This window comes from Methanogenium cariaci JCM 10550, assembly GCF_001315945.1.
GTDB classification, from domain to species: domain Archaea; phylum Halobacteriota; class Methanomicrobia; order Methanomicrobiales; family Methanomicrobiaceae; genus Methanogenium; species Methanogenium cariaci.
Genome location: NZ_BBBG01000003.1, coordinates 109,087 through 198,356 on the forward strand (window position 1 = coordinate 109,087; position 89,270 = coordinate 198,356).

98 protein-coding genes and 19 pseudogenes (1 of these 117 running past the window's edge) are annotated in these 89,270 nt (G+C 46.2%); 77 read left to right on the plus strand and 40 right to left on the minus strand.

What is annotated here, in order from left to right:
- On the plus strand, positions 1-229 hold the 3' portion of the coding sequence (locus JCM10550_RS04155; protein WP_157199913.1) for an AVAST type 2 anti-phage system protein Avs2. Its footprint begins 2,678 nt before the window's first position; the window shows 229 of its 2,907 coding nt (coding positions 2,679-2,907); its start codon lies off the left edge, out of view; the stop codon is at positions 227-229.
- 57 nt (positions 230-286) lie between these two features.
- Positions 287-535, plus strand: a complete 249-nt coding sequence (locus JCM10550_RS04160; protein WP_157199914.1) for a hypothetical protein — start codon at positions 287-289, stop codon at positions 533-535.
- Between the two features lie 96 nt (positions 536-631).
- Here JCM10550_RS04160 and JCM10550_RS04165 read toward each other — a convergent pair whose 3' ends face one another.
- Both JCM10550_RS04165 and JCM10550_RS04170 read right to left on the minus strand, forming a co-directional pair.
- Positions 632-1,036: a hypothetical protein gene (locus JCM10550_RS04165; RefSeq protein ID WP_062397192.1), complete on the minus strand. Its 405-nt coding sequence runs from the start codon at positions 1,034-1,036 to the stop codon at positions 632-634.
- Between the two features lie 160 nt (positions 1,037-1,196).
- Positions 1,197-1,388 carry a hypothetical protein gene (locus tag JCM10550_RS04170; protein ID WP_062397194.1) on the minus strand — a complete coding sequence of 64 codons (192 nt, stop codon included), beginning with the start codon at positions 1,386-1,388 and terminating at the stop codon, positions 1,197-1,199.
- Between the two features lie 102 nt (positions 1,389-1,490).
- On the opposite strand from JCM10550_RS04170, the gene JCM10550_RS04175 reads away from it, so the two are divergent.
- Positions 1,491-2,240 (plus strand): DUF6293 family protein, encoded by a 750-nt coding sequence (locus JCM10550_RS04175; RefSeq protein ID WP_245618717.1) that lies wholly within the window; start codon positions 1,491-1,493, stop codon positions 2,238-2,240.
- 251 nt (positions 2,241-2,491) lie between these two features.
- Here the strand turns inward: JCM10550_RS04175 and JCM10550_RS04180 are convergent, their stop codons facing one another.
- Entirely contained in the window at positions 2,492-2,881 is a 390-nt protein-coding gene (locus tag JCM10550_RS04180; RefSeq protein ID WP_062397195.1) for a hypothetical protein, read from the minus strand.
- A 101-nt stretch (positions 2,882-2,982) separates the two neighbouring features.
- Positions 2,983-3,471, minus strand: a complete 489-nt coding sequence (locus tag JCM10550_RS04185) for a hypothetical protein (protein ID WP_062397197.1) — start codon at positions 3,469-3,471, stop codon at positions 2,983-2,985.
- Between the two features lie 794 nt (positions 3,472-4,265).
- On the opposite strand from JCM10550_RS04185, the gene JCM10550_RS04190 reads away from it, so the two are divergent.
- The 10 genes and pseudogenes from JCM10550_RS04190 to JCM10550_RS24345 all read left to right on the plus strand — a co-directional run bounded on the left by JCM10550_RS04190 (position 4,266) and on the right by JCM10550_RS24345 (position 10,839).
- Positions 4,266-5,702: a DUF3375 domain-containing protein gene (locus JCM10550_RS04190; RefSeq protein WP_062397199.1), complete on the plus strand. Its 1,437-nt coding sequence runs from the start codon at positions 4,266-4,268 to the stop codon at positions 5,700-5,702.
- Positions 5,703-5,709: 7 nt separating this feature from the next.
- Complete coding sequence (locus JCM10550_RS24330) at positions 5,710-6,003, plus strand: DUF4194 domain-containing protein (RefSeq protein WP_062397201.1); 294 nt, start codon at positions 5,710-5,712, stop codon at positions 6,001-6,003.
- On the plus strand, positions 5,985-6,290 hold the full coding sequence (locus tag JCM10550_RS24335; RefSeq protein WP_281175257.1) for a DUF4194 domain-containing protein: 306 nt from the start codon (positions 5,985-5,987) through the stop codon (positions 6,288-6,290). The genes JCM10550_RS24330 and JCM10550_RS24335 overlap by 19 nt, the downstream gene beginning before the upstream one ends.
- Complete coding sequence (locus JCM10550_RS04205) at positions 6,271-7,182, plus strand: ATP-binding protein (protein ID WP_062397206.1); 912 nt, start codon at positions 6,271-6,273, stop codon at positions 7,180-7,182. The genes JCM10550_RS24335 and JCM10550_RS04205 overlap by 20 nt, the downstream gene beginning before the upstream one ends.
- Positions 7,151-7,750, plus strand: coding sequence for a hypothetical protein (locus tag JCM10550_RS04210; RefSeq protein WP_062397208.1), 600 nt, complete (start codon positions 7,151-7,153; stop codon positions 7,748-7,750). The genes JCM10550_RS04205 and JCM10550_RS04210 overlap by 32 nt, the downstream gene beginning before the upstream one ends.
- Positions 7,713-8,099 (plus strand): hypothetical protein, encoded by a 387-nt coding sequence (locus JCM10550_RS18110; protein WP_157199915.1) that lies wholly within the window; start codon positions 7,713-7,715, stop codon positions 8,097-8,099. The genes JCM10550_RS04210 and JCM10550_RS18110 overlap by 38 nt, the downstream gene beginning before the upstream one ends.
- The gene (locus JCM10550_RS04215; RefSeq protein WP_062397210.1) at positions 8,065-8,757 is read left to right on the plus strand and encodes a hypothetical protein; all 693 of its coding nucleotides are present in this window, start codon (positions 8,065-8,067) and stop codon (positions 8,755-8,757) included. Before JCM10550_RS18110 ends, JCM10550_RS04215 begins: the two co-directional genes overlap by 35 nt.
- Positions 8,729-9,643 (plus strand): SbcC/MukB-like Walker B domain-containing protein, encoded by a 915-nt coding sequence (locus tag JCM10550_RS04220; protein WP_083475293.1) that lies wholly within the window; start codon positions 8,729-8,731, stop codon positions 9,641-9,643. Before JCM10550_RS04215 ends, JCM10550_RS04220 begins: the two co-directional genes overlap by 29 nt.
- 95 nt (positions 9,644-9,738) lie before the next feature.
- Positions 9,739-10,194, plus strand: a pseudogene (locus JCM10550_RS24340) (DUF3322 domain-containing protein); the annotation flags it as partial.
- A complete protein-coding gene (locus tag JCM10550_RS24345; RefSeq protein ID WP_281175258.1) occupies positions 10,195-10,839 on the plus strand; it encodes a DUF2220 domain-containing protein in 645 nt (214 codons plus the stop codon). It begins immediately after the preceding pseudogene.
- A gap of 76 nt (positions 10,840-10,915) precedes the next feature.
- Here JCM10550_RS24345 and JCM10550_RS04230 read toward each other — a convergent pair whose 3' ends face one another.
- The gene (locus tag JCM10550_RS04230; RefSeq protein ID WP_062397217.1) at positions 10,916-11,803 is read right to left on the minus strand and encodes an AAA family ATPase; all 888 of its coding nucleotides are present in this window, start codon (positions 11,801-11,803) and stop codon (positions 10,916-10,918) included.
- A 40-nt stretch (positions 11,804-11,843) separates the two neighbouring features.
- Entirely contained in the window at positions 11,844-13,208 is a 1,365-nt protein-coding gene (locus JCM10550_RS04235) for an AAA family ATPase (protein ID WP_062397218.1), read from the minus strand.
- Positions 13,209-13,724: 516 nt separating this feature from the next.
- Between JCM10550_RS04235 and JCM10550_RS04240 the strand changes: the two genes are divergently transcribed.
- From JCM10550_RS04240 to JCM10550_RS04255, 4 genes are all read left to right on the plus strand, one after another.
- Positions 13,725-13,934, plus strand: a complete 210-nt coding sequence (locus JCM10550_RS04240) for a hypothetical protein (protein ID WP_245618718.1) — start codon at positions 13,725-13,727, stop codon at positions 13,932-13,934.
- A 1-nt stretch (position 13,935) separates the two neighbouring features.
- Complete coding sequence (locus JCM10550_RS04245; RefSeq protein ID WP_062397225.1) at positions 13,936-14,319, plus strand: DUF2283 domain-containing protein; 384 nt, start codon at positions 13,936-13,938, stop codon at positions 14,317-14,319.
- A 409-nt stretch (positions 14,320-14,728) separates the two neighbouring features.
- The gene (locus tag JCM10550_RS04250; RefSeq protein ID WP_157199916.1) at positions 14,729-15,142 is read left to right on the plus strand and encodes a DUF3800 domain-containing protein; all 414 of its coding nucleotides are present in this window, start codon (positions 14,729-14,731) and stop codon (positions 15,140-15,142) included.
- 526 nt (positions 15,143-15,668) lie between these two features.
- Positions 15,669-15,866: a hypothetical protein gene (locus tag JCM10550_RS04255; RefSeq protein ID WP_062397231.1), complete on the plus strand. Its 198-nt coding sequence runs from the start codon at positions 15,669-15,671 to the stop codon at positions 15,864-15,866.
- 215 nt (positions 15,867-16,081) lie between these two features.
- Here JCM10550_RS04255 and JCM10550_RS18115 read toward each other — a convergent pair whose 3' ends face one another.
- Positions 16,082-16,252, minus strand: a complete 171-nt coding sequence (locus JCM10550_RS18115) for a hypothetical protein (RefSeq protein WP_157199917.1) — start codon at positions 16,250-16,252, stop codon at positions 16,082-16,084.
- Positions 16,253-16,336: 84 nt separating this feature from the next.
- Here JCM10550_RS18115 and JCM10550_RS04260 point away from each other — a divergent pair, with 84 nt between their 5' ends.
- From JCM10550_RS04260 to JCM10550_RS18125, 4 genes are all read left to right on the plus strand, one after another.
- Positions 16,337-17,116 (plus strand): serine hydrolase, encoded by a 780-nt coding sequence (locus JCM10550_RS04260; protein WP_218185117.1) that lies wholly within the window; start codon positions 16,337-16,339, stop codon positions 17,114-17,116.
- Positions 17,089-17,382: a hypothetical protein gene (locus JCM10550_RS20380; RefSeq protein WP_218185118.1), complete on the plus strand. Its 294-nt coding sequence runs from the start codon at positions 17,089-17,091 to the stop codon at positions 17,380-17,382. The genes JCM10550_RS04260 and JCM10550_RS20380 overlap by 28 nt, the downstream gene beginning before the upstream one ends.
- A 42-nt stretch (positions 17,383-17,424) precedes the next feature.
- On the plus strand, positions 17,425-17,787 hold the full coding sequence (locus JCM10550_RS18120) for a hypothetical protein (RefSeq protein WP_157199918.1): 363 nt from the start codon (positions 17,425-17,427) through the stop codon (positions 17,785-17,787).
- Positions 17,788-17,921: 134 nt separating this feature from the next.
- Positions 17,922-18,251, plus strand: a complete 330-nt coding sequence (locus tag JCM10550_RS18125) for a hypothetical protein (protein ID WP_157199919.1) — start codon at positions 17,922-17,924, stop codon at positions 18,249-18,251.
- A 4-nt stretch (positions 18,252-18,255) separates the two neighbouring features.
- Here the strand turns inward: JCM10550_RS18125 and JCM10550_RS19510 are convergent, their stop codons facing one another.
- The gene (locus JCM10550_RS19510) at positions 18,256-18,393 is read right to left on the minus strand and encodes a hypothetical protein (protein WP_172673759.1); all 138 of its coding nucleotides are present in this window, start codon (positions 18,391-18,393) and stop codon (positions 18,256-18,258) included.
- A gap of 367 nt (positions 18,394-18,760) precedes the next feature.
- Positions 18,761-18,952, minus strand: coding sequence for a hypothetical protein (locus tag JCM10550_RS04275; RefSeq protein ID WP_157199920.1), 192 nt, complete (start codon positions 18,950-18,952; stop codon positions 18,761-18,763).
- 150 nt (positions 18,953-19,102) lie between these two features.
- Between JCM10550_RS04275 and JCM10550_RS04280 the strand changes: the two genes are divergently transcribed.
- A complete protein-coding gene (locus JCM10550_RS04280) occupies positions 19,103-19,777 on the plus strand; it encodes a DUF4386 domain-containing protein (RefSeq protein WP_218185119.1) in 675 nt (224 codons plus the stop codon).
- A gap of 314 nt (positions 19,778-20,091) precedes the next feature.
- On the opposite strand, the gene JCM10550_RS21910 is transcribed toward JCM10550_RS04280, so the two are convergent.
- Both JCM10550_RS21910 and JCM10550_RS04285 read right to left on the minus strand, forming a co-directional pair.
- Positions 20,092-20,199, minus strand: a complete 108-nt coding sequence (locus tag JCM10550_RS21910) for a DUF5661 family protein (RefSeq protein WP_245618719.1) — start codon at positions 20,197-20,199, stop codon at positions 20,092-20,094.
- Positions 20,165-20,374: a DUF5661 family protein gene (locus JCM10550_RS04285; RefSeq protein ID WP_245618720.1), complete on the minus strand. Its 210-nt coding sequence runs from the start codon at positions 20,372-20,374 to the stop codon at positions 20,165-20,167. The genes JCM10550_RS21910 and JCM10550_RS04285 overlap by 35 nt, the downstream gene beginning before the upstream one ends.
- A gap of 568 nt (positions 20,375-20,942) precedes the next feature.
- Here JCM10550_RS04285 and JCM10550_RS04295 point away from each other — a divergent pair.
- The 4 genes from JCM10550_RS04295 (at position 20,943) to JCM10550_RS16845 (ending at position 22,770) form a co-directional block, all read left to right on the plus strand.
- Positions 20,943-21,158, plus strand: coding sequence for a hypothetical protein (locus JCM10550_RS04295; protein ID WP_062397242.1), 216 nt, complete (start codon positions 20,943-20,945; stop codon positions 21,156-21,158).
- Positions 21,159-21,298: 140 nt separating this feature from the next.
- Positions 21,299-22,198: a M28 family peptidase gene (locus tag JCM10550_RS04300; protein ID WP_062397243.1), complete on the plus strand. Its 900-nt coding sequence runs from the start codon at positions 21,299-21,301 to the stop codon at positions 22,196-22,198.
- Between the two features lie 222 nt (positions 22,199-22,420).
- The gene (locus JCM10550_RS04305; protein WP_245618721.1) at positions 22,421-22,573 is read left to right on the plus strand and encodes a type II toxin-antitoxin system HicB family antitoxin; all 153 of its coding nucleotides are present in this window, start codon (positions 22,421-22,423) and stop codon (positions 22,571-22,573) included.
- 5 nt (positions 22,574-22,578) lie between these two features.
- Complete coding sequence (locus tag JCM10550_RS16845) at positions 22,579-22,770, plus strand: type II toxin-antitoxin system HicA family toxin (RefSeq protein ID WP_245618739.1); 192 nt, start codon at positions 22,579-22,581, stop codon at positions 22,768-22,770.
- A gap of 79 nt (positions 22,771-22,849) precedes the next feature.
- Here JCM10550_RS16845 and JCM10550_RS04310 read toward each other — a convergent pair whose 3' ends face one another.
- Positions 22,850-24,106, minus strand: a complete 1,257-nt coding sequence (locus JCM10550_RS04310) for an NAD(P)/FAD-dependent oxidoreductase (protein ID WP_062397245.1) — start codon at positions 24,104-24,106, stop codon at positions 22,850-22,852.
- A 215-nt stretch (positions 24,107-24,321) separates the two neighbouring features.
- Between JCM10550_RS04310 and JCM10550_RS04315 the strand changes: the two genes are divergently transcribed.
- The 6 genes from JCM10550_RS04315 to JCM10550_RS04340 all read left to right on the plus strand — a co-directional run bounded on the left by JCM10550_RS04315 (position 24,322) and on the right by JCM10550_RS04340 (position 28,078).
- Positions 24,322-24,732, plus strand: coding sequence for a pentapeptide repeat-containing protein (locus JCM10550_RS04315; RefSeq protein WP_172673760.1), 411 nt, complete (start codon positions 24,322-24,324; stop codon positions 24,730-24,732).
- A gap of 590 nt (positions 24,733-25,322) precedes the next feature.
- Positions 25,323-25,643, plus strand: coding sequence for a hypothetical protein (locus JCM10550_RS04320; protein ID WP_062397250.1), 321 nt, complete (start codon positions 25,323-25,325; stop codon positions 25,641-25,643).
- Between the two features lie 51 nt (positions 25,644-25,694).
- The gene (locus JCM10550_RS04325) at positions 25,695-26,096 is read left to right on the plus strand and encodes a hypothetical protein (protein WP_062397251.1); all 402 of its coding nucleotides are present in this window, start codon (positions 25,695-25,697) and stop codon (positions 26,094-26,096) included.
- Between the two features lie 33 nt (positions 26,097-26,129).
- The gene (locus JCM10550_RS04330) at positions 26,130-26,609 is read left to right on the plus strand and encodes a YkgJ family cysteine cluster protein (RefSeq protein ID WP_157199922.1); all 480 of its coding nucleotides are present in this window, start codon (positions 26,130-26,132) and stop codon (positions 26,607-26,609) included.
- Between the two features lie 72 nt (positions 26,610-26,681).
- Positions 26,682-27,113 carry a CPBP family intramembrane glutamic endopeptidase gene (locus JCM10550_RS04335; protein WP_245618740.1) on the plus strand — a complete coding sequence of 144 codons (432 nt, stop codon included), beginning with the start codon at positions 26,682-26,684 and terminating at the stop codon, positions 27,111-27,113.
- 335 nt (positions 27,114-27,448) lie between these two features.
- The gene (locus JCM10550_RS04340) at positions 27,449-28,078 is read left to right on the plus strand and encodes a hypothetical protein (protein ID WP_062397255.1); all 630 of its coding nucleotides are present in this window, start codon (positions 27,449-27,451) and stop codon (positions 28,076-28,078) included.
- A gap of 18 nt (positions 28,079-28,096) precedes the next feature.
- Here JCM10550_RS04340 and JCM10550_RS04345 read toward each other — a convergent pair whose 3' ends face one another.
- The gene (locus JCM10550_RS04345) at positions 28,097-28,282 is read right to left on the minus strand and encodes a hypothetical protein (RefSeq protein WP_062397256.1); all 186 of its coding nucleotides are present in this window, start codon (positions 28,280-28,282) and stop codon (positions 28,097-28,099) included.
- A 267-nt stretch (positions 28,283-28,549) separates the two neighbouring features.
- Here JCM10550_RS04345 and JCM10550_RS04350 point away from each other — a divergent pair, with 267 nt between their 5' ends.
- The 7 genes and pseudogenes from JCM10550_RS04350 (at position 28,550) to JCM10550_RS04380 (ending at position 34,421) form a co-directional block, all read left to right on the plus strand.
- Positions 28,550-28,831 (plus strand): hypothetical protein, encoded by a 282-nt coding sequence (locus tag JCM10550_RS04350; protein ID WP_062397257.1) that lies wholly within the window; start codon positions 28,550-28,552, stop codon positions 28,829-28,831.
- Entirely contained in the window at positions 28,825-29,061 is a 237-nt protein-coding gene (locus JCM10550_RS19515; protein WP_062397258.1) for a hypothetical protein, read from the plus strand. The genes JCM10550_RS04350 and JCM10550_RS19515 overlap by 7 nt, the downstream gene beginning before the upstream one ends.
- Before the next feature lie 659 nt (positions 29,062-29,720).
- Positions 29,721-30,618, plus strand: a pseudogene (locus JCM10550_RS04360) (Mrp/NBP35 family ATP-binding protein).
- Between the two features lie 229 nt (positions 30,619-30,847).
- Complete coding sequence (locus tag JCM10550_RS04365; protein ID WP_172673761.1) at positions 30,848-31,624, plus strand: winged helix-turn-helix domain-containing protein; 777 nt, start codon at positions 30,848-30,850, stop codon at positions 31,622-31,624.
- Between the two features lie 478 nt (positions 31,625-32,102).
- Positions 32,103-32,246 carry a hypothetical protein gene (locus JCM10550_RS18135; RefSeq protein WP_157199923.1) on the plus strand — a complete coding sequence of 48 codons (144 nt, stop codon included), beginning with the start codon at positions 32,103-32,105 and terminating at the stop codon, positions 32,244-32,246.
- Between the two features lie 311 nt (positions 32,247-32,557).
- Positions 32,558-33,439: a UbiA family prenyltransferase gene (locus JCM10550_RS04375; protein ID WP_083475297.1), complete on the plus strand. Its 882-nt coding sequence runs from the start codon at positions 32,558-32,560 to the stop codon at positions 33,437-33,439.
- A gap of 358 nt (positions 33,440-33,797) precedes the next feature.
- Positions 33,798-34,421, plus strand: coding sequence for a hypothetical protein (locus tag JCM10550_RS04380; protein ID WP_062397264.1), 624 nt, complete (start codon positions 33,798-33,800; stop codon positions 34,419-34,421).
- A 358-nt stretch (positions 34,422-34,779) separates the two neighbouring features.
- Here JCM10550_RS04380 and JCM10550_RS21915 read toward each other — a convergent pair whose 3' ends face one another.
- Entirely contained in the window at positions 34,780-35,736 is a 957-nt protein-coding gene (locus JCM10550_RS21915) for a DNA-deoxyinosine glycosylase (RefSeq protein ID WP_245618722.1), read from the minus strand.
- 193 nt (positions 35,737-35,929) lie between these two features.
- Here JCM10550_RS21915 and uvrA point away from each other — a divergent pair.
- From uvrA to uvrB, 3 pseudogenes are all read left to right on the plus strand, one after another.
- Positions 35,930-38,825 (plus strand): annotated as a pseudogene (uvrA, locus tag JCM10550_RS04395) (excinuclease ABC subunit UvrA).
- Positions 38,767-40,340 (plus strand): annotated as a pseudogene (gene uvrC, locus JCM10550_RS04400) (excinuclease ABC subunit UvrC). Before uvrA ends, uvrC begins: the two co-directional pseudogenes overlap by 59 nt.
- Positions 40,327-42,270, plus strand: a pseudogene (gene uvrB / locus JCM10550_RS04405) (excinuclease ABC subunit UvrB). Before uvrC ends, uvrB begins: the two co-directional pseudogenes overlap by 14 nt.
- A 6-nt stretch (positions 42,271-42,276) precedes the next feature.
- Here the strand turns inward: uvrB and JCM10550_RS04410 are convergent.
- Positions 42,277-42,924 (minus strand): DUF5591 domain-containing protein, encoded by a 648-nt coding sequence (locus JCM10550_RS04410; RefSeq protein WP_062397331.1) that lies wholly within the window; start codon positions 42,922-42,924, stop codon positions 42,277-42,279.
- A 63-nt stretch (positions 42,925-42,987) separates the two neighbouring features.
- On the opposite strand from JCM10550_RS04410, the gene JCM10550_RS04415 reads away from it, so the two are divergent.
- Together JCM10550_RS04415 and feoB are read left to right on the plus strand one after the other, a co-directional pair.
- A complete protein-coding gene (locus JCM10550_RS04415; protein WP_062397272.1) occupies positions 42,988-43,581 on the plus strand; it encodes a metal-dependent transcriptional regulator in 594 nt (197 codons plus the stop codon).
- A gap of 50 nt (positions 43,582-43,631) precedes the next feature.
- Positions 43,632-45,499 (plus strand): annotated as a pseudogene (gene feoB, locus JCM10550_RS04420) (ferrous iron transport protein B).
- 117 nt (positions 45,500-45,616) lie between these two features.
- Here the strand turns inward: feoB and JCM10550_RS04425 are convergent.
- The 4 genes from JCM10550_RS04425 to JCM10550_RS04435 form a co-directional block, all read right to left on the minus strand.
- The gene (locus tag JCM10550_RS04425) at positions 45,617-46,675 is read right to left on the minus strand and encodes a DUF3089 domain-containing protein (RefSeq protein WP_062397274.1); all 1,059 of its coding nucleotides are present in this window, start codon (positions 46,673-46,675) and stop codon (positions 45,617-45,619) included.
- Between the two features lie 252 nt (positions 46,676-46,927).
- Positions 46,928-47,305: a hypothetical protein gene (locus JCM10550_RS21920; protein WP_245618723.1), complete on the minus strand. Its 378-nt coding sequence runs from the start codon at positions 47,303-47,305 to the stop codon at positions 46,928-46,930.
- A 67-nt stretch (positions 47,306-47,372) separates the two neighbouring features.
- Positions 47,373-47,537, minus strand: a complete 165-nt coding sequence (locus JCM10550_RS21925; protein WP_245618724.1) for a hypothetical protein — start codon at positions 47,535-47,537, stop codon at positions 47,373-47,375.
- Between the two features lie 5 nt (positions 47,538-47,542).
- Positions 47,543-48,187 carry a DUF308 domain-containing protein gene (locus tag JCM10550_RS04435; RefSeq protein WP_245618725.1) on the minus strand — a complete coding sequence of 215 codons (645 nt, stop codon included), beginning with the start codon at positions 48,185-48,187 and terminating at the stop codon, positions 47,543-47,545.
- A 280-nt stretch (positions 48,188-48,467) separates the two neighbouring features.
- On the opposite strand from JCM10550_RS04435, the gene JCM10550_RS04440 reads away from it, so the two are divergent.
- The 3 genes from JCM10550_RS04440 to JCM10550_RS24355 are packed head-to-tail and all read left to right on the plus strand — an operon-like array spanning position 48,468 to position 49,900.
- Positions 48,468-49,277 carry an acetoacetate decarboxylase family protein gene (locus JCM10550_RS04440; protein ID WP_245618726.1) on the plus strand — a complete coding sequence of 270 codons (810 nt, stop codon included), beginning with the start codon at positions 48,468-48,470 and terminating at the stop codon, positions 49,275-49,277.
- On the plus strand, positions 49,267-49,581 hold the full coding sequence (locus JCM10550_RS24350; RefSeq protein WP_281175252.1) for an SDR family oxidoreductase: 315 nt from the start codon (positions 49,267-49,269) through the stop codon (positions 49,579-49,581). The genes JCM10550_RS04440 and JCM10550_RS24350 overlap by 11 nt, the downstream gene beginning before the upstream one ends.
- Positions 49,550-49,900 (plus strand): SDR family oxidoreductase, encoded by a 351-nt coding sequence (locus JCM10550_RS24355; protein ID WP_281175253.1) that lies wholly within the window; start codon positions 49,550-49,552, stop codon positions 49,898-49,900. Before JCM10550_RS24350 ends, JCM10550_RS24355 begins: the two co-directional genes overlap by 32 nt.
- Before the next feature lie 347 nt (positions 49,901-50,247).
- Here JCM10550_RS24355 and JCM10550_RS04450 read toward each other — a convergent pair whose 3' ends face one another.
- The 7 genes and pseudogenes from JCM10550_RS04450 to JCM10550_RS04475 all read right to left on the minus strand — a co-directional run bounded on the left by JCM10550_RS04450 (position 50,248) and on the right by JCM10550_RS04475 (position 53,937).
- Positions 50,248-50,709 (minus strand): peptidylprolyl isomerase, encoded by a 462-nt coding sequence (locus JCM10550_RS04450; protein WP_172673762.1) that lies wholly within the window; start codon positions 50,707-50,709, stop codon positions 50,248-50,250.
- Positions 50,710-50,716: 7 nt separating this feature from the next.
- The gene (locus JCM10550_RS21930) at positions 50,717-50,923 is read right to left on the minus strand and encodes a peptidylprolyl isomerase (RefSeq protein WP_157199924.1); all 207 of its coding nucleotides are present in this window, start codon (positions 50,921-50,923) and stop codon (positions 50,717-50,719) included.
- Between the two features lie 47 nt (positions 50,924-50,970).
- Positions 50,971-51,081 carry an FKBP-type peptidyl-prolyl cis-trans isomerase gene (locus tag JCM10550_RS21935; protein WP_245618727.1) on the minus strand — a complete coding sequence of 37 codons (111 nt, stop codon included), beginning with the start codon at positions 51,079-51,081 and terminating at the stop codon, positions 50,971-50,973.
- Positions 51,056-51,253, minus strand: coding sequence for an FKBP-type peptidyl-prolyl cis-trans isomerase (locus JCM10550_RS21940; protein WP_245618728.1), 198 nt, complete (start codon positions 51,251-51,253; stop codon positions 51,056-51,058). Before JCM10550_RS21940 ends, JCM10550_RS21935 begins: the two co-directional genes overlap by 26 nt.
- A gap of 63 nt (positions 51,254-51,316) precedes the next feature.
- A pseudogene (locus JCM10550_RS04465) lies at positions 51,317-52,442 on the minus strand (sugar-specific transcriptional regulator TrmB).
- A pseudogene (locus JCM10550_RS24360) lies at positions 52,426-53,425 on the minus strand (homoserine dehydrogenase). The pseudogenes JCM10550_RS04465 and JCM10550_RS24360 overlap by 17 nt, the downstream one beginning before the upstream one ends.
- Complete coding sequence (locus JCM10550_RS04475) at positions 53,425-53,937, minus strand: amino acid-binding protein (RefSeq protein ID WP_245618730.1); 513 nt, start codon at positions 53,935-53,937, stop codon at positions 53,425-53,427. The pseudogene JCM10550_RS24360 and the gene JCM10550_RS04475 overlap by 1 nt, the downstream one beginning before the upstream one ends.
- 108 nt (positions 53,938-54,045) lie before the next feature.
- Here JCM10550_RS04475 and JCM10550_RS04480 point away from each other — a divergent pair, with 108 nt between their 5' ends.
- Genes JCM10550_RS04480 through JCM10550_RS18155 form a run of 3 tightly spaced genes read left to right on the plus strand, consistent with a single transcriptional unit; the run spans position 54,046 to position 54,501 of the window.
- Entirely contained in the window at positions 54,046-54,198 is a 153-nt protein-coding gene (locus JCM10550_RS04480; RefSeq protein WP_157199925.1) for a hypothetical protein, read from the plus strand.
- Complete coding sequence (locus JCM10550_RS18150) at positions 54,198-54,338, plus strand: hypothetical protein (protein ID WP_157199926.1); 141 nt, start codon at positions 54,198-54,200, stop codon at positions 54,336-54,338. The genes JCM10550_RS04480 and JCM10550_RS18150 overlap by 1 nt, the downstream gene beginning before the upstream one ends.
- On the plus strand, positions 54,331-54,501 hold the full coding sequence (locus JCM10550_RS18155) for a hypothetical protein (protein WP_157199927.1): 171 nt from the start codon (positions 54,331-54,333) through the stop codon (positions 54,499-54,501). Before JCM10550_RS18150 ends, JCM10550_RS18155 begins: the two co-directional genes overlap by 8 nt.
- Position 54,502: 1 nt before the next feature.
- On the opposite strand, the gene JCM10550_RS04485 is transcribed toward JCM10550_RS18155, so the two are convergent.
- The 3 genes and pseudogenes from JCM10550_RS04485 to JCM10550_RS04495 all read right to left on the minus strand — a co-directional run bounded on the left by JCM10550_RS04485 (position 54,503) and on the right by JCM10550_RS04495 (position 56,949).
- The gene (locus JCM10550_RS04485; protein ID WP_062397282.1) at positions 54,503-55,234 is read right to left on the minus strand and encodes a DUF169 domain-containing protein; all 732 of its coding nucleotides are present in this window, start codon (positions 55,232-55,234) and stop codon (positions 54,503-54,505) included.
- 85 nt (positions 55,235-55,319) lie between these two features.
- Positions 55,320-56,143: pseudogene (locus JCM10550_RS04490) on the minus strand (NAD(+)/NADH kinase).
- A complete protein-coding gene (locus JCM10550_RS04495; RefSeq protein ID WP_062397283.1) occupies positions 56,140-56,949 on the minus strand; it encodes a bifunctional fructose-bisphosphatase/inositol-phosphate phosphatase in 810 nt (269 codons plus the stop codon). The pseudogene JCM10550_RS04490 and the gene JCM10550_RS04495 overlap by 4 nt, the downstream one beginning before the upstream one ends.
- A gap of 53 nt (positions 56,950-57,002) precedes the next feature.
- Here JCM10550_RS04495 and JCM10550_RS04500 point away from each other — a divergent pair, with 53 nt between their 5' ends.
- From JCM10550_RS04500 to JCM10550_RS24365, 3 genes are all read left to right on the plus strand, one after another.
- Positions 57,003-57,386, plus strand: coding sequence for a translation initiation factor IF-5A (locus JCM10550_RS04500; protein WP_062397338.1), 384 nt, complete (start codon positions 57,003-57,005; stop codon positions 57,384-57,386).
- A 94-nt stretch (positions 57,387-57,480) separates the two neighbouring features.
- On the plus strand, positions 57,481-58,131 hold the full coding sequence (locus JCM10550_RS04505) for an arginase family protein (protein ID WP_281175254.1): 651 nt from the start codon (positions 57,481-57,483) through the stop codon (positions 58,129-58,131).
- Positions 58,059-58,268, plus strand: a complete 210-nt coding sequence (locus tag JCM10550_RS24365; protein ID WP_281175255.1) for an arginase family protein — start codon at positions 58,059-58,061, stop codon at positions 58,266-58,268. Before JCM10550_RS04505 ends, JCM10550_RS24365 begins: the two co-directional genes overlap by 73 nt.
- Positions 58,269-58,343: 75 nt before the next feature.
- On the opposite strand, the gene JCM10550_RS04510 is transcribed toward JCM10550_RS24365, so the two are convergent.
- A complete protein-coding gene (locus JCM10550_RS04510) occupies positions 58,344-58,967 on the minus strand; it encodes a hypothetical protein (protein ID WP_062397284.1) in 624 nt (207 codons plus the stop codon).
- 535 nt (positions 58,968-59,502) lie between these two features.
- Between JCM10550_RS04510 and JCM10550_RS04520 the strand changes: the two genes are divergently transcribed.
- The 18 genes and pseudogenes from JCM10550_RS04520 to JCM10550_RS04605 all read left to right on the plus strand — a co-directional run bounded on the left by JCM10550_RS04520 (position 59,503) and on the right by JCM10550_RS04605 (position 76,452).
- Positions 59,503-60,069: an archaellin/type IV pilin N-terminal domain-containing protein gene (locus JCM10550_RS04520; RefSeq protein WP_245618732.1), complete on the plus strand. Its 567-nt coding sequence runs from the start codon at positions 59,503-59,505 to the stop codon at positions 60,067-60,069.
- Positions 60,070-60,564: 495 nt separating this feature from the next.
- Positions 60,565-61,149, plus strand: coding sequence for an archaellin/type IV pilin N-terminal domain-containing protein (locus JCM10550_RS04525; RefSeq protein ID WP_062397340.1), 585 nt, complete (start codon positions 60,565-60,567; stop codon positions 61,147-61,149).
- Between the two features lie 188 nt (positions 61,150-61,337).
- The gene (locus tag JCM10550_RS04530; RefSeq protein ID WP_062397287.1) at positions 61,338-61,916 is read left to right on the plus strand and encodes an archaellin/type IV pilin N-terminal domain-containing protein; all 579 of its coding nucleotides are present in this window, start codon (positions 61,338-61,340) and stop codon (positions 61,914-61,916) included.
- Positions 61,917-62,100: 184 nt separating this feature from the next.
- The gene (locus tag JCM10550_RS04535) at positions 62,101-62,967 is read left to right on the plus strand and encodes a FlaD/FlaE family flagellar protein (RefSeq protein WP_083475298.1); all 867 of its coding nucleotides are present in this window, start codon (positions 62,101-62,103) and stop codon (positions 62,965-62,967) included.
- Between the two features lie 3 nt (positions 62,968-62,970).
- Positions 62,971-63,477, plus strand: a complete 507-nt coding sequence (locus tag JCM10550_RS04540; RefSeq protein WP_062397291.1) for a flagellin — start codon at positions 62,971-62,973, stop codon at positions 63,475-63,477.
- A gap of 9 nt (positions 63,478-63,486) precedes the next feature.
- Complete coding sequence (locus tag JCM10550_RS04545; protein WP_062397292.1) at positions 63,487-63,975, plus strand: hypothetical protein; 489 nt, start codon at positions 63,487-63,489, stop codon at positions 63,973-63,975.
- Between the two features lie 26 nt (positions 63,976-64,001).
- Positions 64,002-64,755, plus strand: a pseudogene (locus JCM10550_RS04550) (ATPase domain-containing protein).
- Between the two features lie 4 nt (positions 64,756-64,759).
- Positions 64,760-66,643, plus strand: a pseudogene (locus JCM10550_RS04555) (type II/IV secretion system ATPase subunit).
- A gap of 3 nt (positions 66,644-66,646) precedes the next feature.
- A pseudogene (flaJ, locus tag JCM10550_RS04560) lies at positions 66,647-68,259 on the plus strand (archaellar assembly protein FlaJ).
- Positions 68,259-69,548, plus strand: a complete 1,290-nt coding sequence (locus JCM10550_RS04565) for a hypothetical protein (protein WP_157199928.1) — start codon at positions 68,259-68,261, stop codon at positions 69,546-69,548. Before flaJ ends, JCM10550_RS04565 begins: the two are co-directional and overlap by 1 nt.
- Before the next feature lie 23 nt (positions 69,549-69,571).
- A pseudogene (locus JCM10550_RS04570) lies at positions 69,572-70,382 on the plus strand (CheF family chemotaxis protein).
- A 114-nt stretch (positions 70,383-70,496) separates the two neighbouring features.
- Positions 70,497-70,858: pseudogene (locus JCM10550_RS04575) on the plus strand (response regulator).
- 10 nt (positions 70,859-70,868) lie between these two features.
- Positions 70,869-71,899, plus strand: a pseudogene (gene cheB / locus JCM10550_RS04580) (chemotaxis-specific protein-glutamate methyltransferase CheB).
- 3 nt (positions 71,900-71,902) lie between these two features.
- The gene (locus JCM10550_RS04585) at positions 71,903-74,221 is read left to right on the plus strand and encodes a chemotaxis protein CheA (RefSeq protein ID WP_062397296.1); all 2,319 of its coding nucleotides are present in this window, start codon (positions 71,903-71,905) and stop codon (positions 74,219-74,221) included.
- Between the two features lie 25 nt (positions 74,222-74,246).
- The gene (locus tag JCM10550_RS04590) at positions 74,247-74,861 is read left to right on the plus strand and encodes a chemotaxis protein CheC (RefSeq protein ID WP_062397342.1); all 615 of its coding nucleotides are present in this window, start codon (positions 74,247-74,249) and stop codon (positions 74,859-74,861) included.
- Between the two features lie 50 nt (positions 74,862-74,911).
- A pseudogene (locus JCM10550_RS04595) lies at positions 74,912-75,372 on the plus strand (chemotaxis protein CheD).
- A gap of 50 nt (positions 75,373-75,422) precedes the next feature.
- Positions 75,423-76,193, plus strand: a complete 771-nt coding sequence (locus JCM10550_RS04600; protein ID WP_062397297.1) for a hypothetical protein — start codon at positions 75,423-75,425, stop codon at positions 76,191-76,193.
- Positions 76,159-76,452, plus strand: a complete 294-nt coding sequence (locus JCM10550_RS04605; protein WP_062397298.1) for a hypothetical protein — start codon at positions 76,159-76,161, stop codon at positions 76,450-76,452. Before JCM10550_RS04600 ends, JCM10550_RS04605 begins: the two co-directional genes overlap by 35 nt.
- Here the strand turns inward: JCM10550_RS04605 and JCM10550_RS04610 are convergent.
- The 3 genes and pseudogenes from JCM10550_RS04610 to JCM10550_RS04625 all read right to left on the minus strand — a co-directional run bounded on the left by JCM10550_RS04610 (position 76,447) and on the right by JCM10550_RS04625 (position 79,868).
- Positions 76,447-77,424 (minus strand): hypothetical protein, encoded by a 978-nt coding sequence (locus JCM10550_RS04610; protein WP_062397299.1) that lies wholly within the window; start codon positions 77,422-77,424, stop codon positions 76,447-76,449. The genes JCM10550_RS04605 and JCM10550_RS04610 overlap by 6 nt on opposite strands.
- A 310-nt stretch (positions 77,425-77,734) precedes the next feature.
- Positions 77,735-79,515 (minus strand): annotated as a pseudogene (locus tag JCM10550_RS04620) (ribosome biogenesis/translation initiation ATPase RLI).
- Between the two features lie 14 nt (positions 79,516-79,529).
- Positions 79,530-79,868 (minus strand): hypothetical protein, encoded by a 339-nt coding sequence (locus JCM10550_RS04625; RefSeq protein ID WP_172673763.1) that lies wholly within the window; start codon positions 79,866-79,868, stop codon positions 79,530-79,532.
- 163 nt (positions 79,869-80,031) lie between these two features.
- Here JCM10550_RS04625 and JCM10550_RS21955 point away from each other — a divergent pair, with 163 nt between their 5' ends.
- The 3 genes and pseudogenes from JCM10550_RS21955 (at position 80,032) to JCM10550_RS04635 (ending at position 82,849) form a co-directional block, all read left to right on the plus strand.
- Complete coding sequence (locus JCM10550_RS21955; RefSeq protein WP_245618733.1) at positions 80,032-81,186, plus strand: NFACT family protein; 1,155 nt, start codon at positions 80,032-80,034, stop codon at positions 81,184-81,186.
- A 151-nt stretch (positions 81,187-81,337) separates the two neighbouring features.
- Positions 81,338-81,751, plus strand: coding sequence for an NFACT RNA binding domain-containing protein (locus JCM10550_RS21960; protein WP_245618734.1), 414 nt, complete (start codon positions 81,338-81,340; stop codon positions 81,749-81,751).
- 69 nt (positions 81,752-81,820) lie between these two features.
- Positions 81,821-82,849, plus strand: a pseudogene (locus JCM10550_RS04635) (mRNA surveillance protein pelota).
- A gap of 5 nt (positions 82,850-82,854) precedes the next feature.
- On the opposite strand, the gene JCM10550_RS04640 reads toward JCM10550_RS04635, so the two are convergent.
- Positions 82,855-83,598, minus strand: coding sequence for a peptidylprolyl isomerase (locus JCM10550_RS04640; protein WP_062397304.1), 744 nt, complete (start codon positions 83,596-83,598; stop codon positions 82,855-82,857).
- Between the two features lie 44 nt (positions 83,599-83,642).
- Here JCM10550_RS04640 and cyaB point away from each other — a divergent pair, with 44 nt between their 5' ends.
- Positions 83,643-84,182: a class IV adenylate cyclase gene (cyaB, locus tag JCM10550_RS04645; RefSeq protein WP_062397307.1), complete on the plus strand. Its 540-nt coding sequence runs from the start codon at positions 83,643-83,645 to the stop codon at positions 84,180-84,182.
- On the opposite strand, the gene JCM10550_RS04650 is transcribed toward cyaB, so the two are convergent.
- The 6 genes from JCM10550_RS04650 to JCM10550_RS04675 all read right to left on the minus strand — a co-directional run bounded on the left by JCM10550_RS04650 (position 84,172) and on the right by JCM10550_RS04675 (position 87,539).
- Entirely contained in the window at positions 84,172-84,828 is a 657-nt protein-coding gene (locus JCM10550_RS04650; RefSeq protein ID WP_062397309.1) for a metallophosphoesterase, read from the minus strand. The genes cyaB and JCM10550_RS04650 overlap by 11 nt on opposite strands.
- Positions 84,825-85,964: a TIGR04013 family B12-binding domain/radical SAM domain-containing protein gene (locus JCM10550_RS04655; protein ID WP_062397311.1), complete on the minus strand. Its 1,140-nt coding sequence runs from the start codon at positions 85,962-85,964 to the stop codon at positions 84,825-84,827. The genes JCM10550_RS04650 and JCM10550_RS04655 overlap by 4 nt, the downstream gene beginning before the upstream one ends.
- An 11-nt stretch (positions 85,965-85,975) precedes the next feature.
- A complete protein-coding gene (locus tag JCM10550_RS04660; protein ID WP_172673764.1) occupies positions 85,976-86,152 on the minus strand; it encodes a hypothetical protein in 177 nt (58 codons plus the stop codon).
- Positions 86,153-86,288: 136 nt separating this feature from the next.
- Positions 86,289-86,450: a hypothetical protein gene (locus tag JCM10550_RS04665; protein WP_218185122.1), complete on the minus strand. Its 162-nt coding sequence runs from the start codon at positions 86,448-86,450 to the stop codon at positions 86,289-86,291.
- A gap of 20 nt (positions 86,451-86,470) precedes the next feature.
- Positions 86,471-86,950, minus strand: a complete 480-nt coding sequence (locus JCM10550_RS04670) for a hypothetical protein (protein ID WP_062397316.1) — start codon at positions 86,948-86,950, stop codon at positions 86,471-86,473.
- Positions 86,951-87,128: 178 nt separating this feature from the next.
- Positions 87,129-87,539 (minus strand): DUF126 domain-containing protein, encoded by a 411-nt coding sequence (locus tag JCM10550_RS04675; RefSeq protein ID WP_062397319.1) that lies wholly within the window; start codon positions 87,537-87,539, stop codon positions 87,129-87,131.
- Between the two features lie 37 nt (positions 87,540-87,576).
- Between JCM10550_RS04675 and JCM10550_RS04680 the strand changes: the two are divergent.
- Both JCM10550_RS04680 and JCM10550_RS04685 read left to right on the plus strand, forming a co-directional pair.
- Positions 87,577-88,787 (plus strand): annotated as a pseudogene (locus JCM10550_RS04680) (proteasome-activating nucleotidase).
- 132 nt (positions 88,788-88,919) lie between these two features.
- Complete coding sequence (locus JCM10550_RS04685) at positions 88,920-89,240, plus strand: hypothetical protein (RefSeq protein WP_062397322.1); 321 nt, start codon at positions 88,920-88,922, stop codon at positions 89,238-89,240.
- Positions 89,241-89,270: the final 30 nt, after the last annotated feature.

Consider the following 89,270-nt stretch of genomic DNA (forward strand, 5'->3'; position numbering starts at 1 on the left):
AGCATTCAGATGGGCACAAAAGGTAAATTTTAAAGGACGATGGATGCCCGATCCCTTCGACTTCCATACAATTTATCTTGGGGAATTTGTGTGGTCTCCAGCGTACATCGGTACAACTGCAAATGGATATTCTGAATGGAAATTAGGACTACATTATGCAAATAATAATATTCCATGTCCAATTCACAATCCTTGTGTAAAATATAATTGGAGTTCTGGGGGGTTATGACTGTTCTATAGAAGAAGGAATTTCAATCTCTATCCCATCCGCATGTTGATAGAAAAAATGGGTCTATCATGGAATGGAGAGGAAGGCAAATGGTTTAATAATAAGGGAGAACTTGTTGCATTCGATCCCTCAGTAAATGAGAGAGGGCCCCAATGTTTACTGATTAATAAAAAATATTTCACTTCCTTCTTAAATGAAAATGGTTATGATATTTTTTGGGCACTGCTCGGTGAAAAAAATATAATTTCAGGAATGCCCCCCTTCAAGCTGTTTGTATATAACTGGCGCTTACCAGTTAAAAGATAATGAAGTGATCGGTAAGAAAAAATCAACATATACTGTTTTTGATGATGGTATAGAAAAAACCTAATCTAAATATATCAACATTATTTTAATGAATATTTATTTTTCTCGAATTACATATATATTTGATACCTTTATTATTGGATCTTGCACACTCCAAGTATCATAAAAATGGATTTCACTTTCAAATATTTCATTCGGTTTAAAATCGTTTATTTCAAATTCTTTGCATTGAAGTTCTTTTGTTCCTTTAGAATTCAGCATTGTAACCTTGAAATGAACATCCTCAATAACATGACCATTATTTATTGCAACAATTTGAATCGGATAATCAAAACGCTGTATACCTGCACGTCCAAGGTCAGATAAAGAATTCATATTATGCTCTAAAAGTGTAGTTTCAATTGAAATATTCTCTGTTGGAGTCAATTCGTATGTGACACATCCAGGAATAAATATTACAAGAAATGATGAAAGAAGAACTAAGATCTTAAAGAATTTCATATATGACAATAGATTTATGCATATTATAAGATACCCTACAATAGCTAATATGTTTTGAAGATATTATGGGATCATTTTCCGGCAAATGTTTAGGAAAGGAGTTTTAGTTTATAATAATTGAGAACTCCTTTAAATTTAATTTAATCGTAAATCTTAACGGTTAGAAATATCTACTGACAATCCCGATAACACCAAGTCCTCCAAAGATAAGCCCAATACCAACTCCACCCCAAATTGCGAGTTGTCCTGCTGTGGCGTTAACGTCGGTGGCACTTAATATAATTCCAGCAATGATCAGGACAGGTACTATTCCTACTCCTTTCATACCGAGGCCAAATATTTTTTGAGTCATGTTCACCTCCCGTTCAATTTTTTTACGTGTTTTTTTGTAGAACCTGAAATATCAATAAAAGTTTCATTATAGCATCATTAACATCTTTAGCATTGTGAGTATATGGCTGGAATTGAAAAGACAATTCATATCATCCCACTGGGTCACGAAATTGATCGTGCGGTAATCCCATTTGATGATACGACAGTTGATCATGTTTACATCCTTACCGGGCTCAAAGAAACAAATTCCCGAATGGATTTGAGTAAAAAACAACAATATTATGCTAAAAAAGTAAGAGACAAATTACAGGAAAAAGGCATATTTGTAACATGTATTCATATAAATCTCTTCGATTTACGTGAAGTAATGAAAACAATTTCAAAAATAATCGTAGAAGAAAAAGCAAAAAATAACCGTATTTTTGTAAATATGTCCGCTGCAGGGAGACTAACATCAGTGGCAGCAACACTTGTTGGAATGGCTCATGATGTTCAAGTGTATTATGTCCATGCTGATGAATATCCTGATGATGAAGAAATCAGAAAAATTCATGGTTTGAGCATCTGTTCTTCTCAGGAAATTACGCAATTATCAAATTTTAAAATTGTAATGCCTGATCCTGAAGATTTAGAAATACTTCTTTTCCTTACTAAAAGAGATACGGCCAGAATGAGCGATATTTTGGAAATGATGCATGAAAAAAATATTGAAGGTTTCGAGGAGGATTTTAAGAAAATTGAACAATCTCAGAAAAAAAGAAGAGTTCAGAGCAGGCAATTAATGAAGCTGGATAAAACGATTATCGCTCGGTTAAAAAAAATGGATTTGTTTCTCGAACCAAAAAGGGCAAATATACTTATGTTTCAATAACCGAATCAGGAAATTATGCAGCACATATCAGTGGTATGATGGAATAATTACTATTATTGATATACACAATTCTATTTTCAGAAGAATGCATCGCTATGCGTTTTTTCTAACAGAACAGTGAAAGTGATTTTAAAATAGTGGCGTTTTTCACAACTAACTATAACCCCCCCGCATTTGTTTTTTGGGTAATAGTTATCTTGTAATTTTGCAACTTTTAATAGTTCTTGATTCATTGAAATGCATTTTTCATATTATAGATGCTGAAAAATCAATATGGTGTTATGCAAAATAATATTGGTGAAATATAACACCATCCCCACAAGACCAACTTGTATAGCTACTATCACTAAATTTTGTAAATTATCTATCATCACCATTTTATTTATTAATATTTTTGCTCCCTCTACCAATCCAAAAACCAATGAAAATGCAATTAATTTGACAAGAATGTGTAGGTAAACATTTGGAGCTATCATCACCATATATGGATTGCTTTCATGTAATCCATTACCAATATTAAGTGCAATTGTCGTTGTAATTATATCCAAAATAAATACTAATACCAAACCAATCCAAATTATATTATTATCAAGGGTTTCTCTAAATTTATGTAAAAACTTATAAAAAATTGTTATTTTCATCGATGTTTATCTCGTTAAAATGTAGGAGTTTCATATTATTATAATAATGTGGCCTAAATTAATGAACCATAATATTACTTGATTCGACATAACTTGTTTATTCACCTCTCCCAACTTTTATAAAATCCTTGGTTAGCCGGTGAAAGAACACCTATTTCAACATCACTAGGATGTGGATTTATTTTGTTGGAATACACATATCCAAAAATTTCTGTTTTGACATAGATAGGATCTATAGTTCTCTCACTAACTGAGATCTGGTCATTGTCTGCAAGTGACTTCACATGCCATTTTGGATTACCCATTCTCCCTATTACATCAATATCAACCAAATATGGGAAAACATTATTATTGGTTACATTTAGGAGAAACAACCCACCTAACGCATGAAATGTTGATTTTAATGTTGCTTTTTCTTTGTTTTGAAATCTGTCATGTTTAACATCAGTATGATCCTTCCACCATTCTGGGGGGGATTTACCCAAATTCCAGTCTTTAAATGGATAAATCTTTTCATTATTTTTCAAGTTGTACACATACTTGGAAGATAGAACGTAAAATTTATCATAGACCTCCCGATAGTCGTTCATATTTAACTTTTTATCCTGTTTTTTCTGACGATATTTCGAAATATTAGGAATCGAGTTAAATTCAGAAGAAGTGATTGAACTTTTTAGAAAAGAGTCAACGATACTTCCTATGTCCAATAACATACTTCCTAATTGATAAGACCAAACGTCATAATGAGTAGGTGTTAAAGGTACATATCTTAGATAATTCAAAAATTCATTTTCTAATAATTGATATTGATTCCAAGATATGGCAGAATTTGAACCCATATTAATAACTAAAAGCAATTACATAAATAATGCTATTGAAAATAATATCAAAATTAGTATGCCAAAAGATTTCACTTTTATCTGCGGGGGGGTTCTAATATAACATTTCAATAACTTTTCTGTTGATTTTCTTATCCTTCTTCATCCTCAAAAGCGCCCCCCCGATTAATCCATCTTCTCTCTCTCCTTGTAAGGCATATTCAAAATCTCTTCCCGATATTCCAGCTCATTCACAAACACCTGTGACCTCTTCACATCAAGAACCTGTTCATTAACACTGTTTGGTCTCCTTCCCGATGTGAATCCCGCCATAAGCGACAATATGCTTTCTCTCAAGCAGGCCAATATCCCTTACCAAACATTCACACAGCGATCTATTTTCTTCTAATAATTAACAATTTAAGTGAAATGCGATATTGTTCTTCTAAACAAATCACTCTTGTGTTCGATCCTTTATTTTCTTGAAATATCCAATAAATAATCTTCAAAAGATAGTATTCGATAAGGACATATAATGAAAGAAATAACATTAAGCTTGTATTGAAATGGACTATCATAGAATTAAAAATCTCAAAGAAAGTGATCCAACAATACGGTTGTTCAATGCCGATAATAGTCCACTAATCATTAGTTTTATTTTCCAAGCATTTAAGCAGAATAACAAAATCACGATATCTAATGATGAGCTCGTTTCCAATCTTACCGACACAATTTATTTAATCCGAAATACTTGCGGAGAGGAATTATATCCTGATTCTGCTCAAAATTACCTTGACAATTGGGCAAATGAGGCATACTTAAGAAAATATTATCCCGCCGATAATGATGAACCCTGTTTTGAACTTACTCCATCAACTGAGAAAGCATTAGAATGGATAAAGGAGCTAGAGAATCGGGAATTTGTAGGTACTGAATCTCGGCTAATTAAAATTATTGAGATGCTGAAGGAAATTGCTTATAGAAATTCAGACAACCCAACAATACGATTAGAAGAATTAGAAAGGAAAAAAAGTGAGATTGAAGAAGAAATCAATAAAATTAATTCAGGGATACTTGAAAAATTTAGTGATACACAAATTAAAGAACGATATTTCGATATTTACGATACCTCGAATAAATTACTCTCAGATTTTAAGCAGATTGAATACAATTTTCGCCAACTTGATCAAGACGTCAGAAAAAAGCAGATTACCAGTGAAGTACAAAAAGGAGAGCTTTTAAATGATATTTTTTCGAGTCATGACATTCTTTCGGAGTCTGATCAAGGGAAAAGTTTTCGAGCTTTTTGGGATTTACTGCTGTCCCAAAACAAACAGGATGAATTGGACGAATTGATCGAATTAATCGTTCATTTGCCCGAAATTCAGGATATTAAAAGGGATGACACTCTTGACGGATTGAAAGATCATCTTATTGAAGCAGGATATAGGATCAATAACACGAATCACATACTAGTTGAGCAATTGCGAAAATACCTTGATGATAGGATTTATTTGGATAATAAACGGATTATTGAGATAATTAGGGACATTAAATCAATTGCAGTTGAAATAAAAAACAATCCCCCAAGCAATAAAGAGATTATTACAATTCCTGATCGCCCACAAATTGAGATGATTATGGAACGTCCATTGTGGGATGTATCTATCAGTCAGGATTTGAGACAAATCGACCTTGAAGAAGGTAACTCGACATTGGTTGATACCCAACAATTGTATTCTCAATTTGATATCAATCAGGAAGAACTTAGGTCGAGAATTGATGAATTACTTTCGATCACCTCTCAATTTACGTTGAAAACACTCATTGAAAAATATCCTGTTGAACGAGGACTCGCAGAGATTCTTATCTATGTTGATATCGCATTAAAAAATGAGAAAGCATTTGTTAACGAAAATATTTCTGAAACGATGATCGTATGGAACAAAATATCGAATAGATATTTCGAAATTCAACTTCCTCAAATTATTATTAGTAGGTGAGAATGGTATGGATAACGAGACTTTACCCTATGCTCTAGCTGTAATAAAATTATTAAAAGGCGTTGTATACAGTGACGATAAGACCGTTTGGAATTGTCTCATTCAATACCAGCGGGATATTAAACAACATTTTTCGGGAATAGGAATTGAAGTATTTGTCCAGGAAAGCGAAGGATTTGCTTACTTAAAACAAAAAGACAGTGATCCAAGTCAGGAAGAAAACCTTCCCCCCATATTATTGAGAGAAGACAACTCAGTTATCCTGTTACTCTACTCTCTGTCCTGCTATTCGAAAAATTAATTGAATTCGATATGAAAGGTGGAGATTCTACAAGATTAATCATTGATCGTGAGGAGATCAAAGACTCTGTAAGAATATTTCTCCCGGAAGGTTCAAACGAGGCTAAATTGACTGACAAAGTTGATAAACATATCAAAAAACTTGTAGACTTTGGTTTTTTAAGAGTACTGAGTACTGATTCGAATAAGTTTGAAGTCAGAAGAATTCTGAAAGCAAAAATATCTGCTGATGGACTTCAGGAGATTAAAGCAAAGTTGGGGGGGGAACATGCAAAACTCCTTAATTGATTTTTCAGACGATGATCTACAGAAAGGATTTCGGTTACATCGTTTAGAAGTCTACAATTGGGGGGGAACTTTTAATCAGAAAGTGTGGAAGGTTGAACCATGTGGTTTCAATTCGTTATTGACTGGTGATATTGGATCGGGAAAATCCACCTTGGTTGATGCAATTGTTACCCTATTGGTTCCTCCGAATAAGATTATTTACAATAAAGCAGCTGGCGCTGGAAGTAAAGAACGAACCATTGGCTCTTATGTAATGGGAGAATATAAAAATCAGAGGAGTGAGTTCAGTAACAATTCCAGTCCGGTTTATTTACGAAATGATAATGAATATTCGGTCCTTCTTGCTCGGTTCTACAATAAAGGATTTGAATCAGGATACACGTTAGCTCAAGTTTTTTGGATACGAAAAGGAATTGCAAAGAAATTTTTTGTCATCTCAAAACAGGACTTAAGTATCAAAGAGCATTTTAAAATAAATAATGATGAAAGAGATGTCTTTTCTCTGAAAAAACGCTTAAAAACTCTCGATCAAACCGAAGTCTATGATTATTTTAAGGATTATAGTTCCAAATTTCGCTCCCATTTTGGAATTAAATCTGAGAAAGTAATGGAGTTATTTTATCAGACAGTCTCGATGAAGTCTGTAGGTAAATTAACTGAATTCATGCGAAATCATATGCTGGAAAAATTGGACGTAAAAGATGAGATTGAGGGAATAAAAAATAACTATGAAAACCTTACAAAATCTCATGAAGCGGTTCAAAAAGCAAAACGACAATTAGAACAATTAACTCCTTTAGATGAAGCAATTGACGCATATCAAATAATTGTTGAAAAAAATATAGAATTAAAAAAGTCTATTGATTTTTTACCCGTTTTTTTTTGCAGATAAAAAAGCCATAATTCTTGAGAAAGAGATTCAATCCCACATTTCAACTAAAGAACGAACTGAGCATGATATTACTAAAATCACTCTTGATTTAGAAACATTGCGCGACCAAGAGAAAGATGTTATTATTTCAATTAATCAGAATGAGGAAGGACAAAGGATAAATCAGCTGGACAGTGAAATCGCTGCTCTGGAAAAAGTGAAAATTACTAAACATAATCAGAATCAAAAATATTCAAATTTATGTGTCGAATTAGGTTTTTTCAAAGATCCTGATGAGAATCAGTTTCAACAAACATTAAACCAGGCAGACGAATTGAAAAAATTGACGGAAACCGACCTTAAGGATCTTGTTACACAAAGAGACAGCGTAATAGAAGCATACCGAAAATTACGAGATTTGTATGAAATCGATAAGAATGAACTGGATTCCTTAACGAGAAGAAAAACCAAAATTCCAGAAAAAAACATACAAATTCGTAAATTAATTCTTACACATTTAGACTTAAAAGATTCTGAATTGCCTTTTGTTGGTGAATTACTCCAAATTAAACCCGAGGAAAAACGTTGAGGGTGCTATCGAACGTGTTCTTCACAGTTTTGGATTGAGCATTCTTGTAGCTGAAAGGTATTACAAAGAAGTCAGCTCTTTTGTTGATAAAACTAATTTAAAGGGGGGGAGAATCGTTTACTTTAAAATTCCTGAAAATATCGTAATTGGAAAAAGAAAAGAGCCTGAAATAAATTCCTTAATCCAAAAGATTGATATTAAAGCAGATTCGGAATTTTACGGTTGGATATCTAACGAATTGTATGGACGATTTAATTACATCTGTTGTGAGTCAATTGAACAATTTCGGAGAGAAGTAAAAGCAATTACAAAAAATGGTCAGATTAAAGGGGGGTCAGGGCCGCCATGAAAAGGATGACGGGAAAAATCTTCATGATCAACGGTATTATGTGTTGGGTTGGAACAATCAAGAGAAGATAAAAATTATCGAAGAAGAGATTGTATCCCTTGAAAAACAGATCAAACAAAACCAAGATAAACAAAAAGCAATCGATAGAAATAAAAATACACTTGAATATCGAAAAACAAATCTTCATGATTTTCTTCAATTCCAGGATCATCATGGTATAAATTGGAAACAAATTGCTGAGGAAATTGAAAAATGTCAGCATGAAATTGAGGAGTTGAAAAAATCTTCAGATCTTCTGAAAACATTAAAAACCAAATTAGAATCTATACAAAATCAGATTGAAATTTCAGATAAAGAAAAAAGCGAACTCAAGACCAAGGTTGGTGAAATCAATTCCAAAATATCTGTTTACAAGGAAGATTTTGACCAATGTAAACAATTGTTATCCGAATTTTCCCTTGATAAAGAGAGCAATCAAGTTTTGATAATTAATAGCGTTCTTTCAGATGATAAATATGACATAAAAACTATAGGCCATCGTCAGGAAAATGTGAAAAAAACACTTACCAAAACATTTGATGATAATGCGAATAGAGAGAGAAAAATCGGTTTCAGACTAATTTCAAAAAATGCAAAAATTCAAACAGGAATATCCTGAAGAAACCGTTGAAATGGTAGCAACCATTGAGGCAATTCCTGAATATAGAAAATTCTATGAAAAAATCAAAACAGAAGATCTTCCCCCCCGATATGAAGAACGATTCAAAAAATTACTCCATGAAGGGACAATCAATGATATTGCATTATTTAAAAGTCGATTAGATTCGAATGCCAAACAGATTGAGAAAAACATTAAAGCGATAAATGATTCCTTAAAAACGATTGAATACAATAGTGGCACTTATATTGAATTATTGTCTGAAAAAATTCAGGATATTGATATTAATACTTTCAAAATTCAATTACGTGACTGCCTTCAGGGTTCCTTTGGTGAAATAAATCCTTACAGCGAAAACAAATTCAACCAAGTGAAAATAATTTTAGACAGATTCAATAGTGGAAATTCCGTTGATATTAACTGGACAAATAAGGTGACGGATGTAAGAAATTGGTACTCTTTTTCTGCTGTTGAAAAATATCTTTCCGATAATTCTGAAAAGGAATTTTACAGTGATTCTTCAGGTAAATCCGGGGGTCAAAAGGAGAAATTGGCATACACAATATTAGCTTCTGCTCTTGCCTATCAGTTTGGCCCTGCAGGAGACAATCCCAAATCAAAATCATTCCGGTTTGTTATGATAGATGAAGCATTTGGCCGTGGATCTGACGAAAGTGCACGCTATGGTTTAGATTTATTTAAAACATTAGATTTACAACTCCTGATAATTACACCAATGCAAAAAATCCATATTATTGAAAATTATATTAATTGTGTCCATCTCATATCGAATGAAACTGGTAGTAATTCGATGTCGCGAGATATCTCAATTCAGGAATACCATAAGACAAGATTAAACCAATCCAATATCAATGTCGGCGAATAAAAAATGATTCAACCAGAAGAAATAAAAAAAGAGGCTCTTCGCTGGTACAATGATTTTTTAATTTCGTCAATTCAAGAGCTTTCTTTTTTCCAAAAAATGTTCGCTTTGGAAAAATAAAAGCGTCCAATACCTTGAAAGACTTTTCAAAAATTCAGAAAGAAATTGAAAATTTACGTCAAAAATCAAAGGATACCGTTGGTTATGGATATCAAGTCGAATTCATAAAGAGAAATGATCAAAAAATCGGGGAGCAATCTTTTCCTGAACGTATCTTTTTTGAAGCAAACAATGATTATTTGGAATTTATCCAAAAGGAGAAGGAATATGAGAAATTCATTAGAGTTACAAACACAATAATTTCTGAAATCCCTGAATTGAAGGAATGGATCATTAAACGTCCTCAAAAAGTTATAGATAATTTTGAAAAAATGGATGATTTGTTAAAGGTATGTAAATTTTTCATCCATAATCCAAAACCGGATCTGTATATCAGAGAATTGCCATTGGATATATCAACAAAATTTATTGAAGAGAACAAAGCAACGATCAGAATGCTTCTGGATATTCTCGTTGAAGAGCATATCAATAAAGATGAAAATACTTTTGAAAAGCGTTTCAATCTTAAATACGATGAAAAATTAATTCGGATACGAATACTCGATGACCAATTGGCCCAAAAATTATTTTTTGGCATCAATGATCTCAGCATCCCCCACAGCCAATTTGTTTCATTAAATATTCCCTGTGAGAAAGTCTTCGTCCTCGAAAATCTTACCAATTTTTCGAACATTTTTAATTTTCTTACATTACCTAATTTAACAGACTCTATAGCAATTTTTGGAAAAGGTTTTCAGATTGGATTATTAAAAAATGCTCACTGGTTATCTGACAAACAAATTATTTATTGGGGTGATATTGATGCCCACGGTTTTCAAATTCTCTCTCAAATTAGGGGGGGATATTTTCCCAAAACATGTTCCTGCATGATGGATTTTGAAACGTTTTATGAGTTTGAAGATCTTTCAATAACTGGAATTGATACAACAGTAACAGAACTTGCTCATTTAACTCAAGATGAACATCAATTATTCACTCAACTTTTAGAGAGGAATGAAAAAAATCGTTTGGAACAGGAGAAAATTCCACATCCATATGCTATGAAAAAAATTATTGGTGCTATGAGAGAACAGCATTGAAGAGCAAGTTTACCCAAAACAATGTTGGATGCAGGGCCGTCTTCAATTTTACAGAACTTTCGGCACACTACCTTCACTAAACAGTTCCTTTATAGACAACTTCTAATGCTCTATTAACAAAAGTCCGTAATTCATATTCACTAACAGTAACTTGATCCGCAGCAGGATCTGTATCATGATGAAATGGCCCGGCATAACTGTTAATATCATTTAATTCATCAACAATGTTTTTTGCATGCCTTAAAGGAGATGATGGATCAGCATTATTTATTTGGTTAATAACTTTACCAAAAAGCATGTCTTTTTTTATTAATCCTGGAAATCGTCTATGTAGATATCCTTCCAACATTGGTCGTATAGCTTTTGCCACATCATTTTTGTCAGCAGTGGTGCTACCAGTGGAGAAATCAGTTAAAATACGATGGTGTTTGTAGTAACTCGCTTCACATTCTCTGTCTAAATCTATAGCACCAAAGTCACTATAATCACCAGACATATGTGCAATTTTTATTGTTAGGATATTTTGCTTATCCTTTTTAGAGAGTTCATTATGTAAATCATGAAGAAAATATACATCGTGTGCTAAAATTATTAACTGATTACAAGAGGCATATATGTCTTTCAATTCTTGACGAGTTGATTTTTTCCTATTTAAATCAAAACTACACATAGGATCATCAATAACGATAATTTTTTTAGCAATTTCAGTATCTGATTTGACAATTGCAATAAAAAAAGCAAAGGCCAAAGTTCGTTTATCTGATTCACTTAATGATGTTCTAAATCCTGATTTTTCACCATTTAAGTTAATATTTTGACCACGAATTTCTAATCCATAATCACTTTGAAGGGTTCCAGCACCACCTAAATAGTTATGATCCATTTCCGATATTATAAATGAAGCACCAAATTTTCTAAGAAGATCATTTATGGTTTTTTTATATGAAGCCAGAATAGCTTCCATCTCCGAATCTAATTGACTTTTAGCAGTAATTTTCCTTGTTTCAGCAGATATTTTCTCTATCTTGACTTCCGAAAGTTTTTTCAATTAACTCAACTACAGTTGGATCATACCTTTTTTTTGACCATTCAATATCTGATATTTGTTTATTCAAATTATCAATATCTTCTGAATCAAGATTCGTCTTAAATACCTTAATTAAATGAATTGCTTTATCAATTTGTGTGTTACAATTATCTATGCAATTTAAAACTTCATGCCACTTTGATATAATATAATTTTTATCTGACTCTTGTACTACCTTTTCAAGTGGGTTTGATTGTTTTCTGCTGATTAATTCATTTAAACGGAGATAAATTGACCGAATATTTTCAAGAGCAATATCTGATTCAAAAGATAGTTCATCCAAATCTACATCTTCTTTCCAATTATCTGCAGTGATTCTTGATTTAGAAAATGAATTATTTAAATTGTTAACCACTTCCTCGCTGCAAAGTTCCTCACATTTTTGTGGTAATTCTTCAATATTTTTTAACAGAAGACGATATTCATGATTAAAATATGTTCTATACGATTTAACTAAATCTAAACCAGTAATTTCTTGTCCACAATATGGACATTTTTCGTCATTCTCATGAGAAAGACCATTAAATAACCAATTTTCTAAATTAGCTCCTCTTTGTTTTTTGATATGATCTTTTACTTTTGTTTCAGCTTCTATGTCAACATCTTTTAAAGAAAAATTTAATCCAAAAAATATACTATCAATATCAAAAAGTGGGATTTCAAGTTTTTTTGGTATTTCTTTGGCTTGAAGATTTACAATGTTCTTAGCATTGTCAAGTCTTGAACGTAATTGTTCTATTTTTTTATCTGGTTCTTCAATGAATTCAATTTCATCAAATTCTCTTAAAGAAAGACCAATATGATGACCATTTAACTGATCCTCTAAAGACCCAATATTTATTTTAATATTTTGTAAATTTTCCAATGACAGATTATATTCATTTTGTGTAGTTACTGCTCTGTCACCAATAGCAAATTGAAGTAAGTTTTGTCTCTGATCTGGAGTGATTTGCCCACCAGAGTATACATTCCGTTCAACAAAATCTGCATCAAATACAAGTATTTCTTGACGTTTTTCAGACCATTGAGCACCATCAAATGTAACTTTATGACCACAATCAAATTGAATATCTACGTATTGTTCATTCTCACTGCCAAGAGTTTTTCTGCTAGTTATTATCGATGGATCTCCGGTAGAACATGATTCAAAGATTGAAGCCAATGTTGATTTGCCTCTGCAATTATCAGCATAAATTAAGTTCGCTTTTTTAAAACCAAAACTTGAACCTTTTGCACGATGGTACAAACCAACAGTTTCAATATTATTAATTCTCTCAATCATATTCCCACCTAAATCGATATTTATGTTTACTGATAATTACCTGGAAAAAATCCGCTGACAAAAATTTGTCGAATTGATATGCCAAATTATATTTATATTCTATTCGAAATATCAACAGATATTTTAGAATACAACAGTAATTAGGTAATTAACCTTGGATTATGCATTTATTGATTATATATGCTAAATCCTTTGTGATATAAGGGACTTTGTTTTTGCCTTGTTATCCTCTTCAATTATTAGGGTTTTCTTTGTATGAGTTCAGATATTCTGTTGGGTAAAATCACAGTAACAGACTGGGACAAAGAATATGAAGATTTAGGTCGGAATTCAACCTCCGTTTTCCTTTTTTGATGGTAAAAGGAATACGAATGGCTTAATAAAGAATATATTGTAAATGATTATGCTAAAATGAATCTATCAATATTATTGCAATCCCTTTCCAAGTTAAAAAGTGAGAATATTAGAAGTTCCTCTCACTTTAAAATTCGACTTGAAGAGAGGAAAGATGATTCAATGCCTGATATTGATGGTATTCATAAAATGCTTATGGGTAGTGATCCTGTAGCAATATCAAATCAAGAGGATGAAAAATTTGAAATCCTATTCAATTTAAACGAAAATTATGATCTAACTTTGGTGGTCTCAGTAAAGAGTACCAATCCTGAAATAATAATAAGTTTAATAACCTGCTATAAAAAAGACAGAAAGAGGAGGGTGAAATAACATGGCTGTAAATCAAATTCACACGGCAGATACTATTGACTATGATTATGAAAATGACAGTCTTTTTCTCTTTACCAAAGGGGGGGCCGAACATAAGCACTCGCTGGTTATAGACAATATCATCATTGATTTCGGCGAAGGAAATTATATCAAGGGCGTGGAGATACAGAATGCCTCTAAAAGATTCGGTGTCTCAAAATATGCACTCACAAAATATCGTCGAATCAACGTCAACCTGAATGTCTCAAGTGAAAAACTTGAGCTGAATATAACACTCACTCTTGAAATACGAAATAAAAATCTCCCGAAAGCCATCACCGCAGCAGATATCAACGAATTCAATATTCCATCCGGAACCATGGCCATGTCGTGCGGAATGTGTTGAAGACGCACAATCATTTCACTCGGTTTAAGCAACACTTAAATAACCCCCCCAAAACGGGCCCGCACCCCCCCTGAAAAACGCATCCCCCCCACAGACGGCCGGAGCGGGCCTTTCTCCCCCCCCAAAGACACCCCCCCATACATCCTCTCAAAATATCCGCGAATAGCACCCCCCCGTATTAGTCTATAATCCTTTGGATATTTCGCAAATAACTGGCATTACTGCCGTCTTTTCCCGGCATTACATACGTGACCAAAAGAGACCGGAAATGAGCAGGAAAAGATGTATTTTACCCTCCGGTTCCCAAAAATATGAACCGAATATCCCTCTGTTTCCATCATTCAGGTATCCGCCGATATTCCTGGATTTCACCTCCCTTGCTCCATCGAATAAAATTCTGTGGCAATCTATGCCGTATAATAGGGATGAGTCCAATAGTAATTTCGTGGACATCTACATCGATGAATCGGGGGATCTCGGATTTACGCAACAGTCATCAGAGTATTTTGTGATGGCGGCCCTCGTTCCCTGCAATACATTGCCGATTCAACGATGCTTTAAGAAAATCCGGCAGCAGAAAATGAAAAAGAAAATGAAGCAGGTGCCGGAACTGAAATATAACAACACGCCTCCGGAGATGAAACGCAGAATATTCCGGTGCCTTGCCTCCTGTGATCTCGATATCGCCTATTTAATTCTCCATAAACGGCAGGTTCCTCTTCATATCCGGGATAAACATCAGATAATCTATAATTATCTTGCCGCATCGCTGGTCTCAAAAATTACTGCCTGTTACGGGACTTTTGACCCCCCGTCAACGTAATTATTGACCAGTCCCTATACGGATTACAAAAAGAGCATTTTGATGACTACCTGGCCTACAAAATGCTGGAATTCCCGGACAACGGGATTGCCGATAGAAGTCGGATAACCATTATGCATGTTGATTCTCAAGCAGAACCATGCATCCAGGCAGTTGATTTCATCGCGGGTGCTATACACCGTAAATACCGTTCAGATGAAACAACACATTACGATCTGATACGGGAGAAAATGATCTTAGAACGGGTATTACCATGATCACAATAGAGAGAAGAAGTGAACCCTTCCGTACTTTGTCCCACCCACCTTACGGTGGCCTCATCCGTTTCCGGAAGGACTTACTCACTAATGTACTACAGGGTAGTACACGGATATAAATATTTGTCCCCCCCACCATGGTTCTGCGATTTTCAGACCCCCCCTGTACCAGTCAGTCCCAACGGTTCCTGTCCTCCAGCGGGTGCAGCCTTCGTTTGCAGCATGGAGAACCGGTGGCCCGCATATGATGGCGGCAAGTGCAGCAGAGGATGCCGCAGGGGACGGAAGCTGCCGCCATCATACCAGGCGACGACATTGCTTTGTTCGTCCTCTTCGGCCAGAATTGCGCCGGAAGCAATTTCGTTGGCGGAAAATCCCTGAGCACAGCACCCGAACCCGCATCGGCATGGGAGATGCACAGGTGCTGTGGGGGGGTCTCATTCTGCCGCAACATCCTCTTCTCTTGAAGAAGCGTCTCTCTATACTCTCTTAGATCTGTATCATTCGGGTGGAATGCTCGGTTTTATCCTGGCGGAATATGCCGAAATCCTGCTGCAAAACTGCCGCCATTCCGCCAGCGTCACCCCCCCGCCCATCAGCCGGGCAGACTCTTCCGGCTGATGAGCACATCAGAAGGTGCTGTGTGAAAACACCGGCCGTGCCATGGGCAATGCACCCGAGTTCATTGATACGCCATATCGGATATTGCCTGAAGGCTGACCCGGCCTACGGAGAGGGTGTTGCTGCTGCACTCGGCCTCCCCCCCGCTTGTAACAATGGAGTGAGCGGTTTTCCCACCAGGCATGTGCATCCACCCTTCTTCCGCCACACCGGCTACAGGGACGCTGCCCACCTCCGCCGTGTTTTATTATCGATGATTGTTGGAAATATTTTAAAATAATAAAACTATTATATTTTCCGTGCAGAAATTGTTGGAATGAACCATGAAAATCCTTCATCCCTGAAAAGAGCCCCCCCCTGGCCAACCCGGGAATGGCTGACTGCAGACCCGGCATCCGCAGGAATGGACCCGGAAAAGCTTGCCGTACTTGATCAAATAATCCCGGCGGAATACGAAAATATCAACGGTATCGTCATTCTAAGGAATGGACAGATCGTTTTTGAACGATATTATCATGACCATTGTCCTGATGATACCCATCATGTAACCTCGGTGACAAAGAGTGTCACCTCTGCCTTAATCGGTATTGCCATCGATGCAGGATATATCAAAAGTGCGGACCAGAAGGTACTGGATTTTTTCCCGGAATATGTTCCCATTCCAGCTGAACGGCAGAAACGGGAGATCACCCTGCGCCATCTTCTCACAATGACGGCACCGTATGCATTTGAAGACTGGCACGAACCGCTGGACCGGTTGTGCATGCAACCGGACTGGATGAAGTATGGTCTGGATATTCTCGGCCAAAACGGAACAATCGGGACATTCAAATATTCCACTACAGGAACGCATTTGCTTTCCGCCATTATCACCCGCAGCACTGGAAAAAGTGCCCGTGAGTTTGCAAATGAACATTTGTTCAGATCTGTTGGCATGAACGAGATTTCGGATAATGCAATGGAATCATTCGGGTTTGAGGATTTATTCGGAAAAAAGGTGAAAGGATGGGTACACGATCCAAATGGCAACTCCACCGGTGATGGGGACTTACGCTCACTGTGCGTGATATGGCACGGTTTGGTCTTCTCTACCTGAACCATGGCATCTGCGATAATAGTCAAATTATTTCCCGGACATGGATTGATGAATCAATCGCGATGAATCCCAATACGTACGGGTATCTCTGGTGGCTGCGTGAAGAGGACGGTATTTTTGCCTACATGGCTCTCGGCGATGGCGGAAACGTTATTTGTTGTATCCCGGAAAAAGACCTGGTTATAGCAATTGCATCTGAATTTGTCATGAACGCTAAAGACCGGTGGCCGCTGATATCGGAGTGCATAATTCCTGCGGTTTATTAACACCAGGATCTACCGATATTTTCGCCTCTTCGAAATACAAGCATGGAGGAACTGGAGTTGTTCAGCCTCATGCTCATGGAAGGAGGCGACCTGAAGATCAACAAAACAAATATGCCGCAAATCCATCCTCGGATTGGTGCCATTGAAGTCGATTTTGTCCTTCGAAACCCAAAAATATGGAACAAATACACCCTCTGTGCCAGCCCGTCCCAACGGTTCCTGTTCTCCAACGAATGCAGCCTCGTTTACAGCATGGAGAACAGGTGGCAACATATGGCAGCAAATGCAGCAGAATGCAGCAGGTGGAGGAGGCTGCCGCTATCATACCAGGCGACGACATTGCTTTGTTCGTCCTCTTCGGCCAGAATTGCGCCGGAAGCAATCTGGCTGGTGGAAAATCCCTGAGCACAGGCGCCCGAACCCCCCATCGGCATGGGAGATGTCCTGATGCTGTGGGGGGGTCTCATTCTTCCGCAATATCCCCTTCTCTTGAAGAAGCGTCTCTCTATACTCTCTTAGATCTGTATCATTCGGGTGGAATGCCTAGTTTTATCCTGGCGGAAAGTGCCGCCATGCTGCTGCAAAGCTGCCGCCATTCCGCCAACGTCACCCCTGCAATCGGGAGGCGTTCGCCCCCCCATCATCTCGTTATCCTCTGCGCCAACAATACCACCGGCTGTTTCATCCAGAAGGCCATCAGGTTCCGGAAGTGGATTGAACACATAGTATCAGCCAAGAAACCGGAACACCTTCTGCACGTCATAGGCATTTTTAAAAATGAGCCTCCGTTCCCCTACGGATACGAGCATTTTGCGATGTGCATCGCTATTTCATTAGCAGTAAAAATAAAAATAGTTGAAAAATCCTGATCGCTTACTTCATCTTTTTATTGAGTTTCTTAAGTTTCTTTGCGGCTGCCTGGCTGCCGCCAGCTGCCTGCTTCGAGAGTACTTCTGCTTTGGCCGCTTTCGCTTTGTTCTTCTTCCCTAAATCTTTTTTACTCAATGCCATACAGTTTAATCTCCTAGCCTTAGCCGTGTTTTATTTATTTCTTTTCTTCATATAAACCTGTATTGTTGTAGGAACCTGAAAAAGATAGTGTGACGAAATGCTAACCGATTCAACTGTTTGTTTTACCATTTTTTGCTCCGTTGAAACCCTGTTGCCGAACGTTCATTCCCGAAATCGTTTTGTTATTCCATTTCAGGAATCCAACCGAGTGTCTGAATTGTGATCGAAGGAAAATAATCATTCTATCCCATATTCTCCCATCACCCGCGTCCCCAGATACGTCTTCGATTCAACATACCGGAATGTTGCAAGCTCTTCCTTTTCAAATCTGGTCCGCTTTTCCAGAGATTCCAGGGTCGGCCATTCCTCAACCCCCGATATAATCCCACTCTTCGTTTGACCACCGGCAGTCAATTGTCAGAATAAGTTTCATCCCGCATTCGTCCATCTGCTCGCGGTCCCTCTGCATGAATTGCGCCTTTTTCTCTTCCGACAGGTCATAATATGCCTCCCTGATCTTTGCGAAATACACTCTGATGATAGGTTTATTCTCGGCCATCGTATCCCCCCCCACGTGTCTCAACTTATTTCCGTCCCATGAATCCGGTGAAAGATATACGTTTCTGCATGTTTCAGCCCGAAAAGAGTATAAATACAAAACAGCATCTCTCACCCATCGCCTGAAAGGGGGGGATAGGAGGAAACTGAAATGACAAACCCTGCCGCCGGTATATCGCTCCGCGAAGCTGCAATCATCGCAGGGTTCGGGCTCCTGATCATGACGATTGTCTATCTCTTCGCGGATTATTTTGTGCTCCGGAGCCTGATCGTGCCGGGAGATGCCGCAGCAACAGCCAATAATATCATGGCCAACGAGGAGCGGTTTCGCATGGCTGTCTGCAGTATTATCATTGTAATCATTCTTGACCTGCTGGTGGCCTGGGCACTGTATGTCCTCCTCATGCCCGTAAACCAGAGTCTCTCGCTCCTTATGGCGTGGTTTCGGCTGGTGTATGCCATGATTTTCGCATTCAGTCTGATCTTTCTGGTAATGGTGCTGCTCCTTTTGAGCGGTGCTGACTATCTGACCGTCTTTGAAACCGATCAGCTCCATGCTCAGGTGATGTTCTCTCTCAATATGTTCCGTGAAAGCTGGGCCATTGGATTAGTATTTTTTGGCCTCCATCTCGTCCTCCTCGGGTATCTGGTTTTTAAATCAGACTACATCCCCCCCGGAATTCTGGGCATCCTGTTAATCGTTGCCGGTCTCAGCTATCTGGTAGATACTGTTGGCACGGTGCTGTTCCCCGACTTCAATCTGCCAATCAGCCGGATTGCGGGGGGGTGGGGGGGGAACTGGTGTTTCTGTTCTGGCTTTTGCTGAAAGGACGGAACATACCCGAAATGATAAATCCGGATGAGCCCCTGCATAGAAAAAAACAAAGGCCGGGGGGGATGAGCCGACCAGAACACCAAAGCCCGAATTGAAGAAGAGTAGAGATAATAACCGGGATGAACTCAATCGCAATTGCGTGGACCGATCCTGACATTCGATTCCATCGCGGTCACTTGTTTACACCACAAATACCCCCCCTTAGATAATACAACCCATTCCCATCCGGTATACAGGAGAACGGGATTATTTCCCGGCACTCTTTAGCCCTGACACCAAATACAAAAAAAGAGGAATCGTTCACTTCAGGATTGTTTATCCCAGAATTCTTCCGCCTCGGTCTCCATTTTTTCGAGCCTTTCGTAATAGTCGGGGAATTCATTCAGATGAGCAAGGGCAATCTTCCCGGTCATCAGGGGGATCGTCACCCGTCACGTTTGTGCCGGGGGGGTCTGTCAGCCCGTGTTCCAGCTCCACGTTCATTCCCGCCGTAAATTCCTCGACGGAAAATTTGTCCCATCTGATTCCGAGTTTTTCCCCCCCGATTTCCTTGCCTTCGGTTGTTGTGAATGTCTTTTTACCGCTCATAAACCTACTCCGTTTTTTTAAGGATGTGACTATGGGGGGGAGATATACCTGTTGCCTCCAAACCACCCGATGAAACGGACGAAACGGACGAGGTCGTTTTTTGAACAGAGGAACACTCCGCAGGGTTCTGTAATATCCGGCTTCTCATAGTAAAGGAAGACCATTGGATTATTGAAAAATCAGTTTGGCTGCCATACGGCTATTATCAGGCCCCGGCCCCGTATCTTCCTGTTTAGGAAAACAGATCCGGTATCTTGAACAGTATGAGCAGTATCCCTGACACAATACAGGCCAACCCGACGTTATGACAGCACCGGCTATCCCGTGTGCAGAGAATCACGCCAACGACGAAAACGAGAATGAGAATCGGAATCATGTGCAGCCCCCCCGAATAGTAACTGGGGGGGTGGGGGGGTTGGCCTTGTGTATATCGGAATGATATTTTTGCTCCGGGAAGAGCAATGATACAAATATCCGGGTATGCAGATCCTGCATCCAAAGAGAACAGCTCATCTCCACTCCCTGCAGGTGAGGCTTTTATGAGACTGTAGTAACACTAAGAAAACCTATGGAACCTCTCTTTCACAGATGCACAGCATACCTGCACAAACTCTGTAACGAAATACCGGAAAGATGCGTCGGCAGTAGCGGCAACAGAAGGGCCACTCATTTTTTTGAAACAGAGATATCATCATTCGGCTGGGATACCGAGCTGCAGGAATTTGATGCGATTGACTGGGAAGACGGGGGGAGCGATTCTCACCTCTCAGGGACTGAGTTTTGAAGTGCAGGTGAGTCCCTACTCTCTGGGGGTGCGACGTTGAATCAGAGCTTGTTTGCGCTTCATGCGTAGAGGAACTGGCACAGCTGAAACCCGGCGGGAAGATCCTTCTTCTGTATGGCGACATTGCCCGCGAACCGCTCATGCCGAAGCATTTCGTCTTCTATAACCCCCCCATAGAGCATCAGCGGATCATCTCCCTTCTTGAGAAAGGCAACCCCCCCGCAGCCATACTCTGTGCCACCGAACGAAACCCCCCGCCCTTGCCGGAGGGGGGTATATCCGTCCCCCCCCTGATTGAAGACGGGGATTTTGATATCCCGTCGGTCTATATGACAGATGCAGAAGGAAGAAGGCTGTTGCCTGATGAAGGAACAACCGTTGCACTAAAATCCCTGTCCCGGCGTATTCCGGGGAAAGGCCATAATGTTGTTGCCAGAAAAGGGAAAAACCCATGCGGGCGAATCGTAATCACGGCACATATTGACGCAAAGAAAGGGACGCCCGGTGCGACGGACAACGCAACCGGTGTGGTTGTGCTCCTGCTCCTGGCAAAACTGCTGGCGGATGATACCGGAGACCGGCAGATTGAGATTGTGGCTTTGAATGGGGGGGAGGATCATTACGCCGTTCCCGGACAGATGCTCTACATGAGCAAAAACAAAGACCGGTTTCAGGAAATCCTTTTCAACATCAATATTGACGGGGGGGCGGGATATAAAGAAGGGAAATCCGCATTTTCGTTCTATGGTTTACCTGAAGAGATAGAACAGAACGCCCGCGAGGTATTCCGTACATATGACGGGATGACCGAGGGTGTTCAGTGGCCGCAGGGAGACCACAGTCTTTTTGTTCAGCAGGGCCGCCCTGCCATTGCGATATCGTCACAATGGGTTACGGAAAATATCGCCAGTCAGGAGATCACCCATACGCCGAAAGATACTCCCGCGATTGTTGATTGCCGGAACGTGGTTGAGATCGCAGAAGCACTCCATCAGCTTGTCAGGAAATACGGAACAGATCCGACAGATTGTTTCACCTGAACTTCGGGTGATCCCTGCCCGAATATTTTTTTGAATGTCCGGGGGGGACGGTTTCCATTCTCCCATGATCAAAAAAGAAGGAATCAGGACTCCGGGGGGGATACCTTTTTCCGCTAACTGATATCCACAATTACCATTAATTTAAAATAATCAAACAGGGAGATTAGCTTATGAAATTACGTGTTATTCTTGAACCCAGTGAAGAGGGGGGATATACGGTGTTTGTACCGGGGACTTCCCGGCTGTATCAGTGAAGGGATACACAAAGAAGATGCATTACACAATATCAGGGAAGCTATCACTCTTTATCTGGAACCCATAGAAGACGATGCGATTTTCAGTGATACTGCCGAGCAGATTGAGATTGCGGTATGAACCATATGCCCGGTCTGAATTATGACAAACTCATCGTTGTTCTTCAAAGAGATGGATGGGTCGTTGTCCGTCAGCGGGGCAGTCATATTCGTATGCAAAAACACACGCAGACAGAAACTCTGAAGCTGACGGTTCCGGCACATCAATCAAACGATCTACCTGTCACACATCCTAAAGCAGGCTCATATGACGGTTGAAGAGCTGAATGAATTAATATAGCTTCTGCCCGAACCTTTTTTACAATATCCTCTTCTTTCCGAAATTTCGCTGAACAAATCACTGCAGGTATTTGATCAGGGATTTCAGTTCTTCCCGGCCTTTCGAATTGTATTTGATCAGGGACGTTAACTCCTTGCGCACGTCCGGATGCAATTTCACGATTTCCCGGATGATCTGAAGCACCGAGAACTCCGTTACCTGAAGGTTTTTGACCGAGTTTAACACCGCGTTCAGAACCTCATCATCAAGCGTGATGAAAAATTCTTTCATCCGGTAGTTCCGGGCCAGCTCCCTGCCCAGAGCGGCATTTCTCCAGGTCGTGTCATAACTCATCAGACACGCTTTCGAACAGTCTTCCTGTCTGATTGCCGCTGTGGCGACCTCTGCGGCCAGCCTGCCGGTGTACATGGCATGGTAGATACCGCCGCCGGTCATCGGATCACTCAGCCGGGCCGCGTCACCGACAATTAAAAGCCCGTCTGCAACCGTGCATTCGAGGGGGGGTTTACAGACCGAAACACCCCCCATGATGAGTTCCATCTTCTTACCTTCGGAGAATTTCTCCCGTACAAATGCATCCAGATAGTCTCTCGCACGGCAGCCTTCACCGGACCTGCTGCCCATAATCCCGATGCCCACATTTGCGGTGCCCTCTCCCTTCGGGAAGATCCAGACATATCCGCCCGGTGCGATGTCATTGCCGAGATAAATGACCGTCTCATCGGCATTGATATCGATATTGGTCATCAGATACTGGGCACAGGTCTCAAGTTCACGCATCGGGACGGTGGAGTTGATCCCGCACCAGCGGGCAAACTTTGATTCAACGCCGTCCGCTGCGATCACGACACTCGCATAGATATCCTGTTCCCCCCCGCCGTCGTGCCAAACCCGTGCACCCTGCACGACACCATCTGTTATAATGGCATCCACCGCACGGGTCTTCACATAGATTTCCGCACCGGCTCCGGCCGCCATCGCGATCAGATCCCGGTCAAAGACTTTGCGATCGAGTACATACCCCACTTCTTTTCTGGTGACCGCCGAGTCAAGAACGACCTTCCGGTTGTCCGGGGGGGCCACGATCACTGCCTGTCTGATCTGTGCGGAGACCCATTTCGTGTCGAGTTCGTCGAAAAATTCGTGGATCATATCCTCTCCGATCCCCCCCTCGGCGCAGCGCAGCGGCACACCGATGGCCGGGCGCTTCTCAATCAGGCAGACCGAGAGACCGTTCTCGGCCGCGGTTTTTGCCGCAAGGGCACCGCCGGGGGGGCCGCCTCCGATGACCAGCAGATCATAATGACTCTTCATCCGTGTTCTCCCCCCCTGTATCAGATGGACATATCGTGCCGGACCGTCTTCAACAGGGAAAATGTATTGGCAGGAATATATATTATTTTGTGCAGCCCGATTTTCCGCAGATGTTTACTATCGCACTGCATGGTATCTTTCTTAAGGGCAGGGCTTCTCTAATACTAGATCCTGATCGTCTGCCTAGCGGGGTGAGTTTGATCAAAGAGGATGTTATGCAGGAAGAATCATACTACGATGAAGTTTTTGAAGCACGGGATTATGCCGACAAAGGATTCAGCGGCAGGGAGTTTGAGTCATGTGTCTTTAAGGACTGTAACTTTTCCAACAGCAATCTGTCACAGAATGAGTTCATGGACTGTCAGTTTCATGCCTGCAATATGACCATGGCTAATGTTGAAAATACCTGTCTGAAACATGTCGATTTCATCGACTGCAAACTGACCGGCGTTGACTTTGGTTCCTGCAATAATTTTCTGTTTGCCGTGAACTTCAAAAACTGCCGTCTGGATTACTCGGTATTTTTCAACAATGCATTGCGGAAGACCATATTTAAAGACTGTATAATACAAGAGACGGCGTTCACCAATTCGAATCTGTCCGGGGGCACGGTTTCAGAACTGTGATCTGCACCGTACGGCGTTTCACGGGAATAATCTGACCCGTGCGGATTTTACCACATCCTACAACTACTCTCTCAATCCGGAGAAAAACAGAGTTTATAAAGCAACGTTTTCCTTTCCCGGAGTGATGGGGTTGCTGGATACGTATGACATTATCGTCAAATGATCTCTGGCTGACCCGGTATTCCGGGTCAAAATTCTGCCCATACGCAATACTTAAATATCTCCCAAAACCGGCCAAAAAACGCATCCACACAGACGGCCGGAGCAGGCCTTTCTCACCCGGAGACACCCTATCCATCCTTTCAAAAAAGTGATGAATAGCGCCCGCTTATTAGTCTGCAATCACCCGTCATTTCAGGAAATAAACGGCAAAAATACCGTGGATTTCCGGCAGCAGAATTGATCCGAAAATACGCTTATATTATGCCCCGATTCCTTTAAACAGGGGGGGGTGAAAGACAGGAGATCATGGGTGATCAAAGAGAAAGATCGGGGTCGGCAAACGGACTCCCGTCGAAATTTCTCCGTCCCCCCCTGATCTGCTTCCGGGAGTATCGCAACAGAGATATCTCCGTATCACGAAGAGGAGCATGAACGAAGTACGGGAGAGAGATATGACAACAAACAATGAGCAGAGCGCAGACATGCAGTGGAACACCGAAAAACGGGCCGCACACTACGATGATCTGGCCGCCCGGACCATTCCCGACCGGGATCTATTCTACCGAACCGTCACCGACGCTCTCCCGGATGAGAGCGAACACGTGCTCGAACTCGGCTGCGGCACCGGTCTTCTCACCGCACGCATATGTAGCACCCACCCGAAGCTGCCGTCATCTGCATCGATAGTTCTCCCGCGATGCTCGCCGTCGCCCGACAAAAACCGGAACTGGCCGGTGTCACCTGGATAACGGGGGGGGATATCAGGGACTCCTGGCCCCCCTGGTCCCTTTGATGCCGTGATGAGCACCTTCTGCCTCATCGTACTTGAACCCGATGGGCAGCGTATGGTGCTCAGGCAGGCATACGATCGGCTCCGCATGGGAGGCGTCTACATCACCGGATGTGTCGTGAGGCCCGCAGACGTGGAGGAAGAGCTGCGCCAGCTGGCCCGCTGGGAGACATTTATGGAGGATGCGGGCCTTGACCCGGAAGATATCCGGGAGCAGCGTGCCTCATGGGACGGGGGCACGGGAAAGCATCCACACCCCCCCGGACGGGTTCCGGGAGATGCTCGGAGACGCGGGCTTCACCTCCATCCGGTGCCCGTACCATCGCGGCTTGTATGCCGTCTTCGTCGGGGGGGTACGGTGAGAGGGCAGGCACATATCTTATCCGTGTCGATGGGAAATATCCAATCATGATAATGCACGATATCCTTCCGGGGGCCGGTTGCCATCGCCTGTGAATGCGTTCAGTGCGGCAACTGCTGCAGTAACATGAATCTCGTTCATACCATCACCGAAGACCGGGGCGACAACACCTTTGTTGTCTACAACTACTATTCCGGAGAGGTAACGGAAGTCCGGGTCGATGCGGACAAGACTGCCCTCTACGAAGATACACGCAGTCTGGAGAACCTGCCGGACGCATGCCCGTTCCTGCGGTTTGATACGGAAGGCAAGGCGTGGTGCACGGTACACCTGACCCGGCCGGAGATCTGCCGTGATTACTGCTGCTGGCGCCTGCTCATTTATGATGCACAGGGCAGACGGGCCGGTCGGGTGCTATATCAGCGCACCTTTGTTCCGGATACTGCTGAACTCGGCAGGCTCTGGGAAGAGGAGAAACCGAAACTCTCCGGGCTTACTGACCGGGAATGGGATGTGGCCGTCATTGGTTTTCTCACGAAAGCCGGATACCGTGTGCGGCAGTAGCTGGAAAAAAGAGGGAAGAGACTGTTTGCCTTCAGCATCCTCTTAAACCTCTTTGCCGCCGCCGGTGAGGAGATTGGCTGGCGTGGTCTCCTCGTCCCCGAACTGGCCCGGTTCATGGGGGGGTTTACCGAGCTGGCTCTCCTGAGCGGTGCGATATGGGCCGCCTGGCACATGCCCGTCGTCCTTTTCTCGACCTATAACGGTGCGGGCCCCCTCTGGTACTCGCTCCTGATGTTCATCCCCTCCGTCATGGGTGCGGGTCTCATCCTTGCCTGGCTCCGGCTCCGGTCAGGAAGTGTGATTCCCGCCATCCTCTTCCACGGTTTCTGGAACTACTTTATCCAGAGTTTCTATCCGGCCCTGACCGTTCAGACACCCCCCCCGTCCGATATGATGCTGGGGGAGTTTGGCTGGGCCTCTGCTGCCACCTATATCCTGCTGGCCCTGGTCTTCTGGCACTTCCGCACCCGTCTGCCGGAGAGTTATACCAAAGAGATATCCTAAACCGGGGGATATCCGGGAATTCGATGAGTATGAAATCGTATTCCCGGATCTGTGAGAGATCATGCCGCCGGGATCGCGGAACAGTCTGTCAGTGCTGAATGGACGAATGTACTTCCCATATGCTAATAACAGAATCCGGAAATTATGCCTTTTCCGGGGAGGGATATCATTTCCGGCATCTGAGAATCCTCCATTTTCCTCTGCTCACATGCCTGTCTGGCATATTTGTATATATCAGAATCGGTTAACAGGTGGCGCACATGTGAAACGGTGTTTGAATGTCCTAAAACAGGATTTCACCGGTTTTGCGTGTAATTGAGTGGAGGTATGAAAAAATGAAAAAACTATTTGTAGCACTCCTGGTTGCCGCCCTTTGTATGGTGGCACCGGCTGTTGCACTGGAATGGAGCGATCTTCCCACCGCCGATCTGGTTCTGATCGACGGCGAATATCCGCCTGGTGAACTGTGTGGAACCTACTTTGATGTGTATCTGTTTGAAGACGATGTCTATCCTGGATGGTGTGTCGATACAGTGACCACTTCAATCAAGGACGAATGGTATGAGGCCTGCCTTTCTTCCACCATCGGAGTATCCGAAGAGTGGAACATGGTAAACTGGATCCTTAACAACAGGGGGGGAGATATTCCATTTGGAGAGACCCAGGCAGCCATCTGGATGATACTTGGTCAGGAAATCCCGTCAGAGTATGCTGACTGGGACAACATTGTTTCAGCGACCCTCGCTGCTGAGGCTTCTGAGCACTGGGATTATATCCCCCCCGGATGTGATGATGTCGGAGCAGTCCTTGTTGAAGCGTGCATGTATGAGGGCCAGGTGCTTATCATCGAATTACCCCCCCTGGAACCCTGCCCACCACCTGTTCCTGAATTCCCAACAATGATGATCCCGGTCTTCCTTGTCGGCAGTGTACTGGTTGCAGCCAGTGTTCTGAGGAAAGAGTAAGACAGGATTCATCTCATTTCATCTTTCTTTTTTACCATCCGGTTCCCGTTTGACTGGAATGGATACGGCAAACTGTTTCTTCATCCAAACACCATCCGTCCCAAACCGGGGGGGGAATGTCAGGTCGGTTACGGGGGGGGCAGATATGCCGTGGAGTGGAACGGATTCAGCAGAAATATTCAGGACAGTATCGGGGTAATGCACATCGTTGTTTCCGCTGAACCGTCCGTCGGTGCTGAATGGACGAATTCACTCCAGATCTGCGAAAAACATAATCCGGAATCATTCCTCTTCTGGGGGGGAGACATCCCATTTTCAGCATAGGAGAATCCTCCTATCCCTCTGCTCACATCTGTGTCTGGCATATCTGTATATATCAGAATCGGTTAACAGGGCCCATATGTGAGGCGGTGACAGTCCTGAAACAGGATTTCGCCGGTTTTGCATGTAATTGAGTGGAGGTATGAAAAAATGAAAAAACTATTTGTGGCACTGCTGGTTGCTGCCCTCTGTATGGTGGCACCGGCTGTTGCCCTGGAATGGAGCGATCTTCCCACCGGCGACCTTGTGCTGATCGACGGCATGTATCCACCTGGTGAACTGTGTGGAACCTACTTTGACGTGTATCTGTTTGAAGATGATGTCTACCCCCCGGATGGTGTGTTGATTCGATGGGCACTTCAATCAAGGATGAATGGTACGAAGCCTGCCTTTCTTCCACCATCGGAGTATCCGAAGAGTGGAACATGGTAAACTGGATCCTTAACAACAGGGGGGGAGATGTACCATTTGGAGAGACCCAGGCAGCTATCTGGATGGTACTTGGTCAGCCAATTCCACCACAGTATGCTGAATGGGACAACATGCTTTCGGTGGCCGTAGCCGCTGAGGCAGCTCAGCACGGTGATTATATCCCGGATGTGATGATGTCGGAGCGGTCCTTGTTGAATCATGTCTGCCATGCTATGAGGGACAGACACTGATCATCGAATTACCCATGGAACCCTGCCCACCACCCGTTCCTGAATTCCCAACAATGATGATCCCGGTCTTCCTTGTCGGCAGTGTACTGGTTGCGGCCAGTGTCCTGAGGAAGGAGTAAGACAGGGTTAATCTCATTTCATTATTTTTTCCAGCATTCGATTCCGGAGAGGATTCTGCCTTATTTTAATGGATGGGATTATTGTTTTTCCAGATTGCCGGGATGGGTTTGGAAAGATTTGATAACAGTGGGAATGATAATTATCCTATCCTGTCGCATCGACACCGGACGGACATATGCTCTGCGTCTGATATCCGCAGTTGTTTTTATTCAGGAGATAATGAACGGATCTGCCGCCATTTTTTGAGATGATAATATTGTCTTCTTCAAGCGCGTGATGTGCCACGTGACCGAGGCTCCGATGATGCCCCCCCCACGCCTGGCCATTTCCTTTCTTGTACAATAGTGTAAATATCATCTTCACTGGTGTTTTGCCTGATGTAAAAGAAGCATATTGTGATTATGATCTTTTTTATGCCGTCATATGCAGAGGGACTCGCCATGTTCATCCATGAAGCAATTTCAAGCGGGCTTCCGCTTGTTGCCAGAAAGATCCTGCGCAAAGCTTTATCCATTTCCCCCCTGAGTAAGGGGGGGCATATGGCAGAAGATACGGCCGCACCACGGCGGGGGGGTGTGTTGGAACGGGCCCGCATATCCGTCCGGCACGTGGTTTTGATACTCTCCGGCAAAGGAGGTGTGGGCAAGACGACGGTGGCAGCAAATCTCGCATTCGCATTTTCCCGCCACGGCTTTAACACAGGGCTGTTGGATCTCGATATCCACGGCCCGGACATTCCCCGGATTCTGGGAATTGAAGAGCACCGGATGGTGTCGTATGACAAGAAACAGATGGAGCCGGTAGCGGTCACCGACACCCTTTCTGTGGTATCAATGGCTTTTCTCCTTCCTGAAACCAGTTCCCCCCCTGTCATCTGGCGCGGGCCGATGAAGACCGGGGGGGTTATCCGGCAGTTCCTCGAAGACGTCCACTGGGGGGGGAACTCGATTACCTGGTCGTCGATCTCCCGCCGGGTACCGGTGACGAGGCCCTGACCATCGCCCAGCTTGCCCCGAACATCGCAGGAGCGGTGATCGTCACCACCCCCCCCAGGACGTGGCCATACTTGATATCTCCAAGGCGGTGAAGTTTGTCCAGACCATCGGGCTGCCGGTCATCGGCATCATTGAGAACATGAGCGGCATGGCCTGTCCCCATTGTGGCAAAGATATTGACCTCTTCGGTTCAGGGGGGGCGGTGAGCGTGCCGCACAGAATTTCTTTGTCCCATTCCTCGGCGCCATCCCTCTGGACCCCCCCGCGATGCGCAAAGCAGCCGATGAGGGGGCGGCCGTTTCTCATCCGCGGCCCCGGTATCGATGCAGACAACCCCCCCACCTGGAAGCAGTTCGATGCTGTGATGGAGAACCTTGTCCGGGTCATCGAAACGGGTGCTCCGGGTGGCCGTCAAAAAGAGGAACTCATGCATTCCGTATGAGGGTCGGTACTCTCGCGTTCCGTGCCGTGAAGGGGGGGAAAAGAGAGATCCAACAGACAGATTAACTCTGATATCCTGACAATACCTGCAGCGAAATATGGGAAAACAGAATTGGGATCGGGTGTGCCGGATTTCACTCAATTAATGACAGATAAGCGGGTTTTTAATCCAAAATTAAAATATTAACATTTTATATGCTCAGAAAATGATGAGTTATATTGAGGGATACATGGATACACTGGGGGGGATTTTCAATACATATCAGGATGGTATCCAGAAGCTGTTCCGGTCACGATTGCTGCTGCAGATCATGATCTCATTGGGTGAGGGAGACAAAACTCTTACCGAAATTCGCGGGGTGACAGACACGACGTCGCAGACAATCCTTCCGAAGATACGGTATCTGGAGGAAGTGCATTACATACGATACGATGACGATGCCTATCACCTGACCCCCCCTCAGGGAAACGTCATTTCATCACAGATACAGGATCACATCAGAACAGCTTACCTTTTCTGTAAAAATCCCAAATTCTGGTCGTCACACTATCTTGAAGCACTTCCTGCCCCCCCGTTCCTGCGTGACATCGGCGACCTCTATCATTCCGGGATTGTTGAGACGTTCAATACGAATATTCTCTCTGTTCTGGAGTGTTTTTATGATATGCTGGAACATGCTGAACGGATACACGTCATCTCCTCTTTCATGAGTCAGTCCCATGCAGACGCCCTCATTGCAAAGGTGAAAAAAGGGGTGCCTGTGGAGATGGTGGTGAACACCGAGATCGCTGAAGAGCTCCGGAAGGAACCGTTCCTGAGTAAAATCAAGGAAATTGCAGCATATACTCACTTCAGGGTATATGTGGCACCCATGCCCCCCCTTTTTATCGGGTTGACGGTGACCGATTTGACTCTTTCCTTTGGATTATGCAGGAATGATGATTTCAAATACGATATGTCATGCGACCTCATCAGCACGGATAGTCTGGCCCTTGCATGGGGGTGAGCGCCTCTTTTCCTATTATAAGGATATATCAGAAGATTTTACCCTCATCTGATCTTGTCGGTGGGGGTGAACGATTTTTGCAGAAAACAGAAATCCCTCTTACCTCTTCTGGATTCTATGACATTCGTCAGAGAACTGAATATTCGGTGAACGAACTAATGTATACCGGGAGAGAGAGATATCATTTGTTGTCCGGGATTCACCTCATTTGGAGCAGATCTGCTGTTGCACGGGGGATCAACGGGTATGTTGGTGCAGTTCCTTCATCTGCTCTGACTGTTCTGTTCCTGATCAGCGTGAATCTGTATTTTTATACAAATCCGGACAGCGGTCCTGACGGGTCTGCCGGCCACCCGAACAAATAATATCCCGATCATCGTAGTGCTGTTAGATCTATGACCTGTTGTTCTCCCGGCGGCGGGAAATGAAGTTTTCTTGGTCACGTTGCTTTTTTGAGAAAATCATGGTCTCCTGACAGATGGAAGAATCAGCAATACTATCAATCCATATCGTTGCTGTCATTTCCCTGTTCTTACTGTCTGACTTCCATTTCCATGAGGGGGGAGTGAACGCTCATTTTGCCACCATCACCTACCCACTACCGGTCTGCCCGCAGGCATGACAATGATGCTGGATCGCTCGCTGGATGGCACACCGGCCGAAGCAAGATCGGATGGGAGAACGATTTATTTTTAAATGGCTGATAACTTATTCATCATTCGTGCCATCTTCGTGGTAATGATCTCTCCTGTTCGTCTCTATGCTCTCCAGACAAAATTTCATTTTATCCCCCCCTTGGTTTATTGGGCAGGGATTATTCGGTGCACCTCTTTGCTGGAGATTATCGTCAGAATCCCAGTTCCTTTATATTCAGCAGATCACTGAATATTCGTTGAACGAACTAATGTCAAATACCTGAATCCATGGTAATGTATGTTCAAATTTGAGCATACACCTGGAAACAGTGACCTGAATCTTCGGTCATTGTTTGATACTCTTTTGTACAGCTCGTTGTATCTCTGCATTGCCGCCGTTTCGATGGTTTACCTGTCTTCTGTGCTACAGGACATACCGATATCTTTGGCAGCATGCGGGATCATGTTCCTTGTTACCTTTTCGGTCTACAACCTGAACCGAAAAACCGACGAAGATGAAGATGCAATCAACCATTCCAGACGCTATGCATTCACGAAAAAGTATGCAACGGTTCTCATGAGTGTATCCCTTGGCACATACGTTGTTGCGTTTCTGATCGCCGGGATTTACGGGATGATGGCGGTGGTAATCACTGCCATTCCACTTGTAAATGGAATTCTCTACAGTATACCGTTTCTGCCCCCCCGCGGGTTCAGGTACCGTCGCCTGAAGGACATCCCCCCCTTTGTAAAAAACTTCATCGTGGGACTTGCATGGGCACTTCCGGTTGCACTTCTGCCTGCTGCATGCACGGGATGTTCTTTGGGGGGGGAGATGACAGTCGCAGTGGGTTTCTTCTTTTTTCTCCTGTCATTTATCGATTCAACGGTATTTGATATCCGGGATGTAAAGGGTGACGCCGAGACAGGCGTGCAGACTATTCCTGTGATCCTGGGGATACCGAAAACCAGATGCCTGTTGTCGGTGATGAATTGTGCCGGTATCGCGATCATCCTCGCCCTCTGTAACGGATCTCTTTCGACCATTGAAACGGTAATCATCACCGGTATTGCGATGTATATACAGGGTTACATTCTTTTTTTCAACGGCACCGAACGGGAACACAGCATGTATGACCTCGTTGCCGACGGGCAGTATCTGCTGCTCGGGGGGGACTGATGTACCTGTCCACCGCATGTATTGCATAAGAAGGTCAGGATTATCATCCCCCCCCTCTTATCTATCACCGGATGCCGTTGTCTGTTCTGAAAAAATACGGTGAGTAACAAATGAGCGCGGCTCTTCCGGTCAGTATCTGTTCATCAGTACGCCGAAGTCAGCACGCTGAATATTCGCTGAACGAACTAATGTATATGAGAAGATATGAGAGTACACTGTAGCCCGGAGTTCACTTCATTTCACACCGGAGGATGAGGGCCGTGCTGCCCAGAGGCACAACTCCATTGGCTTGATCTTTCGGAAGCAATTTTCAGGTTTTCCCTTCGGTTCACAAACCGGAGAAAAACATATGGAATAAATGGAACCGGGGGGGGTCCTTTACCGCGTTGACAGTGAGGTTGCATTTTTGCCTGCTGTACGTGCACAGGGAATTGAAATGACAGATTCTACCATTCATATCGAAAGGACCAGCATTACCGGAGATGAACGCGAGTACATTGTCTGCCATGATGAATCAAAAACAGAGGAACGGTTTCTAATCCGGGAGAAAAAGAGAGCGATTGCCCAAAACGATGTCTGGCATACCGAAATCTATGAAATAAATCCTGATGGTGCGGTAAGTACGAATGCATTTTTTGGCGGGGGTTCATATTACCGGACAGATGATCAGGGTGCTCACCTGACCATAGGCCCCCCCATCGACATGGAGTATCTCATTGCCGTCAGGTCAACCGGGGCCGACTTCTTTGGATCATGGCTTGCCATTGCACTTGGATTCGACGGGCCCGTTGGGGTAGCTCTGGCACGATCCCTGATTGATCTGCTGCCAATAAGTGCGTCTCTCTCTATCGGCCCGGACTACCATCTGAACATGTTTTTCAGCCACCTGAACATTGCTCTGATCCCGAACAACGTAGCACTTCCGGGTCTGCAATCGGTTGTTGTTCGCCTCGGTTCGAGTTATAAGGTGTTAATTCTCTAGCCCCCCCTCTCGTTCCGGAGAGGAACATAACAGGTTTATCGTACTATCTTCTCTACGCTTTGGATGAGCGCCCTTCATTTCCCTGATTTTCCCGGCAGAAATTCTTCCTGGAGGCCTTCTGATGTGGATGTCCATCAGGGTTCCTGTATATCACCAGCGTAACCGGTCATATACAAACACTATAATGAATCGTTAATCCGTTTCACATCCGCTCAGAATAATTACTATTATCAGATTATCACGAAGGAGTCATTCATGAAATCCAATCCGGACATTATGCTGTTGTCCTGTTCTCCTCATCGGTCTGTGTCTTGCAACGGGAACGTGAGTGTTCGTCAGGAAATCGCTATGCATCCGCTCATTTCGTCATCGCACAAAACGGCAGTATCCTCCGCCACATCTCCGCCTTATCATTCAGGCCCATCCCTGCATATGCCGGAGAGGTGGAGGGAAGAGACAAAATAACCAAACCCGTCTCTTCGTTTTTCGGTTCTGCCAGAACGGAAAAATATTGTTTGAACCAATGTCCTGCACCTGTCTTCCCGTTTAAGGCAATGCAATGGATGGAGGGATGGTCTTTTAGAAAGGTTTGGACATCATTGGGGGGGATGGTGTCAGCGATTGAGCTGTCACTGCTCCCCTTCCGTGAACATGCCTCCAGCACATCCCAGATGGCAATGCCCTCCCCGGTCAGAATACTCAGCCGCTCCTGATAGGGCAGCTCTATAAAATCGGTTGGGAATGAGAATACCATTCCCATGATCTTCCAGAACTGATTCCGGGGATTCCCATAATATTCATGCCGCTGTAACGACTGTTCGCTTGGATAACTGCCCAGAATCAAAACGGACGGATGAGCACCAAAAACCGGTGCAAGTCCTGATGCGGAATACTCATTCACCGGGATTAGTTTCGTTGCCATATCTGATATAATAGCATTCTCCCAGTCCTTTCGTTCACCGGGTTTCATTTCGACCAGCATCTGTTCTGCATGGTCTTCACAGACATTCTGGGAGACACATCCTAAGATCTGCATGCCGATTGCCTTCTTTTCACAAAAGTCACACCTTGAATTCGTAGTCGGGGGGGTGTTCATCGACATATATTTACATTTGGGATTACTTAAACAATACTCATCGACATTGTGGCCATCCCTACGGTTTATCGTAGCGTGGAGTATGGGAAAATCCGGAATATCGGTTCTTCCGGATGGGTATGCCGCCCCCTGCCGGTTATCTGTCCGAATCTTGTTCTCCGGAATCGGTATCTTTGCCGTAGCGCACATAATAGCAGGCCCCCCAATCCTTTCTCTCACCAGGTTTCATTGCAACCAGCATCTGTTCCGCATGATCTTCGCAGACATTCTGGGAGACACATCCCAGAATTTGCATGCCGATTGCTTTCTTCTCACAAAAATCACACCTTTGGTTGTCATTCGGGGCGTCCATTTTTATACCTCTACCTGTAGGGCTATTTAAGCAGCGCACATATATATCTGTCACTTGATTATGGACCATATCACCATACGCGGAGCACGGGAACACAACCTACAGAACGTAACGCTGGACCTTCCCCCCCGGGACCGGTTTATCGTTATTACGGGTGTCTCCGGCTCCGGAAAATCAACACTCGCCTTTGACACCATATATGCAGAAGGGCAGCGGCGGTATGTGGAATCCCTCTCCGCATATGCCCGCCAGTTTCTCGGGCTCATGAATAAGCCGGATGTGGACGCCATCGAGGGTCTCTCACCGGCAATATCGATAGAACAGAAGACCACCTCGAAAAATCCGCGGAGTACGGTCGGTACGGTCACGGAAATCTATGATTATCTCCGTCTCCTCTATGCACGCATCGGTACCGCCTACTGTCCTGAACACGGCATCAAAATCGCATCGCAGTCCCCGGAACGAATTGCGGATGCGATCGAATCCGATTTCTCCGGTGAGGTCACGGTGCTTTCCCCCCTCATCCGCCAGAAGAAGGGCACCTATCAGCAACTGATAACAGACCTGAACGAAGAAGGCTATGTCCGTGCAAGGGTGGACGGCACGATCATCCGGACGGATGCAGAAATACAGCTGGAACGGTATGTCAAGCATGACATTGAGATTGTCCTTGACCGGTGCATGAACGATGAACGCTCCCGGCTGGTCGAAGCGGTGGAGAATGCGGTGCACAAGTCCGATGGCCTTGTGATTGTCACCGGAACGGATGACGAAAAAGAACAGATCTACTCATCCCGCATGGCATGCCCCCCCGTCTGTGGCATCTCCTTTGAAGAACTCCAGCCGCGGATGTTCTCATTCAACAGCCCGTTCGGTGCCTGTGAGGAGTGCAAGGGACTGGGCATCCGCATGGAACTGGACCCGGCACTCATCATCCCCCCCGATAAAGAAAAATCAATCTCCGACGGGGGCGGTCGCCCTCTACCGGAATTTCCTCGACGGCTACCGTATCCAGTACCTTGCGGCGGTGGCCAAACACTACGGGTTCACGATCTTCACGCCGATTGCCGATCTGACCGATGAGCAGTACCAGGCCCTGATGTACGGTTCCGATGAGAAGATTGCATTCCGGATGAATATGAAGGACGGTGAGGGACACTGCCCATAACGGCAAATGGGAAGGTCTCTTACCGCAGGCCGAACGCCTCTACGGCCAGACCAAGTCTGACTACCGCCGCAGGGAACTGGAAAAGTTCATGCGCATCTCTGAATGCCCCTCCTGCCACGGACAGCGGCTCAAGGAGAAGGTGCTTGCCATTCGTATCGGCGGCAAATCCATCATCGATGTCACCGATCTCTCCATCAGCAAGTGCAGACAATTTTTCAACGCCCTCACGCTCACCGAAAAAGAAGAAGAGATTGCAAAACAGGTCTTAAAGGAAATTCATTCGCGTCTGGGATTTCTGGAAGAGGTCGGTCTTGGCTACATCACCCTCTCCCGTGCGGCGGGCACCCTCTCCGGTGGGGAAGCACAGCGCATCCGGCTTGCGACACAGATCGGTTCCAACCTCATGGGCGTCTTATACGTCCTTGACGAGCCGTCCATCGGCCTGCACCAGCGGGATAACCACCGTTTGATTGAGACCCTGCAGCACCTGCGGGATCTGGGGGGGAATACGCTCATCGTGGTCGAGCACGACGAGGACACCATCCGGCAGGCCGACCATGTCGTGGACATGGGACCCGGTGCGGGTATCGACGGCGGCAGGGTCGTTGCCGCAGGCACCCCCCCGGCTGAGATTGAACAGAACCCGGCATCGCTCACCGGCCGCTACCTCTCCGGTGCGGAAAAAATTTCCGTCCCCCCCGAAACCCGCCGCACCTCCGAAGCATTCATCCACCTGCTGGGCTGCACGGCAAACAACCTGAAGGATGTGGATGCCCATATCCCTCAGGGTATATTCACCGTTGTCACCGGCATGTCAGGGAGCGGGAAATCAACACTGATCTACGACACCCTCTACCGGGCGCTGATGCAGAAGATCTACCAGTCGAACGTCACCCCCCCCGGAAACCACCGGTCGCTCTCGTTTGACGCACCGCCGGACAAGGTCATCGTCATCGACCAGAGCCCCATCGGCAGAACCCCCCCCGGTCAAACCCGGCCACCTACACCAAGGTCTTTGATGAAATCCGGAAGGTCTTTGCCGCTACCAAAGAGGCGAAGTTCGGGGGGGCTATAAGCCCGGCCGGTTCTCCTTTAATGTCAAAGGCGGCCGGTGCGAGGCATGCAGCGGAGACGGTCTCATTAAAATCGAGATGAACTTCCTGCCGGATGTCTATGTGGAATGCGAGGAGTGCAAAGGCAAGCGTTACAACGCAGAGACACTGGACGTGACGTTCCGGGGTCATAGCATTGCGGACGTTCTTGATATGACCATCGATGAAGCGGTGGACGTATTTGAACACCATCCGAAAATCCTGCAGAAACTCCAGACCCTGCAGGAAGTGGGTCTGGGATATATCAAACTGGGGGCAGAGTTCCACCACGCTTTCCGGCGGGGAAGCGCAGCGCATCAAACTCACCCGCGAACTCTCCAGGAGGGGGACGGGGAATACCATCTATCTCCTCGATGAACCCACCACCGGTCTGCACTTCCATGATGTGAAAAAGCTGATCGCCGTTCTCAACGAGCTCGTCTCCAAGGGGGGGAATACGGTCATTGTCATCGAACACAATCTGGATGTGATAAAATCGGCCGATCATATCATTGACCTCGGGCCCGACGGTGGGGAATACGGCGGCGAGATCCTCATATCCGGTACCCCCCCGGAAGAGGTGGCGGCGGAAGAGAAGAGCTACACCGGCGCATACCTCCGCCCCCCCTGTTGCAGATATGATCGATCATCTGTCCCTCCCGTCAGACCCCCCCGGCTGTTACCAGTTTTTGGATGACACCGGGACGGTCATCTATGTCGGCAAGGCCAAGCATCTGAAGAAACGGTGGGCAGTTACTTTTCCCCCCCTACGATAACCGATCCCAAGACCCGGGCGATGGTCGCTGCTGCGGTCAGCCTCAACTTCATCGTCACCAGAACGGAGGTGGAGGCGCTCATCCTTGAAAACACTCTGATCAAACGCCTTCAGCCCAAATACAATATCGATCTCAAAGACTCCAAACGCTATGCCTACATCCACCTGACGGATGACGTGTATCCCCCCCGCATCCACGTGGTGCGGGAGAAGACGGATGGCGGAGACTATTACGGCCCGTTTGTATCGGCAAAGGATCGGGATCAGATTCTTCACGTCCTCAAAAAGACGTTCCACATCCGATCCTGTAAGAAAATACCCAAACGTCCCTGTCTGCGGTATCATATCGGGTCATGCCTTGCGCCGTGCACGGGAACCGTCTCTCCGGAAGTGTATGCAGCACAGACTGCCCGTGTGCGTGAGATATTAAAGGGGGGGCATTCCGCTGCCCTCGCAGAGCAGATGAAAGCGGAGATGTCCACTGCATCACAGGCGCAGGACTTTGAGAAAGCCCTCGAACTGCGTGACCAGATCGCGTCCGTTCAGAAACTCTCCGAGAGACAGGCGGTGGAACGGGCAAAAGAGACCGATGAAGATATCATCAACTATCAGATCCGGAAGGATACGGTGTACCTGATGCTCTTTTCGGTGTATAAGGGAGTGCTGGGGAAAAAACAGGAGTTCGTTTTTTCGTATCGGCCTTCTGCCGTTGAAGAGTTTCTGGTGCAGTACTACGGCGAGCACGAACCTCCTTCAGAATTAATTCTCCCGGAGGTGCCGGACGAGGCCATACCGGAGTATCTCTCGGTTCAGAAAGGAAAGAAGGTCAGAGTAACCGTTCCCCCCCAACGGGGCGACAAGAAAGACCTGCTTGAGATTGTGTCCCGGAATATCGAGACCACCTTCTTTAACGGGGAGGAGAAGGTAACAGCTCTTCAGAAACGTCTGCGGCTGCCGGAACCGCCACAGGTTATTGAATGTTTTGACATCTCCCATTACGGGGGGAACAGGGATGGTCGGTTCATGGTGCAGTATCGCTACGGCATGCCCGACAAGAGAAATTATCGCCGGTTTCGGATACGCAGCGTCGAAGGGATTGACGATGTCGCCGCCATCAGGGAGGTGGTGCACCGCAGGTATGCACGGATAACAAAAGAGAACGGAGAGTTCCCGGATCTGGTGATTATCGACGGTGGGAAGGGACAGCTTCATGCAGCGGGGGATGCCCTCGCAGACCTGAATCTCCGTATCCCGCTGATCTCGGTTGCAAAACGGGAAGAGGAGATCTTCATTCCGCAGTTCCCGCACCCGCTGCCCATCAAAAAGAATGAAAAGGTATCCCTGTTCATTCAGGAAATCCGTGACGAGGCACACCGGTTTGCCATAACCTATAACCGGACTCTCATGAAAAAGAGGATCAGGCATGACGAGGTTTAATCTGAAAGCGGACTTTTCTCCGCAGGGGGGGTCACAACCCGATGCAATACGGGCGCTGGTAGCGGGCATCAGTGACAAGAACCGGTTTCAGACCCTGATGGGCGTTACCGGTTCGGGGGGGAAGACGTTTACGATAGCAAACGTGATTGCGCAGACACAGAAGCCGACACTGGTGCTGGCCCACAACAAGACCCTTGCCGCACAACTGTACAATGAGTTCCGGGACTTTTTCCCGGAGAACCGTGTAGAATATTTTGTTTCGTATTATGATTACTATCAGCCGGAGTCCTACATCCCCCAGAGGGATCAGTACATTGAAAAGGATGCGGCCATCAACCCGAAAATCGAGCAGATGCGTCTTGCAGCCACCGCCTCTCTTCTCTCCCGTGATGATGTCATCGTCATCGCATCGGTATCCGCCATATACGGTCTGGGGAACCCGGAGAACTTCGAGGGGCTGGGGTTTGAAGTCACGCAGGGAGAACAGATAAACCGGGCAGAGATCATCTCCCGCCTGATTGACATCCAGTACGAGCGCAATGACATGGAACTCCAGCCAGGGCGGTTCCGGGTAAAGGGGGGGGACACCATCGACCTCATACCCGGATCCGGGACGGACATTATCAGGATTGAATGCTTCGGGAGTGAGGTTGAGCGGATCACGGAGATTGACAAAATAACCCATCAGCCAACCGGATACTTCCGTATTATTTTGTGTATCCCGCCCGGCATTATGTGATACCAGAAGAGGAGAAGGCCGGTGCAATTCTGGAGATGAGACAGGAGCTGGAGGAGACGCTGCCCACTCTGGGCTTATTGAAGCACATCGCCTCCGCCAGCGGACGCTGTATGATATCGAGATGATCGAGGAGACCGGCTACTGCAAAGGTATCGAGAACTATTCCCGATTTTTTGACCACCGGAAAAAGGGAGAAAAACCCTTCTGCCTGCTGGACTATTTCCCGGATGACTTCCTTTTGGTCGTTGATGAAAGTCATCAGACGCTGCCGCAGGTACGGGGGGATGTATAAGGGGGATTATTCCCGGAAAAAATCCCTTGTCGAGTATGGGTTCCGGCTGCCTTCCGCGTTTGACAACCGCCCTTTGATGTTTAATGAGTTTGAAGAATACCTGAAGACAGCAATTTTCGTGTCGGCGACACCCGGCCCGTATGAAAAAGAGCATTCTTCCGGCATCGTTGAACAGATCATCCGTCCGACCGGGCTGGTTGACCCGGAGGTCACGATACGCCTGGTGAAGACCCAGATACCGGATGTCTGTGCAGAGATCCAAAAGACGATCGCGGCAGGCGAGCGGGTACTGATCACCACCCTGACCAAGAAGCTGGCAGAAGAACTGACCGAATTCCTTGCCGGGAAGGGAATAAAGACCCGCTATCTGCATTCAGAGATCCAGACCATCGAGCGCACCGAGATCATCCGGGAACTCCGGCTGGGGATGTTTGATGTGCTCGTCGGCATCAACCTGCTCCGGGAAGGTCTTGACATTCCCGAAGTGAGTTTCATCGGCATTCTTGACGCGGATAAGGAGGGCTTTCTCCGGGATGCCCGGAGCCTCATCCAGACCATCGGGCGGGCGGCACGCAATGATCACTCCCATGTCGTGTTGTACGCAGACAAAATGACGGATTCCATCAAAATCGCGGTGGAGGAGACTGACCGGCGGCGGGCGATACAGGTGGCATACAACCGGGAGCATGGCATCACTCCGGTTACCATTCATAAACATCCGGGAAAAAGAGGTTGAGATTCAGGATACCAAACATATCCCCCCCCGTTCTGAACTGCCCAATCTGATCATTCAGGTTGAAACGGAGATGCATGAGGCGGCAGAACAGCTGGACTTTGAACGGGCGATTGTGCTGCGGGAGAAGCTGAAGAAACTGAATACGGAATTAGAGAAAGAGTGAATGCCACTATTTCTCCAATCTGTCAACCATCCCCCCCTTCGCCCTCAATAGCCCCCCCTCTGTGAACTCATCGATATACTCCTGCATCGAAAGACTTCCCTCAGGGAACGGGCAGTCGTCATTGTACATCCGCTCAATCATCGGATCGGTGGGATAAATAAGAATGTCTGTGCCGGTTTTGGCGGCGGCCCGGGCCATCGCCCTCCGAAACGCACCGATGCAGTAGGCAATCCGCAGCTGATAGGTGTCGGCGGTTTTTTCCAGAAATTCCGTCAGGCGATAGGTCTCTATCTTCAGAAAATCATCTTTTATTCTCTGGTTCGTGCATTTGCCCAGCATGTAGTGATACTGGGCGTAGGGGGGGTACATGCATTCCAGTTCCGCCGGTACCGTCCCGCATGTGCCAAAGATGGCCACATGGTATGACGTGTCGGCATAGACAGAATTCAGGATTTTATGGAACAGGCGGTGGGAGGGCGACGTGCTATAGGGTTTTCTAACTGCACAGGGAATAAATACCCCGATGTCATGCGGCGGGATATGATATTCATCGATAATATAGCGGAACGCCTCCTCAAATTCCCGGAGGTAAAAGGGCGGGTCCAGAAGCCGCCGGGAATTTGGCTCATGATTTATTCGAATTTTTTCTGAAATCTCTCTCACCTAGGTAAAGCCGACATAATCATTAGCCACGGACTGCATAATGTATTTCGATATATGCAAACCTCAGTTCATGAGGATTATCTGGAATGGATCCTCGAAAACCGGATTGAATCTCTCGACGATGATACGCTTCAGGTTATCTCAAAAAAATTTGACAGGAGCCGGGATATGGTCAGGAATGATCTAAACCATATCGAATCTACCGGAGATATTATTCTGGGACCCGGCACTGCCGTCCAACTTACCAAACAGGGACGAAAGACGGCTGAATGTATCCTGAAAAAACATAAAACACTCGAATGTTTCCTGACAGAGATGCTGGGGGGGATGGATCAGGACACTGCCTCACAGCAGGCCTGTCGTATGGAACACGAGACATCCAACGACACCATCAGCAGGCTCAATCGATACCTGTCCCGTCCGGGCCGGTGCAGGCAGGAGCGGCGCCGCGGCTGTGCCCAGCCATGTGATCTCAAACCCCCCTCTCCTTCTATAATGAAAAAGAGACGGTCCGTGTGGCTGTTGTCAGGGGCCCCCCCGGTGCATGGGCCGTCTGAACGATATCGGGGGGGTGATACCCGGAGAGGAGGTCACCATCCAGCGAAAACTTTCCAACGGTTCGCTTGTTGTCACCATCAAAGGCAGTGATATTGCAATCAGCCTGAGATTGCCGCATCTGTCCTTGTGGAGACCATCGAATGAAAGTCGGACTCATCGGCAATCCCAATGTCGGCAAATCATTAATCTTTACCCAGTTAACGGGTATCGGGGTGGAGATCAGTAATTTCCCCCCCGGCACCACCATTGATATTGAATCCGGCGGTGTCTGTTATCAGCGGGAAATTGTTGAACTGGTGGATTTTCCCGGCATCTATTCCCTTGACGGCATCTCCGACGAGGAGACGAGTGTTCGCCGGTATCTGCAGGAAGAGCATATCGATGTCATCGTTCCGGTGCTGAATGCATCAAATCTGGAACGCAACCTCTATCTGCTGCTTCAGGTGGCCGAGTATCAGCTTCCCGGTGTCGTCGTCGTCAACATGGTAGATGAATCCGAAAAGGCCGGAATCGAGATCGATTTCGCCCGGCTCTCGGATATGCTTGGATGCAAAGTCATTGCCGCCGCGGCGTCAGAAGGCAGAAATGTCGGTGACATCATCCCTGTGCACTTTCTGACGCACGGACCATGAACTACACGGTGCCCTATGGCCAGCATATCGAAGCCGCCATCCGGAGCCTTGAAAAGATTCACGGGTGTTCCCGGCGGGAGGCCCTTGACGCACTCCAGCATCTGGGAACGGATGCCGACCTGCTGGACTCCGCTGCCACCATTGCAACAGAGATTGAAGAGGAGCACCAGATGTCGGTGCACCAGATCATTGCGACCAACCGCCACAATGCTGCAACGAAGATTGCCGATGACATTACGCTACTAAAGGATCACAAGAAAAAACCCGATCTGGACAGCCTCTTGACACGGGCGTTTCCGGGTATCCCGATACTCATCGTCCTGCTCTTTGCAACGCTCATGACCGTCTTCTTTGTCGGCTCGTTTCTGGAAGAGATCATCGTCGAACTCTTCGATATCTATCTGGTTGCCCCTCTCCTGAGTGCCGGGTTCTCCCCCTTCTGGGAACAGATCCTCTTCTCGCTCATTCTTGCCGTGCAGGCGGGACTGGGGGGGATTGCCTTTCCCTTTGTCTTTGTGTTCTATATTCTCATATCCATCCTCGAGGATTCCGGATATATGACGCGAGCGGCATTCCTCGCCGACCGGGCGATGCACCATGTGGGCATGCACGGCCAGGCACTGATACCCATGATCCTCGGACTTGGCTGCAACGTCCCTGCCATCATGAGCATACGCCAACTATCAAAACGGGAACGTATCATCGCTTCCGTCCTTATAACCATGGTGCCCTGTTCGGCACGCACCGTCATTATCGCAGGCATCGTTGCCATGTTCGTCGGTGTCGCCTGGGCCTTCTCCATCTATCTGGTCGTCTTTATCCTGATCATCCTGACCGGCATCGTTCTCACCCGCATAACGCCCGGAGAACAGTTCGGGATGATCCTTGAGATGGCCCCCCCCTGAGAAAACCTCAGCCGATGCAGACCCTGAAGCGGGCCTGGCTGCACATGAAAGAGTTCCTCTTTATTGCCATGCCCCCCCTACTTCTGGTCAGCAGTGTCTTTCTGGGGGGTGCTCCAGTATACGGGAATTATTCAGGCCTTTCAGGATATTTTCGCACCGTTTATGGAGACGGTGCTCGGCCTTCCGCCCTATGCGTCAACCGCACTGATCTTTGGTATTCTCAGAAAGGAGATGGCGTTTGAGACCCTTGCGATTCTTGCAGGCACCGCAGACCTCGGCTCGGTGATGACAGGCCTTCAGCTCTATGTCTTTGCCATCGTCAGTGTGCTCTTCGTGCCGTGTATATCAACGATTGCCGTTCTCTACCGGGAGATGGGACTGAAAACCGCTCTCCTCGTCTCGGCATACACCCTGACCCTCGGCATGGGCATCGGAACGGTGATTAATCTTTTAGCAGTCTCGTTCCTCTGAAATCAGGGGGGGCTCCATCTATTTTTTCTCTGCGGGTCCCCCCCTGCTTTGGCTGGTGTGCGGAATTCGTCAAAAAAATAATGAAATCAGGGATCAGAAAAAAGGATAAGAGTTTGGTTATTGTTGCGTGACGTTTTCATTCTTTAGATATGCCTGAATACGATCTCCGACATTCGCTCTCAGGTTCTCGTAAAAAATTGCATAGTCATACATGTGGTAGACACCTTCAGGGAAGGTGACACTGGTCGCGGGTAATTCCTCCGGGTTGGATATGTTTGTTATCACCAGCGCGTTGTCTACGACCTGGGCTGCCGCAAAGTTCGGGTAGCGGTCCGGAGTTTCGGGATGTTCGTGTTTGAAGAATGCTGCTTCACGATTCAGGGAAGCAGGTGCAAACGTGGTATCGGTCTTCCAGGTCAGAGGATTTACCACAAACGTTCCGGGAATGATTGTCGGCCCTTCTTTCTCTTTGCCTTCTGCATCGGATATCGTATTATAGGTGATAAAGCACCCGGTCTCCGTCGCATTTTCACTGATCTTCATCAGGGGGGGATTTTGTTCAAGGTCTAAAGGGGGGGTAATCGAATACCCGATCACATACGCCGCCACCAGTCTCTGGAGTGATTCGGCATCACCGGTCAGTAATTCCCCTGCCTTTGACAGTTCAACGACCCTGACCGACCCCTGACTGTGGGCGGCCAGAATGATGGGCCGTTCTCCCTTATTGAAATGTTCCAGGAAATAGGCAAACGCATGAATGAGATCCTGCTGCCCCAGATCAAAGATGGGTTTTGCATCGGTTAACATCAGGGGATTAATTTTCACATTGTTCTGCCGGTAAAACGGTGCGTAAATATTTGCCTGCCCGTCAAATATGCTGGCCTGTTCCACCAGTGTCCAGTCTGCTTTCTCCCGTAATGCCGCATCGCTGATATCCATTAAATACGTCGTATTATCTGAGAGAATGGTAGGATACACCCAGAACACATCGACCGGCTGCTCTTCATCGCTGAAATATGCGGGCATGGTGAGCCAGCTGTCGGGATTGGTATACACCGGAGCATCCGGTACATCCATATCCGGATTAAAGGGCGGTAACGTTGTCGGGATGCCTAATTCCTGTCCTCGTAAGTCTTCCAGTGTTAGTATGTCATCGTCTTTTTTGGCGGGTGCCATTGTTGTACCTCCGGAACAGATAATCGCTGCTACTCATAACAGAATCAGGCGCATCGTGGAAAGAATCGGTCGTCACTCCACAAAGATTTGTCGTCTTACTGTTCTGATCTGTTCAAAAAGATTTATTCTGTTTGTTTTCCCTTTGGGTTTTTCTGAAACCCAAAACCGGTACAAACAAACCATGTGTTGTCTGCTTATCTCTTCTCACCCCCCCGCTCCCTGCATTATTAGGAAAACATATCCGGATGACGTCTACGGCATCTTCCGAAGGATGCCCGCCAGTACAAAAAGGAGGAGTCCGTTGATCACGAGAATTCCTGCAATAACCAGACCCGGAGCGAGACCGGGTATCAGCATGGTTATGCCGAAGACAATTGCCACGCCATTCAGCATCGTCTGAGTGACACGTAGTTTTTTGAAAACGGGAGGAACCGCAACCGGGCCTCCGGTATCATGCATCGGAAGATACAGTCCAATCAAGAGTACCCCTCCCCCGATGATGTTCAGAAACCCGATGAGTATCCGGATCCCATCCGTCAGAATTCCCGGAACGATACACGAGAAGATTCCCATTGTGGCAAATACCATTCCGATTATTACGAGAAACCACGAGCGTTTATATTGGCCCATCGGAGTCTCTCCCCCCCGGGCCAGCATTTGAATGGCCATGATAACCATCAGCAGTCCCAGCTGCCCGTCAGGGGGAAAACGGGATCATCCCCCCCCGGCTTACCGGGATGAGCAGGAGTCCGAGAACGGTGATGAGCGTTCCAAGCAGGATGAGTATTGCAATCGAGAGAGAGAGGGACGCATCCCTGAAAAATCCCAATCCATCCTTTGAACGAAGCTCATCTGAAGGCATTTTTATCACTCCGGATTTCCGGTCTCTTCAGGAGGATACAACCGGGTAGTCTTCTGAATACACCATGAGAGATAGAAGAAACTGATGCCGTAGATCATGAGAAGCACTGCTGTCTGCGGATCGGTGGTAATTCCGGGAAGCAGGGTGACAAGGCCCAGCACTACCGACATCGCATACACCAGAATACAGGCAATTGTCAGGTGCTGTAATATCCCGGGAATCTTCATCCATTTTCTGGCCTTTCCTTCGGAGACAAACAGTTGCAGAAGAAGAGCGATTCCACCGGCAAAAAGCAGAATTCCCACAAGGACGCGAACGGGCGTGGTCAGAAGTCCGGGAATGAAACAGGCGAACATCCCGATAATTGCTGTGCATATTCCCAGTATTATAACTATCCATGAACGGCGGAGATCACCAAAAGGGGTTTTCCCCCCCATCGTGACAACCTGAAACGAGACAATGACCAGAAAGAGACCGTAGGTGCTGTCCGGGGTATAGGGCAGTTCTCCGGAATGGATCTGAAACAGGAGCAGGCTAAAGAGGAGCATAAATACGCCGAAGACGAGTAAGATGACCACCTCAAGGGAAAGGTCGGACTCTTCTCTCATTTTCGAAGAGATGTTTTGTTTCTGCTGACGATCAAATGCCAAATCCGTATCCCCCCCCGGATGTATCCGGCAACCTGTCCAAAATCCGGTCAGCCGGATAAGTTGCCCGTTTAGCAATCAGGATTTATTTATAGATATGTTTCAGAATCTGCTATGAATCCCTGCTGGATATCCTAAAGTTTTATCCATGTGATCTCCCACCGGGACTTTATAATATCTGATCGTCAAATGGATGGGCTGGCAAAAATATATATCCGATAAACCGATATGGGACGGATGTGATCTATCCATGTTTCGACCACAGGACGATTTCACGTATTTAATGCCAGTCCATTTTGGAGGTTGCAAATTTGATCCGGAGACGATCATCACGCAAAGAACAACGGCTCTGGGTATCAGTTATGAAACCGATATGGCCCTTCTTGAGCACTATATCCCGGAAGCATTTGAATTACTGGCCCCCCCTGAGGTGCAGGTTACGTTCAGCAAATTTACCGAGATCAACTGGATGCAGGGCGGACAATACAACCTGATCAATGTCGCAGCGCCGGTTCGGTTTCATGGAAAGAAGGATCACCTGGATGGTGCATACTCGCTGGTGGTCTGGGAGAACAAGACCGCACCCATACTCGGAGGACGGGAGCAGACAGGCATTCCCAAGATTTATGCGGATATTGAAGATCTGCACATTGTAAGGCCCCCCCATTACAGCACTACCATAAGTTATGAGGGAAACACCTTTCTCACCATGGACTTTGAAGCCGCCGGACCGATAAACGGAGAGGAACTGGATGAAATCACGTCCCGGTTTGCGTCCATGAACACCCTTGGATGGAGATATATTCCCAAGGTCGGCGCTCCGGGAGCTGAGCTGAGCCAGTTTGTCCTCTACCCCCAGGGCATGAAGGTGGAGATGGCACAGGCAGGAACGGGGGGGAGCCTTGCATGGACTGAACTGACTCCGATGCAAAATCCGGCTCAGTATTACATCATCAGCAGTCTGGCCTCTCTCCCCGTGAAACGCGTTACACAGACGACACTGACTGAGGGGGGGACTACCATCTTCATGCCATGGGTGCGAGGGTCATTGAATGAGGATAGATTGATTAAAACAGGTGATAATGATGAATAATACAGAGTATTACACGGATAAAATCTGTATCGTAACCGGTGCAAACTCCGGCATCGGGTACGCATTAAGTGAAGAACTCTTAAAGCGGGGGGGAGCGATTGTCTACATGGCAGGACGGAGTCAGGAAAAGATTGCCAAAGCTGCCGATCAGCTTTCGGCATACCGGGATCAGATACGTCCGCTCATCGTAGACGTGACACAGCAGGAACAGGTGCAAAACGGTATTGAAGAGACGGCAGCAGAGGCTGGCAGACTGGATCTGTTATTCAACAATGCAGGGGGGGTCGGAGGCACCATCGTTTGAGAATGCCACCCTTGAGGACTGGAAGACGATCATCGATGTCAATCTCTGGAGCGTCATTTACGGGGGGGTGTATGCCGCTGTACCGATCATGCTTAAACAGGGATCCGGCCATATTGTGAACACCGGATCGATAGCAGGCATCGTTCCTCTTCCGTTTCAGGCACTCTACTCTCTTACAAAATACGGTGTCACCGGTCTTACCGAATCTCTGAAATACGAATTTGCGGAAAAAGGGATCCACTTTTCCGTGATCTGTCCTGCCAATATCGCAACTCCGATCTTCAACAAAGCAATTGACGGCAAAGCTACGGTGAACTGAGAATCCCCCCCGACGATGCATATCCTGCCAACAAGGCAGCCTCATTTACTCTGGATCGGGTCGCGGAGCAGAAAGGGATTATCGTCGTACCTGATAATCCAACTACCAATCAATGGAGGAGGTACGTCCTCGGTGAGGCTGAGGCTGAAGAGCAGTTATTACAGATGGCACGTGACCGCAGGGAAGCATACGAAACGGGTGGAACATATTTCTGATAATCTACAATATCACTGATTTTTACGAAAAAGGCAGGCAGAAATCCGGTGAAGATACCCTCACACCTGGCCCGTTGCGTTGTTTCTTTGGTCACAAAAGAGGGGGGGAAAAACCCGGCCCGCGACATCAGATCAGTCAGGGGGGGTCGCTGATCCGGAAGGAGTAACGGAACATACCCAGATTTTGTAGTGGATGTCCCTTCCGGCAAACGGATGGTTTGCATCAACAACCACGGTTGTCCGGGAGACAGAGAGAATCGTCACATTCGCTTCACGACCTCTGGGCAATTTCATGGGAAGAACGGTTCCCGGTTCCGGGATTGTATTCGTCGGCAGCTTTTTCCGACTGATCTTTAAGACCAGTGCTTTATTGTAGATGCCGTAGGCCTCCTTTGCCTTCAGATCCACCGTGACTTCATCGTCCGCCCTGCATCCGATCAGTGCCTCCTCAAATCGGGGGGGATTGATCTCTCCTGCACCAATGGTGTATGCCTTCGGCTCTTCCTCATACGTATATTCCAGCATTTCACCGGTCTGTGCGTCAGCAGAGGAAAAATGCAGGGTGACCGTGTCACCCACTGCTATTTGCGGCATCAGATCCTCAGACATCTGCAGGATTTATTGAAACAAGTTCAATATCAAAATTCAGTGTTTTCCCTGCCATAGGGTGGTTGGTATCAACGGTTACGTCAGATGCATTGACGGCAGTGACTGTGAACTTAATAAATCCCTGGTCCGTGAGTGAGGAATAGGTCTCGCCAACTTCCGGTGTGGTATTTTCTGCAAATATCGTTCTGTTCACCGTCATAACAAGATCTTCCCTCCATTCTCCATATGCTTCGTCAGGGGACAATCTCACGGTTTTTTGTCACCGACAGCCATTCCCACGACTGCGGCGTCAAAACCGGGGGGGATCATCTGGCCCGCACCGACAACAAACTCAAGGGGGCTGTCCCCCCCGTTCATAGGATGAGTCAAAGACCTCTCCGTCGTCATATGTTCCGGTATAGTTCACCTGTACGGTGTCACCGGCAGTTGCGACTGCTGCTGTCTGCGACTGAGTACATCCTGCGGCAAAAATACATAACAGAAGAAGACAGAGCATCCCTGCCATTCCGTTCGATAAACGTTTCTTCATATAGTAATAGAAATCACGATGCTCATAATTCAATCTTACGCCAAAAACGGGTATATGATATTATCAGTCTGATAAATCCGGCACATCACCGGGATTTAACAGTATCAAATTATCTTCACGAGACAGGCCGATTGCTGCAACCGCACCGATTTTTCCGTTTCCCCCCCAAAGAGACGGATCTGCTCGGCATCCGCCACAGTCTCTGCCATCTCTGCGGTTACAACCTGTGCACGCGCTGCCAGACCAAAACCACGAAGGGATTCTGAAATAACAAATCCCTTCTTCACCGCAATGCCCCCCCACTCCTTCGATAACGATTCGGTTTCAATAAACCGCACCGCACGTTCGATGACATGATCGACGGCGTCAGGGTTCAAGGCAATCTCAATAAAGCTGCAGGAATTTCCCGCGGTACATGCATCCAAATAGGGGGGGTAGAGCATCGCAACGGCATGACCAACCGGGATTACCTCGCGCATCTTGCCCAGATACTGAAGCAGGCCGAGGGCAAGGGCGAACGTGGCACCACCCTCAGTGGTATCGGTATCGTCAAGGCCGATGACCAGATGGGTGAGTGCCTGTGATATGACCTCTCCTTCGGTAATCAGACCACTATTCGTCAGGCGTACCTCACAGACACCGACGGCCATCGCCATCATATCGGTCAGGGAATACGCGGGGCCTCCCACACACCGGATCGTCTGGATGATATATTCTCCTTCCCTTCTCACTCCGGTAACGCCGACCGCCGGTTTCGGATAGAGCCCGATCTCTGAAACAGCTGTCCCCAAATGGGCATATTCGACCAGTACTCTGCCGTCTCTTTTGATATCATCGACAACACCCCCCCCGCAAGGCGATGATGATACTCACAGAAAGCAGCACAGCCCGTACTCATACACTGATGATAGATGGCGACCCAGTTCCCGTCTGTCGTCGTAAAGATGCGTCTGCATGAACCGGTCATCATGACATTGGTGGTCACATACTTCGCCGGTGCACGCCCTTTTTTTTCTTCCTTTACCGCGACACATTTTTCCGTCACCAGACGGTTGATCCAGTCCTGAATGGTGCTTCGTGCAATCTCTGTTGCATCGGCGATATCATTGATGGTAAAAAAGCCGTTTTCGAGGGTATACTCCCTCATAATAGCAAGAAGCTCACGACGCTTTTCAATCACGCCTGCCATAACAATCCCGAATGAAAAGCAGGTCTGCGATAACTGCGCTTGCTGTCTCCGATGAACCCGCACCCTTTCCAATCAGGGTGATCTCCCCCCCGGCAAGACTGGTCTCAATAGTTACCGCATTGAGGGTATCACGGACCACAAGAGGATGGGACTTTGGTATAATACTGGGGGGGGAGACGCGGATGATCTCATGGGGGGGTCAATTTCACCAATCAACCTGATGGTCTGGTCCTCACTTTCCGCAAGTGCAATCGCAGAGGTTGTAACCCGGTCAATGCCGATGATATCCACATCTGCGAGACTTTTCTTCATGCCCCACACCGCATTTGCAAGAATGACCAGTTTTATTGCGGCATCGATTCCCTGCACATCATAGGTGGGATCCGCTTCTGCATACCCCCCCAGTTCCCGTGCTTCAAGCAGCGCCTGCTGGTAGGTGAGCCCTTCTTCCGCCATCCGGGTCAGGATATAATTGCAGGTCCCGTTAAATACTCCATAAAGACGGGCGATCTCATTTCCTGCAATGCCATGCTCAATGGTATGCATGAGCGGTATTGCCCCCCCGCATACCGTTGCCTCATAGCGCAGACTGACATGATTGTCTGCTGCAAGCGCACGCAGTTCATCAAATTTCAGAGCAACAGGGCCCTTATTTGAGGTAACAACATGTTTGCCGCATGCAAGTGCCTGTCGGATATACCCAACGCCGGTTCACCCGTCTCGGCATTGGTGGGGGGGGATACCTCGACCAGTACATCATACACATCCGAGGATATGATATCGGATGCGGTTACCCCGGGAGTGCCGCACATGCCGGTCTCCTGCTTATCCCTGAGAACCGCCGTGACATCCAGCCCGGCAGCATTGATACTCCCGCTCCGGGAATCTGCCACTGCGGTGACAATGATACCGGTCGTCTTTGCAGCAATAACCTCTGCAATTCCTCTCCCTACCGATCCAAACCCGATGATTGCAATGCGCATCAGTTTCCCTCCAGTGGTTCAATAATTAAAAATCCCTTGTCCCCCCCTGCCACATCACGCAGAATTCCCAGTGCCCGGTTGATATCTGTCAGGCAATCGGATTTAATGGTCATCTTGGCCGATGAAGGTTCATTGATTGCAGGCATCACCATTGAGAGTTCATGCACCTCTGCATACCCTGTCGAATCAATCCGGTCGATAGTGTCACCGATATCCGTGTGAATCAGGTGACCGATAAGAATAACGGACCTGCGTACCAGCAGGCGTTCTTCACCCACCCGCAGAACAGTGATTTCCCGCGTACGAAATTCTGCAAGCAGGGTATCAAGTGAACCTTCCGGGATCTCACACATAATCTGTACATCAAGCAGATCCCCCCCACCGGCTTCAGGGTCCCGTTCGTGAATAACGGAGAGTATATTGCCGCCAATATCTGAAATTGGCTGTATAACAGAGACCAGCTGTCCGGGTGAATCTTTCATTTCCAGTTTCATTGAAACCTGCAATTCCATCTCCCTCTTGCTCTTTTGTTGAACGCCAAAAGGGATAAGCATTATACTATGGGATGGAGACGTGTCTTCAGAGATACCGGTATCTTGGAATTATCCGGGGAGATGCAAATGAACAATAAATGTGTGCGGGTTATTGGCTGTGGCAATCCATTGATGGGAAACGATGCCGTTGGTGTCCGTGTCATTGAAAAGTTGCATGAAACCCATCCTGAGATTGATGTCATTGAGGGTGGTGTGGGTGGACTGGGACTGGTTCCCTGATGGAAGGATATGATCACGTCATCCTTGTTGACGCGACAACAGGATATGGCAGTCATGTTGGAGAGATGCTGGTCTTTACCAAACCTCCGGCCAACGAATTTTTCCCCCCCCTGTCATTATCCGATGTCGGGGGTGCTTGATGCTGTAAACATCGCTGAAGAACTGGGCATCTGTCCGCAGATAACCGTTATCGGTATCGAAGGGGGAGAAATTGTTGAGTTCTCAGCATCAATGAGTCCTGAAATGGAGTGTGCAATAGAGGATGTGTGCACATTCATTCTGAACGAAGTAAAAAAAGAATGATTTATTTTTTAGAACCTGCAGCACCCATAACCACTGGTAATGCGTCCGCAACATCCTGTATCAGTTCAGCAGGAATGCCCATCACCATCAGGTCGTCTGCAATACCGGAAAACTTTCTGGAACCGTCACAGCCCAGGGAAAAGTTAACTTCACCGGACATGTAGGGATAAGCACAGGTGTCTGCGCATACGGACTGTATACCAGACATGCTTGTGTTGATGCGCCCTCCTGTTTTATAGAGCACGGCCTGGGCAATCTTCAGCATGGCGAGAGGCTGTGCCATGATGATGACAACATGGGGGGGATCAAAGGGAGTATTTTCCAGAGGTGCATAGACCGTTGCATAGGTACTGACTTCTTCCCCGCCCGGTGGATGGACATGAGGCACGGAGTCAATCGTTCGCATGCATCCGGACCATGATGCAAATTTGCCCAGTTTGAAATAAAATTCGCCGGATTTTAGGGAAGGTGTCAACTCTTTCAGACCGAGGGCCCATGCGCCGCCCATGCACTGGTGTTTATCTGCACGGGCAAAGAGGATGCTCCCTTCTGTCCGGGCCATTGTGACCATCTTACAGTGACGGGCAACATCCGTGATCTCTTCCACGCCATCCGGAATACCGTCTTCGGTCTTTGCAAACTTCACCGCAACAGGCGAACCGGAGATGCCTGCATTTTTAAACGCATCGGCAATCTCCTGATAATTCAGGTCCATCTTGTTTTCGTCTATCATAAATTCACCATTTATTCAGTTCAGTCTCACATTCACCGGGAGATAGATAAATATTATGTCAATGACAAGAAATGAGGATAAATAATTATAATGTCCTGAGTTTCCGGTCAACCTTTCTAAAAAAATTCTTGTTCACATTGATAAAGAGCGCCGGTTCCGGAGATTCGGTAACCGTAATCAGGGATTTTTCATGCAGTTCTCCTGCATACTGACCGTCTATGACAAGGCTGGCAGGTTTGTCGCTGTCCAGCTGGATGGACAGATTGCGTTCGCTTGAGATGAGGTGGGGGGGACGGGAAGAGAGCATAAACGGGGCCAGAGGAACCAGTAGAAATCCATTTATTTTTGGATCAACAATCGGTCCCCCCCCGGCACTCATGGCATATGCAGTCGACCCGGTGGGTGTACTGATAATCAGTCCGTCTGAACGGAACTCCTCTACTGGAATGCCGTCCACGATGACAGAAAACTGAAGCATTTTTGCCGGACGTTCGGTGACGATCACCGCTTCATTCAATGCACCGTGTATATTCTATCATCCACGGATATCTGCACCCGCATCCGTGATTCCGTCTCAACGGTATCCGGTTTCAACTGTGAAATAAACGCGTAAGCTTCATCGGATTCAAGGTCTGCAAGAAAACCCACCCGGCCAAAGTTGATGCCGACAAGGGGGGGTATCTGCGGTTTCATCGACTGCACCGCATGAAGAACCGATCCGTCTCCGCCGATAACAACGGCAATATCGGCATCCGCATCATCCAGGGGAGTGCTGTGAAACGATTCATTCAGACAGCTTCCATCTTCAAACCAGATTGTATGCCCGTCATCAAGAAATTTCATTCCTATTTCTCGTGCATAATCAACCGCACGGGTTTCATCAGTACGGGGAATAATTTTAATCTTCATTCAGAGTGCTCCAGGCAACTGATAATTTCGTCCTGTAATAGTCCATTCGTTGCAATCAACGCTCTCCCTTCCCTGACATCTCCGGAAAATGCCATGGATTCTCCCATAACTGTAGTTACGCTGCCGCCTGCCTCTTCACATATCAGCATGCCCGCGGCTGCATCCGTATATCTGAGGGTTCCCCGCATATCGACAAAACCATCGATTCTTCCGCATCCGATATAAGCAAGTTCGAGGGCGGAAGCACCGAGGTGGCGCCATCGCCTGATCCGACCTGCAATACGCATAAATGGTCTGGTGTCATCCCTTTTTCCGTAGAGGCTGAGCGTTGCCGTATCAAGGGTAGCAACATCAGACACCCGTATCGGTCTGCCGTCCAGAAAGGCGCCGTGATGTTTTTCTGCGGTAAAGACTTCGTGATGCCCGAGATTGCTGATATATGCAGCCGTGACTGCTCCATTCTGCATGTATGCTGCAGAGATTGCATAATAGGGAATTCCATGAATGGCATTGTAGGTGCCGTCTATCGGGTCCAGAATAATGAGACCATCCGCATCAGAGATGCGGCATCTTCCCGCCTCTTCACTTATAACCTCACCACATGCCTCCGCGTCACGCAGACAGGAAAGAATGACATCCTCTGCAATTTTATCAATTGCTTTTGTTGGAGAACCGTCCGCTCCCATATCGACAATCACTCCGGCATCCGGTGTACCTGTCATATCTCCGATTGCATCCGACACTGCTGAAGTGATCTCATCGAATAGTGAAAAAAACTCATATCTGAACCTACAATGCGTGCACATTACCATTGTATTTATTTAATTTTACCGAGATATGTATTGCGAGATTGATCATCATGAGTAAACAGCAGACCGAAATAGGAAAACTGAAAGAAGGCAGATATGTAGTTGTTGATGATGAACCCTGCAAGATTCTTTCCATTTCAACATCAAAACCCGGAAAACATGGCGCTGCAAAGTCCAGAATTGACGTCGTCGGCATCTTTGACGGAATTAAGCGTTCGATTGTTCAGCCGGTATCCGCAAAGACCTATGTGCCCATTGTAGAACGTAAAAGCGCGCAGGTAATCTCTATTGCAGGCAATACGATCCAGTTCATGGATGTCAAGGATTACGAGATGTTTGAACTTGATGTTACCGATGTTCAGCTGAAAAGCATTGAAGCAGGAGCAGAAGTTCCAATCATTGCATCACTTGGCAAGCGAAAACTTGATATCTAAACCTGATATCCAAAATGCAATATTTTAATAGCAATCTTTTTGCGGATGCCGATACCCCCCCTATGATGATGCCCGGTATGTCATCTTCGGGGGGGTGCCGTATGATGGCACAACATCATATGTGGCGGGTACACGCCACGGTCCTGACGCAATACGTAAAGTAAGTTATAATTTTGAACAGTATCTCCCTGAACATGGGTATACCCTTAGTGAAGCAAAAATTCATGATCTTGGAAATCTGGAAATCCCATCGCTTCCTGAGGATGTCATTGCTGCAGTTGAAGAAATAACTGCTCAGATTGCAGCAGACGGAAAAATTCCGATTGTTCTGGGAGGAGAACATAGTATAACCCTTGGTTCCTACCGGCCGTATCTGTCTGAATGTTTTGTGGTCTGTGACGCCCATCTTGATCTGAGAGAAGAGTTTGGGGATACTTTGTATAACCATGCATGCATCACGCGCAGAATTTCAGAAGCAGGGGGGGCAAAGGAGATATTCATTATTGGTGCACGCAGCGGAACGGAAGAGGAGTATGCGTTCGCAGAAAATCTGAATCTGTATTCTGCTGATTGCGTCAGAGAACGGGGAATTACCGCCATTCTTGATGAAATCGTTGAAAAGATTGCAGGACGAAGTGTGTATCTTTCCATCGATGCCGACGCAATAGACTGTTGTCTTACCCCCCCGGTCTTGGCACCCCCCCGGAACCCTTTGGTATTACTCATTTTGACATCCGGGACGTAATCCGAAGAATCGGCCCTCTCGCAGAGGCGTTTGATTACATGGAAGTATGTCCCATTGACGCAGGCCAGACGGCGGCTGTCGCAGCAAAACTCATCCGGGAATTTATTGCAGTGCACCGGATAAAAAATCAGGAATAATCGGAACGAATCTAAAAATAATGGGGAATCTTCAGGAATCACTCTTGGGAACCATTATTTTTATCGTATATGATTTCAGCAGTTCTTCTTTGATGACAAAATAAAAACTGCCCGCATCATATCGTTCGATGACCCAGAGGTCCTGGACCTCCGAATCCTGAATAGTACGGGGGGGCCCTCAGTGGCTGAATTGAATACCTGATAATCCGATCTGTCCTCTGCATTTCGTATCTGTAATTCAAGGAACGACTGAATTGGGCTGTCCGTCCAGGTATCAAAGGTGATATGCATCTCCCAGTATCCTGAGGGGGGGATGGTGAGAACTTCTGTTACCCCACTCGCTTCGCCCTGAATAATTGCATATGGAGTCATATTATGATTCTGCTGGTATTGAGTTGGTTGCGGACCGATGACCGGCTGTTTGGGTATTTCAATATTGTATGTCGATGGGTCCACATAACTCACCGTCTTCACCTCTCCGTCCCAGGTAGGTGTGGGCAGCGGCGTCTCTGTTGCGCGGGGGGGTAACGGTGTGGGCAGAATAGAGGGGATGGGCAGTGGTGCATTTGGATCGACAGAAGGTTCTGATGAAGGCAGAATCGATATTGGCTCCCCCATGAGTAGCGGTTTTCCAATAAGGGCAACAACAATGACAATGGCAATTGCTGCTCCGAAAAATGCGAGATCCTTCTTGTCCATATTAAGGTTATTGACATCTGTAGATTAAAAAGATTGTATTTTGGAATGCGAAGATGCGTTGTCTGAAGTCAAAATTCCGATTCAGCCATACAATCAAAGCTACAAAGGATCTCTGATTCAATATGCCCGTATCAGATAAAGAATCATTATCAGGGGGGGTCGATGGATAGAGACATTCGTTTTTTGATTGGGTTCTGGATCCACAGGGCAGGCATCAGGCATTCTTCCGCATTTCTCTTGATTCTCCAAAAGAAAACACCGGAAGTTTTGATAGATTCTGCAACGTCATATGATGAGGTTTTCAGTCCGGGAATCTCTATACACAATTTGTAGTTCATTAAATCCGGATGGATATTGTCGGATTGATAGGCAAATAGGTTTTGCAAACATTGTGTTTATTTATACAACCCCCCCATGAAAAAACGGCAAATTGCCCTGCACTATACACAACGCATATATATTAGTTGGGCGAGATATACATTGTTATCATCAAACGGATGATTACAATAATAGAGGCAGAACAATGAAACAAATAATGAACAAAGAGGAAGGATTTACCGGCCTTGAGGCAGCAATTGTGCTTATCGCATTCGTTGTCGTTGCAGCAGTGTTCTCATATGTTGTATTGGGCGCTGGTTTCTTCACTACACAGAAATCACAGGAAGTTGTCTATACCAGTGTTGAAATGGCATCATCCAGTCTTGAAGTTATTGGCGATGTGTATGGTCTGAATACAACTGATCCAAACAATGTCGATACCATCCGCGCTACCTTTGGTCTTTCTGCTGGTGGGTCACCTGTTGATTTCTCCACCGTACAGCTAGTGTTTGCAACCACTGAAAGTGTTGTAATCCTAAATAACACTACACCAATGACTGGAGGCACCTTAGCGGCAGGAAACTGGACTATTATCAATGGTGCTACTGAAGGGGGGGATCTGCTTCTGGAAGGACAGGACAAATTTACTGTTCTTGCTATGCCAAAGGATGCACTGACTGAAAACCAGGAATTCAACCTTGAGGTCCGCCCATCTATTGGTGCAGCATTCGGCCTGAAGAGAACCGTTCCTGCAAAGATTAATGCAGTAAATATTCTTTACTAATCTTTTTTTAGACTCATTTTTAAACAGAAACCTGTTTGGGGGGGTATTGCCTGTTTGAAGTCTATCTCCGAAGGGTGTTCCATTCATTTCCCTACACGATATGCTCTTGGAAAACAGAGGACAAATTTACCTTCTTGCCATTGAAGAACAGGGCATTCGATATTGGGGGGGTCTGCCTGTCTGCAGGTGTGGAATATGATCTGAAATTAATCATTCCTGCAAGGAATACTGGTGAAATTCTTCCGTCCCCCCCATCTGGCGCGGAGTTTTACCTTGGGACGAAGTGGATAAGTATTCGGTCTTTAGAAATTTCCAACATATGCTGAATTTGTTAGGTAAATATGATAGGCAAGACCGCAATTCAGTGGGACATTACCTCATTTTTATGCTCGAAATAGCTCGAAATGTGATACCGGTTACGCAATTATTATATAGTGAAGAGTGAAAAAATAAATTGTTATCATCCGATGGATGAACGACAGAAAGGAGGTAAAAATGAAACAAATCATGAACAGAGAAGAAGGGTTTACTGGCCTTGAGGCCGCAATTGTGCTCATTGCATTTGTTGTGGTCGCGGCAGTGTTCTCATACGTTGTCTTGGGTGCTGGTTTCTTCACCACTCAGAAATCTCAGGAAGTTGTCTATACCAGTGTCGAGATGGCATCATCCAGTCTTGAAGTTATTGGCGATGTGTACGGTCTGAATACAACTGATCCAAACAATGTCGATACCATCCGCGCTACCTTTGGTCTTTCTGCTGGTGGGTCACCGGTTGATTTCTCCACCGTACAGATGGTGTTTGCAACCACTGATAGTGTTGTAATCCTAAATAACACTACACCGATGGTTAGTACTACAGGCACCTTATCCGAAACAGGAAACTGGACTATTATAAATGGTGCCACTGATGATGATCTGCTTCTGGAAGGACAGGACAAATTTACGATTCTTGCTATGCCAAAGACAGCACTGAATGAAAACGAGCAGTTCAATCTTGAAGTTCGCCCATCTGTCGGTGCAGCATTTGGTCTGAAGAGAACCGTTCCTGCAAAGATTAATGCGGTAAACATTCTCTACTAATCTTTTTTTATTTCATTATCACAAAAGAAACCCGTTCGGGGGGGATATTATCCGTTTGAAACATATCTCCTGAGACGGTGCCAATCATTCTCGTATGGCAAAGCCATTTATACTTTCATTCAGTAAGGCTCTGAATGGTCTGACTCTCTCGCGCAGTTGTGAGAGAATGTGAACATTCGGGGGAAAGAATGAAACAAATATTATCTACAGAGGAGGGGTTCACCGGCCTTGAAGCCGCGATTGTGCTCATTGCATTTGTTGTCGTCGCAGCGGTCTTCTCATATGTTGTCCTGAGTGCCGGTTTTTTTGCTACACAGGAATCTCAGGAAGCAGTTTATACCAGTGTTAAGATGGCCTCATCCAGTCTTGAAGTCATTGGTGATGTGTATGGCCTTGATTCAGATGATGATAACGATATTGAAGCAATCAGATTTACACTTGGACTTTCCGCCGGAGGTACACCCGTTGATTTTAGCACCGTCCAGATGGTATTTGCCACTTCATCCGTAATCGAAATAATCCCGGGAACCGATCCTCTTAATGCAGCTGCAGCCAGTGCAGGTGAATGGAACATCACCGATGGTGCATCAGATACGGATCTCCTCCTTGAAGGGGGGGAAGACAAATTCACTATTATTGCGATGCCAACAACAGCGCTGGGAACAAATGTTCAATTCAACCTGGAAATCCATCCGTCAACGGGTGCGGCATTCGGCCTGAAAAAAACCACCCCATCAAAGATTGACAGGGTCAACCTGATTTACTAAGTATTAATCATTTTTACAATTCCATACATTCTGCAACAATCATTATATATGCGATTTTCAATTCAAATTTATGTAACCAAGGAATATACGCCGGAAAGAGTTCATAAAAAAGGAAAATCGGGATTATCTCCATTAGTCCATATTATAAACGCATATATAGTATACTATTAAAACAACTAATGTTATGGCAATAAATCAATCGCAGGTGGATCAAATAATCAGTTCAGCCTCTGTTGACGATCCTGAGGTCAAACTGCAGAACCTCCAGGATGAGGTTGATTTTATTAAAAAATCCATAAAAAAACTGTTGATTGACATCCGGGAACGCATGAATGAAATGGAAAATCCATTTATCATTACTGCGCTTCAGGCGTCCCAGGAGGCAGCAGGCCCTTTCAATGCATTGCCGGATGAAGATATGGATAACATAACGGGGGGGATGCCAGACGAATCTGCTGAAAAAACATCCCAAAATACAAATCCTGAACCTTCCGATGCCTGTGATTCTCAAATGCAGCCATCTGACCAGTGTCCCGATATTCCTGGTTTTGAAGGCAAATCATATGCCGATTTTGTCCAGATGTCAAAAGATAAAGCCCTTCTTCTTTCAATGCAGCAGAAGATGGATGAATTGTCCCCGGATACCAAAGATGTACCATCCGAAAAGTTGCGTCTTCAAAAACTTCACCGCCTATTTGAATGGACCAATAAAATGGTGAAAAAATATGGACATGACCGGCTTGAGATAATGATTGAATCATACCGGACCATGGGATATGTCACCGATGAAGCATATCAGCAGGTCAATGATATTGCCCGCCTGATGCCGGAAACACTCGGAGAATCTGATGAAATCAGTTCAGATGAATTTGTTTCAGAACTCTACGTGCTCAACAGAATTCTCTCGCCCGGCGATTCATCACTGGACCGTGATATGATAGAAGTTCTCATGGATATGAGAATAGGACAGCAGTCGACAGAGGAGTCATCCGGCAAAATGAAGGATAAACTGGAAAAAGATGAATGGATTGACATGCTTGACAGGATCTGATTAATGTCAAGTGAAACATTCACCACTGCAATATTTCTAATAACTGCAATTGTAGCTGCAGCGATATTGGTGAATGCATTCTTCCCGGTTATTTATTCTGCAACCAGTACCTTCACTGAATCATCACAAAATACCGATGAACGTCTGCGGACAGACATCAAGATCGTAAATGCGCACACGGTATCAAACGGTGATTCAAAGATATGGATAAAAAATATCGGATCAACACGCATTGCTGACACGGAAATTTCTTCTTCGGACATATATTTTGGAATTCCCACGGATTTTACCTATATGGTGTATACCACTGAAGAGGCTCCTCCGAAGGGACAATGGACCTTTACCATACGTGAGGATGCCGGAACACCAAATGAATACTGGGATTCAGGTGAAACTCTTGAGATTACGCTTAAAGGAGACGATTCACAATTATCAATCGGGAATTATGCATACTTCCAGTTTGTAGTGCCAAACGGTGTCTCTGTCTCAACCCAGTATACTGTATCATAGGGTGTAGTTATGGGAAGCGCAAATCTGATTACAACTGCAATTGCTCTGGTGCTCCTGATCGTTACTGCATATGTTATCGTAGGGGCAATCATTGCCACATCAGAGATTGTAACCATGTCACAGACGGAACGATTTAGTTTCCAGGAATCAAGGATGCACACATCAATTGATATCTTTAATATTACTGTTTCAAATGAGACACATGTCCTCGATATGATTGTTAATAATAGCGGGAATGAGAAGATCTCGCAGTTTAAGTATGTGGATATATATATTGTTAACTCAGACGCTCAGCCAATACTCATCCCATACACCAAAACACCAGGAACAGAAAATACCTGGAATCTATCTCAGATAACACCTGACATTATTCATCCAAACGAACTCGATCCGGGTGAATCTGCGACAATGACCATCACATACGCTGCAGGAATAACTCCCGTCTGGATAAAAGTCACTACTCCAAACGGGGGGGTCTATGATTCAGCATACATATAATTCATGATCGATTAGGAGGGACAGCAATGAGTAACAGCAATGGATTAGGGGGGGATCTGCTCGGAGGAGATGACAAAAAGATTCTTTCAACGGGATATCCTGATATTGATAAGAAACTGGCCGACGGTCTGCCTCTGGGATCTGACGCTTATTGAAGGGGGGGAAAATGACAGTGGAAAAAGTGTCATTACCCAACAGATCATCTGGGGGGGCGGACTAAAAGGCAGCATGAATGTGGCTCTCTATACTTCAGAAAATACCTCAAAAAGTTTTTTGGGTCAGATGGAATCCATGAGTCTTGATATCGCTGATTACTTTGCATGGGGGGGATATCTCAAGGTTTTTCCCATGCATACTATCGGGTTTGAGTGGGGGGGTGAAAAAGAGATGCAGGGCATCCTAAAGAGAATTATTCAGCACATGCGTGATTCAGATTCTGATGTGATTATTATTGATTCTCTAACCCTGTTGACCGAAGCCACAAATTCAGCAGACCTGCTTGCATTTCTTACCAACTGCAAAACCCTCGTTGATACCGGAAAAACAATACTCATCACCCTCCACACATACGCTTTTCAGGAGGATACCCTCGTCAGAATTCGTTCCATCTGTGATGCTCATCTGATGATGAAACGGGCACTTGTCGGTCAAAAATATATCATGGTCATGGAGGTTGTTAAAATTCGTGGTGCACGGAAGACAACCGGAAATATCGTCTCATTTGAAGTGCATCCTGGTTTTGGCATGAAGATTATTCCGATATCAATGGCACGGGTCTAAAATAATGGGAACATTAAGTGCTTCAGTTAATCTTCCATTCACACCGGAAGAGACGGATGAATCAATATCCTATGATGAAAAGTCCATTGAAGCCAGTGCATTATACCGGATGCTTCCTGCAAACGCCAAAGAATATGTAAAACAGGCCCCCTCATCTCCTTGAATATCTCCATATCTTTCCGGTGAATACCTTTGGTATTCCTCTGTTTTTCTCTGAACTGTCCCGTGACGTAAAAAAATGGAGAACCCGAATATCATCTATCCGGTAAGTGATATGACATTTATTCACATCTTTCCGGATGAAAATGATGTGAGAAATTTCTATATTCCCATTGAACCCTCATTTCTTCATAGTGTCACCGAACTAATGGGTCATGTTGAAAAAAACTTGTGGATTTCATTGACAGTTTTGAAGAAGACCCCCATTACTGATGAAGAACGCATTGAAGTGCTGCGCCGGGTAATGCGGGAAATTACCCATGTCATCGGACCTGATGAGAACATAAAAACACTCACCACAGAGAATGACAGTGAAAAGGGGGGGCTGAAAGAAAAGATTATTGGATTCCTGAATACTGATTTTTCTAAAGAGAAAGAACTGAAGAAAGAACAGAAAAAAGGAAAACTCCCCCCCGATGTTCCCACAACTCCGGAAGGGAAACTCATTCTCACTCAGATGGAATTTAATTCGATAGAATATCTGCTTATTCGTGATAAAGTCCAGATGGGTATTCTTGAACCATTCCTGAACGATCCCTATATTGAAGATATTACCTGTGATGGTGTAGGCCCGATATTTATTGAGCATAAAATTTTTAAAGGGATGAAGTCTGCCATTGAATTCAGGAATTCCAACGAAATTGATGATTTTGTTATCCGTATGGCAGAACGTATCAAACGACCACTTACCTATCGTGACCCCATTGTTGATGCTACCCTGCCTGACGGATCAAGGATTAATATCGTATATGGCACGGAAATCAGCAAACATGGTTCAAACTTTACTATCCGTAAATTCAGCGAAGAACCAGCCAGTATTCTTCAGCTGATTGAATGGAAGACAACTGACTACATGACGGCTGCCTATCTCTGGATCTGTCTGGAGTTTGGCATGTCACTGTTTGTCAGTGGTGAAACGGCATCAGGAAAGACCACCAGCCTGAACGCCATTACCACCTTCCTTGCACCGGAAAATAAGATTGTAACCATTGAAGATACTCCCGAACTGACCGTGCCCCCCCATAAAAACTGGACGCGTGAGGTATCCAAAGGAAAAGGAAGCGGTGAAGGAGAGGGAGGGTCGGTTACCATGTTTGACCTGCTACGTGCGGCTCTGCGACAACGGCCGAACCAGATTCTTGTCGGTGAAATCAGAGGTTCCGAGGGTGCGGTGGCATTTGGTGCAATGCAGACGGGCCACCCGGTGATGAGTACCTTCCACGCTGCTTCCGTTGAAAAACTCATTCAGCGTCTCTGCAGTGACCCGATTAATATTCCTATCAGCCATGTAGATAACCTGAATCTTGTTGTTATTCAGAGTGCAGTACGCAGACCGAACGGAGACATGGTGCGCAGAATGCTTTCTGTCAATGAACTGGTCGGATATGACCCTGAGACCGGTGGTTTTTCCTTTGTTGCAATGTTTGTCTGGAACCCGATTACCGATACGTTTGATTTCCCGGGAAACGGAAGTAGTTTTCTTCTGGAAAATAAAATTGCCACACTCCTTGGACTTCCCGAAGAGCGGAGAGCAGAGATCTATGATGAAGTGACAAAGAGAGCCCGGATGTTAGAGAGACTCCATAAAGCAGGATACATGGGATTCTGGGATCTGTACCATATGATAACCAAGATCAAGAAACAGGGCCTTCTAAAAATTGAGATCTGACACATGTTTGAGTCATTTACCGAAAACATCCGTGAAAAGTCAGGGGGGAAATTACCATTTGAAGATGCCTGGGCGAATCTCAAGGCATTCTTTGCCCAGGTCTCAGAAAACAAAAAAATGGGTTCTGACATTCTTTTCATGGTAACGTATATGGCTTCCATTATCACTGCTGACATATCGAGACCAGAAATTTTTGCGTTCACTGCAACACGAAAAGAGTACATCACCTCAAAGTACATCGCCAAGGTTGAAACATTCGTTAAACGCTGGAATTATAACTATGCAAAAGCTCTCGAAATGGTAGCTGACCGGACGAAAAATCCCATCCTTTCCAGTATGCTGATACGCTACGGGAACTCAATCGGTTCGGGTGTTCCGGATAATGAATTTCTTGTCCTTGAACTGTCTACGGTAAGAATTGTCTACCGAAACCATTTCGAACAGGGCATAGAGATGCTGAAGAAATGGGGGGGGATGCATACATCGCTCTGATGCTTTCAGCGACAATTGTCAGTATCATCATCATGGTCTCAATTGCTATTTATACACCTGATGATTTAGATGCAACACTGAACACTTCGTATCTTCTGACCATCGGTATTGCGGTCTTTGGTATCGGAACAATGTACCACTCAATTCCTGGTGACCAGAAATGCCATGAACTCCCGGGTCAGGGCAGTTATGAACAAAGAATGATACGTAAAATGGAACGATTTATTGTTCCTACGGTGATCATTACCTCTGTTCTGCTCCTCATCGGAGGGTTCAACGCAGGCCTGATTTATTTGATCATTGGAGTTCTGCTTGCACCTCTGGGAATATTCGCCGTCATTGATGACACGAAAATTATTGGACGTGATGCTGACTTTTCCGTATTTATCCGGAGTCTGGGGGGGACGATCATGGGAGGAAAGGGTCTCACCGTACCCTATGCCCTTGCCGAAGTTGATATAAAAACCCTGAAAGTGCTGTACGAATTTATTCAGTCTGTGTATTCCAAACTGAATCTGGGTCTGGATGAAAATCTGGTATGGGAGCGGTTTATCGATGAATCCGGAAGTAATCTCATATCAAAGTATCTCAATATTTTCCGTGACTCAATAAAACTGGGTGGAAATCCTTCAGAGGTTGCACGGGTTGTCAGTACTTCTATGCTTGAACAGACGCTGTTACGCGAAAAACGGGAAATGCTTGCGACAGGATTTATTGTGCTGCTTATTCCCATGCATGTAGCAATGGTTGCAATTTTTATTTTCCTGTATCAGATATTACTTACGATGTCCCATGCGGTAACTGCCGTGATGGCTTCATTTGATCAGGTCAGTGACGCAATGAGCAGTACGACCGCGTCAATGGGGGGTTCGATGTCAGGCATGGTGAATATCTTTGTTAATTTTCCCGAAGATAAAATGGGGGGGACATATATAGCTATTGTTCTGTTAATAATAACTGTTGCGAATATCATGGCAGGAAAGATTGTAAAGGGCGGTGCAAACTATCTGTATTACGCATTTGGAAGTATATTATTCAGCCTCACTGGTATTCTTTTAATCGTGACGCCGTTTATTGTCGAGATGCTGTTCCAGATTCCGATATTCAATGGAGGGGGGGTATAATGAACGAAGTATTACGTCGGTTATTGATGATGGTCGGTATTGTTGCCATCGGGACTTTTCTGATTTTGTCTGATGCATCATTAATGATGACAATGGCTGCATCAGTTGCTTTTGGAATTATTATGATGATGGGCCTTGGGTTATTAAAAGTTGAGGACTTCAAAAAAATTACCCACCCAAGAAGCATTAAAACCGGAAATGCAAAAAAGACTGCGAAAACAGAGAAACCACAACCCAAAAAAGAACGGAAAAACTTCTTTTCCAAAGGGGTATTTTCACGGTTTAAGAAAAATAATCGGAAGAATCAGAAAGATAAAAAGAAAGACCGTTTGGAAAAAGAACCAACCGAAACAAAAAATACCCGGATATCAGCGGGTCTGGCTGCTGCCATCGGTTCATTCAATACCACAATAGCGAAAGCCCGCGATAAAAAACATACCGAAAAACTTGATTCCCTTTTGAATACAGTCATTGATGAACCGATCACATCACCATCTGATGCAAAGGAACCCTCTGATGAAATCGATTCTTTTGACGATGAAGATTTTGGAGACCTTGACTCTCTTGAAATTGAGGGTGAGGAGTTGTCTTTTGATTCTGATATGGATATGTCGGCTACATCTTCATCCCTTCAGAATAATGGTTCGGATGAATTCAATCTGGATAATGAAATAAATTCCATCCTGCTTGCTGCCGGAGATACCCCCCCTGAGGGGGATGACGGGGAATTTGCGATACAGGCCATTGATGATGGACTCGATGAAGATTCATTTATCAATCTCCCGGACGCTGTCTCAGAGACTCAGGACGCTAATCCGAATGATTCGCTGAACGAACTGGAAAATCTCACCGGATTTGAAACAGATAGTTTAGGTGCAGATGAATTTTCTGATTTTGACGCAATTGACCTGGATGAACTGGAGACAGATGATCTCTCCATTGAAACAGATGAGATCATCATTGAAGAAGAGGAAGAGGTTGATGACGGGGCTGTTCTTCCTGATGACAACATAGCGTTGGGAGATACAAAGATCTCCGAAGATGAACAGTCTCATCTTGGGAATACCAATTTCAGCGATCTTGATCTTGATGAAACTGTCTCATTTTCCCGAAAAAATGAATATGACGACATCCTCAGTGTTCTTGAATCTGATATTAAAACGGTTAAAAAGGGACCTGAGCCAAGTATTCTTCGTGATATGAAAGATATTCATGTAGAAGCAAAAGATCTGGTTGGAGAGCTTGAAACAGTGCTCAGTTCACTGGGGGGGGAAAATCCCGGAAAATAACCGAGCAGGATGAGGAGTAAAGAATGAAAACAATTCCAGTTAAATTTGAAGCCGAAGGGAAATGGATATCAGCCAAGATCGGAATCGATGAAACAACCATCCATCTGCCTGAACCAATAAATACACAGATCCCGATAAAATCAATTGATAATGTGCAGCAAAGAAAGAATCTTCTCACCATCTCTGTTGCGGAAAAAGATTACCGAATTGCCACCGTACCCAAAGCACTGGCCATACTCAAACGGGTTATTCTTATGGGGGTGTTCAGGCTATCGCCTCATGGCATTTTTTATGTCTCCTGCCATCAGGGGGCGGGGGGGTGATGGTGAGTGATGCAAAATGGGAAAAAGGTGCAGTTACCGTCCTTAAAACCGGCATATGGTTTGTGAGCCAGAATCATCAGATCTGTATTCCGATAGCAGATGTTTCCGCGATTGAACAGACAAAAAGAGAGGTACAGGGAACTGACAAAGAGGTCGTAAAGATTGATCATGTGGAAAGCGGAGACGTTTCAACAAGTTTTGTGCTCTGTCCCGCAACAACCCTGCAGGTGCTCTATAATTACCTGACTGATGCCACCAAAGATAGTTCACTGGATGGAGAACTTGACCCCCCCTTTCGGGTCAGGTGGCCATGCTGGTCTACAGCGGAATGGACACTCATTCTATTGAAGGAATGCTTGAGAAATCCCAGCGAGATATAGATGCTGTTTATGACAGAATGCTGGGACTGGGACTGGTAGAGGTAGTCCAGACACGCCGTGAGGTAAAACTGACAACAAAAGGTGTCAGGTTTGTGACAGAAGCGGTGAAACCACCCACCCCCCCTCAGTAAATCCCCCCCTATTTTAATCACATTTGTCAAATATAATTTTTTGACAGGTATTATTCCAAAATACCCAATTAAATATATTTATTACATATGTGACAAAACGTTATTAGATTATATATGGGAAGGATTCTGATTGTCGATGATACCCTCTTTATGAGAACACTTCTTAAAAATATCCTGTTTTCCGGGAATCATGATATTGTGGGTGAGGCTGAGAACGGAGAAGACGCAATCCAAAAATATCAATCGCTTCAACCGGATCTTGTGACGATGGATATTGTTATGCCGAAAAAAATGGGATTGAAGCATTAAAAGAAATTATGGCAATTAATCCGGGAGCAAAAGTAATTATGTGCACTGCTGTCGGACAGGAACAGATGGTCAAACTTGCCATCAAAACAGGTGCCAAAGGATACATTGTAAAGCCATTTCAGGCACCTAAGGTGTTGGAAGAAATAAATAACGTATTAAAATCGTAAACAGGTCATTATGCTCAGGGTTCTCATTGTCGATGACTCAGTATTCATCCGGACTGTTTTATCAGACCTACTCAATCGTGCTCCGGATATTGAAGTTATTGGAACGGCATGCAATGGTGTCGAAGCCCTTCCGATGATTACAGAGCTTAAGCCGGATGTAATGACACTTGATATCCAGATGCCCCGGATGGATGGGATTGAAACACTGCGACAGATCAAGAACCTGTCATACAAACCCAAAATTCTGATATTAAGTACGCTGCTTCTCGAGATGCCGAACTGACCTACAAGGCCCTGCGTCTGGGTGCCCATGATTTCATGCTGAAACCGCGCAATATCTCAAAGATGCGGGGGGGTATTGAAAATGAACTGACGGCAAAGCTGAAACAACTGATCAGTATATCAGAACCAAAGAAATGTCTGCCAAATACTGATGTTCCTGCAGAAAATATCATTTTAATCGGTTCATCTGCAGGTGGACCCCCGATGCTGGACCAGATCTTTTCAAATCTAAAAGGAGAACAGAATGCGGCGTTTGTAATTACTCAGCATATGCCCGAAGGATTCACCGCAGCCCTTTCAGAGCGGCTGAACAGAATTTGTCCCATGCCGGTGAAAGAAACAGAAAGTGGCGATATCCTCAACAATGGCAATGTCTACCTCTCAAAGGGAGGGTATCACACGGTCATCTCCCGGCATGTTGATGAAAGGGGGGGCCGTCAGGGTGGACAGATTACACTGACAAAATCAGCTCCGGTTCATGCCGTCCGTCCTGCTGTTGACATTACCTTCTCTTCGGCTGCAAAGGTGTTTGGAAAGAACTGTTTCTCTGTCATTCTCAGTGGGATGGGTAATGATGCAGGAGAAGGGGGGGCACTTGCCATAAAAAATGCAGGAGGCACTACCATTGCTGTTCGGGAAGAAGACTGTCTGGTATATGGGATGGCCAGATCTGCACTAAAGCGAGATTGTATTGACAAAGTCATCCCACTAAACAGAATACACCGTGAAATTATGAAATACATCGCAAATAAGGAATAAATCATGGCTGAAGATGACACATACCGGAAACTCTTTGTTGCTGAATCAATAGAAAACCATGAGAATATTGTAAATAATCTCTTAATTCTTGAAAATGGATCTGATGATACAGCTATTGATGAGATATTCCGGGCAGCGCATACACTGAAAGGAATGTCAGCATCAATGGGATTTGATGAGATGGAAACGCTCTGCCATTCCATGGAAGATGTCTTTCACCTGATTCGAAGTGGTGAGCGCAGTGTCGATAAAGATCTTATTGATATACTTCTTGCATGCACTGACAGAATTGAAGAGATGCTTGACGATATTGAGTCAGGCGGAGATAGCTCCTCTTTAGATTCACGGGAACTGACAGGACAGCTGAAACAACTGATATCAGATGGAAATAATATTCCTGAAGAAGAATCCGACCGGTATTCTCAAAGCGCTACGGATAGTTCGAAGCAACCGGAAAAATATTCCCATCACATCTCTCTTACCGTTGATGAAAACAGTCAGATGAAGGATATCCGTGCGCTTCTTGCCCTTGAAAATCTGAAAGAGATTGGAGAGATCATCTGTTGCAGTCCTGATGCTGAGAAACTGGAATCCTCGGACTCTGATTTCAGCGGCACGCTGAGTCTGTATATTCTTACCGATTCTGATGAAGAGACTATCCGAAATGCAGCGATGGTTTCTGAAATGTCAGATGTCACCGTTGTGCCACGTTCATCGGAACGGGAAGGGGGGGAAGACGAGGTGCAGCTGCCTACAACTGCCGATCCTGATTCTGAAAATAATCGGTATCAGATTTCCATTACGGTTTCAGAAGAGAGTGACATGAGGGATGTGCGGGCACTAATTGCATATCAAAATCTGGCCGATATCGGACATATTATTTCATCCGATCCATCTTTTGAAGATCTTGATGAGGGGGGGAAATTTTCCGGGGGGGTTTTGACCCTCCGCATTCATTCGGATGCCGGACCTGAGGCGTTGCATGCTGCAGCATCAGGTATTGATATTCAAAATGTAGTGGTTGAACCATTTGTACGGGAAGAAGAGATAGAAGATACGGTAGAAGCCGATTTAAATACTATTTCAGGTTCTGATACAAACGATTCTGAAAATAGTGTCGAAAATAACGATGCTGAAATTATTGCCGAAAAAACCCCCCCGAAAAAGTCGAAAAAGAAAGAAGTACAGAATATCAGAGTAGATATTCACCGGCTTGACCAGATGATGAATCTGGTGGAGGACTTGGTCATTACCGGAGGAAGACTCCGACAGATTGCCCATCAGTACAGCAACAAGGAGATGGACGAAGCGCTCAATATGGTCAGCCGTTCTGTTTCCGATCTGCAAAATCTCATGATGAATATCCGGATGATTCCCCCCCTCAGCCAGATATTTAACCGGTTTCCCCCCCGAGTTGTCAGAGATGTTGCGGTGCATGATGGAAAAGAGGTTGAATTCATCATGAGCGGGGGGGCAGAAACCGAACTGGACAGAAGTGTCATAGACGGCCTGGGTGATCCTCTGCTCCATCTGATTCGAAACGCAGTAAACCATGGAATTGAGAGACCTGAAGAACGAATAAAGGCAGGGAAAAATCCGAAAGGGACTGTTGTCCTCTCTGCATGGAGGGAGAAGGGGGGGAATGTTGTTATCCGGCTGAAAGATGATGGCGGCGGTATTTCTCCTGACGTAATCCTTTCAAAAGCCATCGAAAAAGGGCTTGTTGCAGCGGAACAGTCAACCAATCTGACCAAAGAAGAAATAATTAACTTCCTTTTCCAGGCAGGTTTTTCCACCGCAGAAGAGATCACCGACATCAGTGGAAGGGGTGTCGGACTGGATGTCGTGAAAGGTGCCATTGAATCGTTAAAAGGAAAAATCAACGTAGAGAGTGAAGAAGGGAAAGGATCTACCTTTACGCTGGTTCTTCCGCCTACAATGGCAATCATTGAAGTAATGATGGTCAGGATTAACGGGAAACGCTGTGCAATTCCTATTGCTGCTGTCATAGAAGTTGCAAGAATTGACCTTAATGCGCTTACCCGGATCGGAACGAGTGAAGCCATTCCGTTCAGGGGTGAGGTACTTCAGATCCAGCATTTGGGCGAGATGTTTGGAGGAGGAAGTAACAGCGATGTTGTCGTTGTCATACAGTACCAGAATACAAAATGCTGTATCCCGGTTGATATCGTTGAAGGGCAACAGGAAGTTGTTGTCAAACCGTTAAGCAATGTCATTGGATCATGTAAAGGAGTAAGTGGCGTAACGATCCCTGGTGATGGAGATGTTGTTCCCATTCTTGATATCAATTCGATGATATGAATAAAATTATATGAGGTATGATAAAATGGAATTAAATGATCAACAACTGGATATGTTAAAGGAAATGGGAAATATCGGTGCCTCACATGCGGCCACCTCCCTTTCTCAGATGCTGATGAGTGAAATCGAAATGACCGTGCCGGAAGTTGCTGTCATCGACATCTCTCAGGTCAATAAGTACTTTGGTGAAGATGTTTCGGCCATGGTTGTCTTCGAGATACAGGGTGAAATTCAGCCTGCGGGTTATATCGTCTACCATGTCCCGAGATCGTCGGCTATCAGACTTACCAACACGATGCTTGGCTCAACCGATGAAGACCGGGAATTCAATGAGCTTGATGAAAGTGCCATCATTGAGATTGGAAATATTATGATATCCCATTTCCTTGATGCAACAGCAGAACTCCTTGGAGTTGTCATGCTGCCATCACCGCCCATGATGACCATTGATATGGCCCTTGCTGCCTTTGAAAATATTCTTGCGCAGGTGGCAGGAGATATTAATGAAATTATTCTCTTCTCAACAGAACTCAAATCCAAAAATAATGACATCTCCAGTACGATTATTATGCTGCCTGAAGAACAGACTCTCCGGCAGATTCTTGGACTCCTGAACAACCTGATAAACCCGGAGATATAGAGGCGGCAGTGTCCAATGGAAAAACAAAATGCTGCTGATTCAAAGGGGGGGTGAATGTTGGAATCGGAGAATACAAAATCCGAAAGACCCAAATTTCATCGATTGGGCTTGGATCATGTGTTGCATTCATTCTCTACGACAGGAGATTAAAGATGGGTGGACTGGCACATGTGATGCTGCCCGAGAGTAATGGCAAAAACGAGCGACCGGGAAAATTTGCCGATACTGCAGTGCCCCCCCACCTGGTCTCTGAGATGGAAAAACATGGTTCCTCACGCAGGAATATGTCGGCATATCTGGTCGGTGGAGCGAGTATGTTTCAGCAGTTTAAAGAGAATCTGGATATTGGAAACAGAAATATCATTGCACTGAAAAAACATCTCAATGAAATGAATATTCCCATTGAATCAGAAGATACCGGAGGGAAATCCGGGAGATCGGTCTTTTTTTCCCGGAAGAGGGAGGAAAAGTAAACACCCGAAGAGCGGATGGAAAATGTTACGAACTCTAATTTTTTGTGTTGCCCTGTTTTGTATATTCATTCCGGTATCCGGAACAGTAATGACATTTATCCCTGCAACGGGGGGGTCTATTTCCTCACTGGAGGTTATGGATATCAGTGAAAGTCATGACGGTATGGTTGCATTTGCAACGACAAACGGTCTTTCTCTGTATGACTCAGGGTGGGCGACAATCCAGAAAGAACCATGGAACTATGATACCGGATTACAGGACGATTTTATTCAGACAATCGAATTTGATGATAAGAATTATCTCTGGCTTGGATTTTCAGCAGGTGTGCAAAAATACGATGGAATATCATTTACCCGGGTCGGAAAGGATGAATTTTTTTCCACAATGAACATACATGATATTCTCTGTGATAACAATACTATCTGGATTGCGAATGGATATTCCGGGTTAAATCATTTATCTGAAGGAGGATGGAACTGGATCCGTCCATTCACTGAAGATGGGCCGGGTGCCTATTATATTACCTCTATGGCAAAGGATCATGCAACAGGAGACATTATTCTGACATCCCGTTCCCACGGTATCTGGAAGGGAGTATCGGATGAGGAAGGTATACATTTTTCACCCATTCCCATCGATGAGGAGCACTACGGGAAGATGACCACGGTGGTGGATTACCCATTTGGCGGGGTAATTCTGTTTAATAAAAATATCATTCTGCATTATTCTGAATCAGCCGGTTTTTCCCGAATCACGGATACTACAGCACTTGGACCGGGTGTTATCAGAATTAATGATGTCGCAGTAACAGAGGAAGGCACATTTGTTATCGGTACAAATAACGCTCTATGGATATGATAATAGTGAGATTATCGTCCATATTACCCGGAATATTCTCAAAATTACCAGTAATGAGGTAACAAAAGTCTACCCTGACTCAAAAGGGCGATGGTGGTTTATCACCAAAGGGGGGGAAGCAGGATACTATTTCTCCGATAATACCACCGAAAAGATACCGGTGGCCATGGTAAACGAATCAGTCTCTGAAGATTCCGGCATGTCAGAACCATCCGCCCCCATCCGGCTGGCGGTTCATTATGTGTCCGATCCTCTATGAATGAGCCTTCAACACTTTTTTTGCATACATATCAACAGAATCAATGAATAGCATGCGGGCCTGTCTGGACACTTCTTCTTCAGCAGAAAAGATATCCTGGACAATATAATCTAACGGGATAAAGTAATATGATAATGAGTTGAATCTGCGTAATAATTCTTTAAATTGCATCGTGGATTCATCTTTCTGGTTTTTTAATACATAAAATGTCCAGTCCAGAATCTGTATCAGGTATACGGGCATCCCTTTCTCCGTTGCCATTGAACGATACTGTGAATATGATGATTTTCCTGTTGCAATGAGAGAGAGCTTCAGCCCATAGTATATCGGTTCAAGACTGTCCGGATACTGCTGAATCATCTGTTTTACAATGCCGTTTGCTCCGACACCGTCGCCATGTTCAAGCCTGAAATTAAATGATTCGCAGAGGAAATCAAGGTCGTTGAAAAATTTCACCGTTGCAATATTAAGCATTTCAACCTGTTTTGCCTGATTATTATCCTTTTTTGCCTTCTCTAAGCCAATCCAGATAAACCACTTTTCATTGGGAAACCACCAGTGAGACATCTTGATCATAAACCAGAATGCATCATCTACCGTTTTATCATCCGAAAGGTCCAGTGGTTTCAGACGGTACAGGGGGGGTGGCTGAACCCGTGCCATCTCCAGTAACTGTTCCCGTGCTGCAAGTTCTGTTTTCTGTCTCAGTCGTGCGGTTTCGCTATTTTCCTCTCCGGTACGGGATTTTGAAATGGAATAATAACAGTATGCAATGAGAAATCCAATTCTGGCATCATGCTTCCAGTAATCGGCAAAATACCCAATCGCATCCTGGAAGTGTCCGGATGAGAGCATCTGTAATCCGCAGAGAATTCTAAGAGAAGCCTTTCCGGGAGACCGTTTTGAGCGGATAGCAGTGGTAACGATACGTTCAGTATACTGTATTACATTTTTCTGACTGCTCTTCGTCATCACCCGGTATGCAATACTGTCAATAAATTCATCGTATGTTGCATGATCAATATCAGGAAATCCCCCCCTGTCCAGTGCAGATACGATATGGGCAAAAAAATGGGAAGATTTACATCTATTTTTTCAGTATTATTGTCGATATATAAATAGAGATCCTGCCGCAGATTCTCGATCTGTTCATACCGTATTGCATCCCCAAGTTTTTCACCCCGTACCATATTTCACTATATAAGTTTTAAAAAAGATAAACCCCCCCTATGGTTTTGAAATTTACAATATATGTATTAAAAAAGATAATCCCTTAGGATTATTAAATATCACCGTAATAGTATTCACCTTTCGCCCGCTGTTCCCGGTCAAGATAGGATTCCGGTTTGTTTATCCGGGGGGGCCGTCCCGACTGGTCCCGCCGGAAGGTGACATCCAGTCCTTTCAGGAAATGGTTCATACCATCTTTCATATCATAGGGTCCATATGCAGCACCACTGACACCGGGTGTTCCGTCAAAGACAAGCATACGTTCACTGATCATATCAACCAGGTAAATATCATGATCGATGACAATGATGCCTGCCTCTTTTCCTTCCGCATGCCGGCGCAAAACCCGTGCCAGTTTCACCCGCTGTTCAACATCCAGATGCGCACTCGGTTCATCAAGAATATAGAGATCAGCATCCTGTGAGAGACACAGTGCGATTGAAACACGCTGCAGTTCTCCACCACTCAGCTGATCTACCGATGACTGAAGAAGCGGGGGGGCAATGGACAGAGGTTCAATAATTTCATGCTGATAATATGAGGAATCAAACGAACGGCAGGCCTGCTCAGCAGGAATTCTACCGAGACCGATGAGTCGGCTTTTACGTACTGCGGTTTGTATGCAATTTTTACGGTTTTATCCATCTCACCGCGGTCCGGTTTTTCAACGCCTGCAAGCAGCTTGGCAAACGTACTCTTTCCGATACCGTTCGCACCGACAAGGCCCAGCACCTCTCCTGCCAGAATTTCTCCGGCAGAGACACGGAGCGAAAAGGTGTCGCCGTAGTTCTTTTCCATCTCCGGGAAGGTAATGAGCGTCTGTCGGGCTGCATCATGGGTGTGGAACCGCGTCTCAAAGGTGACCGCATAATCCCTGAACCGCACATTCTCCTCCGGTAAAAATCCCTCCAGGTACTGATTAATTCCAATTCTCACGCCTTTTGGGCGGGTGATGATGCCGAATACACTGGGTTTACCGTAGGCAACATGCACCGTATCCGCAAGCATATCCAGAATGGCAAGGTCGTGTTCAACGATGACGACGGGACGCGTCAATGCAAGTTCCCGTATCAGTCGTGCAGCAGCCATTCGCTGATAAATATCCAGGAACGGGGGGGTAATTTCATCAAGGAAATAAAAATCTGCATCACGCGAGAGACAGGCGGTAATAGCAACACGCTGGAGTTCACCACCACTCAGTTTACCAATCGGCCGGTCCAGAATTGATTCAAGGCGGAATTCATGAATATAATGATCCAGCATCCCCCCCCGTTCGTCCGTTGATTTCAGCAGTTCAGCTACTGTTCCCTTAAAGACCTTCGGTATAAAGTCAATGTACTGAGGCTTTAGCGAGGGCTTGACGGACGATTTTGAAACCTGCTGGAGGTAATCATACAATTCCGTCCCCCCCGTGTACTGTTTTAATATCCCTTCCCAGTTGGAATCATCCTCAGGGTTGCCCAGATTCGGAACCAACTGGCCACACAGAATCTTGACGGCAGTACTTTTTCCGATACCATTCGCTCCGAGAATCCCGGTTACTTTTCCTTCAACCGGAATCGGGAGTCCATATAATGCAAATCCGTTTGTTCCATACCGATGCGTGGGATTATCCAGTTCTTCGGGCAGGGTCACAATATCAAGTGCGTCAAACGGACATTTCTTGATACAGATACCACATCCGACACAGAGCTCTTCTGATATCACCGCTTTCCCCTGCTCTCCGATGACAATCGTCTCATCACCGGTACGGACACGCGGACAGTACAAAATACATTCTTTGCCACACTTTATCGGGTGGCACCGATCACGATGAACAACAGCAATACGCATAGTATATCACAAAATTATTGAATTGTCAGGAGAATTGTCCAGGTGATGAACCAGAACGCAAACGCCATAAAACTTTGATAAAACCAGTCTTTTCCGCCCAGTCCGGACACATCCATCTTCATGAGCATGAATATATGTTTCTGGAATACCATCGCCCCCCCGAGGAGGATGAGCAGTCCGATAACACCCTGGGTCTCATTTTGAATGAGGAGATACGAGAGAATACCTGCAATAATTCCCATAATGCTCGCGATACCCGTACGGATAATCCGTTCATTATGCTCTTTTCTCTTTTGTTCTCCGGACTTGACAATTCTTGCCTCAGTTCCGTTGGACACGTTTTCTTCAGTCATCCTGGCACCAGTCATTATAATTTTGTCTTAGGACAATATGTAATTTGGTATAAATGGCGAATTTAAAGGGAATGAGTGGGCTTGATATTCATGCCATGGTGTCAGAGGCCCAGGGGGGTTTCTCCCTTTCTGGGTCGGAAAAACCTACCAATATGATACCGGGATGTTTGGAATCCGTCTCAATGGAGAAGATAAACAAAAATTTTCCCTGATTATTGAAATCGGGAAAAGGGTACATTTTACGTCATCACTCCCTGCAGCAACCGCAAATCCGTCAGGATATTCAATGTTTCTGCGAAAATATTGCAATGGCGGAAGAGTGCTTGGCATATCACAGCCGGGGGGGATAGAACGGGTAGTCGATATTGAAATAGGAAAGAGTGGAAAACGGTTTCATTTGATTATAGAACTCTTCGATGAAGGGAACATCATCCTGACAGACGGGGGGGATTACACTATAATTCAGCCCCTGAAAAAACATCGGTTCAAAGACCGCAGTATTTTCGCAGATGAACATACACCCTTGCAACCCATACTGCACCGGCATCTGTTGAAGAATTTACTCCCATTCTTCAGGCTTCAGATGCCGATACCGTCAGGACGCTTGCCACACAGTTTCTCATGGGGGGGAAAATTTGCAGAAGAGGCGTGCAGAATTGCTGATGTCAGTAGATCCGAACCGGCCGTTACCGCACCTGCAGACCAACTGTTTGCAGCATACCAGACTATTCTGAAGAGAACCGAAGAGGAACGCAGCCCCTGCATCACGAAATCCGGGTGCTGGCCGTTTATTCTGGGAAATGAATCCGCAGTAGAGACATTCACGACGTTTCATGAAGCACTTGACCAGTATTATCCCCCCCGCGGAAAGGAGCTGGTTACCCCCCCGCCAAAACCGAAACTCACACGGGAAGAAAATATCCGGCTCCGGCAACTGGATGCGATTGCTTCGTTTGAAAAGAAGATCAAGCGATATGAGGTCATTGTTGATGCGATATATACGCATTATCCCTTCGTCCAGGAAATTCTGACGACGCTGAAAAGTGCCAGTGCCACTTCCTCCTGGCAGGATATTGAAAAGATCCTGAAAGCGAGCAAGAGCGATGTAGCTTCTGCCATAAAGAGGATATACCCTGCCGAAGGCGCAATTGACCTTGATATTGATGGGAAAATTGTCAAACTCTTTGTTGAGGAGAGCATTGAAGCCAACGCCGAACGGTATTACGAACTGGCAAAGAAATTTAAGAGGAAGCGGACGGGTGCATTTGCAGCAATGGAACGCATGGTCATCATCCCCCCAAAAAGCAGAAAAACGTGATCCCTCTCCGAAAAAAGAAATGGTTCCACCGGTTCCGCTGGTGTTATACCTCTGACGGAGTGCTGATGGTGGGCGGAAAGGATGCCGGTACCAATGAAGAAGTAGTAAAAAAATACCTCCAGGGGGGGGTGACACCTTTGTCCACGCGGATGTGCACGGCGGCAGTGTCATCATCGTCAAAGGAGATACCGAAAAGAATGATGAAGTCGCCCAGTTTGCCGTATCATATTCAAATGCCTGGAAAAACGGCAATCTGACCGCCGATGTATATGCTGCGTCACCCAGTCAGGTGAGCAAGACCCCGGAAACCGGAGAATATGTCTCACGCGGTTCTTTCATTGTCAGGGGGGGAGAACGGACATACACCCGGAATGTCGGCCTTGGTGTCGCCATTGGTCTGCAGGTAACGCCTGAGTTGGGTGTGATCGGAGGGCCTATCGATGCGGTGAAGAGCAGGCAGAACATTATGTCATCCTTCGTCCGGGACGCTATGAGCCCAATGACGTGGCCAAAAAGATCCTCAGGATACTCCGGGATAAATATGGGGATGAATGGAAGTCGATGAAAAATGTCCTGAATTCAGAGAGTATTGCCGCATTTGTCCCACCGGTGGATCTGATATTACTGAAGAGTTATGAAAGCAGAATTCGATGGACTGAAGGGATCTGACGGTGAGATACGGCTGTTTCCGGAATCAATTGATGATATCTGGCATATCAAACACCTGATCCGGACCGGCGATCTGATTTTTGCAGATACGTTCCGGAGCCTTGATTCCCAGACCGATAAAACGCGGCCGGAAAAGACCGAAAAAAACCGGTACGGCTGGGCCTCCGGGTGGAGAAGACAGAATTCCACCCGGACACCATCAGGCTGAGAATCTCCGGAGTGATTGAACAGGGCCCCCCCGACACCGGTTTTTACCACACCATCAATCTTGAACCGGGCCGGGAAGTCTCTGTCATTAAACGATGGACGCAGGTTGAACGGGAACGAATCGACCGGGCCGTCAGCGTGTCGACCACCGGCATCGTACATATCGTAGCCATCGAGGAAGGGGAGGCACAGATATTCCGTATCCGTCAGTACGGGCCGGAATATGTGATGACTATCTCTGCCGGAAGCGGAAAACGTGAGGGGGTGGATGCCCGGCATGCGTTTTTTGAAGAAGTCTATCACTCCCTTTCCACGGTCACCGGATCGATTGTTATTGCGGGACCCGGTTTTGTGAAAGAGGATTTTCTCGCCTATCTCCGGAGAACTAATGCGGATATGGCTGGCCGTATGCTGACCGCCGAGACACGCAGGACAGGCCGGGGGTGCGGTGCAGGAAGTGATCGGACAGGGTATGCTGGAACGGATCACGCAGGACCTTCAGCTGGGAAAAGAGGTCACCCTGATGGAGGAGCTGCTTAAGAGAATGGCGGGTAACGGTCCTGCTGCATACGGTGTTGATGAAGTTACAACCGCAGTTCAGTATGGTGCCGTATCAGACGTTCTGGTTGTTGACACGAAGATCAGTGAGGATGCGATCAACCGCCTGCTCGAATCTGCCGATGAGATGCGAGCAACGATCACCGTTTTTTCATCAGAATTTGAACCGGGTAAACAACTGGATGCAATTGGGGGAATTGCCGCAATACTGCGATTTCCCATTCAGTAAAAAAATTATTCTTCGGATGATTCTTCTGGTTCAGAAGATTCATCTGCTTCTTCAATCTCTTCAGCTTCTTCCGCCTCTACAGGTGCAGCAGGACGTTTGTAGGATTCCTTTAACACGATCTCGTCAATACCATTGATGAATTCAAAGATCTGGTGCATAAGGATGCCACGGGCCATTCCCCCCCAGCGCTTGTCATAGTTAATGCCCGGAGGCAGAATCAGGGTAAGAACACCATCGGTGAGTTCAATGTCCATCTCTCTTCCGGTATACAGATCAATAAGACCCTGTACCTGTTCTTCGGGACTCTCGACAACAGCTTCGATCTCATATTCGTAGGTAAGTGTCTTACCGGCAAGCACATGGTTAAAGTCGACAACAGCTCTCTTACCAACAACACCGGCAACGATACCTTCCTCGCCGTCGGATGTGATTCTCATGCCGACCTGAGGTTTCTCGCCGAAGTTTTTGACGGGAGCAGACCGCATCAGTGATTCATCGCGGGGGCCATATGCCTTCTCCGGAGGAATTTCAACGGTGCCTTTTTCGCCGACTTCTTTGCCGACTAATGCCTCATCGAGACCAGGAATGATGTGCATGCCGCCAAGACGGACGACAATTGGTTTGTATTCTTTCTTTTCGTTGAAGATACCTGCTTCCGTTGCTTTGTCTGCTTCTGTGGTATCAAAGACGCTACCATCTGATAAGCCGGTAAATCTCAGTTTAATAAAACTTCCTTCATTAACTACCATTCGTTTCACCTGTCTATATTTATACGGCGTGTTTACTTAAAATAATGAGTTCCTTAATCGAAGTTGAAACCAAAATTGCGGTATCAAATCTCCCGGAAATCGCAGACTGTCTGCGCTCTCGGGGAGCAGTCGATCTCGGCAGTTCGGTTCAGCAGGATACCTATCTGAATGCAACGCACCGGGATTATGCCAAAACCGATGAGGCACTGCGTGTACGCGAGACTGCATCCGGCACTGAGATCACCTACAAAGGCCCGAAATCCCCGGGCAGCAAGTCAAAGGCACGAACAGAGATTACGCTCTCTGTGGCATCTGCGCCGGATGCCATTGCCCTGCTTACGGCAACCGGTTTTTTCGTGAGTGCCACCGTCAGAAAGGAGCGGCATGAATTCCAATACGGCGGCACCACCATCGCTCTTGACCGCGTGGAAAATCTGGGCACCTATATTGAAATCGAAGTGTTGACCGACGCGGATATCGCTGCGGCGGATAAAAAAATTGATGCCGTTAAAAAAGAGCTGAATATTTCCGGGGGGGCACACATCCCTGTATCGTATCTGGAACTATTGCTCTCTAAAGAGTGACGAATTCCACTTCAATCTCTTTTGCTTCGTCCCCCAGAGTAATCAGCGCGCATTTTCCCTCTGAGGCAGGGCCGGGGTTCACAACCAGCGTCCCTTCAATCTCAACAACCCCCCCGGTGTGATCATGAATATGACCGCAGCAAACGAGATCAAAATCCTTTAGACTCTCCCGGAAACATCTGCACCCGACATGTGTTCCGCCAATATCATCCAGGGTGCAGTAGGGAGGGGGGGCATGGGTGATCAAAATATTATGTACATTCTGGCGTGCTCTCTGTTTTGCCTTCCCCCCCAGCAGTTCCCCCCCCAGTTCCTCTTCAGAGAGTTCAAACGGTGTGTTAAAGGGGGTCGGGTTTGAACCTCCCACACCGGTAAAGGTTACCTGTCCTATCTCAAGGGAGGTGCCATGCAGGTTTACTGCGTCAGAATATTCGATGACATCCAGAATCTGCCGGGCATCACAGTTGCCGGGAATCGCAAAACACGGGACATCAATCTGTTTAAATACCTCATTGGCTTCCTGAGGATCTCCACAGTCGGTGATATCCCCCCCGGCGATGATCACCATATCCGGAGCCAGTTCCATGAAATCGGGAATCGTGTCATACTGACCGTGGATATCTGTCAGAAGAAGGATTTTCATCATGATAACTGGTCTTCATGCTCCTTAAAAAACCTTACCTCAGCATCAATCCATGAACCGGTTGCCTTTCCGCTTTGTGCCAGCCTTCCCAGTTCTCGCTGTACATCAGGAAGGATGCTGCGTGCCGATGTCCCCCCCGCAAGGGGCGTCCCCCCCGGAAGCGGGGTGAAATGATGGACGTGCACAATACCCCCCCCGCGGGAAATCTCTTTCATCTGGGTAACGGAGAGCCGCTGTTCGTCATCGGATTCATAGGGGAGGCCCACAATATAATCGACAATCGGGGTCAGGCCATGGTCTCTGCAACAATCATATGCTGTCATCACGTCCTCTGCCGTGTGACCGCGCCTGAGCATTTGGAGCACATGATTACTGCCGGACTGCGCACCAAAGTGCACCTTCCGGTTTGCACAGTAGCTCTCAATCAGGTGCAGCGATGCGTCAGATATGCACTCGGGCCTCACTTCACTGGGAAACGTCCCGAAAAATATTCTTCGTCCGGTGAGTGATTTGAACAATTGTTCCACTTTGTCAAGGCGCAGATGAATGCCATCGGACCCATATGCCAATGCGTTCGGTGTGACAAACCGTACGTCACGGAACACACGGGTGGCACGCTCAATATCATCGATTCTGCGGTGATGCATATGCCTGCCACACAGCCGCGGCGTCTGGCAGTATCCGCATCCGAACGGACAGCCACGGCTGATTTCCGTATACCCCCCCTTCACCACAGAAAACGGCGGATAGGAGGAGAGCAGCACCGAATGGTTTGGCATCACGACCTGCTCTTTTGACGCCACTCCGGCAGGCAGTATCTGACTGCCGGACGCAATCATGTTGATCAGGGCAGGCATGGTATACTCCCCCCCTTCACCGATCACCACATAATCTGCATACTGCCGCACCTCTTCCCAGCAGGCGGTGGGATGCGGCCCACCGACAATGGTGATACATTCAGCATCAGATATTTCATCCCTGAAATGGGGGGGTTCATTAACAGAATTCAGACTGTAACAGGTGATGTCATTTTCTGGTGAACTCACTTCATGTAACGTAATGTCGGAGAGTTCACATGCTGCGCTCAGAGCAGCAAACGAATTTTTTGCCCACGGTATGGAGCGCCAGTTTATCTTCATCAGGGAAACCCTCAGGGAATAATTTCACAGCCGTTAAATTTGGGATGGTCAAACTGTTCGATAGCGATGGTATTGTCCCGGATACACATCATCACGCGGGGGGGCAGGGCCTGCTGAACTGCTTCCTGAAGCGCCTTTACGCTGCGGTAGATGTCGCTGCAGCCTTCATCCGGCCAGAGATCCATCACATTGGAATACAGGCATCGCCCCCCCACAGAAATCAAAGAGATCGCATTCGATGCAGTCCCCCGTTGTATACGACCTTCCGCAATCGGTCAGGAGGGTCTTTCCTGATATCGCCACAGTAATACTCGGTCATCCCGATCATACAGGGACAGGGGGGGCCACCATACCGTCCGGGGGGGTAATGGAATAGTTGGCAAACCCGGATCCGCATTTCAGAACGGAGAGCCGTTTGCCGTTGATTGCATCCTGCATGGTATCGATGAACGGATACCATCTCAGTACCTCTCCGGTCTCTTCCATGTGAGACACCCACCGCTCCATCAGCGGAAGAGTCCGGGAATATAGGAATGATCCACCCAGTCACTGTAGGTGTCACGACAGTAGGTTTCAGAAAAATTGGCATCAAGCTGCCAGTGAACAGATGGAAACAGTCCATCGGTATCAAATGCAAGATGCATGACATCCCGGTATATGTCGGTCTCTTCTGTCACGGTCATTCTGCCAATGAAATCCGCGGGTATCTTCATCGCCTGAATTTTTCTGCAGTTCCCGATGATCTGCTGATAGGTGCCTCTCCCCCCCCGGTTTCGGTCATGAGTTGTTTCCCGTCCGTCAATAGAGACAATGATTGTCTGCAGACGGTTGAGAATACCGTCAGGCACCTGATCCAAAAGAGTGCCATTGGTATGAAGCATAAACCGGCATCTTCCCGATAATGCCTCCATGACTGACTGAATCTTGTCAATCGAGAGGAGGGGGGGTTCCCCGCCGTAAAAGGTCAGACAGGGATTTGCGTCCATGCCGATAAACCGGCACAGATCCTCAGTTGCATAGGTGATGTCTGACGGAACCTGTCGGGGACGGGGGATCCAGTCGTCAGTATCCGTCTGGGGGGAAATATCCGTCCTTTACAGTATCTGCAGTTCAGATTACAGACGTCGTTTAACAGGATATAATAATACACGCTGATACCCGGAATTAATTGTCACTGAGGGTAATCTCACCCATACTGCCATCAACGGATGCAGAAAATCCTTCTTCCAGCGCTTCAATCGGGGTATCCGGACGGTCGACCATCGGGATCTCAGCGATGATTGCCCCCCCGACAGCGATGATCGGCTCGGCTTCGGTATTGATGATGGCAGACGGTGCCATATTGTTTCGTCTGAGTGCATAGATGACATACGAACCAACCGTTGACCCTTTTCCATATGGAAAGGCGAGCACTTTTCCCGCAATTGACTGCCCTTCCAGAGGGTGACCGGATTCAATCACAACACCCGTCTCCGGATCGACTCCTGAAAGAAAGGAGATCGGTTCACTGCTGACAAGAACCGCACCGGATCCGATGCCTGCTGAAATGCCGCGTGCCTGAATTGTAATGGACATACTACATAAATGTGGTGAGAACCAAGATAAATATGACATGGATGAGAGCATCATCAACAATACCAATACCGAACGAAATCCGACCAGCCTGACCGAACAGGAATATGAGGAAATCATTGAAGATTTACAGGAAACAATTGACGAATTACAGGAAACAATTGACATCCGGACAAAAGAAGTTTCCAGTGCGAAAAAGGATAATGAGCAGCTGAGAAAGGAGAATAGTCAGCTGAAACGGACGCCGCTCTTTGTCGCGTCAGTCATTGACATTCTGGATTCCGGAGAGGTGTATCTGCGTCAGCAGGGGGGAATAATCAGGAATATATCACCGGAAACAACGATGCTCTGGGGGGGGCTGAACTGAAACCCGGTATGAAGGTTGCAGTGAACAACGCTCTTTCCATTGTACGTATCGTTGCCAATTCCGTTGATTCGCGCGTGCGGGTGATGGAATTGATAGAATCTCCGGACACCACCTTTGAGAAGATCGGGGGGACTCAGAGAGGAGATTGAGGAGGTCAGGGAAGCAGTTGAATATCCGTTGACAAAACCTGATATCTTCCGCAGAATCGGTGTGGAACCACCCAAAGGCATTCTCCTCTACGGGCCACCGGGTACCGGAAAGACCCTGATTGCAAAAGCAGTTGCCCATCAGGCAAACGCCACCTTCATTCGCATGTCCGGCAGTGAGCTGGTCCATAAATTTATCGGAGAAGGTGCCCAGATGGTGCGGGAGCTCTTTACCATGGCACGGGAACGGGCCCCATCCATCGTATTCATCGATGAGATTGATGCAATCGGCACTATGCGGATGCATGACGGTACGTCCGGAAGCGCAGAAGTGCAGCGGACCCTGATGCAGCTTCTCGCGGAGATGGACGGGTTTGACAACCGGGGGGGGATGTCAGAATCATGGGAGCGACAAACCGGGTGGATATGCTGGACCCCCCCGCACTGCTGCGGCCGGGACGGTTTGACCGGGTCGTGATGGTTCCACTTCCGGACACCGCTGCCCGCCACCAGATCCTGAAGATTCATTCTGCAAAGATGCAGCTTGTGGGAGTACCTCTTGACAAACTGGCGGCAGAAGCGGAGAATTCCACGGGTGCAGAGCTGGAAGCAATCTGCCGTGAGGCCGGAATGATGGCGGTCAGACGGGATGCAGAGGCAGTCACATGGACTGATTTTGAAGAAGCCATGCGTAAGGTCAAGGATAAAACCCAGAAGCCGGACATTATGTTCTTTTAAAATTATGAAGGTAGTGCTCATACAAAAGGAAGGGAAAGACCTTCACTCCACTCTTTTGGCATCCGAGACCAGTCGTGAACTACTCCGTTTTTATCATCCGAAAAAAACCGACTGGGGGGAGTCTGCATTGAAGTGTCAACCCTGGGGGGGAGTGCACTCTCGGTCATATCAGAATTAAAGTGGTACATCCAGCGGTATGTGTCCCAACCGCTCTGTATGCTCTCAAACGGGATGATCTGTACTCCCTCGTATGCAGGCATCATCTATGGACGGGAAGAGTCCGTTCATGATAGCTGGGAATGGGAAATTGTCTATGGCATAAAATATCACACCGTCCTGGACCGGATGGCGGTAACTCCCGAATCAGCAATAAACGAAGTCACGGAATTTGCATCCGGAATGGACACGACATTCCGGGCACGCTGTGCTGAAAAAGAACTGGATAAAATATAGTATTATTTTCAGGCAAACATCGCACTGTCG

Bases quoted from the DNA above. Each gene is read 5' to 3' on its own strand.
- JCM10550_RS04535 (WP_083475298.1), top strand. From the start codon at position 62,101: ATGGCAATAAATCAATCGCAGGTGGATCAAATAATCAGTTCAGCCTCT.
- JCM10550_RS04500 (WP_062397338.1), top strand. From the start codon at position 57,003: ATGAGTAAACAGCAGACCGAAATAGGAAAACTGAAAGAAGGCAGATAT.
- cyaB (WP_062397307.1), top strand. From the start codon at position 83,643: ATGAGTTCCTTAATCGAAGTTGAAACCAAAATTGCGGTATCAAATCTC.
- JCM10550_RS24355 (WP_281175253.1), top strand. From the start codon at position 49,550: ATGCAGGGGGGGTCGGAGGCACCATCGTTTGAGAATGCCACCCTTGAG.
- JCM10550_RS24350 (WP_281175252.1), top strand. From the start codon at position 49,267: ATGATGAATAATACAGAGTATTACACGGATAAAATCTGTATCGTAACC.
- JCM10550_RS04190 (WP_062397199.1), top strand. From the start codon at position 4,266: ATGGACTATCATAGAATTAAAAATCTCAAAGAAAGTGATCCAACAATA.
- JCM10550_RS04380 (WP_062397264.1), top strand. From the start codon at position 33,798: ATGGAACCGGGGGGGGTCCTTTACCGCGTTGACAGTGAGGTTGCATTT.
- JCM10550_RS04375 (WP_083475297.1), top strand. From the start codon at position 32,558: ATGTTCAAATTTGAGCATACACCTGGAAACAGTGACCTGAATCTTCGG.
- JCM10550_RS04665 (WP_218185122.1), bottom strand. From the start codon at position 86,450: ATGGAAGAGACCGGAGAGGTACTGAGATGGTATCCGTTCATCGATACC.
- JCM10550_RS04310 (WP_062397245.1), bottom strand. From the start codon at position 24,106: ATGAAGAGTCATTATGATCTGCTGGTCATCGGAGGCGGCCCCCCCGGC.
- JCM10550_RS04600 (WP_062397297.1), top strand. From the start codon at position 75,423: ATGACATTTATCCCTGCAACGGGGGGGTCTATTTCCTCACTGGAGGTT.
- JCM10550_RS21910 (WP_245618719.1), bottom strand. From the start codon at position 20,199: ATGACCGGGAAGATTGCCCTTGCTCATCTGAATGAATTCCCCGACTAT.
- JCM10550_RS04610 (WP_062397299.1), bottom strand. From the start codon at position 77,424: ATGACGAAGAGCAGTCAGAAAAATGTAATACAGTATACTGAACGTATC.
- JCM10550_RS04160 (WP_157199914.1), top strand. From the start codon at position 287: ATGGGTCTATCATGGAATGGAGAGGAAGGCAAATGGTTTAATAATAAG.
- JCM10550_RS04235 (WP_062397218.1), bottom strand. From the start codon at position 13,208: ATGATTGAGAGAATTAATAATATTGAAACTGTTGGTTTGTACCATCGT.
- JCM10550_RS04300 (WP_062397243.1), top strand. From the start codon at position 21,299: ATGCCGAAGCATTTCGTCTTCTATAACCCCCCCATAGAGCATCAGCGG.
- JCM10550_RS04495 (WP_062397283.1), bottom strand. From the start codon at position 56,949: ATGTGCACGCATTGTAGGTTCAGATATGAGTTTTTTTCACTATTCGAT.
- JCM10550_RS04230 (WP_062397217.1), bottom strand. From the start codon at position 11,803: ATGGAAGCTATTCTGGCTTCATATAAAAAAACCATAAATGATCTTCTT.
- JCM10550_RS04530 (WP_062397287.1), top strand. From the start codon at position 61,338: ATGAAACAAATATTATCTACAGAGGAGGGGTTCACCGGCCTTGAAGCC.
- JCM10550_RS04540 (WP_062397291.1), top strand. From the start codon at position 62,971: ATGTCAAGTGAAACATTCACCACTGCAATATTTCTAATAACTGCAATT.
- JCM10550_RS04240 (WP_245618718.1), top strand. From the start codon at position 13,725: ATGCCTGATATTGATGGTATTCATAAAATGCTTATGGGTAGTGATCCT.
- JCM10550_RS04590 (WP_062397342.1), top strand. From the start codon at position 74,247: ATGGAATTAAATGATCAACAACTGGATATGTTAAAGGAAATGGGAAAT.
- JCM10550_RS18120 (WP_157199918.1), top strand. From the start codon at position 17,425: ATGGAGGAACTGGAGTTGTTCAGCCTCATGCTCATGGAAGGAGGCGAC.
- JCM10550_RS04280 (WP_218185119.1), top strand. From the start codon at position 19,103: ATGACAAACCCTGCCGCCGGTATATCGCTCCGCGAAGCTGCAATCATC.
- JCM10550_RS04525 (WP_062397340.1), top strand. From the start codon at position 60,565: ATGAAACAAATCATGAACAGAGAAGAAGGGTTTACTGGCCTTGAGGCC.
- JCM10550_RS04640 (WP_062397304.1), bottom strand. From the start codon at position 83,598: ATGGTAGTTAATGAAGGAAGTTTTATTAAACTGAGATTTACCGGCTTA.
- JCM10550_RS21940 (WP_245618728.1), bottom strand. From the start codon at position 51,253: ATGAAGAAACGTTTATCGAACGGAATGGCAGGGATGCTCTGTCTTCTT.
- JCM10550_RS04545 (WP_062397292.1), top strand. From the start codon at position 63,487: ATGGGAAGCGCAAATCTGATTACAACTGCAATTGCTCTGGTGCTCCTG.
- JCM10550_RS18135 (WP_157199923.1), top strand. From the start codon at position 32,103: ATGGAAGAATCAGCAATACTATCAATCCATATCGTTGCTGTCATTTCC.
- JCM10550_RS04485 (WP_062397282.1), bottom strand. From the start codon at position 55,234: ATGATAGACGAAAACAAGATGGACCTGAATTATCAGGAGATTGCCGAT.
- JCM10550_RS04320 (WP_062397250.1), top strand. From the start codon at position 25,323: ATGAACGAAGTACGGGAGAGAGATATGACAACAAACAATGAGCAGAGC.
- JCM10550_RS19515 (WP_062397258.1), top strand. From the start codon at position 28,825: ATGGTAAACTGGATCCTTAACAACAGGGGGGGAGATGTACCATTTGGA.
- JCM10550_RS04170 (WP_062397194.1), bottom strand. From the start codon at position 1,388: ATGACTCAAAAAATATTTGGCCTCGGTATGAAAGGAGTAGGAATAGTA.
- JCM10550_RS04315 (WP_172673760.1), top strand. From the start codon at position 24,322: ATGCAGGAAGAATCATACTACGATGAAGTTTTTGAAGCACGGGATTAT.
- JCM10550_RS21920 (WP_245618723.1), bottom strand. From the start codon at position 47,305: ATGGGCCAATATAAACGCTCGTGGTTTCTCGTAATAATCGGAATGGTA.
- JCM10550_RS04675 (WP_062397319.1), bottom strand. From the start codon at position 87,539: ATGTCCATTACAATTCAGGCACGCGGCATTTCAGCAGGCATCGGATCC.
- JCM10550_RS04165 (WP_062397192.1), bottom strand. From the start codon at position 1,036: ATGAAATTCTTTAAGATCTTAGTTCTTCTTTCATCATTTCTTGTAATA.
- JCM10550_RS04175 (WP_245618717.1), top strand. From the start codon at position 1,491: ATGGCTGGAATTGAAAAGACAATTCATATCATCCCACTGGGTCACGAA.
- JCM10550_RS04255 (WP_062397231.1), top strand. From the start codon at position 15,669: ATGCCGCAGGGGACGGAAGCTGCCGCCATCATACCAGGCGACGACATT.
- JCM10550_RS04350 (WP_062397257.1), top strand. From the start codon at position 28,550: ATGAAAAAACTATTTGTGGCACTGCTGGTTGCTGCCCTCTGTATGGTG.
- JCM10550_RS18150 (WP_157199926.1), top strand. From the start codon at position 54,198: ATGGAAGGATATGATCACGTCATCCTTGTTGACGCGACAACAGGATAT.
- JCM10550_RS04275 (WP_157199920.1), bottom strand. From the start codon at position 18,952: ATGGCCGAGAATAAACCTATCATCAGAGTGTATTTCGCAAAGATCAGG.
- JCM10550_RS04245 (WP_062397225.1), top strand. From the start codon at position 13,936: ATGGCTGTAAATCAAATTCACACGGCAGATACTATTGACTATGATTAT.
- JCM10550_RS04260 (WP_218185117.1), top strand. From the start codon at position 16,337: ATGAACCATGAAAATCCTTCATCCCTGAAAAGAGCCCCCCCCTGGCCA.
- JCM10550_RS04520 (WP_245618732.1), top strand. From the start codon at position 59,503: ATGAACAAAGAGGAAGGATTTACCGGCCTTGAGGCAGCAATTGTGCTT.
- JCM10550_RS04450 (WP_172673762.1), bottom strand. From the start codon at position 50,709: ATGCCGCAAATAGCAGTGGGTGACACGGTCACCCTGCATTTTTCCTCT.
- JCM10550_RS21925 (WP_245618724.1), bottom strand. From the start codon at position 47,537: ATGCCTTCAGATGAGCTTCGTTCAAAGGATGGATTGGGATTTTTCAGG.
- JCM10550_RS04250 (WP_157199916.1), top strand. From the start codon at position 14,729: ATGCCGTATAATAGGGATGAGTCCAATAGTAATTTCGTGGACATCTAC.
- JCM10550_RS21955 (WP_245618733.1), top strand. From the start codon at position 80,032: ATGTTTGGAATCCGTCTCAATGGAGAAGATAAACAAAAATTTTCCCTG.
- JCM10550_RS04340 (WP_062397255.1), top strand. From the start codon at position 27,449: ATGAAAAAACTATTTGTAGCACTCCTGGTTGCCGCCCTTTGTATGGTG.
- JCM10550_RS21935 (WP_245618727.1), bottom strand. From the start codon at position 51,081: ATGAACGGGGGGGACAGCCCCCTTGAGTTTGTTGTCGGTGCGGGCCAG.
- JCM10550_RS04655 (WP_062397311.1), bottom strand. From the start codon at position 85,964: ATGAAGATAAACTGGCGCTCCATACCGTGGGCAAAAAATTCGTTTGCT.
- JCM10550_RS16845 (WP_245618739.1), top strand. From the start codon at position 22,579: ATGCCCGGTCTGAATTATGACAAACTCATCGTTGTTCTTCAAAGAGAT.
- JCM10550_RS24330 (WP_062397201.1), top strand. From the start codon at position 5,710: ATGGATAACGAGACTTTACCCTATGCTCTAGCTGTAATAAAATTATTA.
- JCM10550_RS04185 (WP_062397197.1), bottom strand. From the start codon at position 3,471: ATGAACGACTATCGGGAGGTCTATGATAAATTTTACGTTCTATCTTCC.
- JCM10550_RS19510 (WP_172673759.1), bottom strand. From the start codon at position 18,393: ATGGCATTGAGTAAAAAAGATTTAGGGAAGAAGAACAAAGCGAAAGCG.
- JCM10550_RS04650 (WP_062397309.1), bottom strand. From the start codon at position 84,828: ATGATGAAAATCCTTCTTCTGACAGATATCCACGGTCAGTATGACACG.
- JCM10550_RS04670 (WP_062397316.1), bottom strand. From the start codon at position 86,950: ATGGACGCAAATCCCTGTCTGACCTTTTACGGCGGGGAACCCCCCCTC.
- JCM10550_RS04475 (WP_245618730.1), bottom strand. From the start codon at position 53,937: ATGGAATTGCAGGTTTCAATGAAACTGGAAATGAAAGATTCACCCGGA.
- JCM10550_RS04365 (WP_172673761.1), top strand. From the start codon at position 30,848: ATGGATACACTGGGGGGGATTTTCAATACATATCAGGATGGTATCCAG.
- JCM10550_RS04510 (WP_062397284.1), bottom strand. From the start codon at position 58,967: ATGGACAAGAAGGATCTCGCATTTTTCGGAGCAGCAATTGCCATTGTC.
- JCM10550_RS24345 (WP_281175258.1), top strand. From the start codon at position 10,195: ATGCTTCTGGATATTCTCGTTGAAGAGCATATCAATAAAGATGAAAAT.
- JCM10550_RS04425 (WP_062397274.1), bottom strand. From the start codon at position 46,675: ATGGCACCCGCCAAAAAAGACGATGACATACTAACACTGGAAGACTTA.
- JCM10550_RS04205 (WP_062397206.1), top strand. From the start codon at position 6,271: ATGCAAAACTCCTTAATTGATTTTTCAGACGATGATCTACAGAAAGGA.
- JCM10550_RS04415 (WP_062397272.1), top strand. From the start codon at position 42,988: ATGCAAACCTCAGTTCATGAGGATTATCTGGAATGGATCCTCGAAAAC.
- JCM10550_RS04440 (WP_245618726.1), top strand. From the start codon at position 48,468: ATGCCAGTCCATTTTGGAGGTTGCAAATTTGATCCGGAGACGATCATC.
- JCM10550_RS04325 (WP_062397251.1), top strand. From the start codon at position 25,695: ATGAGCACCTTCTGCCTCATCGTACTTGAACCCGATGGGCAGCGTATG.
- JCM10550_RS20380 (WP_218185118.1), top strand. From the start codon at position 17,089: ATGGCACGGTTTGGTCTTCTCTACCTGAACCATGGCATCTGCGATAAT.
- JCM10550_RS04480 (WP_157199925.1), top strand. From the start codon at position 54,046: ATGAACAATAAATGTGTGCGGGTTATTGGCTGTGGCAATCCATTGATG.
- JCM10550_RS04220 (WP_083475293.1), top strand. From the start codon at position 8,729: ATGCAAAAATTCAAACAGGAATATCCTGAAGAAACCGTTGAAATGGTA.
- JCM10550_RS04215 (WP_062397210.1), top strand. From the start codon at position 8,065: ATGGTCAGATTAAAGGGGGGTCAGGGCCGCCATGAAAAGGATGACGGG.
- JCM10550_RS04565 (WP_157199928.1), top strand. From the start codon at position 68,259: ATGAACGAAGTATTACGTCGGTTATTGATGATGGTCGGTATTGTTGCC.
- JCM10550_RS04585 (WP_062397296.1), top strand. From the start codon at position 71,903: ATGGCTGAAGATGACACATACCGGAAACTCTTTGTTGCTGAATCAATA.
- JCM10550_RS18125 (WP_157199919.1), top strand. From the start codon at position 17,922: ATGCCTAGTTTTATCCTGGCGGAAAGTGCCGCCATGCTGCTGCAAAGC.
- JCM10550_RS21930 (WP_157199924.1), bottom strand. From the start codon at position 50,923: ATGACGGTGAACAGAACGATATTTGCAGAAAATACCACACCGGAAGTT.
- JCM10550_RS04625 (WP_172673763.1), bottom strand. From the start codon at position 79,868: ATGACTGAAGAAAACGTGTCCAACGGAACTGAGGCAAGAATTGTCAAG.
- JCM10550_RS04180 (WP_062397195.1), bottom strand. From the start codon at position 2,881: ATGAAAATAACAATTTTTTATAAGTTTTTACATAAATTTAGAGAAACC.
- JCM10550_RS04285 (WP_245618720.1), bottom strand. From the start codon at position 20,374: ATGAGCGGTAAAAAGACATTCACAACAACCGAAGGCAAGGAAATCGGG.
- JCM10550_RS04295 (WP_062397242.1), top strand. From the start codon at position 20,943: ATGGAACCTCTCTTTCACAGATGCACAGCATACCTGCACAAACTCTGT.